The organism is Rhodococcus sp. 14-2483-1-2 (genome assembly GCF_002259405.1).
Taxonomy (GTDB): Bacteria; Actinomycetota; Actinomycetes; order Mycobacteriales; family Mycobacteriaceae; genus Rhodococcoides.
Genome location: NZ_NPFW01000020.1, coordinates 1 through 114,022, shown reverse-complemented (window position 1 = coordinate 114,022; position 114,022 = coordinate 1). Strand labels below are relative to the sequence as shown.

General features: G+C 64.2%; 113 protein-coding genes, 1 rRNA gene and 1 pseudogene (1 of these 115 cut by a window edge). 58 read left to right on the top strand and 57 right to left on the bottom strand.

The features are described from left to right. Positions 1-51, top strand: partial view of a hypothetical protein gene (locus tag CH295_RS17975; RefSeq protein ID WP_094741595.1) — the end only. 621 nt of this gene lie to the left of the window's left edge; 51 of the gene's 672 nt are visible here — the last part of the coding sequence; its start codon lies beyond the left edge, outside the window; its stop codon occupies positions 49-51. A 14-nt stretch (positions 52-65) separates the two neighbouring features. Then, complete coding sequence (locus CH295_RS17970) at positions 66-716, top strand: hypothetical protein (protein WP_141217048.1); 651 nt, start codon at positions 66-68, stop codon at positions 714-716. Positions 717-780: 64 nt separating this feature from the next. On the opposite strand, the gene CH295_RS17965 is transcribed toward CH295_RS17970, so the two are convergent. Together CH295_RS17965 and CH295_RS17960 are read right to left on the bottom strand one after the other, a co-directional pair. Then, positions 781-1,176 carry a RidA family protein gene (locus CH295_RS17965; protein WP_094741594.1) on the bottom strand — a complete coding sequence of 132 codons (396 nt, stop codon included), beginning with the start codon at positions 1,174-1,176 and terminating at the stop codon, positions 781-783. Between the two features lie 129 nt (positions 1,177-1,305). Next, entirely contained in the window at positions 1,306-3,231 is a 1,926-nt protein-coding gene (locus tag CH295_RS17960) for a flavin-containing monooxygenase (protein WP_170945956.1), read from the bottom strand. Positions 3,232-3,414: 183 nt separating this feature from the next. Here CH295_RS17960 and CH295_RS17955 point away from each other — a divergent pair, with 183 nt between their 5' ends. The 4 genes from CH295_RS17955 to CH295_RS17940 are packed head-to-tail and all read left to right on the top strand — an operon-like array spanning position 3,415 to position 7,423. Further along, a complete protein-coding gene (locus CH295_RS17955) occupies positions 3,415-4,077 on the top strand; it encodes a nitroreductase family protein (protein ID WP_032383742.1) in 663 nt (220 codons plus the stop codon). 25 nt (positions 4,078-4,102) lie between these two features. Continuing rightward, on the top strand, positions 4,103-5,665 hold the full coding sequence (locus tag CH295_RS17950; RefSeq protein WP_094741490.1) for a class I adenylate-forming enzyme family protein: 1,563 nt from the start codon (positions 4,103-4,105) through the stop codon (positions 5,663-5,665). After that, the gene (locus tag CH295_RS17945) at positions 5,662-6,303 is read left to right on the top strand and encodes a TetR/AcrR family transcriptional regulator (protein ID WP_094741489.1); all 642 of its coding nucleotides are present in this window, start codon (positions 5,662-5,664) and stop codon (positions 6,301-6,303) included. Before CH295_RS17950 ends, CH295_RS17945 begins: the two co-directional genes overlap by 4 nt. Next, positions 6,293-7,423, top strand: coding sequence for a serine hydrolase domain-containing protein (locus CH295_RS17940; protein ID WP_094741488.1), 1,131 nt, complete (start codon positions 6,293-6,295; stop codon positions 7,421-7,423). The genes CH295_RS17945 and CH295_RS17940 overlap by 11 nt, the downstream gene beginning before the upstream one ends. A 1,138-nt stretch (positions 7,424-8,561) precedes the next feature. Here CH295_RS17940 and CH295_RS17930 read toward each other — a convergent pair. Genes CH295_RS17930 through CH295_RS17915 form a run of 4 tightly spaced genes read right to left on the bottom strand, consistent with a single transcriptional unit; the run spans position 8,562 to position 12,353 of the window. Next, entirely contained in the window at positions 8,562-9,671 is a 1,110-nt protein-coding gene (locus CH295_RS17930) for an LLM class flavin-dependent oxidoreductase (protein ID WP_094741486.1), read from the bottom strand. Positions 9,672-9,700: 29 nt separating this feature from the next. Further along, positions 9,701-10,747 (bottom strand): ABC transporter substrate-binding protein, encoded by a 1,047-nt coding sequence (locus tag CH295_RS17925; protein WP_094741485.1) that lies wholly within the window; start codon positions 10,745-10,747, stop codon positions 9,701-9,703. Between the two features lie 28 nt (positions 10,748-10,775). Next, positions 10,776-11,495: an ABC transporter ATP-binding protein gene (locus tag CH295_RS17920; protein WP_094741484.1), complete on the bottom strand. Its 720-nt coding sequence runs from the start codon at positions 11,493-11,495 to the stop codon at positions 10,776-10,778. A gap of 3 nt (positions 11,496-11,498) precedes the next feature. Beyond that, the gene (locus tag CH295_RS17915; protein WP_094741592.1) at positions 11,499-12,353 is read right to left on the bottom strand and encodes an ABC transporter permease; all 855 of its coding nucleotides are present in this window, start codon (positions 12,351-12,353) and stop codon (positions 11,499-11,501) included. A gap of 121 nt (positions 12,354-12,474) precedes the next feature. On the opposite strand from CH295_RS17915, the gene CH295_RS17910 reads away from it, so the two are divergent. From CH295_RS17910 to CH295_RS17900, 3 genes are all read left to right on the top strand, one after another. Further along, a complete protein-coding gene (locus tag CH295_RS17910) occupies positions 12,475-13,005 on the top strand; it encodes a GNAT family N-acetyltransferase (RefSeq protein ID WP_094741591.1) in 531 nt (176 codons plus the stop codon). 33 nt (positions 13,006-13,038) lie between these two features. Continuing rightward, complete coding sequence (locus tag CH295_RS17905; RefSeq protein ID WP_094741483.1) at positions 13,039-14,265, top strand: MFS transporter; 1,227 nt, start codon at positions 13,039-13,041, stop codon at positions 14,263-14,265. A 139-nt stretch (positions 14,266-14,404) separates the two neighbouring features. After that, complete coding sequence (locus CH295_RS17900; RefSeq protein WP_094741482.1) at positions 14,405-15,472, top strand: ParB/Srx family N-terminal domain-containing protein; 1,068 nt, start codon at positions 14,405-14,407, stop codon at positions 15,470-15,472. 35 nt (positions 15,473-15,507) lie between these two features. Here CH295_RS17900 and CH295_RS17895 read toward each other — a convergent pair whose 3' ends face one another. Together CH295_RS17895 and CH295_RS17890 are read right to left on the bottom strand one after the other, a co-directional pair. Beyond that, a complete protein-coding gene (locus CH295_RS17895; protein ID WP_094741481.1) occupies positions 15,508-16,164 on the bottom strand; it encodes a nitroreductase family protein in 657 nt (218 codons plus the stop codon). Positions 16,165-16,188: 24 nt separating this feature from the next. Continuing rightward, positions 16,189-16,605 (bottom strand): EVE domain-containing protein, encoded by a 417-nt coding sequence (locus CH295_RS17890; RefSeq protein WP_252342087.1) that lies wholly within the window; start codon positions 16,603-16,605, stop codon positions 16,189-16,191. Positions 16,606-16,698: 93 nt separating this feature from the next. Here CH295_RS17890 and CH295_RS17885 point away from each other — a divergent pair, with 93 nt between their 5' ends. The 16 genes from CH295_RS17885 (at position 16,699) to CH295_RS17810 (ending at position 29,700) form a co-directional block, all read left to right on the top strand. Continuing rightward, complete coding sequence (locus CH295_RS17885) at positions 16,699-17,232, top strand: MarR family winged helix-turn-helix transcriptional regulator (RefSeq protein WP_094741480.1); 534 nt, start codon at positions 16,699-16,701, stop codon at positions 17,230-17,232. A 197-nt stretch (positions 17,233-17,429) separates the two neighbouring features. Beyond that, a complete protein-coding gene (locus tag CH295_RS17880) occupies positions 17,430-18,944 on the top strand; it encodes an aldehyde dehydrogenase (protein ID WP_094741479.1) in 1,515 nt (504 codons plus the stop codon). Between the two features lie 16 nt (positions 18,945-18,960). After that, on the top strand, positions 18,961-19,323 hold the full coding sequence (locus CH295_RS17875) for a RidA family protein (protein WP_094741478.1): 363 nt from the start codon (positions 18,961-18,963) through the stop codon (positions 19,321-19,323). Positions 19,324-19,355: 32 nt separating this feature from the next. Continuing rightward, positions 19,356-19,874, top strand: coding sequence for a cupin domain-containing protein (locus CH295_RS17870; protein ID WP_094741477.1), 519 nt, complete (start codon positions 19,356-19,358; stop codon positions 19,872-19,874). Between the two features lie 30 nt (positions 19,875-19,904). Then, a complete protein-coding gene (locus tag CH295_RS17865; protein ID WP_094741476.1) occupies positions 19,905-20,855 on the top strand; it encodes a PDR/VanB family oxidoreductase in 951 nt (316 codons plus the stop codon). A gap of 8 nt (positions 20,856-20,863) precedes the next feature. Continuing rightward, a complete protein-coding gene (locus tag CH295_RS17860) occupies positions 20,864-21,868 on the top strand; it encodes a VOC family protein (RefSeq protein ID WP_094741475.1) in 1,005 nt (334 codons plus the stop codon). Next, positions 21,865-22,674: an alpha/beta fold hydrolase gene (locus tag CH295_RS17855; protein WP_094741474.1), complete on the top strand. Its 810-nt coding sequence runs from the start codon at positions 21,865-21,867 to the stop codon at positions 22,672-22,674. Before CH295_RS17860 ends, CH295_RS17855 begins: the two co-directional genes overlap by 4 nt. Next, positions 22,671-23,405: an SDR family oxidoreductase gene (locus CH295_RS17850; protein WP_094741473.1), complete on the top strand. Its 735-nt coding sequence runs from the start codon at positions 22,671-22,673 to the stop codon at positions 23,403-23,405. Before CH295_RS17855 ends, CH295_RS17850 begins: the two co-directional genes overlap by 4 nt. Positions 23,406-23,416: 11 nt before the next feature. Then, entirely contained in the window at positions 23,417-24,199 is a 783-nt protein-coding gene (locus CH295_RS17845; protein ID WP_094741472.1) for an SDR family oxidoreductase, read from the top strand. A 27-nt stretch (positions 24,200-24,226) separates the two neighbouring features. Continuing rightward, positions 24,227-25,894: a thiamine pyrophosphate-binding protein gene (locus tag CH295_RS17840; RefSeq protein WP_094741471.1), complete on the top strand. Its 1,668-nt coding sequence runs from the start codon at positions 24,227-24,229 to the stop codon at positions 25,892-25,894. Then, on the top strand, positions 25,891-26,352 hold the full coding sequence (locus CH295_RS17835) for an alpha/beta fold hydrolase (RefSeq protein ID WP_094741470.1): 462 nt from the start codon (positions 25,891-25,893) through the stop codon (positions 26,350-26,352). Before CH295_RS17840 ends, CH295_RS17835 begins: the two co-directional genes overlap by 4 nt. Continuing rightward, on the top strand, positions 26,349-26,582 hold the full coding sequence (locus CH295_RS17830; RefSeq protein ID WP_094741469.1) for a recombinase-like helix-turn-helix domain-containing protein: 234 nt from the start codon (positions 26,349-26,351) through the stop codon (positions 26,580-26,582). The genes CH295_RS17835 and CH295_RS17830 overlap by 4 nt, the downstream gene beginning before the upstream one ends. 1 nt (position 26,583) lies before the next feature. Continuing rightward, positions 26,584-27,666 (top strand): Rieske 2Fe-2S domain-containing protein, encoded by a 1,083-nt coding sequence (locus CH295_RS17825; RefSeq protein WP_094741468.1) that lies wholly within the window; start codon positions 26,584-26,586, stop codon positions 27,664-27,666. After that, positions 27,663-27,995 carry a hypothetical protein gene (locus tag CH295_RS17820; protein ID WP_094741467.1) on the top strand — a complete coding sequence of 111 codons (333 nt, stop codon included), beginning with the start codon at positions 27,663-27,665 and terminating at the stop codon, positions 27,993-27,995. Before CH295_RS17825 ends, CH295_RS17820 begins: the two co-directional genes overlap by 4 nt. Continuing rightward, a complete protein-coding gene (locus CH295_RS17815) occupies positions 27,992-28,405 on the top strand; it encodes a RidA family protein (RefSeq protein ID WP_094741466.1) in 414 nt (137 codons plus the stop codon). Before CH295_RS17820 ends, CH295_RS17815 begins: the two co-directional genes overlap by 4 nt. A 41-nt stretch (positions 28,406-28,446) precedes the next feature. Beyond that, entirely contained in the window at positions 28,447-29,700 is a 1,254-nt protein-coding gene (locus CH295_RS17810; protein WP_094741465.1) for an MFS transporter, read from the top strand. Positions 29,701-29,821: 121 nt separating this feature from the next. Here the strand turns inward: CH295_RS17810 and CH295_RS17805 are convergent, their stop codons facing one another. After that, complete coding sequence (locus CH295_RS17805; RefSeq protein WP_094741464.1) at positions 29,822-30,454, bottom strand: isochorismatase family protein; 633 nt, start codon at positions 30,452-30,454, stop codon at positions 29,822-29,824. Between the two features lie 123 nt (positions 30,455-30,577). On the opposite strand from CH295_RS17805, the gene CH295_RS17800 reads away from it, so the two are divergent. Next, the gene (locus CH295_RS17800; protein WP_094741463.1) at positions 30,578-31,558 is read left to right on the top strand and encodes a GlxA family transcriptional regulator; all 981 of its coding nucleotides are present in this window, start codon (positions 30,578-30,580) and stop codon (positions 31,556-31,558) included. Further along, positions 31,555-32,391, top strand: coding sequence for an adenylate/guanylate cyclase domain-containing protein (locus CH295_RS17795; protein WP_170945955.1), 837 nt, complete (start codon positions 31,555-31,557; stop codon positions 32,389-32,391). Before CH295_RS17800 ends, CH295_RS17795 begins: the two co-directional genes overlap by 4 nt. Here CH295_RS17795 and CH295_RS17790 read toward each other — a convergent pair. From CH295_RS17790 to CH295_RS17775, 4 genes are read right to left on the bottom strand one after another with little or no spacing between them, the layout of a single operon-like run. Next, a complete protein-coding gene (locus CH295_RS17790) occupies positions 32,378-33,934 on the bottom strand; it encodes a CocE/NonD family hydrolase (protein ID WP_212556187.1) in 1,557 nt (518 codons plus the stop codon). The two genes, CH295_RS17795 and CH295_RS17790, sit on opposite strands and share 14 nt — an antisense overlap. 38 nt (positions 33,935-33,972) lie before the next feature. After that, entirely contained in the window at positions 33,973-34,287 is a 315-nt protein-coding gene (locus CH295_RS17785) for an AtuA-related protein (protein WP_094741462.1), read from the bottom strand. Further along, on the bottom strand, positions 34,284-35,636 hold the full coding sequence (locus CH295_RS17780; RefSeq protein ID WP_252342086.1) for an acyclic terpene utilization AtuA family protein: 1,353 nt from the start codon (positions 35,634-35,636) through the stop codon (positions 34,284-34,286). Before CH295_RS17780 ends, CH295_RS17785 begins: the two co-directional genes overlap by 4 nt. Next, positions 35,633-37,045: a CitMHS family transporter gene (locus CH295_RS17775; protein ID WP_094741461.1), complete on the bottom strand. Its 1,413-nt coding sequence runs from the start codon at positions 37,043-37,045 to the stop codon at positions 35,633-35,635. Before CH295_RS17775 ends, CH295_RS17780 begins: the two co-directional genes overlap by 4 nt. An 82-nt stretch (positions 37,046-37,127) precedes the next feature. Between CH295_RS17775 and CH295_RS17770 the strand changes: the two genes are divergently transcribed. Next, on the top strand, positions 37,128-38,015 hold the full coding sequence (locus CH295_RS17770) for a LysR family transcriptional regulator (RefSeq protein ID WP_094741586.1): 888 nt from the start codon (positions 37,128-37,130) through the stop codon (positions 38,013-38,015). Between the two features lie 172 nt (positions 38,016-38,187). On the opposite strand, the gene CH295_RS17765 is transcribed toward CH295_RS17770, so the two are convergent. Continuing rightward, positions 38,188-40,425 carry an NADP-dependent isocitrate dehydrogenase gene (locus CH295_RS17765; protein ID WP_094741460.1) on the bottom strand — a complete coding sequence of 746 codons (2,238 nt, stop codon included), beginning with the start codon at positions 40,423-40,425 and terminating at the stop codon, positions 38,188-38,190. 628 nt (positions 40,426-41,053) lie between these two features. On the opposite strand from CH295_RS17765, the gene CH295_RS17760 reads away from it, so the two are divergent. The 7 genes from CH295_RS17760 to CH295_RS17730 all read left to right on the top strand — a co-directional run bounded on the left by CH295_RS17760 (position 41,054) and on the right by CH295_RS17730 (position 47,453). After that, positions 41,054-42,478: an NtaA/DmoA family FMN-dependent monooxygenase gene (locus tag CH295_RS17760; RefSeq protein ID WP_052047713.1), complete on the top strand. Its 1,425-nt coding sequence runs from the start codon at positions 41,054-41,056 to the stop codon at positions 42,476-42,478. Between the two features lie 120 nt (positions 42,479-42,598). Then, positions 42,599-43,126 carry a flavin reductase family protein gene (locus tag CH295_RS17755; protein ID WP_212556186.1) on the top strand — a complete coding sequence of 176 codons (528 nt, stop codon included), beginning with the start codon at positions 42,599-42,601 and terminating at the stop codon, positions 43,124-43,126. Between the two features lie 22 nt (positions 43,127-43,148). After that, positions 43,149-43,631: a hypothetical protein gene (locus CH295_RS17750; RefSeq protein WP_094741458.1), complete on the top strand. Its 483-nt coding sequence runs from the start codon at positions 43,149-43,151 to the stop codon at positions 43,629-43,631. 112 nt (positions 43,632-43,743) lie between these two features. After that, positions 43,744-44,730, top strand: a complete 987-nt coding sequence (locus tag CH295_RS17745) for a helix-turn-helix domain-containing protein (RefSeq protein ID WP_252342085.1) — start codon at positions 43,744-43,746, stop codon at positions 44,728-44,730. Between the two features lie 67 nt (positions 44,731-44,797). Continuing rightward, complete coding sequence (locus CH295_RS17740) at positions 44,798-46,174, top strand: NAD-dependent succinate-semialdehyde dehydrogenase (protein WP_094741457.1); 1,377 nt, start codon at positions 44,798-44,800, stop codon at positions 46,172-46,174. A 71-nt stretch (positions 46,175-46,245) separates the two neighbouring features. Beyond that, a complete protein-coding gene (locus tag CH295_RS17735) occupies positions 46,246-46,542 on the top strand; it encodes an antibiotic biosynthesis monooxygenase family protein (RefSeq protein ID WP_094741456.1) in 297 nt (98 codons plus the stop codon). Positions 46,543-46,589: 47 nt separating this feature from the next. Then, entirely contained in the window at positions 46,590-47,453 is an 864-nt protein-coding gene (locus tag CH295_RS17730; RefSeq protein WP_094741455.1) for an alpha/beta fold hydrolase, read from the top strand. Between the two features lie 2 nt (positions 47,454-47,455). Here CH295_RS17730 and CH295_RS17725 read toward each other — a convergent pair whose 3' ends face one another. Next, entirely contained in the window at positions 47,456-48,808 is a 1,353-nt protein-coding gene (locus CH295_RS17725) for a cytochrome P450 (RefSeq protein ID WP_094741454.1), read from the bottom strand. An 85-nt stretch (positions 48,809-48,893) separates the two neighbouring features. Between CH295_RS17725 and CH295_RS17720 the strand changes: the two genes are divergently transcribed. After that, positions 48,894-49,511 carry a TetR/AcrR family transcriptional regulator gene (locus CH295_RS17720; RefSeq protein WP_170945954.1) on the top strand — a complete coding sequence of 206 codons (618 nt, stop codon included), beginning with the start codon at positions 48,894-48,896 and terminating at the stop codon, positions 49,509-49,511. A 20-nt stretch (positions 49,512-49,531) separates the two neighbouring features. Here CH295_RS17720 and CH295_RS17715 read toward each other — a convergent pair whose 3' ends face one another. Both CH295_RS17715 and CH295_RS17710 read right to left on the bottom strand, forming a co-directional pair. Beyond that, complete coding sequence (locus tag CH295_RS17715; protein ID WP_094741452.1) at positions 49,532-50,890, bottom strand: acetamidase/formamidase family protein; 1,359 nt, start codon at positions 50,888-50,890, stop codon at positions 49,532-49,534. 81 nt (positions 50,891-50,971) lie between these two features. Beyond that, positions 50,972-51,151, bottom strand: a complete 180-nt coding sequence (locus tag CH295_RS17710) for a hypothetical protein (RefSeq protein WP_094741451.1) — start codon at positions 51,149-51,151, stop codon at positions 50,972-50,974. 58 nt (positions 51,152-51,209) lie between these two features. Between CH295_RS17710 and CH295_RS28280 the strand changes: the two genes are divergently transcribed. Together CH295_RS28280 and CH295_RS17700 are read left to right on the top strand one after the other, a co-directional pair. Then, the gene (locus CH295_RS28280) at positions 51,210-52,166 is read left to right on the top strand and encodes a hypothetical protein (protein ID WP_252342084.1); all 957 of its coding nucleotides are present in this window, start codon (positions 51,210-51,212) and stop codon (positions 52,164-52,166) included. Next, the gene (locus CH295_RS17700) at positions 52,163-52,825 is read left to right on the top strand and encodes a hypothetical protein (protein WP_094741450.1); all 663 of its coding nucleotides are present in this window, start codon (positions 52,163-52,165) and stop codon (positions 52,823-52,825) included. The genes CH295_RS28280 and CH295_RS17700 overlap by 4 nt, the downstream gene beginning before the upstream one ends. Here CH295_RS17700 and CH295_RS17695 read toward each other — a convergent pair. Both CH295_RS17695 and CH295_RS17690 read right to left on the bottom strand, forming a co-directional pair. Beyond that, on the bottom strand, positions 52,758-54,026 hold the full coding sequence (locus CH295_RS17695; protein ID WP_094741584.1) for a glycoside hydrolase family 183 protein: 1,269 nt from the start codon (positions 54,024-54,026) through the stop codon (positions 52,758-52,760). The genes CH295_RS17700 and CH295_RS17695 overlap by 68 nt on opposite strands. A gap of 142 nt (positions 54,027-54,168) precedes the next feature. Further along, positions 54,169-54,582: a DUF6992 family protein gene (locus CH295_RS17690; protein ID WP_094741583.1), complete on the bottom strand. Its 414-nt coding sequence runs from the start codon at positions 54,580-54,582 to the stop codon at positions 54,169-54,171. 108 nt (positions 54,583-54,690) lie between these two features. On the opposite strand from CH295_RS17690, the gene CH295_RS17685 reads away from it, so the two are divergent. Next, positions 54,691-55,023 carry a hypothetical protein gene (locus tag CH295_RS17685; RefSeq protein WP_094741449.1) on the top strand — a complete coding sequence of 111 codons (333 nt, stop codon included), beginning with the start codon at positions 54,691-54,693 and terminating at the stop codon, positions 55,021-55,023. Then, entirely contained in the window at positions 55,023-55,463 is a 441-nt protein-coding gene (locus CH295_RS17680) for an MTB12 C-terminal domain-containing protein (protein WP_094741448.1), read from the top strand. Before CH295_RS17685 ends, CH295_RS17680 begins: the two co-directional genes overlap by 1 nt. Here CH295_RS17680 and CH295_RS17675 read toward each other — a convergent pair whose 3' ends face one another. After that, positions 55,464-56,030 carry a peptide deformylase gene (locus tag CH295_RS17675; RefSeq protein ID WP_037190763.1) on the bottom strand — a complete coding sequence of 189 codons (567 nt, stop codon included), beginning with the start codon at positions 56,028-56,030 and terminating at the stop codon, positions 55,464-55,466. On the opposite strand from CH295_RS17675, the pseudogene CH295_RS28275 reads away from it, so the two are divergent. The 3 genes and pseudogenes from CH295_RS28275 to CH295_RS28265 form a co-directional block, all read left to right on the top strand. Then, positions 56,008-56,181 (top strand): annotated as a pseudogene (locus CH295_RS28275) (DUF2256 domain-containing protein); the annotation flags it as partial. The gene CH295_RS17675 and the pseudogene CH295_RS28275 sit on opposite strands and share 23 nt — an antisense overlap. A gap of 15 nt (positions 56,182-56,196) precedes the next feature. Continuing rightward, positions 56,197-56,448 (top strand): DUF3253 domain-containing protein, encoded by a 252-nt coding sequence (locus tag CH295_RS28270; RefSeq protein ID WP_230596286.1) that lies wholly within the window; start codon positions 56,197-56,199, stop codon positions 56,446-56,448. A 46-nt stretch (positions 56,449-56,494) separates the two neighbouring features. After that, complete coding sequence (locus tag CH295_RS28265; protein ID WP_252342083.1) at positions 56,495-58,282, top strand: HNH endonuclease signature motif containing protein; 1,788 nt, start codon at positions 56,495-56,497, stop codon at positions 58,280-58,282. A gap of 7 nt (positions 58,283-58,289) precedes the next feature. On the opposite strand, the gene CH295_RS17655 is transcribed toward CH295_RS28265, so the two are convergent. Beyond that, complete coding sequence (locus CH295_RS17655) at positions 58,290-59,786, bottom strand: acyl-CoA synthetase (RefSeq protein ID WP_094741446.1); 1,497 nt, start codon at positions 59,784-59,786, stop codon at positions 58,290-58,292. Positions 59,787-59,875: 89 nt separating this feature from the next. Here CH295_RS17655 and CH295_RS17650 point away from each other — a divergent pair, with 89 nt between their 5' ends. Next, the gene (locus CH295_RS17650) at positions 59,876-60,415 is read left to right on the top strand and encodes a DUF2231 domain-containing protein (RefSeq protein WP_094741445.1); all 540 of its coding nucleotides are present in this window, start codon (positions 59,876-59,878) and stop codon (positions 60,413-60,415) included. A gap of 1 nt (position 60,416) precedes the next feature. On the opposite strand, the gene CH295_RS28260 is transcribed toward CH295_RS17650, so the two are convergent. After that, positions 60,417-60,887, bottom strand: coding sequence for a PASTA domain-containing protein (locus tag CH295_RS28260; protein ID WP_252342082.1), 471 nt, complete (start codon positions 60,885-60,887; stop codon positions 60,417-60,419). Positions 60,888-61,061: 174 nt separating this feature from the next. Between CH295_RS28260 and CH295_RS17640 the strand changes: the two genes are divergently transcribed. Both CH295_RS17640 and CH295_RS17635 read left to right on the top strand, forming a co-directional pair. Beyond that, positions 61,062-63,359 (top strand): ATP-binding cassette domain-containing protein, encoded by a 2,298-nt coding sequence (locus tag CH295_RS17640; protein WP_094741444.1) that lies wholly within the window; start codon positions 61,062-61,064, stop codon positions 63,357-63,359. Between the two features lie 75 nt (positions 63,360-63,434). Next, positions 63,435-64,358, top strand: a complete 924-nt coding sequence (locus tag CH295_RS17635) for an ABC transporter substrate-binding protein (protein WP_094741582.1) — start codon at positions 63,435-63,437, stop codon at positions 64,356-64,358. Between the two features lie 40 nt (positions 64,359-64,398). Here the strand turns inward: CH295_RS17635 and CH295_RS17630 are convergent, their stop codons facing one another. From CH295_RS17630 to CH295_RS17590, 9 genes are read right to left on the bottom strand one after another with little or no spacing between them, the layout of a single operon-like run. After that, positions 64,399-65,589 (bottom strand): CaiB/BaiF CoA transferase family protein, encoded by a 1,191-nt coding sequence (locus tag CH295_RS17630; protein ID WP_094741443.1) that lies wholly within the window; start codon positions 65,587-65,589, stop codon positions 64,399-64,401. Then, the gene (locus CH295_RS17625; protein WP_094741442.1) at positions 65,586-67,052 is read right to left on the bottom strand and encodes a dihydroorotase; all 1,467 of its coding nucleotides are present in this window, start codon (positions 67,050-67,052) and stop codon (positions 65,586-65,588) included. Before CH295_RS17625 ends, CH295_RS17630 begins: the two co-directional genes overlap by 4 nt. 20 nt (positions 67,053-67,072) lie before the next feature. Further along, positions 67,073-68,446, bottom strand: a complete 1,374-nt coding sequence (locus CH295_RS17620) for an FAD-dependent oxidoreductase (protein ID WP_094741441.1) — start codon at positions 68,444-68,446, stop codon at positions 67,073-67,075. Next, positions 68,443-69,075 (bottom strand): hypothetical protein, encoded by a 633-nt coding sequence (locus CH295_RS17615; protein WP_094634766.1) that lies wholly within the window; start codon positions 69,073-69,075, stop codon positions 68,443-68,445. The genes CH295_RS17620 and CH295_RS17615 overlap by 4 nt, the downstream gene beginning before the upstream one ends. A gap of 13 nt (positions 69,076-69,088) precedes the next feature. Further along, positions 69,089-69,793, bottom strand: a complete 705-nt coding sequence (locus CH295_RS17610) for an ABC transporter ATP-binding protein (protein WP_037190745.1) — start codon at positions 69,791-69,793, stop codon at positions 69,089-69,091. After that, positions 69,790-70,512, bottom strand: coding sequence for an ABC transporter ATP-binding protein (locus tag CH295_RS17605; RefSeq protein ID WP_170945953.1), 723 nt, complete (start codon positions 70,510-70,512; stop codon positions 69,790-69,792). The genes CH295_RS17610 and CH295_RS17605 overlap by 4 nt, the downstream gene beginning before the upstream one ends. After that, the gene (locus tag CH295_RS17600; RefSeq protein ID WP_094741439.1) at positions 70,509-71,552 is read right to left on the bottom strand and encodes a branched-chain amino acid ABC transporter permease; all 1,044 of its coding nucleotides are present in this window, start codon (positions 71,550-71,552) and stop codon (positions 70,509-70,511) included. The genes CH295_RS17605 and CH295_RS17600 overlap by 4 nt, the downstream gene beginning before the upstream one ends. Further along, on the bottom strand, positions 71,549-72,538 hold the full coding sequence (locus CH295_RS17595; RefSeq protein WP_094634764.1) for a branched-chain amino acid ABC transporter permease: 990 nt from the start codon (positions 72,536-72,538) through the stop codon (positions 71,549-71,551). Before CH295_RS17595 ends, CH295_RS17600 begins: the two co-directional genes overlap by 4 nt. Next, complete coding sequence (locus tag CH295_RS17590) at positions 72,535-73,755, bottom strand: ABC transporter substrate-binding protein (protein ID WP_037190739.1); 1,221 nt, start codon at positions 73,753-73,755, stop codon at positions 72,535-72,537. The genes CH295_RS17595 and CH295_RS17590 overlap by 4 nt, the downstream gene beginning before the upstream one ends. Positions 73,756-73,965: 210 nt before the next feature. On the opposite strand from CH295_RS17590, the gene CH295_RS17585 reads away from it, so the two are divergent. Next, positions 73,966-74,754: an IclR family transcriptional regulator gene (locus CH295_RS17585; protein WP_094741438.1), complete on the top strand. Its 789-nt coding sequence runs from the start codon at positions 73,966-73,968 to the stop codon at positions 74,752-74,754. After that, the gene (locus tag CH295_RS17580) at positions 74,751-75,578 is read left to right on the top strand and encodes an HpcH/HpaI aldolase/citrate lyase family protein (protein WP_094741437.1); all 828 of its coding nucleotides are present in this window, start codon (positions 74,751-74,753) and stop codon (positions 75,576-75,578) included. Before CH295_RS17585 ends, CH295_RS17580 begins: the two co-directional genes overlap by 4 nt. Before the next feature lie 58 nt (positions 75,579-75,636). Here CH295_RS17580 and CH295_RS17575 read toward each other — a convergent pair whose 3' ends face one another. After that, positions 75,637-77,064 (bottom strand): MmgE/PrpD family protein, encoded by a 1,428-nt coding sequence (locus CH295_RS17575; RefSeq protein ID WP_094634762.1) that lies wholly within the window; start codon positions 77,062-77,064, stop codon positions 75,637-75,639. Next, positions 77,061-77,873: a cyclase family protein gene (locus CH295_RS17570; protein WP_037190730.1), complete on the bottom strand. Its 813-nt coding sequence runs from the start codon at positions 77,871-77,873 to the stop codon at positions 77,061-77,063. The genes CH295_RS17575 and CH295_RS17570 overlap by 4 nt, the downstream gene beginning before the upstream one ends. Before the next feature lie 178 nt (positions 77,874-78,051). Here CH295_RS17570 and CH295_RS17565 point away from each other — a divergent pair, with 178 nt between their 5' ends. Then, on the top strand, positions 78,052-79,419 hold the full coding sequence (locus tag CH295_RS17565; RefSeq protein ID WP_094741436.1) for an MmgE/PrpD family protein: 1,368 nt from the start codon (positions 78,052-78,054) through the stop codon (positions 79,417-79,419). On the opposite strand, the gene CH295_RS17560 is transcribed toward CH295_RS17565, so the two are convergent. Genes CH295_RS17560 through CH295_RS17545 form a run of 4 tightly spaced genes read right to left on the bottom strand, consistent with a single transcriptional unit; the run spans position 79,416 to position 82,160 of the window. Next, positions 79,416-79,925 carry an LpqN/LpqT family lipoprotein gene (locus CH295_RS17560; RefSeq protein WP_094741435.1) on the bottom strand — a complete coding sequence of 170 codons (510 nt, stop codon included), beginning with the start codon at positions 79,923-79,925 and terminating at the stop codon, positions 79,416-79,418. The two genes, CH295_RS17565 and CH295_RS17560, sit on opposite strands and share 4 nt — an antisense overlap. A gap of 17 nt (positions 79,926-79,942) precedes the next feature. Further along, positions 79,943-80,860 carry a hypothetical protein gene (locus tag CH295_RS17555; protein ID WP_141217047.1) on the bottom strand — a complete coding sequence of 306 codons (918 nt, stop codon included), beginning with the start codon at positions 80,858-80,860 and terminating at the stop codon, positions 79,943-79,945. Beyond that, on the bottom strand, positions 80,857-81,864 hold the full coding sequence (locus CH295_RS17550) for a hypothetical protein (RefSeq protein WP_141217046.1): 1,008 nt from the start codon (positions 81,862-81,864) through the stop codon (positions 80,857-80,859). The genes CH295_RS17555 and CH295_RS17550 overlap by 4 nt, the downstream gene beginning before the upstream one ends. Further along, a complete protein-coding gene (locus CH295_RS17545) occupies positions 81,861-82,160 on the bottom strand; it encodes a type VII secretion target (RefSeq protein ID WP_094634757.1) in 300 nt (99 codons plus the stop codon). The genes CH295_RS17550 and CH295_RS17545 overlap by 4 nt, the downstream gene beginning before the upstream one ends. A 157-nt stretch (positions 82,161-82,317) precedes the next feature. On the opposite strand from CH295_RS17545, the gene CH295_RS17540 reads away from it, so the two are divergent. Then, positions 82,318-83,436, top strand: a complete 1,119-nt coding sequence (locus tag CH295_RS17540; RefSeq protein WP_094741581.1) for a YbfB/YjiJ family MFS transporter — start codon at positions 82,318-82,320, stop codon at positions 83,434-83,436. Positions 83,437-83,443: 7 nt separating this feature from the next. Here CH295_RS17540 and CH295_RS17535 read toward each other — a convergent pair whose 3' ends face one another. Further along, positions 83,444-84,118 (bottom strand): GntR family transcriptional regulator, encoded by a 675-nt coding sequence (locus tag CH295_RS17535; protein WP_094634755.1) that lies wholly within the window; start codon positions 84,116-84,118, stop codon positions 83,444-83,446. A gap of 199 nt (positions 84,119-84,317) precedes the next feature. Here CH295_RS17535 and CH295_RS17530 point away from each other — a divergent pair, with 199 nt between their 5' ends. Together CH295_RS17530 and CH295_RS17525 are read left to right on the top strand one after the other, a co-directional pair. Next, the gene (locus CH295_RS17530; RefSeq protein ID WP_094741432.1) at positions 84,318-85,736 is read left to right on the top strand and encodes an MFS transporter; all 1,419 of its coding nucleotides are present in this window, start codon (positions 84,318-84,320) and stop codon (positions 85,734-85,736) included. 3 nt (positions 85,737-85,739) lie between these two features. Beyond that, entirely contained in the window at positions 85,740-86,405 is a 666-nt protein-coding gene (locus tag CH295_RS17525; protein WP_094741431.1) for an aspartate/glutamate racemase family protein, read from the top strand. Between the two features lie 4 nt (positions 86,406-86,409). Here the strand turns inward: CH295_RS17525 and CH295_RS17520 are convergent, their stop codons facing one another. The 10 genes from CH295_RS17520 to CH295_RS17475 form a co-directional block, all read right to left on the bottom strand. Then, a complete protein-coding gene (locus tag CH295_RS17520) occupies positions 86,410-87,036 on the bottom strand; it encodes an SRPBCC family protein (RefSeq protein ID WP_037190719.1) in 627 nt (208 codons plus the stop codon). Then, positions 87,033-87,536, bottom strand: a complete 504-nt coding sequence (locus tag CH295_RS17515) for a (2Fe-2S)-binding protein (RefSeq protein WP_094629335.1) — start codon at positions 87,534-87,536, stop codon at positions 87,033-87,035. Before CH295_RS17515 ends, CH295_RS17520 begins: the two co-directional genes overlap by 4 nt. Further along, positions 87,533-89,899: a xanthine dehydrogenase family protein molybdopterin-binding subunit gene (locus CH295_RS17510; protein ID WP_094741430.1), complete on the bottom strand. Its 2,367-nt coding sequence runs from the start codon at positions 89,897-89,899 to the stop codon at positions 87,533-87,535. The genes CH295_RS17515 and CH295_RS17510 overlap by 4 nt, the downstream gene beginning before the upstream one ends. Further along, positions 89,896-90,747, bottom strand: coding sequence for an FAD binding domain-containing protein (locus tag CH295_RS17505; protein WP_094741429.1), 852 nt, complete (start codon positions 90,745-90,747; stop codon positions 89,896-89,898). Before CH295_RS17505 ends, CH295_RS17510 begins: the two co-directional genes overlap by 4 nt. Further along, positions 90,747-92,138, bottom strand: coding sequence for an MFS transporter (locus tag CH295_RS17500; protein ID WP_094629350.1), 1,392 nt, complete (start codon positions 92,136-92,138; stop codon positions 90,747-90,749). The genes CH295_RS17505 and CH295_RS17500 overlap by 1 nt, the downstream gene beginning before the upstream one ends. A 35-nt stretch (positions 92,139-92,173) precedes the next feature. After that, positions 92,174-93,433 carry an FAD-dependent monooxygenase gene (locus tag CH295_RS17495; RefSeq protein ID WP_094634749.1) on the bottom strand — a complete coding sequence of 420 codons (1,260 nt, stop codon included), beginning with the start codon at positions 93,431-93,433 and terminating at the stop codon, positions 92,174-92,176. Between the two features lies 1 nt (position 93,434). Beyond that, positions 93,435-94,466 carry a 2,5-dihydroxypyridine 5,6-dioxygenase NicX family protein gene (locus CH295_RS17490; RefSeq protein WP_037190708.1) on the bottom strand — a complete coding sequence of 344 codons (1,032 nt, stop codon included), beginning with the start codon at positions 94,464-94,466 and terminating at the stop codon, positions 93,435-93,437. After that, positions 94,444-95,337, bottom strand: a complete 894-nt coding sequence (locus tag CH295_RS17485) for a carbon-nitrogen hydrolase family protein (protein ID WP_052047664.1) — start codon at positions 95,335-95,337, stop codon at positions 94,444-94,446. Before CH295_RS17485 ends, CH295_RS17490 begins: the two co-directional genes overlap by 23 nt. Next, positions 95,334-95,966 (bottom strand): flavin reductase family protein, encoded by a 633-nt coding sequence (locus CH295_RS17480; protein WP_094629339.1) that lies wholly within the window; start codon positions 95,964-95,966, stop codon positions 95,334-95,336. The genes CH295_RS17485 and CH295_RS17480 overlap by 4 nt, the downstream gene beginning before the upstream one ends. Before the next feature lie 159 nt (positions 95,967-96,125). Then, the gene (locus tag CH295_RS17475; RefSeq protein ID WP_094741428.1) at positions 96,126-97,160 is read right to left on the bottom strand and encodes a formamidase; all 1,035 of its coding nucleotides are present in this window, start codon (positions 97,158-97,160) and stop codon (positions 96,126-96,128) included. Between the two features lie 112 nt (positions 97,161-97,272). Here CH295_RS17475 and CH295_RS17470 point away from each other — a divergent pair, with 112 nt between their 5' ends. The 3 genes from CH295_RS17470 (at position 97,273) to CH295_RS17460 (ending at position 101,095) form a co-directional block, all read left to right on the top strand. Then, positions 97,273-98,325: a LacI family DNA-binding transcriptional regulator gene (locus CH295_RS17470; protein WP_037190705.1), complete on the top strand. Its 1,053-nt coding sequence runs from the start codon at positions 97,273-97,275 to the stop codon at positions 98,323-98,325. Positions 98,326-98,521: 196 nt separating this feature from the next. Further along, a complete protein-coding gene (locus CH295_RS17465) occupies positions 98,522-100,273 on the top strand; it encodes a pyruvate dehydrogenase (protein ID WP_094741427.1) in 1,752 nt (583 codons plus the stop codon). Between the two features lie 117 nt (positions 100,274-100,390). After that, entirely contained in the window at positions 100,391-101,095 is a 705-nt protein-coding gene (locus CH295_RS17460; protein ID WP_094741426.1) for a TerD family protein, read from the top strand. Here the strand turns inward: CH295_RS17460 and CH295_RS17455 are convergent, their stop codons facing one another. Continuing rightward, positions 101,096-102,163, bottom strand: coding sequence for a DNA polymerase IV (locus CH295_RS17455; RefSeq protein WP_094741425.1), 1,068 nt, complete (start codon positions 102,161-102,163; stop codon positions 101,096-101,098). 34 nt (positions 102,164-102,197) lie between these two features. Here CH295_RS17455 and CH295_RS17450 point away from each other — a divergent pair, with 34 nt between their 5' ends. Next, positions 102,198-102,626: a DoxX family protein gene (locus CH295_RS17450; protein WP_212556185.1), complete on the top strand. Its 429-nt coding sequence runs from the start codon at positions 102,198-102,200 to the stop codon at positions 102,624-102,626. On the opposite strand, the gene CH295_RS17445 is transcribed toward CH295_RS17450, so the two are convergent. After that, positions 102,620-103,612, bottom strand: coding sequence for an isopenicillin N synthase family dioxygenase (locus CH295_RS17445; RefSeq protein WP_094741423.1), 993 nt, complete (start codon positions 103,610-103,612; stop codon positions 102,620-102,622). The two genes, CH295_RS17450 and CH295_RS17445, sit on opposite strands and share 7 nt — an antisense overlap. Positions 103,613-103,699: 87 nt before the next feature. Here CH295_RS17445 and CH295_RS17440 point away from each other — a divergent pair, with 87 nt between their 5' ends. Then, complete coding sequence (locus CH295_RS17440) at positions 103,700-104,368, top strand: SIMPL domain-containing protein (protein ID WP_037190699.1); 669 nt, start codon at positions 103,700-103,702, stop codon at positions 104,366-104,368. A 23-nt stretch (positions 104,369-104,391) separates the two neighbouring features. Beyond that, complete coding sequence (locus tag CH295_RS17435; RefSeq protein ID WP_252342081.1) at positions 104,392-105,156, top strand: YqjF family protein; 765 nt, start codon at positions 104,392-104,394, stop codon at positions 105,154-105,156. Here the strand turns inward: CH295_RS17435 and CH295_RS17430 are convergent. The 7 genes from CH295_RS17430 to rrf all read right to left on the bottom strand — a co-directional run. Beyond that, complete coding sequence (locus tag CH295_RS17430) at positions 105,142-105,636, bottom strand: hypothetical protein (protein ID WP_094741422.1); 495 nt, start codon at positions 105,634-105,636, stop codon at positions 105,142-105,144. The genes CH295_RS17435 and CH295_RS17430 overlap by 15 nt on opposite strands. Continuing rightward, positions 105,633-106,487 (bottom strand): ParA family protein, encoded by an 855-nt coding sequence (locus CH295_RS17425; RefSeq protein ID WP_094741421.1) that lies wholly within the window; start codon positions 106,485-106,487, stop codon positions 105,633-105,635. The genes CH295_RS17430 and CH295_RS17425 overlap by 4 nt, the downstream gene beginning before the upstream one ends. Before the next feature lie 30 nt (positions 106,488-106,517). Continuing rightward, positions 106,518-109,319: a Z1 domain-containing protein gene (locus tag CH295_RS17420; protein WP_252342101.1), complete on the bottom strand. Its 2,802-nt coding sequence runs from the start codon at positions 109,317-109,319 to the stop codon at positions 106,518-106,520. Positions 109,320-109,453: 134 nt separating this feature from the next. Then, positions 109,454-110,941, bottom strand: coding sequence for an ATP-binding protein (locus CH295_RS17415; protein ID WP_094741419.1), 1,488 nt, complete (start codon positions 110,939-110,941; stop codon positions 109,454-109,456). Next, positions 110,934-112,991, bottom strand: coding sequence for a hypothetical protein (locus tag CH295_RS17410; RefSeq protein ID WP_094741418.1), 2,058 nt, complete (start codon positions 112,989-112,991; stop codon positions 110,934-110,936). Before CH295_RS17410 ends, CH295_RS17415 begins: the two co-directional genes overlap by 8 nt. A gap of 129 nt (positions 112,992-113,120) precedes the next feature. Then, the gene (locus CH295_RS17405; RefSeq protein WP_212556184.1) at positions 113,121-113,744 is read right to left on the bottom strand and encodes a DUF6188 family protein; all 624 of its coding nucleotides are present in this window, start codon (positions 113,742-113,744) and stop codon (positions 113,121-113,123) included. 181 nt (positions 113,745-113,925) lie between these two features. Continuing rightward, a 5S ribosomal RNA gene (rrf, locus tag CH295_RS17400) occupies positions 113,926-114,022 on the bottom strand; the annotation flags it as partial.

The following is a 114,022-nucleotide window of genomic DNA, read 5'->3' as shown; positions in this document are numbered from 1 at the left end:
GACGGCGACAGAGGCTTCATGATCTCGCGCGACGTCAATATCGCTTTCTGATGAAGGAGTTTCGAGTGATCCGCAGATTCGCGCTGGCCGCCGTACTCGCAGCCATCACGGTGACGGGATGTGGAAACCAGGACGCCCCCGCCGCTGATCCGGCCCCCTCCACCAGCATCGCCGCGCAGATTCCCGCGCCCCCGCAGGTGACCATCGCGGCACCGACGGACTCCGACAGTGACGATGCCGGTAGTGCGACACAAGCGCCTCAGGCAACCGAATCGAAGGCGACGGCTGCCGATCCGGCGAACAACACCGCACCCATCACGCCAGTGGACCCGGCCACCTACTCGGTGCCCGACAACCAGGTTGCGTGGAAGTCCCCGTCCGGCAACGTGTATTGCAAGATCGGGTCGGGCCCATTCTCCTCCGGCTGTCAGGCCGCCGATGCTCCGGTGCCTGCAGGTGCCGAAGCCGATTGCGCACCGAGCACCACGTTCACCGTCGACATGCTGTCGAAGGGCTTCTATCTCGACCCGGGGCACGTCACGCCCACGTGTTTCAACCAGGGGGTGTTCGGTGCCGAGGGGCAGAAAGTGTTGGAGTACAACACATCCATCACCTTCAATGGGTTCACGTGTTTCTCCCGCGTCGAAGCGATGATCTGCGACGCGGGCGGTGGGCACGGATTCGTGCTGTCGATGCAGCAGGCGACATCCAACTGATCAGCGAGCCTCTTCCAGTCGAGCCTCCATGACCGTCGCGGCCCGCCGCGTCCCAGTAGTCGATCTACCCGACCGCGGTGCCCTCGAGTTCGACCATCAAACTGGGAATCGCGAGCCGGGTCACCCCGAGCAGGGTGCTGGTCGGCTTGACGCCCGCCGCACCCAATCGCGCTGCCAAGTCGCCGTAGTGCGGCAGCAACGCGTCGACATCGGTGGTGTAGACGTTGAGCCGAACGAGATTTGCCAGGGACATATTCGCCTCGGCGAGAACGGCTTCCATATTGTCGAGGCACAGCGACAACTGCGCGCCCATGTCATCGGGGTGCTGAGGTGAGCCGTCATCGCCCGTCGCTGTCTGGCCGGAGAGGTAGAGCGTCCGAGCCTGCCCCGAGACGACCTCCCCCTGGTTGAATCCCATGTCCACCGACCATCGCACCGGATTGACTGCCGTTCGTTCCATCGACGCGCGCTCCATTCGATCGTTCGGGTGTGTGTGCACCGTCGAGCCTTGCATGGAATTCGGACATCGTCGGCGTTATGGGCCCACACAGTCTCGGGTACTAACGGCGTTCAGGCGACATCCACCCGATCAGCGAGCCTCGTCCAGCCGAGGCTCCGTGACGAAGTCGTTCAGATCAGCCCGCCTCGTCATCTCCCAGTAGTCGACGATGCGCCACGGCAATGTCGAGACGACGCGTCCGGCATCGTTGCGGTACCAGTTGTCCATGCCTCCGTGAGACCAGATCATCTTGGCGTGCGCCTCGTCGTGCTTGCGGACATACTCCGTCTCGACGTCCGCCTTGCACTCGATGGCTCCGATTCGCTTGTCCACCATGTCGATCAACACATCGACGATGTAGCGCACCTGGCATTCGGCAATGGTGATGTAACTGCCCCCGTGGCCCAATACCGTTCCTGGGCCGCAGGTGATGAAGAAGTTCGGGAAGTCCGGGACGGTGATGCCGAGATACGCGTGCGCATCCTCCGGGCCCCAGATATCGCGGATGGACTCACCCGATCGTCCGCGCACATCAATCGGCGTCAACAGCTTGTGCGTCTCGAAGCCCGTCGCGAGGATCACCACATCGACCTCGGTCTCCGACCCGTCGCTCGCGACAACCGAATTCGATGTGATGGACGAGACGGCGTCGGCGATGAGGGTGACGTTGTCGCGCTTGAGCGCGGCGTACCAGCCGTTGTCGAGCAGCATCCGCTTACCGAAGGGCGGGTAGTCGGGAAGTGACTTCTCGATCAGGTCGGGTCGCCCCTCGAGCTCGGCTTCGATGTAGCGAGTGAAGACCCGTCGATGGGCGTCGTTCATCGGGTTGATCGAGCGCTGTGGATGCTCCCACTCGGGATCGACCTGCAGCGAGCTGTGCACACGATCGTTGAAGTTCCAGGCCAATCTCGTTCGGTACCAGAGTCGATACAGCGGAACGACATCCATCAGATAGTTGGCGTCGTCGCCCATCTCGGTGAAGTACACGTCACTCGACGAGACCCATTGCGGCGAGCGCTGAAAGACCGTCGCATGCCCCACCGTCGACGCGATGGCCGGCAGCACCTGCATGGCACTGGCCCCGGTTCCGACTATAGCGACGCGCTTACCGGTCAGATCCAGATCCGACGGCCAGTTTGCTGTGTGGAAGATCGGGCCGTCGAACGACTCGAGCCCGGGAATGTGAGGCACCTTCGGCCGATTGAGCTGACCGGTCGCGGTGATCACCACATCGGCGGTCAGCGTCTCGCCGTCGACCGTCGTGACGGTCCAGCCCTGCCGCTGGGCGTCGTACTCAGCCGTCGCCACCTCGGTGTCGAAGCGAATACGTTGCCGCAGATCGTGTTCGGAGGCAATATCGCTGAGGTACTGCCACACCTCGTCGCGCTTGCCGAAGTGGGTGCTCCACGCCCGCGGCGCGAAGGAGTACGAGTACAGGTGACTGGGGGTGTCGACGCCGGCGCCGGGGTAGGTGTTCTCGAACCAGCCGCCGCCTACGTCGGAGTTCTTCTCCAGCACAATGTGGTTGATGCCCGCCTCATGCAGCTTGATGGAAGCGAGCATGCCGGAGACGCCGGCACCGATCACGATGACCGACAGATCGTTCGGAGCCGCCACCGGGGTATCCGACGTGGTGAAACCCATGTCCTCGGCGACCATGACGCCGAACTCGGGAGGAACCTGCTCACCGACGGCCACGCTGATCATCTCGACGAGGTGCTCCGACTCGGGCGAGGGCACCGCCATGGGCGCGCCGTCGTGGAACGCGCAGATCGCATCGAGCGCCGCGGACCGGATGCGGTCGGCAACTTCGTCGTCGAATCCGCCCGTGTCGTTGTTGTCCATCCCCCGACTACGCGTCGGGCGATACGGATCGGCGAGCCACATGGGATCGCCGGTCAACTGATAGAGCACCGCCACCAGCGTGGGCAGGTTGGCTGCGATGAGAGCCCGCGAGAGTCGGTCCCGATCGACTCCACCCACGGTCTCCGCTGCCGTTGCTGCGTCTGTGGACACCGGTACCTCCTGTTGCGAGCTGCTCCATCCGACTCCGACAGCTCAACTAACCACGGTTAGGCAATTTCGCGCAAGAGATTCGCGATCTCGAGATTCACAGCTTTTTGACCCTTGACAATGTGGCCCACGCCACATGATGCTTCATGGCACTACCTAACAGTGGACAGGCGAAGGGAAACACCCATGGAACTCACCGAGGCGATGCGCACCACCGGCACCTGCAGGCGGTACCTCAGCGATCCCGTTCCCGACGAGGTGTTCAAGGCCGCGTTCGACGTCGCCCGCTTCGGCCCGCAGGGCGGCAACCGTCAGCCCGTGCGGTGGATCGTCGTGCGCGACGCCGCCCGCAAGCAGGCCCTCGCCGATCTCTACCTCCCGATGTGGGACGCCTACTTCGCCGGCATCACCGGTGGAACCGTCGCCGTCGGTGCATTACCCAAGACCGTGCAGGACGCCGACTACTTCGCTCGCCACCTCGCCGAGGTGCCCGCCATCGTGGTGGTCTGTGCCGCGTTGGACGGACTGCACCCCACCGACCACGAACTCGGCCGACTCTCCGTCGTCGGCGGCGCGTCCATCTACCCCACGGTGCAGAACCTGTGCCTGAGCCTGCGCGATCAGGGCGTCGCGACCGCGGTGACGACGTTGCTGTGCCACGAGGAACCCGCCATTCGCGAACTGCTCGGCATCCCCGACGACTACATCACCGCCGCGCACATTGCCGTCGGGTATCCCGAGAAGTCGTTCCCGCGCAAGCTCACTCGCGATCCGGTGGAGCAGATCGTTGCGGCAGAGACGTTCTCGCAGCCGATGTTCGACTCCGCTGCACTCTCCCCTGCCCTTTAACAGCTCGCACCTCGAGGAGTCCGCCGTGCCCGGTACTGCCATCCACCACCGCTCCCCCATCGGCCGCGCCACCATCGGCGATCAACTGCGTCGCCATGCGCGGACCCAGCCGAACAAGGTTGCGTTCATCAGCTACGCGGCGGACGGCACCCGCGAGGTCACCACCTACGGCGAACTGGATTCTCGCGCAAACCAGTTCGCCAACCTGCTGGTCGATCTCGGGGTGACCTCGGGTGACCGCGTCGCATCGATGGCTCGTAACAGCGTCGATGTGGTCGTGGCGTACTACGGAACCCTCAAAGCCGGTGCGGCCTTCACCGGCATCAACGTGATGTATCGCGCCGCCGAGGTGAAGCACCAACTCGAACACGCGGAACCGACTGTGGTGGTGGCCGATCCGGCCCACGCCGAGATCATCTCCTCGGTCAAGCCCGAGACCACCACCCTGGTGACGTTCGGGTCCGAATACGCCGCACTGACAGCGAACACCCCGTCCACCGAGCCGGACGTCGAGATGGACGAGAACGACGTCGCGATGGTTATCTACACCTCCGGAACCGAAGCGGCCCCGAAAGGCGTGATGATCCCGCATCGCAACTTCCTCATCTCCACGGCACCCGCGTGGAGTTGGGGCCTGCGCACCGGGCCGGAGGACACCTGGCTGTTCGTCATGCCCTTCCACACCATCGCCGGACTCGGCTCGATGACGACGCTGACTCTGATGGGTGCCACCCTGGTCCTGCCCGCGACGGTCGACCCGGCTCAATCGCTGCGCATCATTGCCGCCGAGAAGATCTCCGTCATCGCACAGACTCCCACGTTCTACCTGGCCTTGGCCCGTGACGAGCAGTTCGGCCCCGGGGCCGTCAGCCAGGTCAGGCGCTGCCTCACCTACGGTGGCCAGGTGTCACCGCACACGATCAGCGCCTGGGCCGCCGCCGCACCCGAGGCCATCTGGGGCACCTACTGGGGACAGTCGGAACTCTCGCAGCTCGGCTCGGTCGGCTGGTTCACGACACTCGACGACATTCCCGACGGCGACGCGTCGTGGATCGGCAAGCCCGTCACCCACCTCGAGATCAAGGTCGTCGACCCTGCGGGCAACGAAAGCGAGATCGGTGAATTGCTCTGCCGCACTCCATCGGTGATGCTCGGTTACTTCAAGGACCCCGAGCGCACCGCCGAAGTGTTCCGAGACGGCTGGGTACACACCGGTGACATGGTGCGCATCGACGCCGACGGCAACCTGTTCTTCTACGATCGGATGAAGGACATGATCAAGTCGGGAGGGATGAACGTGTCGTCGCAGGAAGTGGAACGCACCATCCACACGCACCCGGACGTGCTGCGTGCCGCCGTCGTCGGAGTACCCGACCCGTACTGGTCCGAGGCCGTAACTGCTTTCGTCATCGCACGCGACGGAGTGACCGCCGACCCGGCCGCCATCATCGAGTACTGCCGCACCGAGTTGGCGTCGTACAAGGCCCCGAAGTCGGTACACATCGTGGCCGAGCTGCCCGTCGACCCGCAGGGCAAAATCCTCAAGCGTGAACTGCGAATGCTGGCGGCGGTCGAGGAGACCGTATGACGCAGCCTGACCCAACTCAGCCGGCCGAGGTCACTGCACTACCCCGTCAGGTCCGCACCCGCCAACGGCGCGATGACATCGTCGCAAACGCCGCGAATATCTTTGCGCGTGAGGGCTACTCGAACGTGGGCATGCGCGACATCGCCGACGCCGTCGGCATCAAGGGTGCCAGCCTTTACCACCACTTCCCGTCCAAGGAAGACATCCTCTTCGCGATCTGTCTGACGGTCACGCAGGAGCCGGCCGAGGAGAACCTGCCGCTGCTCGACGCGGCCGGAACCCCTACCGAGCGCCTGTCGTCTCTGGTGCGTGCGCACCTGGTGCATCTGAACCGTCGACGGGTGGAGTACATCGTGGGGCTGCACGAGCTGGCCTCGCTGACCCCCGAGCACCGCACTGTCATCGAGGACTACCGCCGCCAGTATCAACGACGCGTCCGCGACGTGATCACCGCCGGAATGCGCAGCGGCGAATTCACCGTCCCGGATGCACGGCTGGCGTCGTTCGCTCTGACCGACATGCTCAACGGCATCAGCAACTGGTTCCACGACGGCGGCGAACTGAGCATCGAGGACGTCGCCGACGGTTACGTGGAACTGGCGGTCCACCGCGTTCTCGGTGCATCACATGGGGATTGACGGTCACTGCGACCCCCGCTTCGTGGGCGTGCGCGACGCGTTGGCCGCCAACCTCGACAGCGGCGAGGAGCTGGGTGCATCCATTGTGGTCGACATCGACGGCCACACCGCCGTCGACCTGTGGGGTGGCTACCGCGATACCGAGCGCCGTCTGTCGTGGGAGTCGGACACGATCACCAACGTCTGGTCGACGACGAAAATGGTGACGTGCCTGGCGGCGCTGATGCTCATCGACCGCGGACAGCTCGATCCGGATGCGCCGGTCGCGACCCACTGGCCCGAGTTCGCGGCCGCAGGCAAGCAGGACATCGCGGTTCGGCACCTGTTGTCGCACACCTCCGGCGTCTCGGGCTGGGACCGACCGTTCAACGAAGAGGACCTCTACGACTGGGAACTCTCGACCTCGCGTCTGGCCGCGCAGGCACCGTGGTGGGATTCGCGCACTACGTCGGGGTATCACGCGGCAAGCCAAGGCCACCTGATAGGCGAAGTTGTCCGCCGCGTCACCGGACAGTCGTTGCGGCAGTTCGTCGCCGACGAGATTGCCGGTCCTCTCGGAGCGGACTTCCAGATCGGTGCCGCGCACAGCGACTGGGATCGGATCGCCGACGTCGTTCCACCGCCCCCGCCGACCGATGATGCCGTGCCCGATCCGACGATGGTGCGTCGCAGGACGTTTCTCGGACCGTTGGTGCAGGCCGCGTCCGCGAATACTCCAGCGTGGCGCGCCGCGGACATGGGTGCCTTGAACGGGCACGGAAATGCACGATCGGTCGCGAGAATCCTGTCGGTCATCTCCCGCGGCGGAACCGTGGACGGCGTACGGCTGCTGAGCCCGGAGACCATCGATACGATTTTTGAGGAGCAATCCAACGGAGTCGATCTGGCGCTGGGCATTCCGTTGCGCTTCGGCCTGGGCTTCGCTCTGCCACAGCACGAATCGATGCCCTATATCCCCGACGGGAAGATTTGCTTCTGGGGAGGCTGGGGCGGATCGCTGACCGTTCTGCATCCGGAGTCGCAGCTGACCATCTCGTACGTGATGAACCGAATGGGGCCGGGAATCATCGGCTCCGACCGAGCAGAGCAGTACGTGCGAGCCGCGTACGACGCCATCTGACAACAGTCAGCAGGCTGGCCTCGTGGATATCCCGACCGCGTGCTTTCCGCCATCTAGCTGACATCAGTTCTGGAACGCGAACTCTCGCAGGTTCCTTGGCACCGACACCAGGGTGACAGCCCGGACTAGGCCTCGTCTTCGCACAAAGGTCCAACGACATCTGTGCTTCGACGCATGTATCCACCATTGTTTGTCGGTGGCCCATGCCAGTATCTCCCCGTCAAATCATTTCGAGTCGGGAGAATCGATGAACCACGAAGAACAATGCACATGTGAACCACCGCGATGCTCTGACGACCCATTCTGCAGTGGGTGCGGGGGACGACCAATCCGCGCCGGAGTATCCGCGGAGGACACCCGTTCAGTTGTCACTGTCCACAGCCACGGGGTAGGCGCAGGCGGAAACATCTCGATCGGCGGCGACATGGTAGTGGGAGCGGCTGCAAACGGTGCACTCGACAATGTGGTCAAGACGCCAATGCACCGTGAAAGATCTACGAAAGCTCTTCTCCCGGACAACTGGGTGACCGCAATCGCTGGGCTGTGCACCATTGCGTTGTACGTGAGCAACTTTCGACTCAAACTGTTCGGGGAGGGGAACGGCCACGTTGCCGTCATCCTGCTCACGCTGCTTGCGGGCGGCGTGCTGATGTCCTCGTTGTACATCAGGCTGTGGACCAGGGCGGGACATCCTCTGTTGAGTCCCTTCACCTCCGCGTTCACTTATGAAGTCCTGCAGGACGGGAAGATCTACAAAACTCTGATCTCCGCTGAGTGTCCGTGGTGCGCGACGGTCGGGAGAACTAGTCCGATGCGACTTCGGAAGCTCGGAAAGCCACCTGTCGCTTTCTGGGTCTGCACGGGATATGCCAATCATGTACTCGAATATGACCCGGGTCTGGTCCATATTCCGGACAGTGCGAGCGAGCGTTCACCGCTCCGATAAGGGCAGATAAGCGGTGGTCGTGACGGGCCCCTGACCGTTCGGGCACGGATAGACGGTTAGTGCCGTTCGAGTCTCAACACGTCCGTCTGGTGCAACGACTCCGCCTGGTCCCCGGAGCGCGGCCATGATCCGCAACGAGGGAGACGAATGCGGTTTTGTGTTCTCGGCGCAGCGGCGAACTGGAACTGACAACTACACCCGACGCGCGGGAACGGTGATTCCTCTCGCGTCGAGGATAGGTCGCACTCCTTCGGCGAAGTGGTACGCCTCCTCGAGATGCGGGTAGCCCGAGAGGATGAACTCGTCGAATCCGGCGTCGTGGTATTCGCCGATCAGGTTCGCGACCTCCTCGTGCGACCCGACCAGAGCCGTTCCCGCACCTCCGCGTACCAAGCCGACCCCGGCCCACAGGTTCGGATAGATCTCGAGCGAATCCTTGCTGCCACCGTGCAACGCTGCCATCCGACGCTGGCCCTCGGACTGCGAGGACGAGTGCAGCGCGTGTGCCGCAGAAACCTGATCCTCGGGGAGTTCGTCGAGGAGTTTCTGTGCCACGGCCCAGGCCTCGTCGGACGTGTCGCGGCTGATGGTGTGCAGGCGAATGCCATAGGTGAGCTTGCGGCCCTCGGCGTCCGCAAGCGCCTGCACTTTCTCGATCTTGGCGCGAGCGTCGGCCGGCGGCTCGCCCCACGTCAGGTACGTCTGCACCCGCTTGGCCGCGACGGCAAGTGCCGGCTCGGAGGAGCCGCCGAACCAGAACTCCGGCAACGGATCCGGCGCTTCGGACACCCGCGCATCGGCAACCTTGAAGAACTCACCCTCGTGGTCCACCGAGGTCTCGGTCCAGATGCGTTGGACGAGTTCGAGGAACTCGTCGGTGCGGGCGTATCGCCGGTCGTGGTCGATCCAGTCCCCGAAACGGCGCTGCTCGACGTCGTCTCCCCCGGTGACGATGTTGAACAACACCCGCCCTTCCGAGAACCGCTGCAACGTCGCGGCCTGCTGCGCCGCCAACGTGGGCGGCGTGAGACCGGGGCGGAAGGCGACGAGGAACTTCAGCCGTCGGGTGCTCTGTAGCAACGCCGCCGTGGTCAGCCATGCGTCCTCGCACCACGTTCCCGTCGGGGTCAGCACGCCCTCGAAGTCGAGCCGGTCCGCGGCCTGGGCCACCTCGCTGAGGTAGCGCAGCGATGGGCGACGAAACCCGGTGGGTTCGCGGAGATTGCCGGATGCGTGGGACGCGCCGACGATGGAGCGGCCGTCGCCTGCGGTGGGAAGGAACCAAAAAATACGTGCGGTCACGAGTGAAACTCCTACGACGTGGTCGGTGATCAGTTGGTCGAGGCGGTCGCGTCGGCGATGGCGTCGTTGTAGCGCGTGTCGACGAAGTCTGCGAACGTGTTGCCGCCGGGGATACTTCCGCTCTCGACGAATACATCGAAGAGTGCCTGCTCGGACTCGATCACTTTGTCATCCAATGCAATCGCGGGACGCTGGCTTCGCCCCTGCGCCAATTCACCCGCAGCGGGGTCGATTCCGACGGCCGTGGAGTACGCCGCCGCCCACTCGGCCGGATTGGCCTCCGCCCATGCGGACGCCTTGGCCAGACGAACCACGAAGTCCTGCAGGGCAGTGTTCGTCGCAGGATCGTCCAGCGCCTGCTGCGAGGCGATACCGAAGCCGTAACCGTTGGCCACACCCTCGGCGGTGGTCAGCGTCTTCGAGCCGTTCTGCACCTGCGCGATCGCGGTGAACGGATCCCAGATCGCCCAGGCATCGACCTCACCCGAGGTGAATGCCGTCAGCGCATCCGCAGGCTGGAGGAACACCAACTGAACGTCGTCGGTGGTCAAGCCCGCCTTCTGCAACTGCAGCAGCACGTGACCGTGCGCCGAACTTCCCTTGCCCACTGCGATCTTCTTGCCCCGCAGATCTCCGAACGACCCGAGTGTCGAATCGGCCGGCACGAGAATCTGATCGCCACTCGCATCGTTGGTGTAGGCGGAGACGACTTTGATCCGGGCATTGGCTGCGACGCCGAATACCGGCGGCGTGTTGCCGGTGACCGCGAAGTCGATCTGGCCGGCCGTTGCGGCCTCCACCTGAGGCGGACCGGACGTGAAGGTGGAGAACGCCACATCGTAGGGAGCCGAGTCGAGCTCACCCGACGCACGAAGCAGGGCCTCGGTGCCACCCTTCTGGTCGCCGACGTCGAGGGTGACCGTGGCGAGCTGGTCGTTCGAGACGAGTTCGGGGGCTTCGGTGGCAGTGGTGTCGCTGCCGCGAGAGACGCAACCGGTGAGCCCGACGACGGTCAGCGACAGGGCAGCGAGTATCCCGACGGCGCGCAGCGACCGGGAACGAGCGTGTGACGACATGCGTGAAAAATCCTTCGTATCAGTGAAATCAGTGGACGCCGAGGGCACCGAGCAAGTGACTGCGAATGCGAGAGAATCCGGCTGTTCCCCGGTCGCGGGGGCGAGGCAGATCGACGTGGACGGTCTCGGCCACGGCACCCCCGTCGAGCACCACCACCCTGTCCCCCAACGCAATCGCTTCGTCGACGTCGTGGGTGACCAGCAGAATGCCGAAGCCGTGCCGTCCCCACAGATCGAGCAGGAGAGACTGCATGGTCAGCCGAGTCAGTGCGTCGAGCGCTCCGAACGGTTCGTCGAGGAGCAGCAGTTCGGGCTCCCCCACCAACGCCCGCGCCAGCGCAGCGCGCTGAGCTTGCCCACCGGACAACGTGAGTGGCCATGCGTCCCGTTTGTCGGCCAGTCCCACCTCATCGAGAGTCGCGTCTGCAGCAGTCAACGCGTCGTTGCCCGTGACTCCCGCGGTGTTCAGACCGTAGGCCACGTTCTGACGAACCGACCGCCACGGAAACAGACGTGGTTCCTGGAACGCCACCGCAGGGTGCCCGGCGACGTGCCGCTCACCCGTATGGTCCGTCGAGAGCCCAGCCAGAACGCGCAGGATCGTCGACTTGCCGGAGCCGGATCGTCCGACCAGCGAGACGATCTCGCCGCGCTCGATGGACAGGTCGACGCCCTTCAACACGTGGCTGGCACCGTAGAACTTGTCGATTCCGCGCAGGGAGGCGACGGACGTGGTTGTCGTGGTCATGAATCAGGCATCCAATCGGTAACGAAGAGCGCGCTTTTCGAGTATTCGCACGATTCCGTCGGTGGCGATTCCCATCAGCGCGTAGACGACGAGACCGAAGATGATGGTGTCCACCCGCAGGAAATCTCGCGCATTGTTGATGATGTAGCCCAGCCCCGATTCGGCGTTGATCTGCTCGGCCACGATCAGCGACAACCACGCAATGGCCAACGATTGCCTCAATCCAACCAGCAGCTGCGGGGCGATGCTGGGCAGGATGATCGTGCTGAACCGTTGACGCCACGAGAAACCGAGTACGACGGCCGTGTCGAGGAAGTCGCGATCGATCTGGCGTATCGCCGAGAACGTGTTGAGGTACAGCGGAAACGCGACTCCCAGAGCGACGAGCAGGATCTTGGGAGTCTCGCCGATCCCGAACCACAGAATGAACAGCGGGATGAGACCGAGGTGCGGGAGTGCGCGCAGCATCTGTAGCGGTGGGTCGACGGTTGCCTCGGCGAGCTTCGACAGTCCGACGAGCGCTCCGAGAGCCACCCCGATCAGCCCGCCGAGCAGGAGTCCCTGAACAACGCGCGTTCCGGAAATGGCCAGAGCGTCGGCCAATTCACCGTTGCGCAGCAATTCCAGACCGGCGTCGAAGATCAATGACGGTGCGGGCAGTACTCGTTCGGAGAGAACTCCGGCAGCACTGGCGATCTGCCACAGGACGAGGAGGACGATCGGCGACAGGGCGCGCAGGACGGTCCATCGGTACCGCTGCCACGCAGAGTCTTTCGGCGAGACGGGTGTGGAGCCGATGTCGGAGGCATCGCCGTCGCGCGTGTCCACGGGTCCCGCGGGAGCGGCGTACGACGTCATGACCATGGGTACAGGCCTTCCGGTTGAGTGTGAGCAGGTTCGACTACTCACACTCGGTCACACCGGGGCCTACGACCAGGGTTCGAATCAGCGTGAATACAAGTCGGGCAGAATCGGACATATGACTGTCGAGCCCATCCACACCGAGCGCCTGAGCCTTCGCCTGTACGAACCTGCCGACGCAGACAGGATTCTCTCGTACTACAGCGATCCCGAGGTGTGCCGCTACCTTCTGCACGAAGCGTGGACACACGCCGATGCGGTTGCTGCCGTGGGCAAACGGATGAAGCGCATCGGGCTGCACACCCAGGCACTCGCGATGGTCGTCGAACACGAGGGAACGGTGGTGGGCAACGTCGAGTCATGGTTGATCGATGGATCCCCGGCGCTCGTCGAACTCGGGTGGACGTTCTCCCCCACCGTGGGCGGCCGCGGCTACGCGACCGAGGCGGTCAACGCGCTGATCGAGCACGTGTTCTCGCTACCCCAGATTCACCGCGTCAGCGCACAACTGGACGGACGCAACGACGCCTCTGCCCGCCTGGCCGCGCGGGTCGGGATGCGTCAGGAAGCGCACTTCCGCCAGAACTGGTGGTGCAAGGGTGAATGGACCGACACCATTGTGTACGCGATGTTGCGCGAGGATCGCTGAGTCGGCTGGGTGGAGGCTTCGTGAGCAGAACCCATGACTGACGTCTCGCCGCCGTACCGTCGTTCGTCGTTTCGCCGGTTTCTGACGGCCGCAGTGATCAGTTCGGCCGGCTCGTCGGTGACAGCGGTAGCGATGCCCATCTTGGTAGTGCAGTTGTTGAACGCGACACCCTTCGAAGTCGGTGTCGTGAACGCTGCACAGTTCATTCCTTATGCGGTACTCGGCCTGGTCGCGGGCGTGTACGTCGATCGGTGGCGTCGCAAGCCGATTCTGGTGTGGTCCAGCGTCGGCCGTGCAGTGACGCTCGGCGCGGTTCCGCTCCTGTGGCTCGCCGGCCTTCTCCACATTTGGGTTCTGATCATCGTGTTGCTCTTGTTCGGATCCTTCTCGGTGTTCGGATTCGCTGCGACGCAGTCGTTGCTGCCCCGGTTGGTGCCACGCAGTCAACTGGTGCAGGCGAATGCTCGACTCGACCAAGCCGACGCGGCCGCAACGACATTGGGGCCGACGATCGGAGGCGGACTCGTAGGAGTGCTCGGCGCGCCCCTGGTGATCGCCGTTGACGCCATCAGCTATCTCGTCGATGCGGCACTCAATTCGAGCCTCGATGTGGACGAGCCTCGACCTACTGCTCACGCCCGCAACCTGATCGGCGAAGTACGTGACGGTCTGAAGTTCACGTATCGTCACCGCACGCTCAACCCGCTCGCTGTCTCGACACACGTGTGGTTCCTCGCCAACGGTGCCGCATTGACCGTGCTGTCGCTCTTCGCGCTCCGCTCGCTCGGGTTCAGCGCCTACACCTACGGATTGCTGCTGACGACATTCGGTGCCGCCAGCCTGCTCGGAGCGTCCATTGCCCACACGCTCGGCAAGCGAATCGGCTCGGGTCGAGCAGTCATCCTCGCCCGCACGCTCTATCCCCTCGCCTGGATTCTCGTGGCCTTCGCAACCGACACAGCGGTCGGCCATGTCTTGCTCTTCGCAGCCTTGGGCCTACAAGGTCTAGCGGCGGGCGCGGAGAACGCGAACGAGATGGGGTACTGGCAAGCGCTCACCCCGGATGAGCTACTCGGGCGTGTGAACGCTGCCAGGCGCTCCGTCAACCGCACCATGGCCGCCCTCGGTGCCGTGATCGCGGGCCTGTTGGTCAGCGTGATCGGTGAACGACCGACCCTGATCGGCGTCATCGTCGTATTCGCCATCGCCGCAGCCATAGTGGCGTTCTCGCCACTGCGGCACCCTGAAGCCGAGTTCTGACACCACCATCCCAGGGCTGCGTACTCGACGTGGTGCGTTCATCTCCGGACCATCTCTGGTTCGGTTCCGCGACATCGGCCGGTGACCGGAGTGCGACAGTCTCCGGGGAACTTGACTCGAACTCATAGGAGTTGCACGAATGGCCTCGCTTCGTAGAGCTGCCCTACTGGGCACACTCGCACTGGTCTCTGTCGTCTCCGCGTCGATGGGCGGCGTTGCCACTGCCGCGCCGGCACGGACAGCGTCGCCGTTGTGTCAGGTCGCGGACCTGCTCCCCTCCGGATCGTCTTCAGGCCTCGGTTACCAATGTGCCGAAGCCGGTGAGCTTCTGGATCTCCCAATCGGTGAGGTGCGCGCGACACAACCGTCACTCGGGTACGACGAGGTGTACTACAAGCTCGGTCGGTACACCCTCGGCAAAGACGAGATCAACAAGAAGTTCGACGACTGGTGCGAGGCCAACGGCCAGGAAGAGGCCGCCTCCGCGTCACCCGATGCACGACTGGACAATCCGTCGTCGTTCACCTGCACCGTCCCCGTCGGCCAGGAAACGCCCGACACCATCGCCCCGATGAAGACTGTCGTCATCGGGCCGGGCGGTGTGCCGTACCTGACCGACGGGCACCACACGCTCACCTCGTTCTACGAAGCGGCCGACGGCGGACCGAATCTGCACCTCCGCCTGCGGGTAGTTGCGAACCTCAGTGACCTGAGCACTGCCGATTTCTGGGCGCGAATGAAAGCCGAGAAGTGGGTGTGGAACTACGGCGTCGACGGCAACGAGGTCCCGGTGGAACAACTGCCGTCGGGAGTCGGCCTCGCCAAGTTCCAGAACGACAAGTACCGCAGCCTGACGTACTTCGCCCGCGACATCGGCTTCACCCCCGGAACCATCCCGTTCCAGGAATTCTATTGGGGTGCATGGGTTCGCGACTCCGGCACAGTCGACATCAGCGGCTGGGACAGCAACAACCTCGCGAACTACCTGAGCACCGTCGAGTCGGTGTCGCGCGCCCAGGTCGCCGCACCGAAAAACGCGGTGATCGACAGTGGCCGCACCGCAGCGGAACTCGGTGCACTGGACGCGTGGAACGACGGCAAGGCAGCCACCAAGGGTGAATTCGGAAAGCTGTCGGCCCCGTACTCGGACGACAAGCCGGGCAAGCTGGCCTACGCCTTGCAGTACAAAATGGGGCTGCCCAGGTAGCTTCTACTCAGACTCGGCGGTGATCGGTCTGCTGATTACCAGCGATCGACGTGCAATACCGTCTCGATCGGATCCCTCGGAGCTACCTTGAACGTCTCACCCGTGTAATACGCCGTTGGAATCAGCGCACCCTGATGGAATCCCTCGGGGATGCCCAGCAGTTCGGAGATCTCGGCTTCCTTCGCGAGATGAATTGTGGTCCATGCTGTTCCGAGTCCACGAGCGCGTGCGGCCAGGGCGTAGTTCCACACTGCAGGTAGCAGCGAACCCCACAGTCCCGCTTGATTTCCTGCCGGAAGCGTCTTGCCTGCCTGGATGCACGGAATCAGCAGCACCGGAACCTCGCCCATGTGCTCGCCGAGCCAGCCGGCACTGTCGCCGACGCGCTTCTGCACCGAGGCACGTTCCGGGTCGTCGGCGAACAGCGCCGAAGCGGAATGCTTCGACGCCTGATACGCGGTGAACAGTTCGCCGTAGATCGCACCGATGCGGGCACGAAGATCAGGATCGGTGACGACGATCCACTGCCACCCCTGCTTGTTCGAACCGGACGGTGCCTGCAGAGCGATCTCCAGGCATTCCTTGATCAGTTCCATCGGAACCGGCCGCGTCAGGTCCAGACGCTTGCGGACGGTACGCGTCGTGGTCAGCAGCTCGTCGGGAGTCAGATCGACAATCGGAAAGGAAGTCACCTCTCGATCATGCACCACTGGCCGTCAGGCCGGGAGCAGGGTTCTGACGATCTCCCACGCGGACGCGTCGACCCAGGAGGGGTTCGATTGCTGCGGCGATCGGAACACCTCGAGCATCGACAGTTCCTCGGTGGACCGAATGTCCGACGCGAGGAGCGGCGCATCGAACAGCGCGATGTTTGTCGAGACCTTCCACTGCGGGCCGGGGACCGGGGTACCGGTCAGCCGACCCGCACCCCAGATCCCGCGTCGGGGATGGCTGCTGACCCAGAACAGCACCGGTTGCCCAGGTGCCATCAGACGCGTTCGATAGTTGTCGGCGACGCACCAGTTCTCGTGCGCACGTCCAGCGTCGACCATCGGTGCCAGATCGGTCTTGTGCGGATTGCACTTGATCACCCAGGCACCGAGCGTCTGGTCGGTAATCGCGCGTGCCGTCACCGCAGCCAGCGTACCGAGATTCGGACCGCCGTTCCGAGGCATTCTTCGTGTGGGACACACGACGGCCTCCAGGTGCCCGGTAGCTTGGGTCGCATGGATGGAGTCGATGTCATCGTGTCGCACTGGGCTGTCGCGCGCCCCGAGCTCGACGTATCCGGACTGAAGGTCTTCGGCCGGCTGCACCGAAGCTTTCTGGTCTACAAGACGACTATTGCCGCGACATTCGAGAAGTACGGCATCACCGATTCCGGCTTCGACGTGTTGGCATGCCTCCGGCGGTCACTGCCGGATCACCGCCTGACCGCAGGCGAACTCGCCGAACAGACGCTCGTCACCACGGGCGGGCTCTCACTACGGGTGAAACGATTGGAAGACGCCGGTCTCGTCACCCGCACCCGGGACGCCGTCGACGCACGAGTCGTCTACGTCGAGATCACCCCCGCCGGTAGTGCTCTCGTCGATGCCGTTGCGGATGAGCACTTCCACAAGCTGAACACCATGCTCGGCGATTTGAACGAAGACGATGTTGCGACGCTCGCAGCCTTGCTAGGCCGGCTGGAGCATTCGGCCCGGGCTGTCGAACTCGCGAATTCGCCCTCCGATACGCGCGTGGAAGCCACCCCGTAGAAAAAATTTCTCGGCAGTTAGTGATGCGGGGCACACCACTTGTGACCTGCATCTCTTCCATTTCCGGCGCGTAAATCCTGCGTAAAGCCAGCTCGGAACGGCGATCCCTGCGTTGACGTCTTAGCGCTAAGGGATTACAACTGTCTTAGCGCAAAGATAAATGCTTCGCTACAGCCTCAGCCGAACGGACTTCTTCGATGACACTCGCTGCACAACACGTCTCAGCAACCCTCGCTGCCGACCTCACCGACGAGATCTATGTCGGAGGCAGCTGGGTCCGGGGCGCGGGAGATCCGATCGAGTCGATCGATCCTTCGAGCGGAGAAGTGTTCGCCACCCTCCACGCCGCGACGACCGAAGACGTCGACACCGCAGTCCGGAGTGGTTCCGCCGCGGCGCGGGTCAGCGGCTGGTCCACGATGCTGCTGCACGAGCGTGCCGCGGTTCTGCATCGAATCGGCAACGCGGTGGAGGACAACGCCGGCCGCATCGCGGCATTGCAGACCCTCGATACCGGTAAGACGCTGACCGAGACCCGAGCGCTGGCCATGAGCGCCGCCAACACATTTCGCTACATGGCCGCTGCGGTGGAGACCATGGACGGTGCCCTGACGACACCCCGCGGCCCATGGATGACGATGTCCACTCACGAGCCGATGGGCGTGATCGGTGCCATCACACCGTGGAACTCCCCCATCGCGTCCGACGCCCAGAAGATCGCTCCTGCACTGGCCGCGGGCAACGCCGTCGTCGCGAAGCCGCCTGTGTGGGCACCGTGGGTGACGCTGTTGCTGGCCCGGCTGTGCGACGAAGCCGGACTCCCCGCCGGCCTACTGTCGGTCCTCCCCGGCCCCGGCCGCACCGTCGGCGAAACTCTGGTCCGCCACCCCGGCGTCGCAAAAGTGACCTTCACCGGCGGAACCAGCACCGGTCGCCACCTGGCGCATCTCGCGGCCGACAAGTTGATGCCCATCACCTTGGAACTCGGTGGCAAGTCGCCCACCATCGTCTACGACGACGCCGACATAGAACGCGCACTGCAGGGCGTCCTGTACGGCATCTTCTCTTCGAGCGGACAGAGCTGCATCGCCGGTTCACGTATCTTTGTGCATCGCAACATCTTCGAGAGCTTCACCGCCCAACTCGTCGAGCGCGCGAAGCGACTGCGTCTCGGACCCGGAACGGACCCGAGTACCGACGTCGCACCGATGATCGCTCTCCGACATCGAGATTCTGTCGCCGACATGGTCGACGCAGCCGTCGAAAACGGTGCGACGGTGTTGTGCGGCGGCGCGATTCCGACCGAGGGCGCACTGGCAGGGGGTGCCTACTACCCGCCGACCGTGCTGACCGACGTGCGGAACTCCGACGCGATCTGCCAGGAGGAGATCTTCGGGCCGGTCGCGGTGGTGCTCCCCTTCGACGACGACCTCGACCTCGTCGAACAAGCGAACGACAGTGTCTACGGTCTCGCCTGCGGCATATGGACCGAAGACCACCGACGCGCACTGCGCACAGCGAAGTCCATCGACGCCGGCACCGTGTGGATCAACACGTATAAGCAATTCTCGATCTCCACGCCGTTCACCGGGCTGCGCGACAGCGGGCTCGGCACCGAGAAGGGCCGCGACGCGGTACGGCAGTACTCGAACCAGAAGAGCATCTACCTCGATCTTTCCGATACCCCCTTGACATGGGGCCGGAACCGATAAGCACGAAAGGATCAGCATGACAAGCACATTCACCAGTACATCGGCCCATCCTTACAGTCCCGCCTACAAGGTGGCCGGCTTCGGATTCGTCTCCGGCGCACTGTCCGTCGACACCGAGGGCACCGCGGTCCACGGCATCGAACCGGCCCTCGACGCAGCCGTCGCCAGGATGACCGAACGCCTCGCGACGATCGACATGACGCTCGCCGACGTCGTCAAGACCACCTACTTCGTCACCGACGTGACGACCCGCGACGCGGCGAACAGTCACTACAAGACCGTGTTCGCCGAGCCGCGGCCCGCGCGATCGTTCGTCGAGGTCGCCGCTCTCCCCTACGGCGCAACCGTGGAAATCGAAGCCATCGCATACCGACCCTGAAACCCTCCACCATCACTCGAAAGGACCCCATCATGACCGCTCCGGAGAAGACCACATCCGACCTCGAGAACCTGATCGATTCCTGCATCGCCAGCAAGGAAACCCGGTTCGAGGACTGGGACACCCTCGGGTTCCAAGCCGCCAAAGGCGGAGATCGCTTCAAGCGCGCGCAGATTCGCTACATCGGTTCGGGCGCAACGGGTAACCACGAGGGCGACTCCCGTTCGCTTCCGTCCGAGCACTTCACGTTCTCCAACATGCGCCTTCCCGCAGGCGCAGTCGGACCCGAGCACACCCACCACGACGTCGAAGAGGTCTTCTACGTCCTCGAAGGTGAACTCGAGGTCGCTGTCCACGACGTCGAGGACGGCACCAAGAAGGCAGTCCGCCGCCTCGGCTACCGCGATCTGATCCGCGTTCCCGCGGGCGTACCGCGCAGCCTCGCCAACGTCGGCGACACCGACGCGCTGTTCTGCGTCGTCATTGGCGCACCCAAGCCGCAGCTGCCCACCTACCCGCCGAGCTCCGAAATGTTCGGCGTCACTCGCTGACCGAACAAACCTGTACGGAAGGAACTTTCGATGTCCGAGCACACAGCGAGAACTCTGCGCGTGCAGTGCAAGAGCTACGAAGCCGACGGCGTCACCAGTGTCACGCTGGTCGATCCCGACGGCGGCGCGCTGCCGACGTGGGAACCGGGAGCTCACGTGGCTCTACACCTGCCCGGTGGTCTGACGCGCGAGTACTCGCTGTGCTCGGACCCGAGCGACACCAGCCGTTGGACCGTCGCGGTTCTGCGCGTCGAGAAGTCGCGGGGCGGGAGCCTGCACGTCCACGACAAGCTGTCGGTGGGTGCGCTGATCGAGGTCGACGGCCCCCGTAGCGCATTCGCACTCGACGAGAGCGCGCAGCGGCACGTACTCGTCGCAGGCGGCGTGGGTGTCACACCGATCGTTGCGATGATGCGCCGGCTCGAGCAGACCGGCTGCGAGTGGACGATGCTCTACGCAGGACGCTCTCGCAGGACCATGGCATTTGCCGACGAGATCGCCGGATTCCCCGCCGCCACCATCCACGCCGACGACGAACAGGGCGGTCTCCCCGACTTGCCTGCGCTTCTGGGCGAACTCTCGGCCGGAGCAGTTGTCTACTGCTGCGGCCCGGCTCCCCTTCTCGACGCCGTCGCCGCAGCCATGCCCCCTGAGGCAACACTGCGGACGGAACGCTTCGCGGCCCCGGAGATCGTCGCCCGAGAGGGCGGTGACACCGCATTCGACGTGGTGCTGAACCGCACCGGCGAGCGCGTGCCGGTCTCCCCGGATCAGTCGGTGCTCGACGCCCTGCTCGACGCCGGGCTGGACCTACCGAGCTCGTGCACCGAAGGGATTTGCGGTACTTGCGAAGTCGGCGTGGTCAAGGGCGATGTCGACCACCGCGACTTCCTGCTCGGAGAGGCCGAGCACGCGGCGAACAAGACCATGTTCCCGTGCGTATCACGTTGCCGCTCCGCCGAACTCGTACTAGACCTCTGAGGAGCCTCATGAACGTGCCCACTCACCGCCAGCCCGTCCTGACCGATACACCCGTCTGCAACCTCCGCAGTCTGCGATCGGTTGCCCTGACCGTGCCGAACCCCGTTGCATCACGCGACTTCTATCACGAGGTGTGGGGGCTGAGCACCGTCGAAGAAGACGGCGACCGCTTCTGGCTGCGCGCCACCGGAACCGACCATCACGTACTCGACCTGCAGCGCGGCGAATCGAACGCATTGGGGCGCATCAGCTTTGCCGTCGGTTCGCCCAAGGAGGTGGACGACGCAGCTCGTGCCCTGCACCGGATCGGCGTTCCCGTCCTGCGTGAACCCGGCATGCTCGACCACGCCGGCGGTGGCTACGGGCTCCGACTGGTCGACCCCGAGGGTCGCATCGTCGAACTGTCCGCCGACACACATGCGGTGCCCGCGCAGGATCCGAACGGCCGCCGGGCAATCCCTCGCAAGATTGCCCACGTCGTCCTCAACACGGTCGATATCGAACGGACTGCAGCGTTCTACACCCAGGTCCTCGGCATGCGGATCTCCGACTGGTCCGAGCGGCAGATGACGTTTCTTCGGTGCAACACCGACCACCATGTCATTGCGCTCAACCAAGCGCCCTGGACAGCGCTGAACCATATCGCCTACGAGATGCCGTCCATCGACCATTTCATGCGCGGAATCGGAAGCCTGCGCTCTCACGGCATCTCACCGCAGTGGGGTCCCGGCCGCCACGGCCCCGGCGACAACACCTTCTCCTATTTCACCGACCCCGCCGGCCTGGTCTGCGAATACACCTCGGAGGTCGAACAGATCGACGAAGATGCATGGCTCTGCCGGACCTGGCGTCGCACGCCCGAACTGTCGGATCAATGGGGCACGGCCGGACCGCCGACCGCCACCGTTCGAGCCGCGATGGCGGGCATCCCGGACCTCGGTGCACGAACACTGTTCGAGCCGAACCACTCCGACTACTTCATCCCGATACCCGAGCTGGTGGATATCTCATGACCATCGGCTCGATGACCGGTTCTACGTTCGTGAGCGGTCTACACGTGGTCGAACACCAGCCACCCGAACGAGTCTTCGAGCCGGTTGTGCTACTTCTGCACGGTATCGGCGGGTCGGCTCGATCATGTGTGCCGTTGGCGTCCGAATTGGCCGACCGCGGCGTTCAGGCATGGTGCCTCGACGCCGCCGGCTACGGTGAGTCCGCTGATCCTGGAGCAGACCACGATGCCGTCGCCGACGTCCTCCGCGTCGCCGACGCCATTTCACCAGAGCACCCTCTCGTGTTGCTGGGCACCTCGTGGGGCGGGGTGGTCGCCCTGGCAACAGCGCTCGCCCGACCCGAGCGGATCGCCGGACTCGTCCTCGCCGACAGCACTCGCGGCAGTGGCACAACCCCCGAAAAAGCCGAAGCCATGAGAGCCCGCTCTCGCGACCTGGCAGACCGAGGAAGCGCAGTGATCGCTGCCGAACGCGCCCCTCGACTTCTTGCCCCCAGCGCCGACCCCGAGATCGTCGAGACGGTCCGAGCCTCGATGTCCGCGTTGCGCCACAGCGGGTTCGCCGCGGCGGCGGAGTTCATGGCATCCACCGACCACGGCCCGCGGCTCGCAGAAATCATCTGTCCGACAATGGTTCTCGTCGGTGAGCATGACGTGGTGACCGGTGTGAACGAATCCCACCTACTCGCCGAGTCGATACCCGGAGCGCAGTTCCACTCGATCTCCGATGCAGGACACGTGGCAATTCAAGAACAGCCTGCCGCGGCCGCCGCACTCGTCACCAACTTCCTGGAGCACCTGACATGACCGGAACCATTGTCGTCACCGGCGGCGGCCGCGGACTCGGCCGATCCATCGCCGAACGACTCTGCAGCGACGGCAACCGAGTGGTCATCGCCGAACGGAATCCCGACACTGCCCACGAGTGCGCAGAAGCCCTGCGTCACAACGGGTACGACGCCGAGGCCGTGGTGACCGACATCGGTGACAGTGATTCCGTCCGCTCCCTCGCAGAGCGCGTGAGTGCGGAGCACGTGACCGGTCTGGTCAACAATGCCGCGATCGCAGACGGTGTCGGTGGCAAGACATTCTTCGATCTCGACGAGTCCGAGTTCGAGCGTGTCACCTCCGTCAACATTCGCGGTACATGGGCGGTGTCGAAGTACCTGTGGCCCGCCATCGCGAAGTCGACGGGCGCGATCGTCAACATCGCATCCGATGTCGCGATGTACGGGTCGCCGCGCTTGGTGCACTACGTCTCGTCCAAGGCTGCAGTGATCGGCATGACCAGATCGATGGCACGAGATGCCGGCGACTTCGGCGTCCGGGTGAATGCTGTTGCGCCCGGGCTCATCCGGGTGGAGGCGACCGAGAACGTTCCCGACATCCGCTACCGCACATACACCGAGGGCCGAGCCTTGAACCGCGAACAGACTCCCGAGGACGTCTCGGGCGTCGTCCGTTTCCTGCTGTCCGACGACGCAGCGTTCGTCACCGGGCAAACCATCGTCGTCGACGGCGGCTTCATCTTCCGCTGAGGAGCACACCCATGGATCTGCAGTTGAAAGACCGACGAATCCTGATCACCGGTGCCAGCTCGGGCATCGGTCTCGCGACGGCAACGATGCTCGCGGGTGAGGGTGCACGGCTTGCCCTGTGCGCCCGCGACGAGGATCGGCTACGCGAGGCGACTTCGGAGCTGGCGGCCAGTACCGACGTGTTCACCTTCTCGTGCGACGTGACGGACAGACAGTCGGTCGAGAACTTCGTCTCTCACGCAGTCGACAGCCTCGGCGGCCTCGACGGCCTGGTCTGTAACGCAGGCCGCTCGCTGATGAGCACGATCGACCAGACAACCGACGACCAGATCCGAGAAGAGTTCGATCTCAAGATCTTCGGAGCGCTCAATGTAGTCCGGGCGGCGAAGAAGGCACTGGCGTCGTCGGATTCGGGGGCGATCGTCGTCGTCAACGCGATCCTCTCCCGACAGCCGGAATCGCGGCTGGCGATCACCGCCGCCGCGCGGGCCGGTCTGCTCAACCTTTCCCGTTCACTCGCGCAGGATCTGGCTGCGGACAACATCCGCGTCAATTCCGTCCTGCTCGGTCTGGTCGACACCGGACAGTGGCAGCGCCGCTACACCGACAGCGACACCGCGCTCGATTTCGACGAGTGGAGCGCCGAGATCGCTGCGGATCGAGGCATCGGACTCGGACGCTTCGGCACCGCGGACGAGCTCGCTTTCCCCATCACCACGCTCCTCTCGCCGCTCAGCAGCTACATCACCGGCGCATCCCTCGACGTCGGCGGCGGCGTCCACCGCTACGTCTAGCGACCCGAACATTCTCAGGAGAGAGACATGACAGAAGAAGCAGTCGTCCGACGCACGGGCGGTGACGTACTCGTCGACGTGATGCGGCGCCACGGCGTCACCACCGCGTTCGGCGTCATCAGCATCCACAATCTTCCCCTCGTCGAAGCCGTCGATCGTGACCTCGAGTTCGTCGAGATGCGGCACGAAGCAGCTGCGGTCAACGCCGCCGACGCGTATGCCCGAGTCACCGGCGGCATCGGCGTCGCGCTGACGAGCACCGGAACGGGGGCCGGCAACGCAGCGGGATCGATGATCGAGGCGCTGACGGCCGGGAGCCGGGTTCTGCACATCACCGGGCAGATCGAGACCGAATTCCTGGCACCGAATCGGCCGACACCGAGCCGCGGAGTCATCCACGAATTCCCGAAGCAGCCGCAACTGCTCGACGCAGTGTCGGTGCACAGTGTCACCATAAACGACGTCAAAGACGTTGCGGTAGAGCTCGAGACCGCGATCCGCCGCATTCGATCGGCACCCACGGGCCCAGCCAGCATCGAGTGGCCCAGCGATCTGCAGTACCTGGCGACCCCCGAGAAGCAACGTCCTTTCGAGATGACCGACGTTCCCGCGCCGGTTGCCGACGCCGACACGATCGCACGCGCAGTCGAGCTGATCGATGCGGCGAACGCTCCCCTGTTCTGGCTCGGAGGCGGAGCAGCAGGCGCAGGCCCCGAACTCACCGAGCTCGCGCATCGAGTCGGAGCCGGCATCGTCACCAGCAACTCCGGCCGCGGCATCGTGCCCGAGACCGACCCCCTCGTCATCGGCAACTTCGCGACGACGCCGCAGGGGCGCGCTCTGCTCGCCGATTCCGACCTTCTCATTGCGGTCGGCACCCACTTTCGGTCCAACGAGACCGCGTCGTACAGCTTGTCCCTGCCTGACAACATCATTCAGATCGACGTCGAGCCGTCCACAATCGGCCGGGTCTACCCTGCCACCGTCGGGATCGTCGGAGATGCCAGGACCGTTCTGGCCTCTCTCGCTGATCGCGTTGCCTCACAGCCAGGTTGGGCAGCGCGGGTCACCGATGTCCGCGAGTCCGTACGCAGTGATCTGACCGAGTACATCGGCGGCTATGCCGACATCTGTGCGGCCATACGCTCGATCCTGCCCGACAGCTCGCCGATCGCCCGAGATGTCACAATCCCGTCCAGCCAGTGGGGCAACCGCCTGCTGCCGATACTCGAGCGCGAGACCAATATCTTCCCGTTGGGCGGTGGCATCGGCCAGGGCCTGGCGATGGGCATAGGAGCCGCTCACGGTCGACGTGATGCACCCACGTTGGTCATGGTCGGCGACGGAGGAATCGCGGTGCACCTGGGTGAGCTGGCCTCGCTCGCGGGCTCGAACGCGCACGTCATCGTGGTCGTATTCAACGACGGTGGCTACGGCGTTCTTCGGAACATGCAGGAAGCGAACGGGTTTCGTCGATCCGGTGTCGACCTGCACACTCCGCGCTTCGACCTGCTCGCGGCGTCTCTGGACATTCCGCATCGGCTGATCCAACGCGTCGAGACCTTCGCCGACGCGTTGACCGAAGCGGTGGGTCGCACCGGGCCGAGCATCATCGAGATCGACGTCGCCTCGGTAGAACCCACACCGGGGCCGTTCGTCCCGCCCGTTCACGTGCCGAACGAGGTCGAGCGATGAGCACCGTTGCAGCCGTGAGGTGGTGGGACGACGATGCCCAGATGGCCGTCGCGGCAGCCGTTCCGACGCATGTCTTCGCAGCGGGCACCGACGCCCACGCCGCCATCGAGCTTGCCGTGACCCACCCGGAGACCGTTCTGAGCCTGATTCTCGCCGACCCGACATTCGACGTCGAGCAGCATGCGTACCTACTTGCGTCGGTGACGGTTCCGACGCTCGTCATCGCGTCGGCACCGGAGCCCACCACCGATCTGACCATCCCGCAACGACTCGCCGGGGACATCGAGAACGCGGTTTTTGTCGTCATCGACGATGCAGTCACCCCCGTCCACACCGGTAACCGAGAGTCGTTCCACGAGTGGACGTCCTCCTTCGTCACCATCGCCGAAGGTCTGGCGCTCCGTTCCGGAACAGCACTCACCCCGCCCACTCCCCTCGTCGAAGGAGCGTTCCGATGATCACTCGCACAGCCCGCGAGCCGTATCTGGAAACACACCAGACCCACCCGCAGCCGATCACGCCGTACGAGCGCAAGCTCGCCGGCTCGCTGAGCGAGATCTACTCCGGCGGAGTCGACACCCTGGACGGCGTCGTCGCCGGCCTGAACGAACTCGGCCTGCACGGGCCGGACGGCGGTCCGTGGACCGCCGACAACTTCCGCGCCGAGATGCGCAGATTGGGGAAATGAGATGACCACCACCGAAGCTCGTCCGACCGGTCGCCGCTCCGGCCCGACCTACGCCGTCGGAACCCGTCGGCACCTGGACGCCGAGGACATCGCCGCCACCGGTATCCGCGACCGCTGGTACCCGATCCTGCCGTCGCACATGGTCGAAGCGGGTGCGATGGTGCCCGTCCGCCGCCTCGACGTCGACTGGGTGCTGTTCCGGGACGCACAGGGAACCGTCCGCATGCTCGAAGACCGCTGCCCACACCGCAGTGCTCCGCTGTCGGTCGGTCAACACCTCGGCGACCGCATCGCATGCATGTATCACGGCGTGCAGGTGGACGGAACCGGAACCGTCGTGTCTGTTCCCGGCATGCCCGGTTGCGCATTGGAGGGCCGTCGAGCCACCGTCAGTCTCGACGTCGTGGAAGCCGCGGACACCATCTTCGCGTTCGTACCGCTGACCAACGACTCGGTCCCGACGCCGTTCGTACTTCCCGATCGGTTGGCCGACCCCGAGGTGTCGTGGTTTCCCAACTACGCCGAATGGGCTGGGCCGTGGCGGTTCTACATGGACAACGTCTTGGATCCGATGCACGGCGCATTCCTGCACCGAGACTCGCATTCGATGTTCGGTGGCGACGTTTCTGCGCGCTTCCGAATTCGCGAGACCGATCGCGGGTTCTTCTTCGAGAAGACCGACCAACGCGGTGTGAACTTCGACTGGGTCGAATTCGTTCGTGGATCGATGGATTTCGTCGATCTGGAGATCCCTTACGGTCCCGGCGCTGGGCCCGGAGGCGTCTTCGGCATCGTCGGCATGAGTACACCGATCGACCGCGAGAACTCGGCGATCTTCCACTGGCGCACCCGGCGGGTCAGTGACTGGGAGCGCGAATCCTGGCGGTTCCTGTACCGCACCGTTCTCGAGGAGAAGCACTGGCAGGTGCTCGAGCAGGACCGCGCGGTACTGGAAGTGCTTGCGTCGGACGCTGATAGAGAAGAGCACCTGTACCAGCACGATCTGGGCGTCGCGCGCATCAGGCGACTGTATCGCGCCGACGCGCTCGCCCAGGCAGAGAAGCTGTCGAGCGTCAACGCATGAATGAAAACACTTTGATGCTGACGGTCCTGCTGCGGCACGACCAGACTCAGAATCTGGAGCAGCTTCAGGGACGACTGGACGACAACGACTGGTGGCACGGGTTTCCGCCCGAGGGCTGCGAGGTCGTGTCGTGGGTAGTCGCGATGGGCATCGGGCAGATCGTCACCCTACGGTTGCCCGCCCATCGACTGTCCACCGTCAACGTCGAAATCGAGCGCCGGGCATGGGGCACATTCGCCACGGAGTTCTATCCGACCTACGACTTCGTGCCCGTCCGCGAACGCCTCACCCGTGAATCCGACGACCGCAGCAGGGCTCTCTCGTCATGACACGGGAAACCCACCCGGACGTTGCCGAACCACCTCGACCCGGGATGTTCAGCAACGCCCGCGTCGTGGGTGACCAGTTCTTTCTGTCCGGCATGCACGCGGGCACACCATCTGGTCCGGTCGGCGGGTCGGACCCCTATCTTCAGGCCGTCGAGGCGTTCCGGCGCATCGGAGCCCTCGTCGTGGCCTGCGGCGCACGCGTCGACGACATTGTGACGCTGCGGATCTACCTCACCGATATGGCCGACAAGGCCGCCGTCAGCCGGGCACGCGGCGGCGTGTTCCGCGGTGACCTTCCCTGTTCGACCCTCGTCGAGGTGTCGGCGCTTGTCGAGCCCGAACTCAGTGTCGAGATCGAGGCTCACGGTTTCATTCCCGTCGTCCGCACCGCGGACGCACGAATCAGCTGATTCGGCGCATCCAGCGTCGACCTACACATCGAGGACGCATAATGAGCGGACCGACCATGACCAGAAATCCCGCCCCTCCCATCACCCGACCCAACTGGTCGGCGTTGACGCTGGCCTTCATCGCCGTCGTGCTCGACGGCTACGACACGATCGCACTAGGCTTGTCCGTACCTGCTCTCTCTGCAGATTGGGGCGTGGCACCGTCGCATTTCACACCCGCGCTGGCATTGACCAGTCTCGGTGTGGCTTTCGGCTACATCGCGGTGGGACGACTCACCGCACGGTTCGGTTGCCGCAACGTCATCCTGGTGGCGGTCGCGGTGTTCACCGTGGGTTCCCTGCTCACCGCATGGGCTGGGTCGATAGTCGAACTCACCGCTCTGCGGTTCATCACCGGCCTCGGACTCGGAGCGGTCATGCCCGCTGCAGTAGCCCAGACGACAGCACTGAACCCGGCACGTCTTCGTCAGTCGATCGCAGTGTTCGTGACCATGGGTATCTCGCTCGGCGCTTTGATTGCCGGTGTCGCCGGCAGCCAGCTGGTACGTAACTTCGGCTGGCCCTCGGTCTTCATCGCCGGTGCCATTGCATCGGCAATCCTGTTCCCGTTCCTGTGGTTCAAACTTCCCGACGAGCGCACGGTCATCGGAGACGTCCCTGTCGCCGATGCCAAGCACAGCGCATCCGTCGCTCGTCTCTTCGACCCGGACGTCCGCACGCGGACGCTGCTGCTGTGGGTCTTCTCGTTCCTCGTGTTCTCGGTCTTCTACATCTTCTCTTCGTGGCTGCCGACTTTGCTCACCAGCTACGGCTTCAGTACCGGACTGGCACCGTTGGGCTCGGCGGCACTCGGCGTCGGCAGCATCATCGGCGCAGGGATATTGATCGTCTGTGCCACGAAGTTCAGGATGACCTCAGTCCTCGCCGGTACCACCGCTGCGGCGATTGTCTTCCTTGTCATCTCGGCGTTCCTCGGACCGGACAAGGCCCTCCTGCTTATCGTGTTCGGTGGCGTCGGCCTCGGTCTTCAGGCGGGAATGATCGGCCAGGCAGCGGTCGCTGTCTCGATCTACCCCCAACGCACCGCCGCGACGGGCGTCGGATGGACCTCGTCGATGGGACGGCTGGGATCGGTCGTCGGACCCATAGTCGGCGGGGCGCTCATCGGTCTCGGCACTTCGACCAGCACTATCGTGTTGCTCGCCTGCATTCCCGTATTCGGAGCGCTTCTCGTCGTCGTGGCCCTCGGCAGAGTTCGTGTGGCGCAGCGAGCAGACACGCGCGTCGAGGCATAAGCCCGGGTTCGAAACCGTGAAAGACGCACAACCATTGAGCCCGGGGACCGAGAGGCCCCGGGCTCAATGGTGCGAATCGGTCTGCATCTTGTTGTCCGACTGAGCGTCGAACCGAACAGTGTCAGGCCACCGCGTCGTTGCCCTGCGCTGCCGAGACCACCAGATTGTTTGCAGTGAGCCCATTTCCGTTCTTGACTGCGTCGACCCACTGGTCAGTGGACGCCACTGCTGCGAAGTTCGATTGCAGGAGCACCATCAACGCCTTGTGCAGTTGCTCCGCCGAGACGGTGCCCGCCTCGTTCGAGAGATTGATCGCGCCGGTGGCGTCGGACAGGATCTCGACGTTAAGGTCCAGTACCTCGGCGTCGGCGCTGGAGGCGAGGTCGCAGTTGTTGGTCATGTAGCCGACGATCGTGACGGTATCGATGTCGTTGCTCTGCAACCACTTCGCGACGCCGGTCCCGGCGAACACGCTGCTGTACTTCTTCTCGACTCGCTCGAAGGACGGCTGCACGAGCGCCTGGATGTCGGGGTGCAGTTCGTAGGTCGGGGTGCCCTTCACGAACGCGGGTGCGCCGTCGGGCATCTCGTGCTGCACGATCGCGACGGGAAGATCCTGTGCCGCAGCGGCTTCGATCGCCCGTACGATGTTGGCCAACGACTCCCTTCTGGGCGGGTACTGAATCTGCAACACACCCTCGAAGTACTCCTGCTGGACGTCGATGACGATCAATGCTCTGCGCGGTGCGGTCATGATGTTCTCCTTCGACTGGCGTTCTCGGTCGCTTCTTATCCTCCGGTGCGCACCTTGCGTTCACGAGTGGCACGGATGCATACTTTCGATTGATTTGCGCCAACATTCGAGATCGGAGACGCCATGCGGATCGCGCTCTACGCGTTCGACGGCATCACCATGTTCCATCTCGCCGCGCCGTTGATGGTGTTCGGTGAGGTGACTCGACTCGGACTCGCTCCGGATTGGGAGACGCGAGTGTGGTCCGACGAAGCCGGTTCGATCCGCACTGAGGAGGGCTTCCCGGTTGGCGACATCGCTGGCCCCGATACCGTCGACTGGGCTGACATCGTCATCGTGACGTCGTGGCCGGAGTCGTTGCCTTACATACGCACTGACCTCTCGAACGCACTCCGTGGGGCACATATGCGAGGCGCAGAAATCGCGGGTCTCTGCCTCGGCTCGTTCGCCGTCGCAGACACCGGGTTGCTGGCTGGCCGGCCCGCCGTCACGCACTGGACCAAGATGCCCGAACTGCGCGAACGCAACTCGCAGAACGTCCTCGAAGAGTCGGTGCTCTACATCGACCACGGCGACGTGATGACCTCCGCAGGCACTGCTTCGTCGATCGATTCCTGCCTGCATATCGTGCGCAAGCACCTCGGTTCGGCCGCCGCGACGCGGGTAGCGCGCAGTCTGGTGGTCGCACCCCATCGAGACGGCGGTCAGGCGCAGTACATCGAACGTCCGGTCATCGAGGCGTCGGGAGACACTGCGATCGCCGACGTCCTGAGCTGGGCACTCGAACGACTCGACGAGCCGTTACCCATCGAGCGACTTGCCGAACACGCGCGCATGAGCCGACGCAGCTTCATCCGTCAGTTTCAGCTCGAGACGGGGTCCACGCCGGCTCGCTGGGTGCTGGACAAGCGCCTCGAGGAAGCTCGGAGCCTGCTCGAAACGACCGACCGCAGTATCGAGAACATCGCTGCCCTGTGCGGATTCGGCAGCGCCGTCACCCTGCGTCAGAACTTCCGCTCTGCATTCGCGGTGACACCGACGGCCTATCGACGGCAATTCGCCGTCGGATGTGCGCCCACGGATGCGGTCGACAGGCAAGGATGAGCGACGTGATCCTGTGGATAGTTGCCGGAGTCGAGCTCGCCGCCATCATCGCTCTCGGTGTGGTCTTGATCGTGTCGCGTCGAAAGTTGAAGCACACACGTCGGGCACTCGACCGTGCACTCGAATCGCAACAACGTCGCAAGCGACGCGGTCTGGTGCCCTTTGCGATCAGAACTGCCTTCCACACCACGGACCTACTCATCACCAAGGGCTTCGGCGCAACGGTCCGGAACTCCGTCGAAGACCTCGCAGGCTGGGCGAAGGTGGAACGCCCCGATCTGGCACGCATGACCGCCGACGGCGACATCGTGGTGATGTTCTCCGACATCGAGGGGTCGACCGCACGCAACGAGGAACTGGGCGACCGCGGTTGGGTGAAACTGCTCGAGAAGCACAACAAATTGATTCGCAAACATGTCGACGACCACGGCGGTCACGTGGTGAAGAGCCAGGGCGACGGTTACATGATCGCCTTCTCCGACCCGGCCCAGGCGGTGCGCTGCGGAGTGAAAGTCCAGGAAGCGCTGCTGCAGAACCCCGATCGCTGGGACCGCATCCGCGTCCGCATGGGCGTGCACGTCGGCAGCTCGGTGCGACGCGGCGACGACCTGTTCGGCCTCAACGTCGCCATGGCGGCACGCGTCGCGGGACAGGCCGACGGCGGTGAGATTTTGGTCAGCGAACCGGTGCGCAACGCCATCGGTGCGGCTCACGATCTGACTCTCGGTACTCCGCGAGACGTCGAACTCAAAGGAATGAGCGGAAGTTTCCAGTTGTATCCGGTGGCGCTGCCGGTGCAACCGGATACAACTCCGTCCATCAGCGCACGGTAGCGCTGGGGAGCACCGGCACGGTCAAGGACGAACCGCCCCCTCCGGTTCGGACGATGACGTCACCCGCTGGGGCGTCGTCGGTGATGTCGGGGTAGTCGTCGCTGCGAACCTGCACTTGCAGCCGATGCCCGGCCGGCAATCGGAAGTGCGTCGGCCACGCCCGTACGTCCAATTCGTACTCCTGCCCAGGTATTACGGGCTCGGGCGCTACGGATCCGTTGCGATGGCTTGCCTTCAGCCAGCCCTGAGTGATGCGCTCCACGGTGCCGTCCGGTGCCACGTCGTCGACGATGACCGCGAGGTTGCCGTCGGACGCGGTGAAGGCCGCCGAGACCTTCGCCGTCGGGGACCCTGCGATCACCACATCAGCGGGCAGCGGAGTGGTCGAAAAGACCACCGCGGCTTCGGCAGCGTCGGTGTGATCCGTCGGCACTGTGTAGACGCGACTGCCCTGCTCGGTCGACACCGGGCTCAGGCCACCGTCGGTCCCCATCGTCAGCGTCAGCTCGGTCGATTCAGCGGGTGGCCACTGCCCGAATTCTTGCCAGCCACGTTCGACGGGCCCCGAGGAGATCTCGTACGAGTTGACCCGCTGGGCGGGCAGCGGTGCGGAGTCGTCCCCGCGCAGCCACTTGTCCCACCATGCGAGGTATGCCCCCGTGCCGATATCGGCCTTCTGGCCTGCCGGCATCCCATGTTCCCACGGACCGGCTACGACCCACGTCAAGTCCGGGTGTGCACTGTAGTTCTGCATCATCGGGTCTCGGTAGCGGTCGTACCATCCCCCGACTTGCAACATGGGGACATCGATGTTCTGCCATTTCGCCTTGACGCTGCGGTCGATCCAGTACTCGTCGTACAGCGGATGCTCGTCGTACGGACCCTCGGTGGCCGGGGCTGTGCTCGCTTGCCACGTGCGGATGGTGTCGGATCGGATTCCGCCGCGGTAGATGGTGTTCTCGTACCAGTCACTGAATGCATCGACCGGGATGACTGCGGCCAGGTGTGGCGGATTGTTGGCTGCGGCGAGCATCGATGTGTGACCGCCGTAGCTGACACCGGATTGTCCGACCTTGTCCGTCGACCACGGCTGTGCTGCAGCCCATTCGACGAGATCGTAGTTGTCCTGCTGTTCCTGCGGGCCGAACGGATCCAGTACGCCTGGAGAATCGCCGGATCCCCGGACGTTGCACAACAGGATGTTGTACCCACGTTCGACCAGATACGCCGAGTCCACTGCCAACTGGTCGAGCACGTCGTAGGCGTTGAGGTCGTAGACGATGGTCGGGAACTTCTCTGCGACCGGCACGTTGCCGTCATCACCGGGTCGATTCACGTCACACGCCAGCGCGGCACCGTCGCGCATCGGAACCTCCATGCGCTCGGAGGTGACCGAGTATTCGGCCGCACGCCCGTAGATGAAGAACGGGTCTGTCGGTACTTCGCGAGGTGCCGCTGCAGCAGCACCGGCTGCCTGTTCCACCAGCACTACGGCAAGAGTCAGGGCCAGGGGTACGCGGATGTTGCGGATAACAATCTCCATCCATCGGGCGGCTGGGCCGCAAGAGTCGGAAAATGGGGTCAAAGACATTCGGGTACAGCCATATTCAGCAGGTGGTAGCTCAGACACTTGCCATGTCCGTCCAGAACAGGGCTTCCTGTCACTCCCCCACCGAGCACGCCGGGTAGCTCGAACACCAACCCGGAGACCAGGGGCATTTCGGTGCGGCGCACGTCTCCGGTGATCAACGGTGCGAAGTGCGTGGCAACGGCATCGACAGTCAGTTCGCGGGACAGTAGCTCGTAGTGTTCGTCGGTCCGCGGGAAGACAGCCAGAATGAGGGTGTCGCCCTTGTCCCCGGTTCGCACGTCGGCGAAATCGTCGACAGTCCTCATACCGTCACCTCCGTGATGTGTACAGCGGTCGTGACCTGTGCACGTGGAATCAGACACGATCTGATCGCGAGCACCTCGCTGCTGCTGCTCCGTGCGCCGCCTCCCCCGGCAGGGCCGTTGGTGTACAGACTTTCGACTTCCCATCCCACCAACGCAGCGGTCTCCGTGTTGGGCACCTTTGCCGTGACGCGCAGTCGCACTTCGGGGACATCGGTTGGGGCAGCAAGTCCGCGGAATGCTGCACCCGCCCCGATGTACTCGATGCCGACATTCTCCGCCGGAACGCCGTGCACCTCCCACAGTCGTTGCTGCACAATCTCTCCAGCAAGCTGCGCGCGTTGCAGTGCGCGTGGCCCGGCGTAGCTGATCTGCCCTTCACCGAGCCAACCGCCGCGAAATCCGAGGGTCACCTTCAGCTCCTCGGGCCGTGTACTGCCCGTCGCCCCGCACACCGCCACCCGGTCGGGCCCGACTGTCTGGAACGCAACTCCGGTGAAATCGGCGGTCACGTCCGGCGTCAGATAGCTGGCGGGATCACCGACCTCGTAGAGCAACTGTTCGGCGCACGTTCGCCGCGTCAGCTCCCCGCCGGTGCCATCGACTTTGCCGAATTCGGCTGTGCCATCGGCACGCACGTCCCCGAACGGGAAGCCCAGATGTGCCAAACCCTGCACAGGCTTGGTGACCGGGTCGGCGAAGTAGCCTCCGGTCAGTTGGCCCGCGCATTCGAGTAGATGTCCGACGGCCGTCCCTGCACCGAGCGTCTCCCAATCCTGCCCGGCCCAACCGAACTCGTGCATCAGCGGCGCGAGATACAGCGCCGGATCGGCAAGACGGCCGGTGACGATCACGTCGGCACCGACGTCGAGTGCGGGCAGTACCGCATCGGCCCCGATATAGGCGTTGGCCGACACCAGTTCCTCGGAATGCTCCGACAGAGGGCGGCCGGTCTCCCACACCACCGGATCGATGCGACGCACCGCGTCGAGCACGTCGTCGCCGGTGACAGCAGCGATGCGCACCGAACGCGAGCACACCTGCTCCGCCACCTGCGCGACGACAGCTGCTGCCGCAACAGGATTCGCGGCTCCGGAGTTGGTGACGACGGTGATGCCCTGCTCAGTGGTCGAGCCGAGTACGGCGCGCATGCGCGCTGCGAGGAGCGGGTCGTAGCCCGCCGTGGGATCGAGCAATTTTCGTGCCTGCCCTGTCGCAACGGTCCGCTCTCCGAGGCACTCGAAGATCAGATAGTCGAGCTCGCCTCGCTCGGCCAAGATCTGGGCGGGGTCGATGCGATCGCCGGCAAACCCTGCGCCCGCGCCCAATCGGACGGTTCCGGGGGCGCTCACGATACCCACACCGGGATGACGCCCGTCGCGAAGGCGACCCCGAGCATGCCGAGGCTGACCAGCCATGCCCACCCCAAGGTATGCCGGATGTGCCTGCCGATATCGACTTTGGCCAGACCGACGAGGAGGTAGAACGCGCCCGTCATCGGACTGATCGGGAAGCCGACGGTCTCCTCACCGATGATCGACGCCTGAGCGAGATGGATTGCGCTGATGCCGAATTGGTCGCCGACCTCGATGAGTACCGGCAGCACACCGAAGTAGTAGGCGTCGGGGCCGAAGATCAGACTCATCGGGACGGCGAACACCCCGACGATGAGCGGAAGTGCTGGTGCCATCCAGTCCGGAATCACGTTGGCGGCGCTGACGGCCATCGATTCGATCATGCCGCTGCCATCGAGCACACCGAGCAGAACACCGGCGGCGAGCAGCGTGCCCACCATCAGCATCGCGCCGACAGCATGCGCTTCGATACGGGCGGACTGCGCCTTCATGCCCGGGTAATTGATCAGGAGCGCAACGATGGTCGCGATGATGAAGCAGGTCTCTGGAGGCGCGACGGCCGCGATCAGTGCGGCGAGTGTCGCGACAACGAGAACGACGTTGACCCAGAACAGCTTCGGACGTAGCAAGCTGGGCTCGTCAGGCTTGTCAGGCTCTTCTGGGGTCTCGTCACCGACCGAGCCGGGTGAGGCCGGCTCGTCTGATCCGCCGGTAGCGGGTACGGGGATTCGCTGTCCGACGCGGGCCGTCGACTCCTCCACCTCGGCCGAGACATCACCTGCTGCGACCTTCGCCAACCGTGTCCGCTCTCGGCGTCCGAGGTAGTACGCGATGGCCAACGCGAACACCACGCCGGCAATCTGCGCGGGAATCAGCGGCACCCACAGCACGTTGGCGTCGACGCCCAATGTTGCTGCCGCTCGCGCCGTCGGGCCGCCCCAGGGAACGAGGTTCATCACGCCCGCACCCAGTCCGACACACGTGGCCAGCACCAGCCGGCTCATCCCGAGGCGCTCGTAGATCGGCAGCATCGCGGGAACGGCGATGAGGAACGTGACCGCGCCTGCCCCGTCGAGATGGGCGACCAGCGCAAGAGCCGTCGTAGCCACGGCGACAGTCGGCGGTGCGCTGCCTGCCCACTTCACGATGCGCGCGATGAGGGGATCGAACAGACCTGCGTCGCGCATGATCCCGAAGAAGACGATCGCGAACAGGAACATCGCCGCAACGCCGACGACCCCGCCGAGTCCCTCTTTGACGAACCCTGCCACCTCGGACGGCGAGTTGCCGGCCAGGAACGCCGCAGCAAGCGGGACACCTGCAAGCGCGACGATGGCCGCGACGCGTTGGGTGAACAACAGCAGCAGGATGATGGCAATCGTCCCGAAGCCGAGCAGTGACAGCATGTGATCTCCTTCATCGAATACGACGAGTGTTGTGCAGATCACTTACGCAGTCCAACATCAGTTGGGTATACATTCATTCGCTGTGAGCATCAATATCGGTATCGCGCACCTACGGGCCATCGTGGCGCTGGCCGATCTCGCGAGCTTCACCTCGGCGGCGGCGTCCCTCGGGGTATCCCAGCCGAACCTCAGTCGCACCGTCGCCGAGGCAGAGCGCCGCCTGGGCGTGCGGCTGTTCGTCCGCACCACCCGGAGCGTCGACCTCACCGGCGATGGACACGAGGTGACGGCCTATGCCCGTCGGGTCTTGCTCGAGTTCGATGACGGCCTGGAGCAGATCGGACGCTTCGTCTCGGGCGACCGAGGGACCGTCACCATCGCGTGCTTGCCGTCGATCGCGGCGACGTTCCTCCCGCCGTACATCGTGGACTTCCGCAACAGCCATCCCGACGTCTCGGTGCACATCAAGGACGGCCTGCGCGACGACGTGGTGGCCTCGGTCCGCGACGGCTCCGTGGATTTCGCAGTGGTGGCGGCATCGGGTCGAGCGAACGACTTGATGCGCACGACGGTCAGCGCCGATGCGTTCGTCTGCGCGCTACCGTCGAATCACGCTCTGGCGCAGCGTAAGAGCCTGAGGTGGACCGACCTCGCCGGCGAGCCGTTCATCGCTTTCGGCCCCGAATCCAGCATCGCGTCGCATGTGCGACTGGCGCTGGAGAACGCGGGAGTCGACGTCGGACCGTCTGTTCAGGCACACAACGTCGCCGCCGTGGCGGGCCTGACCGCGGCGGGACTCGGCATCACCGTCATCCCAGAATTGGTGGTGCCGATGATGTCGTTCGCGAGCCTTGTCTACCTGCCGATCGAACCGAACATTCATCGCACCATCTCGGTCGTGCAATTGCCGGGGCGACGCCAGAGCGCTAGTTGTTCGGCCTTCCTCGACATCTTGGTGCCGCGCCCGTAAGGAATGAATGGTCCATTCAGTACGTCTGAGCGCGTGAAAGTCACATTGATCCCAAACCGGGGTGGGCGGTGGACCGAATGTTGGTGCACCCCAATATGAATGAATGGTCCATTCACAACGTCTGAGCGCGTGAATGGACCATTCATTCGATGAGGGGGTGAGCCAGAAAGTACTACTGCTTCGCCGACTCCAGAGCCTCGTTGAAGGTCTTGGACGGACGCATCACTGCAGCGGTGGCTTCGGGGTCGGGGTAGTAGTAGCCGCCGATGTCGACTGCGGTGCCCTGGACCTCGTTGAGCTCGGAGACGATTTTCTCCTCGTTCTCCGCCAACGTCTTGGCCAGCGCGCCGAAGTGCTCGGCCAGTTCGGCGTCCTCGGTCTGCTCGGCGAGTTCCTGCGCCCAGTAGAGGGCGAGGTAGAACTGGCTGCCACGGTTGTCGAGTTCACCGGTCGAGCGCGACGGGCCCTTGCTGTTCTCGAGCAGCTTGCCGGTGGCCGAGTCGAGTGCCTTGGCGAGGATGGTCGCCTTGACGTCGCCGGTCTTGGTGCCGAGGTCTTCGAGGCTCACGGCCAGAGCCAGGAACTCGCCGAGCGAATCCCAGCGCAGGTGGTTCTCCTCGATGAGCTGCTTGACGTGCTTGGGAGCCGAACCGCCCGCACCCGTCTCGTACAGTCCGCCGCCTGCCATCAGGGGAACGATGGAGAGCATCTTGGCGCTGGTGCCGAGTTCGAGGATCGGGAACAGGTCGGTGAGGTAGTCACGCAGGATGTTGCCGGTTGCGGAGATGGTGTCGAGTCCGCGAACGAGACGCTCCATCGTGTACCGGATCGCGCGAACCTGCGACATGATCTGGATGTCGAGGCCCTCGGTGTCGTGATCCTTCAGGTACTTGCGCACCTTGCCGATGAGCTCGTTCTCGTGCGGGCGGTACGGGTCGAGCCAGAAGACGACCGGCATTCCGGATTCACGTGCGCGCGTCACGGCGAGCTTGACCCAGTCCTGGATCGGGGCGTCCTTGACGATGCACAGACGCCAGATGTCGCCCTCTTCGACGGTCTGGGTCAGCAGCACCTCGCCGGTGGCCTTGTCGGTGATGTTCGCGACGCCCGCCTTCGGTACCTCGAAGGTCTTGTCGTGCGAGCCGTACTCCTCGGCCTTCTGCGCCATCAGGCCGACGTTGGGAACGGTGCCCATCGTCGTCGGATCGAACTGGCCGTTGGTCTTGCAGAAGTTCACCATCTCCTGGTAGATCCGGGAGAACGTCGACTCGGGGTTGACTGCCTTGGTGTCCTTCGGACGTCCGTCCGCTCCCCACATCTTGCCGCCGGCGCGAATCATCGCGGGCATGGAAGCGTCGACGATCACGTCGCTGGGCGAGTGGAAGTTCGAGATGCCGCGGGCGGAGTCGACCATCGCGAGCTCCGGACGGGTCTCGTGACACTTGTGCAGATCTTCGATGATCTCGTCGCGCTTCGACGCCGGCAGGGTCTCGATCTTGGTGTAGAGGTCCGAGAGGCCGTTGTTGACGTTGACGCCCAGCTCCTCGAAGAGCTCGTTGTGCTTGGCGAACGCGTCCTTGTAGAACACGCGCACAGCGTGGCCGAACACGATGGGGTGCGAAACGCGCATCATCGTCGCCTTGACGTGCAGGGAGAACATGACGCCGGTGTCGTAGGCGTCCTGCATCTCGTGCTCGTAGAAATCGAGGAGCGCCTTCTTGCTCATGAACATGGAATCGATGACGTCACCGTCGGTGAGCGAGACCGACTCCTTGAGCACGATCGGCTCGCCGTCGGCGGGCAGCAGCTCCATCTTGATCTCACGATCACCGTCGACGACCGTCGACTTCTCACCGTGGTAGAAATCGCCCTCGCGCATGTGCGCAACGTGGGTGCGCGACGCCATCGACCACTCGGTCATGCTGTGCGGGTGCTTACGGGCGAATTCCTTCACGGCCTTCGGAGCACGACGGTCCGAGTTACCTTCGCGCAGAACCGGATTGACCGCGCTGCCGAGGCACTTGGTGTACCTTTCGCGGATCTCGCGCTCTTCGTCGGTCTTCGGATTGCCGGGGAAGTCGGGAATCGCGTAGCCCTTGTCCTGCAGTTCCTTGACGGCAGCGAGCAACTGCGGCACCGAGGCGCTGATGTTCGGCAGCTTGATGATGTTGGTCTCGGGCAGCTGCGTCAGCTTGCCCAGCTCGGCGAGGTTGTCGGTCACTCGCTGGTCTTCGTTGAGGTAATCGGGGAACTCGGCGAGGATGCGGTTGGCAACGGAGATGTCACTCGACTCGACGTTGATCTCGGCCGCGCTGGCGAAAGAACGTATGACCGGCAGAAACGCGTGAGTCGCCAGCATGGGCGCCTCGTCGGTCAGGGTGTAAATGATGGTCGGCTTCTTCGCTGTCATGTTTCGCCTTTGCCTCAGTTTCAACGTCGTCTTTTGGATGCGTCCAACCCCGACTTTAATCTTCGAATCTGCTGCTGTGCGGGGCAGTGGGGTATCACTCCATCCACGCGCCGAAGTTACCGACCAGTAGCACTTTTGCAGGTCGGCAGACCCGCTCCCCCGCGCTCGGATCGACCGACCTGGCGCACCCGTACAAAAAGATGGCCGATTTTTACAATCGGGACACCGCACTGCGCAGGCAACATGGAACGCACACCCCGACGACCGACCCGTGAACCGAGCGCACGCGAATCCAAGAGGAACAATTCCTCCGACAACAGGCCGAGAAAAACAGACCCTCGCACCGATCGAAACTCATTTCATCGCGCACCCCGTAGGTGGAATTTCAGACATTCACATTCCCGATAGAGCGCCGCACATCTGCCGAAAGACAAGAGCAGAGTGCGGCTTTTCCATGCCCTTTTCACGACAGCGACCACCGACTCCGATGCGCCAATCATGTTGCATCACAGCTGATTCGGGTGCACAACCTTCCTCACTTCCCACGGGCAGTACCGGTGAGGTGATGGAAACGCAACCGATTCCGCGTTTAATGGATGCGACACAAGCGCTGTTTACATTTCTCTCCATGACACGCAATCGAATGATCTTCAACGCATTCCAGATGAATACCGTCTCGCACACCTATCACGGTCTGTGGCGCAATCCGAAAACCACCCAGGTGCACTTCGACACCCTCGATACGTGGGTCGACCTCGCCAAGACGCTCGAACGCGGCAAGTACGACGCCCTGTTCCTGGCGGACGTCGTCGGGATCGATCCCGCGTACGAGGGCAAGTGGAACGCGTACATCGAGGAGGGGCTGCACATGCCCTGCCACGACCCGGCTGCTCTCTGCGCTGCTCTCATCGGGGCGACCGACAACCTCGGACTGACGTTCACCAGCTCGATCCTCACCGAGCACCCCTTCAGCTTCGCTCGCAAGATGTCGACGATGGACCACCTGAGCAAGGGGCGAATCGGGTGGAACATCGTCACCAGCGCCACTCACTCGGCCGCGCAGAACTTCGGTTTCGACAAGATCGTCGAGCACGACGAGCGATACCGCTGGGCCGACGAGTACATGAAGGTCGTCTACAAACTGTGGGAAGGATCGTGGGACGACGGCGCGGTGCTCGCAGATCGTGAAGCCGGTGTCTACGCCGATGCCGACAAGATTCACCGGATCTACCACCAGGGCGAACGCTACAAGGTCCTCGGCCCACACATGGCGTCCCCGTCCCCGCAGCGCACACCGGTCATGTATCAAGCCGGATCGTCGAAAGTGGGACGCGAGTTCGCATCTCGTCATGCCGAGGCCACGTTCGTCGTGTATCCGACGATCGAGGGAGCGCGCAAGGGAATCGCCGAGCAGCGCAAGGAAACAGTGGCTGCCGGCCGCAACGCCGGTGACCTCAAGTTCATCCAGGGCTTCTCGTTCGTCGTCGGGTCCACCGAGGAAGAGGCCTGGCGCAAGTCCGCCGAGATCGACGAGGACATCAGCTATCGAGGCCTGGCCGCACACATCGGCCGCGACATGGGCATCGACGTGTCCGGCCTGGATCCGGACATGCCGATCGAGCAGACCTCGATGTCGGGAGTGCAGGGCTACGCCCGCATGTTCGAGGACTCCAACAACGGACAGAAGGCCAAGGTCTCCGATCTCGTCGGGGCCCTGTCCTACGCCAGCCGCATGGTGGGCACCCCCGAACAGATCGCGGATCAGCTCGAGCAGTGGCAGGACGCGGGCGTGGACGGCGTGAACCAGATCATCCAGTACTTCCCGCAGTCGGCGGAGGATTTCGTCGACCACGTGATCCCGGTGCTGCAGGAGCGTGGACTCGCGCAGAAGGAATACGGATCCGGCACGCTCCGCGAACGCATGTTCCCGGAGATCGGCCCTCAGCTCCCCGATCGGCATGCAGCCGCCAAGTACCGCGGTGCCTTCGTGCGCGACGCCGAAGTCAGTGGCACGGGCGGAACACACGTCGACTGGGTCACCGCAGGCGTCTGACACGCCACCGCACACTCTGCACGCATCGCTCTCCCCGGACGGGGGGATGGCCGCACTGGGCGGCCATCCCCCCGGCTCGACCACCCCAGCACTGAAGAACGGCGGTCACACATGACCCGGATGGCAACACCACCCTCACTCTCACTCGTCGACGTCTCCGACGACACGAGCCTGCTTCGCAAGACATTCGCACTGTTCCCGTCGGGCATCGTCATGTTGTCGGCCGTCATCGACGACGTGCCGGTCGGTCTCGTGGCGTCTTCCTTTCAGGTCGGGATCTCCGCCGACCCGCCCCTCGTGCTGTTCGCCGTGCAACACACGTCGACCACTTGGCCCACGCTGCGCAGCGCGCCGCGAATCGGGGTATCGGTGCTCAGTGGACTACACCGATCCTCGATCGGTCAGCTGTCCTCGAAGTCCGGAGACCGATTCGACGGGATCGACTCGTTCACCTCCGAGACCGAAGCGCATTTCATCGGCGGTGCCGCAGCGCACCTCGAGTGCAGCATTCACAGCGAGATTCGAGCCGGCGACCACGACGTCGTGGTGATGCAGGTGCACCGCATGGGCAGCGATCCGAGCACCGAGCCCCTCGTATGGCACGGATCCACCCTGCGGTCCCTGACCCCACCCGAACCCACTCACTGACCTCGACGCGAACGGACCCCTCATGCTCACCGCCAATATGGTTGTCGCACTGTCTTCCCCACCGCCCGACGAGTCGGATCCACGGTGGCTGACCGACCCACCGGCCGCCGAGACCGTACACATCCGGGCGGACGATCTCGCCACGGCTCAGCTCGCACGAGCCCGCCTGCGTGCAACGCACAACGACCGTGAGCACCGGACAGATGCGCCGTCGGTCGTTCTCGACGTCGCGGTTCACGTAGCGCACGACGCGAGGACAGCGCGCACGGAACTGGCCGACGCACGAGTCCACGCCCCCAGGACCGTCTGTTACATCGGCACACCGTCGGGTCTGGCCGGACTCATCGCCGACATCGCGGCAGCACACGTCGCAGACGGGGTGACGATCGTTCCCCTGCTCGACACTCATCGCGTCGAACTCGAGCGCTGCCTCCTCGACGAGGTCCTGCCGATGCTGCACACCAGGGCAGCCCACTCCGAATCGACGTACCGCAGAACGGCCTGACGCGCGACGACCGCCACGGTCGAGGTTGTTACGCCGGGGAAATACAGCTGTCGATCAGGCGATCTATCGTCGGTTCCAGTGGAAACGCCGACACCACGGGAGGAGGGCCATCGTGCCGTACTGGTCCACGTCCGGGCTGAGTCCCCAGGAGCAGGTGAGCTACTGGGGTGACGTGGTGTGCGAGGCCTTCACTCCGTTGGCTCCCCATCGAGGCCGCTCGCAACGAGACCGCAGCTCCGTTCCCGACGGCGTCCCGGGTTGGGTCGACTCTCAGGAACTGGCGGTGGTCAACTGCGCCGAGATCTCCTCGGTCACCCAGGTCCTCAAACACGGTCGGCGCGAAGTCACGCGCGCGCCGCTCGACGCAGTGTTCGTCAATCTCCAGTTGGAAGGAACCTGCCTCGCGGAGCAGGACGAACGCCGCTCGCTGATCACGCCTGGTTCGATCACCGTGTTCGACACCACCCGCCCGTACCAGATGGAGTACCGCGAGACCGACAGCAGAGAGATGTGGAAAGTGCTCTCGTTCCGAATCCCGCGGGAGCTGTGGAATCCCGACGCGGTGACGGGCACCAGCATCGACACCACGACGGGTGCGGGTGCACTGGTGGGATCGATGATGTCGGTCCTGTGGAAGGAGAGCTCGACACTCGACCCCGGCGCGCTCGCGACACTCGATCGATCGTTCGTCGACGTGCTGACCGCGGTGGCCGGATCGACGACGACCACCCGCGATTCGGAGACTCGCGACAACGCCACCCGAATGATGCTGCGCCACTACATCCGCACCGCCCTACCGTCCGGCCGCGTCAGCGCCGACGCCGCAGCGCGCGAGGCGATGATCTCGACCCGCACGATGCACCGCCTACTGAACGCGGCCGGCACCACCTTCTCCGAATGCGTGCGCCACGAACGCATGAACGGCGCGATACGAGACATCCTCACTGCCGATCCCGCGGTCACTCTGGGCGAGATCGCTGCCCGGTGGGGCTTCTACGACAGCTCGCATCTGACGCGTACATTCCGCCGTCAATTCGATTGCACGCCCATGGAGTACCGGGCGCGTCACCGCGACGGCGGGCCTCGGACCCCTTCCTGACCACCGTCGGAGCATCCGTTTTGCCCGAATAGGAACAACGGACCCCTCCCCGACCGTTGAACAGATCATGACGACCTACAAAACTGTCAATCCTGCCGACGGCACAACTGTCAAGGAATTCGAGACTCTCGACGCGGCCGGCGTCGAGCGCGCACTGACCGACGCACACGCCGGTTTCCAGACGTGGCGCAAGACCTCACCGAAGCACCGCGCCGAAATTCTGCACAAGGTCGCCGACCTCTACACCGAGCGTTCCGACGAACTGGCCCGAACCATCTCGATCGAAATGGGCAAGCCCCTCACCGAATCCCAAGGCGAGGTGGAGCTGTCGTCGAACATCTACCGCTACTACGCAGACAACGGACCGGCGCTGCTCGAGGACGAGACACTCGACGTCCCCGGCGCGGAAGACACTGTGCTGCAGCGCAAACCGGTGGGAGCCCTCGTCGGCGTCATGCCGTGGAACTTCCCGTACTACCAGGTTGCCCGGTTCGCCGGCCCGAACCTGATGGTGGGCAACACGATTCTGCTCAAGCACGCACCGAATTGCCCTCAGTCGGCTTTGCTGATGGAGGAGATCTTCCAGCAGGCCGGACTCCCGCAGGACGCGTACATCAACATCTTCGCGACCAACGATCAGATCGCCGACATGATCGCCGACCCACGCGTGCAGGGTGTCTCGCTCACCGGCAGTGAGCGGGCCGGCACCTCCGTCGCCGAAACCGCGGGACGCAACCTCAAGAAGGTCGTGCTCGAGCTCGGCGGCTCGGACGTGTTCATCATGCTCGACTCCGACGACATGGACGCCACGGTCGAATCCGCAACCCGGGCGCGGCTGTCCAACGCGGGCCAGGCCTGCAACGCCGCCAAGCGCATCCTCGTCGCCGAGGAGTTCTACGACGACTTCGTCACCAAGCTCACCGAATCGTTCGAGGCAGTGCAGACCGGTGATCCATTGGACGCGAACACCACCCTCGGCCCGCTGTCGTCGCAGACCGCCGCCGACACGTTGATCGAGCAGATCGACGACGCCGTCGCCAAGGGCGCAACACTGCTCACCGGTGGCAAGAAGATCGACGGGCCGGGCGCATTTGTGCAGCCGACGCTGCTCACCGACGTCACCCCGGACATGCGTGCGTACAGCGAAGAGCTGTTCGGACCGGCAGCGGTGATCTACAAGGTCGAGAGCCCGCAGCAGGCAATCGAACTGGCGAACTCCTCGGCATACGGACTGAGCGGCTCGGTGTGGAGCGCCGACCTGGACAAGGCTCGCGACGTGGCCGAGCAGCTCGAGGTCGGCATGGCTTTCGTCAACGAGCACGGCACCACCCTGCCCGGCCTGCCGTTCGGCGGCGTCAAGCGCTCCGGCGTCGGTCGCGAACTGGGACCGTGGGGCATGGACGAGTTCGTGAACAAGAAGCTCGTGCGCATCTCCGCGAAGTAGACCGTCTCTTCCAGCAGCTCCCCGGGCACGGTGCCCGGGGAGCTGTTGTCGGTCATGGGCATACTGTCCCGATGATCGTCGAACATGCCCTGCTGCACGTCATCCCCCACCGAACCGACGAGTTCGAGGCCGCCTTCGCCGCCGCGACATCGATCATCTCCTCGATGCCGGGGTTCGTGAATCTGACGCTGTCGCGGGGCATCGAGCAGCCGCATGTCTATCTGCTGCTGGTGGAATGGGAACGACTCGAAGACCACACCGAGGGCTTCAGGAAGTCCGACGAGTACCAGGAGTGGAAGACGCTGCTACATCACTTCTACGAGCCGTTCCCCGTCGTCTCGCATTTCGACCCGATGGAGGACGCCTAGGAGATAAGTTCGAGTCTCGTTCCCGTCGCCGTTTCGAGGAGATTTTCGTGGCCAACGCTTCGTCGTTCGTATCCAAGCAGGACGACATCGAGATCAGCACCTACACCTGGACCACCTCGGCCGATCCGGCTCGCGGCGTCGTGCAGATCGCACACGGTCTCGCCGAGCACGGCAGCCGCTACGCCCGGTTCGCCGCCGCCTTGAACGACGCCGGATTTCATGTCGTCGCATCCGATCATCGCGGCCACGGAGAGTCGATCGTCGACACCCCTGGCGATTTCGGTGCCGCCGCGTTCGCGGGTTTGTGGGCCGACATCGAGCAGTTGGGCGAATCGCTGCTGAACGAGTATCCGGACCTGCCACTGTTCCTGTTCGCCCATTCGATGGGTTCGTTTGCCGCGCAGCATGTTCTGATCGAACGATCGGACCTGTACGAGGGTGTGGTGTTGTCGGGATCGACGACGCTGGACATCCTCGCGGCCGGGATGGCCGACGCCCCCGCCGGTGACCTGAGTGTGTTCAACGCCGCCTTCGAGCACCGCACCGGATACGAATGGCTCACCCGCGACGAGGCCGAAGTGGACGCCTATGTCGCCGATCCTCTGTGCGGCTTCGATCTTCCGGAGTCGACAGTCCCCGCGTTGTTCGGTGAGGCCGACAAGCTGGCCGACCCGCACAACCTCGAGCAGATCCGTTCCGACCTACCGCTGCTCATCACCTCGGGAACCGACGACCCTCTGGCCGGCGGCGGACAGCTGATCGAGACCCTCGCTGCCCGGTACCGCGAGGCCGGGATGAGCGACGTCACCGTCACCCTCTACCCCGGGGCCCGCCACGAGATCCTCAACGAGACCAACAGGGACGAAGTCACCGCGAACATCATCGGCTGGCTCACCGACCGCGCCGGCTAGACCTACCGCTTCCGTAGCTGCACGGGCTGCCCGTCCTCCGGGAAGGGCAGCGACGTGAAGTTCAGCGGCGCAACGTAATCGGGGTCGACCGACCAGTCGAACCGCAGCAGCAGATGATGCATGATGGTCTTGATCTCCGCGCCTGCGAAGAACATGCCGATGCACTTGTGCACGCCACCGCCGAACGGCTCCCACGCGTAGCGGTGCACTTTGTCCTCGCGACGGTCGTCGGCGAAGCGGCCGGGGTCGAACTTCTCGGGGTCGGGCCAGTACTGGTCCATGTGGTGCGTGAAGTGCGGAGCGACCGACGCATACGTCCCCGCGGGGACGAACTTTCCCTGCACCTCGGTGTCCTTGACGGCTCGGCGCGCGACCACCGGAGTGGGCGAGACCAGCCGTAGGCATTCCTTCATCACCAGGTCGACACTGTGCAGTTCGTCGAGTTGCGCGAGTGTCGGCGCAGCAGTGCCCAGCGCCTCGGATTCCGCACGGCACTTGTCCTGCCACTGCGGATGTTGCCCGAGATACTGCATCATCGTCGACAGCGTGATCGTCGACGTGTCGTGGGCGGCCATCAGCAGGAAGATCATGTGGTCTATCACTTCGTCGTCGGAGAAGCGCTCGCCGTCGTTCCCCTCGATGTGGCAGAGGACCGAGAACAAGTCGTCGGTCTCGGTGGCGCGCCGCGCCGGTAGGTAGCGCCGGAAGAACTGCTCGAGCATGGCGCGGCCGTCGAGACCCCGCTTCCACCGGGTTCCCGGAACTCGATACCGCACGATCGAGGTCGCCGCCTGGACGCACGCCACGAAACTCGAGTTGAGCTCGGCAATCTCGGCTTCGGTGCTGCCCTCGGCCCCGCCCATGAAGATGCTGGTCGCCACCTCGAGCGTCAACGCCTTGAGCGCCGGGTAGACCTGGACGTCGCGCCCGCCCTGCCACGCGTCCAAACCGGTTGTGGTGACCGGATTCAACGCCTCGACGGACTTGGTGAGTCGGTCCCTCGTGAAGGCCTGCTGCATGATTCGCCGGTGCTTCAGATGCTCGTCGGAGTCGAGCAGCATCAACCCGCCGTGAAAGAACGGGCCGATCAGCAGCGACCAGCCGTCACCGTTCGCAAACGCCTTGTCCGCGTTCTGCAACACCTCTTGGCATGCGTCCGGACCGAGAACGGTGATCCACTTCTGGCCGGCCATCGTCAGCCACGACACCTCGCCGTATTTCTCCCACCGACTCCCGAGCAGTTTCAGAGGGTCTCGGATGTACTCCAGGGTGTGGCCCACGACGGGCATACCGCCGTCGCCGAACACCGGTTGAAGTGCCGAACCTGCAGGTGGAGCAGCCAGAGCGCGTGCCATTGTCGACCTCCATCAATCTGACAGAGCGTCCTGTCAGATGGGATGTAGTCTGCGTCACACTTACTCCCTCTGTCAAGATCTACCCATGGCTTCCACGACGCGCCGCTACAACGGCATGAGCGCCGACGATCGCACCGCCGACCGTCGCGCACGGTTGCTCCAAGCCGGACTCGAAGTGTTCTCGACGGCCGGCGCCTTGAACACGACCATGACCGCGATCTGCGCCGAGGCGAAGCTGACCGAGCGCTACTTCTACCAGAACTTCACCAGCAAAGAGGACTTGCTCGAGAAGGTGGTGGAGTCGGTATCCGACGAGATTCGGGCCGCTGCCCTGGAGGCACTGCACTCCCCCGCCCCCACCGTCGAGGAACAGGTGCGCAACGCCATCGCCGCGTTCGTCGGCGTACTCACCGACGACCGACGCAAGGGCCGCGTCGCGATGATCGAGTCGCTCGCCGTCGACTCACTGCGAGACTACCGACGAAAGTCCATGCGCGCGTTCGCCCATCTGGTAGCCGAGCAATCGCGCGAGCTGTTCGGCGAACAAGCTTGGCCGCAACCACAATCCGAAATCAACGGACTGCTGTTCATCGGCGGACTCGCCGAACTGGTCATCGCATGGTTGAACGGCGAGATCGACATCTCCCCCACGGAAATAGTCGACGCCGCCACCCGCCACTTCGTCGCGACCGCACACCGCTGAAGTGCGCCGAAGGCGCACTCTTACCGGTCGAAGTGCGCCTTGGAGATCTGACCGTGCACGCCGACCGTCTTGTCGACCACCTGCGAGACGGTGAAGTTCGCGGCCGCGGAGAGGTACGCATACGCCGTCGCCCGGTCCATGCCCAGATCGGTCTCGAGGAAGTCGAGCGCGTTGACCACGGCGCGACGCATGGCAGCGTTCAGGTCCGAGCTCTGGCCGCCGACGGCACCGTCCGGATCGGACAGGCCGATCGGAATCCACGAGTCTTCGTTCTCGGCAAAGGGATACGAGTACGCGACGGAGGGGGCATCACCGCTGCCCGCCTTGCAGACGGTGAGGCGGAAGGTGCCACGCAGAGAACCTTCCATCGCGGTGAGCGCCACCTCCCCGTCGCCCATCGCCATGTGCGGATCGCCGACGTAGAACAACGCACCCTCCGCGAACACCGGGAGGTAGAACGTCGATCCGACACCGAGCAGACCGACATCGATGTTGCCGCCGCCGAGCGTCGGCGGAATCGAATTCGCGTTGGGCGAGGTCAGACCCGGGTCGCTGGCGAACGCCACGCCCATCATGCCCATGAACGGACGCAGCGGAAAGCGCACGGCCGCATCGCCGTAACGCATCACTCCCTGCCCGTCCTCGACGGCAGTGAAGGTGGAGACGTTGCCGTACTGCGTCGGGTCACCCGACGGCCTGCCGTCGCTGCCGATCGGCGGCATCACCTCGTCCAGGCTGATACCAGCAGGTGCCTCACCGGACGCGGTCACCGCCAGGGAACCCTTGCCGTGCCGACTCGACACCACGCCGTAGGGGACGCGGGGAATCGCCTCGAGCGTCTCGATCTTGAGCACGTCGCCGCGCTGCGCCCCTTCGACGAACACCGGGCCCGTCACCACGTGGGGTCCGTCGACGTCGAAGTTGCGGACCGTCCGGTCGTACCCGCCGGCGATGTCGATGGCGTCCTGCAGCACATCGGATTCCGATACGCCCTTGCCGCCGAAGAACTCGACGGGATCGCGGCCCTGATCCTCGAGAATGCCCTCGTGGCTGAGCGCATCGATGGTCACCGTCTCACCGGACTTCATCTGCAGCACCGATTCGGACTCGACCGTCGGGACGTACCCCCACAGGACCTTGTCGACTTCGGAGCTCAGGTAGTGATCGCCGGAGATGTCGCCTGCGCCGGGCTGAAGAATGCCGACCGGTGCCGGCGCCGACGAACTCGCGGCGGCGGTGCTGGACGAGGACGTCGAACACGCTGCCGTTCCGGCGATCCCGACGCCCGCGCCCAGCGCGGCGACCGCCTGGATGAATCCGCGACGTCCGATCCCCTTGCTGATCGTCTCCGCTGCCTGCTCCGCCATCGACCGCGCCATGATGCCTCCTGAATTGTCCGAATCTCGAACGTAGACCGGAGGTGTTTCTCGGCAGTTACGAACGCGCGTCGCCCCAATTGCTCAGCTGGGGTCGCTGCCGCCGATCGCCGACAACCAGAGGGCGGTGACCGCAGCAAGGAGTGTGACGGCGACGAACTCGGCGAATCCGCCTCCGTCGACAACCAGCCACAGCAGACCGATGAACGGGCCTGCGACCGCGGCGGGGGAGCACCCGGAGAAAGAGTCGACCGCGATATACATTGCTCAACGGCGCAAGCGAGAATAGGTGCTTCCCACTGACGTCGGTAGATTCACAACCATGCCGACAGCTTCCACACCCGACGGATTCGCCTTCGAACGATTCGACGTCACCGACGCCGGATCCATCGCCACGGTCTTTGCGGCCAAGGAACACCGAGCCGGGCTCTACGTTCTGCACTTCACCGACGGCTCGGCCTACGTGGGCTACGCAGATTCGGTCGCCGCGCGTTTCACGGCGGACCTCGACGCGTGGACCGACATCGAGGCACTCGACTTCGCGGCCGGAACCGCAGACCAGCTCGAGCAGTTGCAGGAACTCGTGTCGCGCCTGACCCACCTCCGCGAGCGCCCCTCGGTGCCCGGTGCGATCGGCGAGGCCCCGAGCGCGAAATCCGCACTGCCGAAGGAAAGAGCCAAGCGGGCGACACTGCTCGACACGGCAGTCGGCAAGGCGCGCAAGCAGTTCTGGGAACTCTCCGACCACATCGCGTACCCCGCCATCCGCAGCATCGTGGCCGACTACATCAACTCCTCCATACCCGACCCGGCGAACACCGCGAAGTACCTGTGGCAGATCGCTGCCCTCTCCGACAATCCCGCAGACACCGGGCCTCGACGCTTGGTGACGCTGACGTGCGGCGGCTTCGAGACGCTCCGTGTCGACGAGATCGTGCACGACGACGACACGATCGAACTCGACCTCCGGATCAACACCAACGTTCCGCGCGACCGGACCGACGAGCAACTCGAGGTCTCCAACGAGACGGTCAGCGCCGGGCGCGGACCCTACCGGGACGAACGTGTGTGGTCGTGGTCGATCGACCTCGGCGCGCTGCTGGAAGAGGACGTGGACGTCGACCTCGGCATCGACGACGACACGTTCGACGACCTCGCCTACGGCCTCAACGCCAGGTTGATGCGATCCGGAAACTCAACGGGCGCAGCGGCACACAACCACGACCTCGCGGCCGACCTGCTCGCCGAGGCATACCGGCAGCTCTTCGAGACCGAGTGACCGATCGGCTGTGGTACGTCTCGTACGGGTCCAACCTGTTGCGCGAGAGGTTCCATACCTACCTGACCGGGTCGGACGAGCGTTCCGAATTCGGTGCGCACCCGCCGGCACCCACCGCGTCGCCACCCGCCGAACAACGATGGCTGCGGATCGATCATGCACTGTATTTCGCGGGAGTCTCCCGGCGCTGGACCGGAGCATCCGCATTCGTCTCGACGACGGTCGATCCTGCGAATCATTCTGTAGGGCGCGGATATCTGATCGAGCGAGCTCAGTTCGCTCATCTGGCCGCGGTCGAGAACGTCGTCGCAGCCGTCGATATCGGGGCGACAGAGACACTCGCCATCGGACAGTGGTCGCAGCTGGCAGTGGATCGCGAGGGCGAGAGCTTCCGCGGGAAATACGATGCACTGCTACGGCTTCCGGATATCGACGGAAGACCCGCCTTCACACTGACCAGTTCGACCGTGCGCGAGCCCGGCGAACCGTCGAGTAGGTATCTTTCGACCATTCGCCGCGGACTGCTCGGCGCAGACCTCGATCTGGACGTCGACGCCTACCTCGACGCGGCCATCGAACGATCGGTGCAGATCACTTCAGCGCATCGAGGTTCGTCTTCAACAGCAGTACGTTATAGTCCGACCACCGAGAAGCAGTGAAGTACAGGTCTTTTCCTTTCGACATCGGGTGGATGAACGGCGCGTAGATGCCACCGGCCGTCTGATTGGCGTCGAGGATGGTCCTCGGAGCACTCCACGGCCCCTCCGGATTGTCTGCAGTGCGAGCGACCAGAGTGCGGGAGTTCTCGTCTCCGTACATCATCACGTAGCGGCCGAGGTAGTCGTTCCACGCAACCGACATCTCACTGACCGGGCCCTTGACGATGGCAACTGTGTCACCGACGTTCTTCGACCACTGCTTCGTCGGATCCGGATCCTGCGTCGAGTACTCGTATGCGTCGAGATTCTCGATGTCGTTCGGTGCCACTCGCGAAACGAAGGCGTCGCCGAATCGTCCGTTGGGAGTACCGAACTGGTACAGGTACTTGCCATCGCGACCCAGCACATAGGCACTCTGCTGGAACTTGCCTTGGCTTTCGTGGACGTTGGTGAAGCCCGGGATGGTCACACCCTTGTTGACGCGAATCGTCTTGGGATCCGTCGACCAATTCTGGCCGTTGTCAGTAGATTTCGCGGTCGCGGAGTAGTTCGTGATCCAGCGCCCGGGTGTGCCCCAGCTCTGGACCGACATGTAGTTGATGTACTGGGTGTTGCCGATCGCGATGGCCGCCGTGGGGATCGTCGTGTCCTCCACGCTCGGTAGCTTTGCGCTCGAGATGATCTCGGCTGCATAGTTAGGACTGCCGGCACGCACGACGGCACCGGAGGTGTTGTCCGCAGGATCGGCCGGCCCGATCTTGATGCCCTGCGCCAAGTTCGTCGACGCCTTGTCCGACCGGAAAAGCGCGTTGCTGCGCCACTGCGCATTGCCGGAGGAGCAATCGCCGAACGTGTCACCGAACGCCATCAGGATCTGGCCGGCACCGTTGTCCCAACTGATCCCGAGGTCGGTGCCGGACATCGCGAGGTCGTTGTAGGTGTTGTTCACGCTCTGCGGACCGGTGACCCAGGCGATGCTCTGCGTACTGCCGGTGATCCGAGGAAGCGGCCCCTGAGGGCCCTGCGGGTTCTTGCCCGACATGCCCGCGCTGCCCGACGACCCGAACAGCGGAGACGAGCCCGGCCCGCCGAGCCCACCGCACGGCTCGGCCGACACGGTGGGCGCGGTCAGAGCGCTGAGTCCGCTCACTGCCAGTGCCAGGACAGCCCCGACAGCGATCTGCCGACTACGTACACGCATGGACGAACCCACCGTTTCCCGTGTGACCCACGATACTGATGTGACTGATGGGACGAGTGTTACGCAAATCTACTGATCGCGCAACAAATCGGACGTGTCGGTACTTGACAAAACGCCTACGGCGAGAATGACACTCGTGTGATTAGTCGGCGATCATGCTCGCGTGAGTCGTATCCAGCGCTAGCAGCGCAGCGCCCTGCACAACGACGGCAGTGCCGTGGCCCAGCGCCTGGTCAGCAGTGATCCGGCCGCCGAACCGAGGTTTCCTGACGGCGATGTGCGCACCGGTCGCGATGTAGAGGACGTCGAGACCGGCATTGATCCACAGCAGCCGGCTCAGACTCGCAGCTGTCGGGGGCTTCGAGCTCAGCGCGCCCGCACCTGCGATCGCGAGATCGATCGCACCCCACCCTGCCGTCTGCAACCCGAACGCCCGCCGGGCAGGCGACGACCCGCGCAACGCCAACACCGTTCCGGCGAGCACACTTCCACCGCCCCACACCGCGAGGCGACGGCCGAGCCGCTGGGCAACGATGGGCGCTTCGAGTGCTGTCATGGACTCCAGTGTGCCGCGTTCGAGGGAGGAGCCGGTTCGTAACGCGCGGTCGGTTGCAGCCGATTCCATGAGCACTGAGCATTCGCGCTCGAAACGAACGGAGCCACCATGCTGAAGAAGGTCCTCGCCGGAGTCGCGCTGGCGATCGGCGGCGCAGTGCTCGTCGCGCCGACAGCGTCCGCAGCACCCGACGACAACCCGTTCGGACCCAAGGACTCGACCGCGAACTTCGTGAGCGCCTTCGACCCTGCGGCATACGGCGCAGCGGGCACGAAGTCGTTGATCGTCAGCCCGTTCGGCACGAGCCGACAGATCGACTGCTCGTCGTTCCACGGCCAGAGCTGGTGCACCCAGAACGGGCAAGCCCTGACTCAGATCCGAATCCCGGCCGGATCGTCGGAATGGGACTACCGGACGCTCTACGTCTACAACCCGTTCTGATGATCGCCGGCCGCGTCCTGTGCGGATTGGCTCTCATCGCCCTTACCGGTTGCGCCGCAACGGAACCCGAGCCGACCGTCGAGGCGGCGGTGAACGTTGCGCCGTTGTCGTTTCCACCCCCGCCTCCCTCCGTCGCGCCCACCGACATCCCGACCCCGGACGAAGCGACCGCCATCTTCCGTACCGTTTTCGACTGGACCGCCGAACGGGGCGACCGTGCCGATGCGCTCGAGGGATCAGCGGAGGAAAACGCCGCGGTCTTCGACAGCGGTGGGATCGTGCCGGAGATCGTTTTCGACCACGTTTCTACCGTTGCGCCCGACAGAGTCGAGGCGACAGGAACATCACAGGGGCAACCGACGACGATCGACTTCGTTGTGTCGGATGGCCGCTGGAAGCTCGAACGATCGACGGCATGCGCTGTCACCGGGGCCTGCTGATCACCAACCGAACGGGTCCGAGTCGGATCCGGGCAGCCAACTGCTGCCGGGCCCGGTCCATCCTCGGGCCTTGATCATCTTCTTCGCGGCGCGCTGATTGCGGCCGATCAGGCGATCGAGGTACAGGTGACCGGCCAGATGGTCGGATTCGTGCTGCAGACACCGAGCCAGGTAACCGTGGCCCTCGACCGACACAGGAGTGTTCTCCACATCGACACCGGTCACGCGGGCCCACTCCGCGCGGCCGGTCGGGTACCGCTCCCCAGGAACCGACAGACACCCCTCACCGTCGTCGGGGTCAGGCATCGTCTCCGGGATCGCCGACGTCTCGAGCACTGGATTGACCACGTGCCCGCGATGGCGGACTCCGCCGTCCTTCAGGTCGTAGACGAACACCGCACGCGGGTCGCCGACCTGATTGGCGGCGAGACCGGCACCATGCGCCGCAGTGTTGGTCTCGAACAGGTCCTCCACGAACGCGGCCAACTCCGCGTCGAACACGGTGACGGGTTCGGCGACCGTCGTCAGCCTCGGGTCACCGGCAATGAGAATGGGTCGAATCGCCATTCGACGAGGTTACTGTCGAAGTATGGCTCACTCCCGTCGCTCCCCCACGGCTCACCCCGAGGACAAGGTCTGCGCATCGTGCGGGCGGCGAATCGAATGGCGCAAGAAGTGGGAGAAGAACTGGGATGACATCAAGTACTGCAGCGACGCATGCCGGCGGCACAAGGTGAGCACCACCGACAAGGAACTCGAAGACAAGATCCGTTCTCTGCTCGACGCCCGATCCCGCGACTCCACGATCTGCCCTTCCGACGTCGCACGCGCCCTGTCCGACGACGGTTGGCGGGAGTTGATGGAACCGGTTCGCCGCGCGGCTCGACGCATGGTCGACGCGGGAGAAGTCGAGATCACCCAGAAAGGATCCGTCGTCGATCCGTCGACCGCGAAGGGCCCGATCCGCATTCGTTGGAAGCGTTGACCGGCGTCGCGGAAACGTGTCGGTGGGTGGGTATAGCTTTCGTGGGGTGAAGACATGGGGGGATGTGTTCGGGCTCGGTGACCAGGAATTGGTCTCCGAGCTGGCCGACGTTGCCTCCCTCGAAAACGCGCTCGCTGCAACGAGATTGACACTACTCGCCGAGATGGACCGACGCGGTTTGGCGATGAAGCTCGGGCACTCGTCGGTGACCCGCTGGTACGCACGATCGGTGCGGATCACCGACGGGTCCGCTGCCCGTCAGATGGAGCTGGGGCAATGGCTCACCGAGTGGCCGAGCGTGTCGAACGCCCTCGCAGGTGGTGACATCCACGCCGCGCACGCCTCGGCGATCGCCGACGGCTACGCCACCGTGGTGGTCGCCGACCCCACTCTCGACGAGCAGCGCCGTGACGCGGTTGTCGCCGAACTGCTCGAGACCGCGATGCGCAGCACCGCCGGGCAGGTCAGCTCCCGTGCGCAAGCACTCGCACATTCTGCGGCGGACGACGCCAGAGCCCGACACGAGAAGGACCGACGCGAGCAACAACAACGAGAGCAGGAGAAGCGGGAGCAGGAGCGTCAAGATCAGGCGGGTCGGAGCGATCATTCAGCGACTTCCACCGGCAGGCTTCCCGAGCCCGAACCTGCTGGGCCCGAACCTGTTCCGCCGGGGCCGCCGCCGGTACCGGTGTCGGAGAACCCGGAGCTGAACCGTTTCGATGTCCACCCGCTTGCCAATGGTCGTTGTCAACTCGGCGGCAACGTCGACCGGTTGCTGGCCGAAAAGCTGCTCACGGCGTTGTCGCCGTTGACTGCCCCGCGCCCGGGTCCCGGTGGTGAGCGCGACCCGCGTGGTCCGTCGAAGCGGCGGGCCGACGCGCTCGATCAGATCCTCGACCGGCACCTGCACGGCGGTAGCCGCGGATCGGCGGGCGGGTCGCGGGCGTCGGTGCACCTGGTCGTCCCGCTGCGGGAGTTGCTCGCCGACCGCGGACACACGCAATCGAACAGCGCAACAACGAGTTCGAGGGCATCCGGTACCGGCGGCAACTCACGGGCCGGTGATACCGATACGGGTCCCGTTGCCGACGGTCACGACGGCACGAGCAATGCCGGTTCCGATGCCAGTTCACGGACCGGTGATGCTGCCGTCGGTCCCGATCGTGGCAACGGTCGTCGCGTCAGCGGGAACCGCGCTGATGCCGGCGACGACTCAAGGACCGGCGATACCGACACGCCTCCCCTTGCTGGCGCTGACGTCGGGCACCACGTCCGTGAGACTGCCGGTGCTGGTTCCAATTCCAGTTCACGGTCCGGTGATTCCCGCAGCGATCGTGTCGGTCCCAGCACTGGAGCCGGTGAACATCGCGGGCAGAGGTCTGCGCCCGAGCCCGGTGATGCCGAGTGGCCATTCCACTTCGACTGGACCGGGCCGATCAGTCGCTCCCTCGCCGAACTTCTCACCTGCGACGCCGACCTGACCCCCGTCATCGTCGACCACCACGGCGTCCCGCTCGCGCTCGGCCGCACCACCCGACTCGCCAGCGACGACCAACGCATCGCTCTGACCATCCGCGACACCTGCTGCGTGATGTGCGGCCGCCCCGCACAGTGGTGCCAAGCCCACCACGTGAAATTCTGGGAACACGGCGGCCGCACCGACCTGAACAACCTCGCTCTGGTCTGCGGAGAATGCCACCGCCTCGTCCACCACGGAGACTGGCAACTGTTCATGGGCGACGACGGACACCCCTACGCCATCCCACCCGAATCCGTCGACCCCTCGAGACGACCCATCCCCAGCTACCACCGACGAAAACGTCGCGCAGCCTGACAACAGGTCAGCTGCGCAGCTCACGCTTGAGCAATTTTCCGCTCTGATTGCGCGGCAATTCGTCGACGAAGGTGACGGTCTTGGGCACCTTGAACGGCGCTATCCGACCCTTCACATGGTCGATCAACACCTGCGACGACAACTCACTGCCGTCCTTGAGCACGACAACGGCCGTCACCGCCTCGATCCACCTGTCGTCGGGCGTCCCGATCACCGCGACTTCGGCGACCGCCGGATGGGTATAGATCGCATCCTCCACCTCGCGTGACGCGACGAGAATGCCGCCGGTGTTGATGACGTCCTTGATCCGGTCGACCACGGTGATGAAACCCTCGGCGTCGCGTGTCACCAAGTCGCCGGAATGAAACCACCCATCCGAGAACGCATCTGCCGTCGCCTCCGGTTTGTCCCAGTAGCCGTCGCACAGCTGAGGAGAACGGTAGAGAATCTCCCCGGGGTCGCCGTCCGGCACATCGTTGCCGTCGGCATCGACGACGCGGGTCTCGACGAAGAACACCGCACGTCCGCACGACGCCGGCCGCGCCTCGTGCTCCTCGGGCTGCAATACCGTTGCCAGCGGACCGATCTCGGACTGCCCGAAGCAGTTGTAGAACTCGATGTCCGGGTACCGCTCACGTAGCCGAGTGAGCACGGTGACGGGCATGATCGACGAACCGTATTGTGCCTTCTTCAGCGACGAGAGGTCGCGCGTGGCCAGGTCGGGGTGATTGGCGAGCGGAACCCACACCGTCGGTGCCAGGAACAGAGACTTGATCTTCTCCTCTTCGATGCGGCGCAGGATCTCCGGGACGTCGGGCCTGCGCATCAAACGGACCGTGGCACCCACCGACAGATACGGCAGCATGAACACGTGCATCCCCGCCGAGTGGTACATCGGCATCACGAGCAGCGGATCGTCGTCCTGGGTGAACCCGAGCGCGATGACGCACGAGACGTACTCCGCGACGAGTGCGCCGTGAGACATCATCGCGCCCTTGGGTTTCGACGTCGTTCCGGAGGTGTAGAGCAGCTGAGCGAGGTCGGTCGAATCGGCGGCGGGTTCGAGTTCGGAGCCGTCGCCGTCCGTGCCCAGTACATCGGGAAGTGAGATCACGTGCTCGATCGTCAGGTCTCCGCGAACGGAGTCGAGGGTGGCCGTCAACGCCGGGTCCACGAGAACCACACGGGAGCCCGACTGGTCGAGCAAGTACCGCAATTCGTCGCCCACCAGCGCGTAGTTGATCGGAACGTGCACCAATCCGGCTCGCGCACAAGCGAGGAACGCGACGACGTACGCGTCCGAGTTGACGCCGTACGCCGCCACACGGTCACCCTTGTTCAATCCCAACGCGATCAGTCGTCGGGCGGCGCGGGTGACCGCGGTATCGAGTTCTCCGTATGTGTGGCTGCGTCCCTCGAAGGTCACGGCGAGACGGTCAGGAAATTTCGCGGCCGACCGTCGCAGGACGCCGTCGACGGTGTTCACTCGTGTTCCGCTGCTCATCACCCGACGTTATAGGACGTCCAAGCATCTCGTCCCGTGTTTGGCTGCCCTTACGGTTCGCGCAGCGTCAGCGGGGCATGCGGCAAGGCATGAAGACGAAACAAGCACTCGACAGCCTCGAATCGGCGTCCTTTCTCGACGGTGCCGGCAACGCGATCAACGGCGTTCTCGCGCCCGCCCTCGACGACAGCGCCGTCGGTGGCGCACTGAGGGGACGGTGGATCGGTCACCCCATCCACCCGGCTCTCGTCAACGTCACCATCGGCAGCTGGACGAGCGCAGTCGCCCTCGACCTGATGAATCACCAATCGAGGGCGAGCAAGCTGGTCATCTCCCTCGGGCTGGCATCCGCACCGGCAGCCATCGCCACCGGCTGGGCGGACTGGTCGACGATGAACACCCGCCAACGACGCGTCGGAATGATCCACGCGGCCTCCAACGCGACCGGCGTCTTCCTCTTCCTCGGCTCGTACATACGTCGCCGGAACCAGACCGATGGCATCGCCAAGGCGCTGGCTGCGGCCGGTCTGGCGACAGCCAGCGTCGGCGGCCTCATCGGAGGCCACCTCGCCTACAGCTCGACCGAGCAGGAACCGGCTCCAGCAGGCAAGCACAGCATTCGCCGGTAGTTCAGCAGTTGCTGGGCTCACCGATCTTCACCGCGGACAGCAGAGCATCTCCCTCACCGATCAGCGTCCCTGCGGGCGGATCCTGCGCCACGACAATCCAGTTCGAGTCGTTGACCTGCATCCGACCTTCGCCGGAGGCATCGGCGCTGCGGGAGTAGAAGACACCGGCTGCCTGGATCGCATTCTGCGCGGACTGCAAATTCATGCATACGACCGGAGGCATGGCAACGAGGACCGGCGCGGCCGGCTCCGATGCGGACGGCTCGGGCGCAGTGGTGTCCGGAAGGACGATCCTGTCGACCGACGTCGGCGCGATCGTCGCTGGGGTTGCCGTTGCCTCGACGGTCACCGTCCGGACTTCGGTGCGCACTTCGGGCTCGGTGGAGTCCTGCGATCCGCAGCCCGCGAGGACGATCGCCGGGAGGGCGAGCACGATGGCCGATCGCACGCGGAAACGACTACTACTGGTCATGAATACCTTTCGACACGACCGATGGCCTGATGCAACCGGCGCCCATGTGAGATCGCCAGACCGGTAAGTCTGTTACTGCAGACGCACGAACGGTATTTCCGTACGGCGTACGGTACACTGCGTCGGCCCCGGGCGAACCAGCGTCGGGGGCGGCGAAAGGCGACCTCAGCGCACATGACCCAGGCCCAGCCGACCACCCCAGCCCAGCCATCCAGCACCGAACTGTCCACGATCATGGTTCGCGGAGCACGCGAGAACAATCTTCGCGACGTGAACCTCGACCTGCCCAAGCGCTCGCTCGTCGTGTTCGCGGGCGTGTCCGGGTCGGGTAAATCATCACTCGTGTTCGACACCATCGCTGCCGAAGCTCAACGGCAGATCAACTCCACGTTCACCGCGTTCGCGCAGACCTTCCTTCCGTCCTACGGCCGTCCCGACGCGGATCTGATCGCCAACCTGTCGGCCGTCGTGATCGTCGACCAGAAGCGTCTGTTCGGTGGCCCGCGGTCGACGGTCGGCACCATCACCGACATCGGTGACTGGCTGCGCATGCTGTGGTCCCGCGGCGTCACCCCGACGATCGGGTTCGCGAACGCGTTCTCGTTCAACGACCCGGCCGGCATGTGCCTCGAGTGCGAGGGGCTCGGTGAGGCGAAGGTCGTCGACCTCGGCGAACTCGTGGACGAGTCGAAGTCCCTGCGCGAGGGGCCGTTCCGGCATCCGGACTTCGAGGTCGGCAAATGGCCGTATCGGGTGTTCGCCGACTCGGGCCTGTTCGATCTCGACGTCCCGATCGAGCAGTACTCCGCCCGCGAGCGCCACATCTTCTTCGACGCCAAGCCCGGCGAGGTCGAAGTGCTGAACCCCGACGCCGTCATGAAGAGCTACGAGGGGATCGTGTCCCGGTTCCGGCGCAGCTACCTGGCGAAGGACGCCGATGCCCTCAAGGGCAAGGCCAAGCTCGCGTTCGAGCGCATCGTCACGCGCGGCGTCTGCGAGTCCTGCGGCGGCTCCCGCTACAACGAGGCCATCCGCGGCGCGACCCTCCAGGGCCTGTCTCTGCCCGACGCGTTCGCGATGCAGGTGTCCGAACTCGCCGACCGCATCGACGGCTGGCAGATCAACGGACTGGGCACCGTCACCGCCGAAATCGTCACGCAGCTACGAAGACTCGTCGATCTCGGTCTCGGCTACCTCAGCCTGGACCGGGCGACGTCGTCGCTGTCGGGCGGTGAATCCCAGCGCATCAAGATGGTCCGCCACCTCGGAGCCACCCTGAACGACATGCTCTACGTCTTCGACGAACCGACCACAGGCCTCCACCCCCGCGACGTTCACCGCCTCGACGACATGTTGCTCGCGCTGCGCGACAAGGGCAACACCGTCCTCGTCGTCGAGCACGACCCCGAGGTCATGGCCATCGCCGACCGCATCGTCGAGATCGGCCCCGGCGCGGGAAAGGCAGGCGGCACAGTCGTGTTCGAGGGCACTTACGACGAACTCCGCCGCGCCGACACCAGGACAGGTGCCGCGCTGCGCCGCGAGGGCGTCGAATTACGCACTCCCCGTGCCCCTTCGGGCTGGCTGAGCATCACCGGTGCGAGCACGCACAACCTGCGCGACGTCAGCGTCGACGTGCCGCTCGGAGTGCTGACCGCCGTCACCGGCGTCGCGGGTTCCGGCAAGTCGAGCCTCATCCACGGCCACCTCCGTGAGGCCGCGCCGGACGCCGTCATCATCGACCAGGCACCCATCCGCGGATCGCGCCGCTCCTCCCCCGCGACCTACACCGGTCTGCTCGACCCGATCCGCGCCTACTTCGCCAAGAAGACCGGCCAGCCGCCGTCGCTGTTCTCGCCCAACTCCGACGGCGCGTGCCCCGACTGCCAAGGCAGTGGCGTCATCTTCACCGACCTCGGGTTCACCGACCCGGTGACGAGCACCTGCGAGACGTGCCAGGGCAGGAGATTCCGTTCGGGCGCGATCCGGCATACCGTCGACGGCATCAGCATCGCCGACATCTTCGAGATGTCCGTCGAGGACGCTCAGGACTTCTTCGAGGTCAAGAAGATCCGCGACATCCTCCGCCGGTGCCGGGACGTCGGGCTCGGCTACCTCTCGCTCGGCCAGAACCTGTCCTCGCTCTCCGGCGGCGAGCGGCAACGGCTCAAGCTCGCTACCGAACTGGTCGGGTCGTCGCCGGTGCTGGTCCTCGACGAGCCGACGACCGGTCTGCACCCGTCGGACGTGTCGAACCTGATCGCGTTGTTGTCCGGGATGGTCGACGAGGGCAGGTCGGTGATCGTCATCGAACACAACCTCGACGTCATCGCCGCAGCCGATTGGGTCATCGACCTCGGCCCCGACGGCGGGCACAACGGCGGTCTGATCACCTTCACCGGAACCGTCGACGAACTGGTGGTCTCGGACACCCACACCGGCACGTACCTGGCACGGAGCCTGGGGCGCTGACCGCGACCCGATAGTGTTGGCGCTCCACGAGGCATCGGAAACTCAGGAGTGGCAGTGCAGCGTCGATCGGCACGAATGATCTCAGCCGGGTTCGCGGTCGTCGCGCTGGTCGCGACCGGCTGCGGCAGCACGACCACGGACTCCCCGCCGACCGCCTCCGCTAAGGCGTCGAGCGGGGAGTTTCCGAGGACGATCGCGTCGGGCTCGGACGGCGGGACCGTCACCATCGACGCGATGCCTCGTTCGATCGTCTCGCTCAGCCCGACGGCGACGGAGACCCTGTATGCCGTCGGGGCGGGTGAGCAGGTGGCGGCCGTCGACGATCAGTCGGACTATCCCGCCGACGCTCCGAAGACCGGGCTGTCGGCGTTCACCCCGAGCCTCGAGGCGATCGTCGCGTACGACCCCGATCTGGTGATCACCTCCACCGACCTCGGCCTCGTGACGTCCACTCTGGCCGAGGCGGGTATTCCGACGTTGCTGGTCCCGGCCGCGACGAGCCTCGACGACGCGTACTCCCAGATCGAACGCGTCGCGGGTGCGACCGGGCACGACGCCGACGGCGACGCCGTGGTCGCGCAGATGCGGTCCAGGATCGACGCCGCGGTGGCGAGCGTTCCGGATCGTGATGAACCGCTGACGTACTTCCACGAACTCGACGACACGTTGTACACGGTGTCGAGCGCGAGCTTCGTCGGCCAGATCTACGGTCTGTTCGGCCTGACGAGCATCGCCGACGGCTCCGGCGCAGGCGACTACCCACAGCTGTCCGCCGAATCGGTGATCACCGCGGATCCCGACATCGTGTTCCTCGCCGACGCCCAATGCTGCGGCGTCACAGCCGAATCGGTCGCGGCTCGGCCGGGGTGGGGTTCGATGACCGCCGTCCGAGACGGCAGGATCTTCCCGATGGACGAGGACCTGTCGAGTCGGTGGGGGCCACGCATCGCGGACCAGGTGGAAGCCGTCGCCGCCGTGGTGCAGCAGATTCCGATGTGAACTCGGCGGGTGACCGGACATCGCGATCACCCGCCGCGCTCTACACGATGCTGTCGCGGTGCATCGCCTCGATCTCGTCGGCGCTACAGCCGATTTCGGTAAGCACCTGGTCGGTATCGGCACCGTGCTTGCGGCCGGTGTACCTGATCCGGCCGGGGCTGCCACCCATCCGCCACATGACGTTCTGCATGCGCACGGGGCCGAGGTCGTCGTCCTCGACGGTCGTCACCATTTCGATGGCGTTGACCTGGGGATCGGACAACAGGTCGCTCGGCTTGTAGACGGGAGCGACTGCCGCTCCGGCCTTCTCGAACTCGTCGATCACCACGTCCTTGGTCCGCTCGGCAATCCAGCCGCCGACGTACTCGTCCAGAAGGTCAGCATGGGCGGCGCGCTGACGCCCGGTGGCGAACCACGGTTCGTCCAGCACCTCCGGGTGACCCACCAGCACCAGCACGCGTTCGGCTATCGAATTGGCGCTCGTGGAGATCGCCAACCAATGTCCGTCCGCGGTCTTGTACAGGTTGCGGGGCGCGTTGTTGCTCGACCGGTTCCCGGTTCGCTCCTGATCGATCCCCAGCTGATCGGCGTAGATGACGCCCGGCCCGACCGCAGCCATGATGGGGCTCAACAGATCCAGATCGATCTGCTGCCCCTTGCCGCCGTTGTTGGTGCGGTGCAGCAGAGCCATCGAGACGGCAGACGAACCCGCAATCCCGGCGAGGGAATCGGCCAACCCGAACGCCGGAAGCGTCGGCGGCCCATCGGCTTCGCCGGTCAGATGCGCGAACCCACTCATCGATTCGACGAGCGTGCCGAAGGCAGGCCTCGTGGCGTACGGTCCGGTCTGACCGAAGCCGGTGACACGCAACAGGATCAACCCAGGGTTGAGCTCGGAGAGAACGTCGTATCCCAGTCCCCAGCGTTCGAGGGTTCCCGGCCGAAAATTCTCGACCACCACGTCGGCTTCTGCGGCGAGGCGACGAAAGATCGCTCCGCCCTGCGCGTTTCCGAGGTTCAGGGTCATCGTTCGCTTGTTGCGACTGATCATCGTCCACCACAGCGGATGACCGTCCTTGTCCAAGCCGTGTCCGCGCATACCGTCGGGCTTGGTGGGGTGCTCGATCTTGATGACCTCCGCCCCGAAATCGCCGAGAATCTGCGCGACGAGGGGGCCGGCGAGGATCGTCGAGATGTCGAGTACCTTGATGCCCTCCAGTGGGCCCGTCACAGGTACGGACGGTGCAGGTAGCGGCCTGCGGGAGCACCGGCGACGGCACCGTCGGTGAGTACCCGCTGACCGCGGACGAACGTGTCGGTCACCTTGGCACCGAGCTCGAATCCCTCGAACGGTGTGTACTCCTGCGCCGACTCGGAATCCTCCGGACGGACGGTCCAGGTATGGTCCGGGTCGATCAGAGCGATGTCTGCGTCCATCCCGACGGCGATGTCTCCCTTGCCCGGTAGGCCGTAGCGCCGGGCAGGGTTGAGCGAGGTCAGCTCGGCGATGCGACGCCAGCTCAGGCCGCGCTTGCGTCCTTCGCTGACCAGTCCGGGCAGCAGGTACTCGGCACCGCCGAAGCCTGATTTCGCGGCGAAGATGTCGCCGCGGTCCTCGGCGAACTTCTTCTCGTCCTTGCAGCACGCGTGATCGCTGACGACCCAGTCGATGTCACCTGCGAGCAGGTGCTCCCACAGCGCTTCGACGTCGTCGCGCGGACGCAGCGGCGGGTTGACCTTGCCGCCGAGGCCGTAGGCGGTGTCGATATCGGCCAACAGGTGCCCGATGGTGACCTCACGGCGGAAGTTGACGTGCGGGAACGCCTTTGCCATCCGCATCGCCGCAGTCAACGCCTTGCGCGAGGACAGGTGCAGCAGGTTGATGTTGGGCAGCTGCGTCTCGTCCGCGAGGAACGACGCGATGGTGACGGCGAGGCCCTCCGAGTGCGGTGGCCGTGACGCGCTGTACGCAGCCAGGCCCTCGAGGGTGCCTTCCTCCTCGACGATCTTGGTGTACGCGCTCATGATCTCGGCGGTCTCGCAGTGCAGCGACAGCGAGATGTGATCGGCCTTGTCGCCCATCTGCTCCCGTGCCGCCTGGATGCCGCGCATCACGAACTCGAAGTGCGCCAGGTCGTAGCGCTCCCCCTCGGGCGTCATCAGGAATTCGCTCTGATCGGTCGACCGCCCATGGAGCCCGTGGCTGCCGTAGAACATGAAGATCTTGAACGAGGTGACGCCGTGCTCTGCGATGAGCGCAGGAATTTCGTCGATGTGCTCTTTCGACATCGGCGCTAGGTGGTACGCGTAATCGACATAGGGACGTCCCTCGGTGGCGTCGAGGACCTTCGGGAACACGTCGGCGTAGGAGCCACCGGTGTTCATGTAGTACTGGCCCGTCCGCATGTAGGACAGTGAGGTGGTCACGCCGCCCTGAACACACGCCCGCGACTCGGTCTCGGCGTCGTCACCGAGCGAGTTGTAGATGCCCCAGTGCTGATGTGCGTCGACGACACCGGGGAACGCAACCTTGCCTGCCGCGTCGATGACGGTCTCCGCGGATCCTGCGTCGATGTTCGCCTCGATGCGGGTGAACTTGCCGTCTTCGATCAGCAGATCCAGAAACTCACCGTCGTCGGGAGCGTCGGATCCTGGCCGAACTACACGCGCATTGGTGATCAACAACGTTGACATGATGGTCCTTTCGAGTTTTTTCACAAGAGTTCAGTGGTTCGGAGCGAGCTTGCCGCGAGGTACGCCAGTCCGAGTGCCGGCAGCAATCCGTTACCGGCGAGGTACCCGGCAGCACCGTGGCCGGAGATGCCCATTGCGGCACCACCCGAGGCGAACAGGCCGGTGATGGCCGAACCGTCGGTTCGCAGTACACGTGCGTTCTCGTCGACGACGAGGCCGCCCTGCGTATGGAACAACGCGGGCACGATCTTGATGGCGGCATACGGCCCGGTGAGAGTGTGCTCGAAAGAGCTGCGGCCGAACGGGTCCGGTGCCTCGCCCGAGGCATACCTTTCCACAGCGTCGAGCTCCTCCGCCACTGCCGCAGGTGGAAGCCCTGTTGCGGCCGCAAGGTTATCGGCATCGTCGGCCCACACTGCGGCACCCGAGTCGACGGTCTGCTGGAAGTCCTTGAACGACAAGCACTTGTCGTAGATCGCCCGGTCGATAACGATCCACCCCTCGGATCCGGGCCTGGACGCGAGCGTGGCCGCGTACTCGGAGTAGCCGGTCGTCTCGTCACCGAACCGACGGCCGTTGACGTCGAGCACTACACCGCCGTGCATCACCGTCGCCCAGCCGACGAGCGTCGTGGCCTGCTTCGACAGCGCGGCGTGCCCCTGGTAGGCATCGAGATACGCCGACTCGGCTCCGAGTCGACGTCCGATGGCGAGCGCGTCACCGGTGGAGTGCTCGCTGCCGTGATAACGCGCCGCCGATATCTCGGGGACGTGCTCGGCCACCATCGAAGCATTGGCACCGTAACCGTTGGTGGCCAACAGAACTGCACGAGTGGGAACGACGTCGATACTGCCGTCGGGCATCGTGATCGTCACCGCGTCGACGGCCCCGTCGGAATCGACGGACACGTCGGTCAGGCGAGCGGGAGTCAACATATCGATGCGTGGCTCGTCCGCCACCGCTCGCGCAAGGTGCTCGAGCATCGCACTGCCGTGACGGCCTTCGACAGTGTGGCAACGCAATTGCGAGTGCCCCGGGTACGAGAAATCGGTCACGAGGGTGAGCGGCAGCTTCACATGATCTGCGAGCCATTCCACCAGCGGGGCACTGACATCGGCCAGGGTGGACGCCAGCCGCAGATCGGCAGTGCCCTTGGTCTTGCGCAACACGTCGTCCAAGAACTGCTGCGGCGAGTCCTCGATTCCGGCCTCACGCTGCCATCGCGAACCCGCGCCTGGGATCATGGCGGTCGACATCGCGGTGTTGTTGCCCCGCTTGAAGTGCGCACTGGCCTCGACCACCAGCACGTCGAGCCCGAGCTCGGCGGCTCGGAGAGCAGCAACGAGCCCGCCGCCCGCGCCTGCCACCACCAGGTCGGGTCCGTCCTCGCTCACGCGGTGACCTGCAGTTCGGATCGCAGACCGAGCAGCCGCAGTGCGGTGGCGGTCGGGTCGACCACCTGCGGCGACGCGGGTGGATCGACGAGATCGACGGCGGAGCACGCATTGATGGCGATGGTGCACCGGAGCTTGCTCGCGTGTTCCGAGACCGCTCTCCCCCAGGCTCCGGTGTCGGCAATATCGTGCACACCGAGTCCGAGTACCTCGGTGGCTTCGGCGACGATCCCGTAGAACCCGAGACGGCGGTCCATTTCCGCGGCAATGGCGTCGTTGCGCGCCAGTGCGCCGAGCCGGTGTCCCTGGGACGCGTAGAACGATGCCGTCAACCGGGTCAGTCCGTAGAGCGGCCGCGCGAACGAATCTGCCTCTTCGGCGCAGGGATCGAGCACGCAGTCGGGCAGGAACCCGTCGGCTTCCGTCTCGTGCACGGATCGGAAAGCAGCCGACAGCACCTCCTCGGACCGTCTGATGTCGCGTTCGGTGTCCAGTGCGCTGGGCGCGTCGGCCCCGATGTTGCGGAGCTCGACGGTGATCCCCGAGGGGGAAAGTTGGTCGTACCGATCCTGCCGCCGCTGCAGTTCTGCCGCGTCGACGTCGATCGGGGTGAAAGCCAAGAGGTGCATGTGGGGTGAACTCCTAAATACCGAGGTAGGCAGCTTTGACCCGTTCGTCGTGTGCCAGTTCGGATCCGGTGCCGGTCAACACGATCGACCCGCTCTCGATGACGTACGCGCGATCGGAGATGGCCAGTGCCTGCGCTGCGTTCTGCTCGACGATCAGCACGGTGACACCCGAATCACGGATGCGGACGATCGCGTCGAGCACCTGAGCTGCGAGCTTGGGGGCGAGCCCGACCGACGGTTCGTCGAGTGTCAGTACTCGCGGCTTCGACATCATCGCGCGACCGATGGCGAGCATCTGCTGCTGACCACCGGACATGGTGTCGGCCCGTTGTTCTCGTCGTTCGGCCAGAATCGGGAACAGCGCGTAGACCTGGTCCAGGGATTCCTTCACACCGCTGCGCTTCTGGGTGTAGGCACCCATCTCGAGGTTGTCGGCGACGGTGAGGCTGCCGAACAGTGCTCGGTCCTGTGCCACGTGCACGAGCCCCGCTCGCACGATCCGATCCGCCCGCATGCCGTGAATGGCGTTGCCGTCCAACATGATCCTACCGCCGGAGGTGGACACCAGACCGGACAGTGCGCGCAGCGTTGTCGTCTTACCTGCCCCGTTGGCACCGATCAGGGAAACGATCTCGTGTCGGTCGACCGCGAGGGTCAACCCGTGCAGAATTTCCAGACGACGGTACCCGGCATGCAGGTTGTCGATTTCGAGCATCATGCTGTTTTCTCCTCACCGAGGTATGCCTCGACGACGCGGTCGTCGGCAACCACCGTGCGTGGGTCACCCGAGGTGAGCACGGCACCTTCGTGCATGACCACCAGACGCTCGGACAGTGCCATCACCGCAGCCATGATGTGCTCGACGAACAGCACCGTCTGGCCCTCCTGGTGCACTGTGCGCAGCAGTTCGATCATCGGCGCACGCTCGGCTGGGACCAGCCCGGCGAGAACCTCGTCGAGGAGCACCACACGTGGCTCCATGGCCAGTGCGCGCGCCAGCTCGAGTCGCTTCAATCCCGCCGTCGACATGGCCGAGACCTTGCCGCCGACCTGATCGGACAATTGCACACGATCGAGGACATCGAGGGCGTGACGCCGAGCATCCTTGCGCGACTTGCGCTTCGACAATGCGGCGATGGTGACGTTCTCCAGTACCGACATCGACTCGAACGGGCGCATCAGCTGGAAGGTGCGAACCAGCCCGGCGCGCGCGATCTTGCTCGCCGGCCAACCGGTGATGTCGGTACCGTCGAAGATCACTCGGCCGGTGGTCGGCGGCTGCTCACCCGACAGCAGGGAGAACAAGGTCGTCTTACCTGCCCCGTTGGGGCCGATGATGCCGAGGAATTCGTGCTCGGGCACATCGAGGCTGACGTCGCGCACCGCGTGGATACCCGAGAAGGATTTGCTCAGGTTCTCGATGCTCAACAGGCTCATCGGTTCCACCTCTCACGGATCGTGCCGAAGATTCCCTTGGGCAGGAAGATCACGATCGCGATCAGAATCACCGAGTACGCGGCAACGTCCAATCCGATTGTTCCCTGCAGGAATTCGAGGAAGGCGGGTGGGTTTCTCAGCAGCTCGTTGATCAACTCGGACAGCGGCCCGATCACGGCAGCGCCGATGACCGGTCCCCAGATCGTGCCGATGCCGCCGATGACGGCCGGGACGATCGCTTCGACGGAGACCGCCGAACCGAAGGCCTGTTCCGGGCCGACGAAGAAGTAGTACTGCGTGTAATAGACGCCTGCGACGGCGGTCAGAGCACAACTCGCCGCCACGGCGATCAGCCGATACTTCATCGTGTCGATACCGAGTGAGGCTGCCGCGGTTTCGTCGTCGCGGGTGGCCTGGACGAACTGCCCGGCCCGCGAGCGGGTGTAGAAGATGGTTCCGAGAACGGCAAGGGCCAGGATGACGAGGGGAATCCAGACGTAGTTGGGGCTGCCCTTCTCGAACTGCAGCATCCACCACGAATCACGAGGCAGGATGGGCACATTGAATCCCTCGGTCTTGTTGAAGACTTCGAGGTTCTGCACCAGCAGCAGGAACATCTGCGCGAAGGCGAACGTGGCCAACGCGAAGTAGGACCCGGCGAGCCGGTAACGCAGACACAGGTACGCGATGAGGGTTCCCACCACCGCCGAGATGATCGCCGCGACGACCATCGAGATCCACGGCGAAACGCCGTGCTCGACCAACAGATATGCACCGGTGTACGCACCGATTCCGAAGAAGGCGGCGTGGCCGAAGCTGAACATGCCACCGAACCCGCTCATGATGTTCCATGCCACGGCCATCACGGCGAAGATCAGCGTGCGAACGGCAACCGTCTGCGCCTGCTCACCGAGCAGCAGCGGCAATGCCGCCACTACGACGAAACCGATGGCGAGCGTGATCAATTGGCGACGAAGCCAGGTGTCCTTCAACCGTGGATCGTCCGACACCGGGGTGGGTGCGGTCGTTATCGTTGTCATCGGCGAGCTCCGTACAATCCTTCGGGCTTGAGAAACAGGACGAGAACGAACACCGCGAACACCAGGATCAACGAGCCGGTTCCCGGTAGATACAGCGCGCCGACGGTCTGCACGAGGCCGATGACGAGGCCACCGACCATGGCTCCCACGACGCTTCCGAGTCCGCCGAGAACCACGATGACGAACGCCAGGATGGTGAACTGTTCTCCGACCGACGGCGTCAGACTGGTGAACGGCGTCATCAAGCCGCCGGCGACGGCGACGCAGGCTGCACCGATACCGAAGGTGAGCGCGTAGACCCGACCGATGTCGACGCCGACCAGCTTGGCGCCCTCGGAGTTGGATGCGACTGCGCGAATGGACAATCCGAGCGGCGTCCGCTTCAGTACCGCGGTGAGCGCGACGGCGACCAGAGCAGCCCCGATGAATGCGATGACTCGCGGCCACGACGCGACGGCACCCAGCACGTCGAGGGAACCCTCGATCGGTGCCTGCACCGACTGTGGTCGTCCGCCGAAGATCATCAGCAGCACGTTGATGATCAGCAGCGACAGGCCGAGGGTGACCAGGAGTGGGCCGTCGTGACTACCGCTGATGGTCAATTTCGTCAGCAACGTTGCCTGCACGACCATCCCGAACAGGAACATCACCGGAACGGCGAGCAACGTTGCGACATAGACCGGCAGACCCGCGTTGGACAGGGCGTACACGATGTACATCGCCATCGTCAGCATCGCACCCTGGGCGAAGTTCACGATCCCGAGAACGCCGAAGATGAGCGTCAGTCCGACGGAGATCAGTGCGTACACGCCGCCGAGCAGAAGTCCGGAGACGACCGACTGCGTGACCAAGCCCTGATCTTTACCACCGACGAGGTAGATCACCGCCATGATGACGACGATCGCTGCCGCGACCGGGATACCAGGGCCGATCCCGGCCAGACCTTTCTTACCCGTCCTCTCCGCAGTCGAGGTAGCGGCCGTCACTGGCCGGCTCCCACGGGGAACTCGAGTGCGTCCGTTGCGAACTCCTCGGGGAAGACCTGAGCGACTGCACCGTCGCGGACCTGCATGACGATGACGGTCGCGTTCTTGTTCTGCCCGGTCTCGTCGAACTCGATCGGTCCGCTGAACGCGAGGAGCGGGTCGTCGATCGAGACGCCGGAAATGGCCTCGCGCAGATCTTCCGGGTCGCTGGAGGCGCCGTCGTTCAGACCCGCCGCGATGACCTCGACCGCCTGGTAGGACAGCATCGCTGCGGTCTCCATCGGGCGTCCGTACTGGGCCTCGAACCGCGTACGAATGTCGGTGACGCGGTCACTGGTGGCGTCGTAGTGGTAGTTGGCGCTCAACACGCCGTTGCCGGCCGCGCCTGCATCGCTGGGGAACGAACTGTCGTCGAACGCGCCGTTGGCAATTCCGTAGACACCCTTGACGTTCAGGTTCAGCTGCTGCACCGCACGCGCGATCAACAAACCGTCCGGGTAGTAGCCGGTGGCGACGATGACGTCGGGATTCGATACCGCTGCCTCACGGACCTGAGTGGTGGCGTCGGAGAAATTGGTTGCGGGATAGGTGATTTCCTGCACCGACGAGATCCCCTGATTGGCTGCCTCGGCCTCGAATGCGTTGAAGACGCTGTCGCCGAAGGATCCCTCGATATGCAGGTACGACACTCGGTCGATGGCCTGGCCGGTCTGCTCCTCGATCGCGGCCAGTGCCTTGGCACCGTCGGTACCCATGCTGGAGGCGTTCGGCTGCATCCGGAAGGAGTATTGGTAACCCTGATCGAGGATCTTGTCGTCGACGGCCACGTCGATCACGAGCGGCACCCGAGATCGTTCGGCGACCGAGGCGACGTTCTGAGTGACGTCACTCTGGTACGTGCCGATGAGCGACACCGCGCCGTCGTCGATCAGTCGCTGTGCCTCGCTCTGGCCGACCTCTGCTTTGCCCTGGCTGTCACCCGACACCAACTCCAGCTGCCGACCGTCCAAGGACGAAATACCGCCTGCTGCATTGATATCGGCCACCGCAAGAGCAGCACCGTCGTTCATCAATCCGCCCACACCTGCCAGAGCTCCGGTGGTGGGATGAACCGATCCGATCTTGATGGGGCCGGAGTCGTCCGAGCCGGTGGAGGAACCACACGCTGCTGCACCCACGACTGCAACGGCTGTCAGCACACCTACGAGCTTCTTCATTGTCGAATCTGCCTTCCGCGCCCATCGGCGCCGAGTCGAACCACTGGGCGGAACCTACCGTTCCGCTGAGCGCACCATCAGATTGATGATTGATCTCGCTGAAATCGAGTATGGCACGCATCACGGCCTCAGAACAGGCTCTTCCGTCAATTTCTTGTTACGGGTATGGTTCGCTCAGCGGAACGCCTGCACATCCGAAAGGTGGCACTTATGGTCAGCAAGCCTGCACTGGAGACCTCGACCGGAACCGAGTCGGCCGATCGTGTCGCCGATGTACTGATCGCCTTTGCGCAATCCGACCGGGCGCTCGGCGTGTCCGAGATCGCCCGCACTCTGGACCTGAGCAAGGCTGTTGTGCACCGCATTCTGCAATCGCTCGCGTCGCGGTCGATCGTGCAGCCGGTCGCGGGCGAGTCGACCTATTCACTCGGCCCGGCGGCGATCGGACTCGGCACGAAGGCGTGGAGCCAGCTCGACGTTCGCTCCATCGCCGCTCCGGTATTGCGCGCGCTGCGTGCGAACACACGCGAAACCGCAACGCTGTCGGTACTTGTCGGGCACCGCCGCGTCTATCTCGATCAGTACGAGAGCCCCCAGGAGGTGAAGATGGTCGTCGAGATCGGGCCTCAGTACGCGCTGCACTCGGGCGCCTCGAGCCGAGCCATCCTGGCGTTTCTACCCGACCGATTCGCAGAGGAGGCCTTCCAGGAACTCCGCAGCAGTTCCCCCGACGCCGACGAGACCCGCTTCCGCGCTCGCCTCGCCGAGATCCGCACCAACGGGTACGCAACCTCGACGAACGAACGAAACACCGGTGCAGCCTCGATCGCCGCTCCGTTCTTCGACGCCGCAGGGCACGTACTCGGATCGGTCAGCTCGTCCGGTCCCGCCTTCCGCTACTCCTCGTCCGCGGACGACGAACACATCGTGCACGCCGGCCAGGTCGTCGCGGCAGCCCAGTCGATCACCAGCATCCTGGAAGCGCGCGCAGCCCGATGATCCCTACCTCCGCCCGATCGTTCCTCTACGTCCCCGCGAACAAACCCGAACTGTTCGACAAGGCAGTAAACGGAGACACCGACGCGGTGATCATCGACCTCGAGGACGCTGTTCCGTTGCCGGACAAGGATCGAGCGCGCAACGAGGTCGCGCAGTGGTTGGAGTCGACGCCGTCGACCGGCACCCAGATCTGGATCCGAGTCACCCCCGAGTTCATGACGCAGGATCTCGAGGCCGTCGCCGGAACCGGCGTCACCGGCATCATGGTGGCGAAGTGTGCGACCGAGTCACTGACACGTGCGGACCAATTCCTCGAGATGCGCAACCTCCCCGACGTCGAGCTGATCGGCCTCATCGAGACCGCTCACTCCTTGCGCGCTCTGCCGGAGATGGCTCGGTGCAACAGAGTTCGAACGTTCGGGATCGGTGAGGTCGACCTGCTCGCAGACCTGCGGATCACCCGTTCGGAGTCCACCGAAGCGATGATCGACGCCATCCGCCTGAGCGTTGTGATCGATTGCGCTGCCGCAGGTCTGGCCGCGCCGATCGCTCCGACATCGACCGACTTCCGCGACCTGGACGGATTTGTCGCCACCACAGCACGTTTCGTGCAGATGGGGTTCCGCGGCCGGACGGCACTGCACCCGAGCCAGGTCCCGATCATCAATGCCGCACTCACGCCGTCGGCGGACGATGTCGCTGCGGCCCGTCGACTGGTGGAACTCTACGACGTGGCCCAGGGCGGTCCGACCGTGGACGACAGCGGCCGATTCGTCGACGAAGCAGTGGTACGGGGCGCGCGGGAGATCCTCGCCCGGGCCTGAACTGGTCGAAACCGCAGTTCGGGCACCGCCACAGGGGTGACGGTGCCCGAGGACTGTCCTATTGCTGCGTGGACGATTTCAGATCGGTCAACGGCGCGAGCAGTGTTCCGATGTCGGTCAGGTCCCCGAGCCGATCGCATCGACCGGCCAGTTCCTTCAATTCGACGTCGGAGAGGAACGGCCCGGCGTTGCTGGTGAACTTGGTCGAGACCTCACCGAACGACAGCGGCCGTTGGGGTCCTCCGCGGGTGGTCAGCACCTCTTCGACGACGACTGTTCCGTCGGTCAGGGTTGCGGTCAGTACCGCTGGAAACTGATGCGGGAAAATGGCATCGCATCGGGAATCCGGAACGACGTCGACTTTGGCCATCAGCGCTCGCCGATCGGCTGACTTCGCCAATTCGTCCGTGTAATCCTCGAGCGCAGCACCGAGTCCGCCCCCGCCCAGCAGGCCGACCACCACCGCGTAGGGCCCGCTGAACTGAGCCATGTATCCGGTCTCGGGCGTGCGCTTGACGTCGATGGGTTCGCCGATCGTCCGCAGGTTCGCCGCGGGCACTCCGAGCTCCAGCTTCTCGATCTGCTCCGGCCCGATTCCCCTCGCCCGCAGGGCTGCTCCCGCGTCGATCGCAGCATGGGTGAAGTGGTTGGCCGGGTAGGGCTTGAAGAAGATTCCGGGAACGGCCCACTCGGAGCCGAGTCCGTCCAGAATTTCGTCGGCTCGACCCGGCTCGTGCAACCAGGCCTGGAAGAAGCCGAATCGGCCTTCCAGGACGGTCGGCGGTCCCGTGATCCCGTGTCGCGCAAGCCCGGCCGCAGACAGAGCGGAGTGTGCAGCCCATCCGCAGTGCATACGCTTGACCGTTCCGCCGGTGCGGTTGGCCTCGATGATGCCCGACGCCATCGACGCGGCAATACCCATCGTGTCCACGATCCGATCCTCGGATGCACCACCGATGACCGCTGCAGCCACGGCGCTGCCCATGGCACCGCAGATGGAAGTGGCGTGTTGACCGTGCTCGAAGAACACCGAATTCTTGGTCTCCGGATCGAAGCCCGCCATTCCGATCCGCACACAGACTTCGAGCCCGATCGCGATGCCCCGTACGAGTTCTCGGCCGTCGGCCCCGTGCTCTTGAGCGGCCGCGAGTGCCGCAGGCACCACACTGGCACTCGGGTGCAGGATCGACGGCAGATGGGTGTCGTCGAAATCGAGCGAGTGTGCGAGCACGCCGTTGACGAAGGCGGCCATGGCAGGAGGCAGTGCAACGTCGAGCCCGACGGCGGACGCCGTTGCCGACCCACCTTGTTCTCGTGCCCACGCGGTCGCGGCCCGACTGGTATCGAGGTCGGTGGCGGCCACCGCGATGCCGAGCGTGTCCAGTACTCGCATCCCCACCGAGGCGACAACGGCCTCGGGTAGATCCTGGTAGCGGGTGGTCGCGGCGAAGTGAGCCATGTGCTGTGCGAGAGTGCGTTCGGTCATGCGGACCTCACCGCCAACGGCCGGACCGGCGAACCCGTTGCGCCGAAGATGTTCAGCGGAACGAGGAGGAACGTGAACTCGAAGAGTTCCTGCTGCGAGAGCTCTTCGAGGTCGAGTGCCTCGATGATGTAGATTCCGCTCTCCACCAGGAGAACCCGGTGCGCGGGTAGCAGACCATGGCCGCTGCCGGGAGCGAGCCGCTCGAACGCGATGGTGTCGGCACCCGCAGCGTGTACGCCCTTGTCCGCCAGCCACTGCGCACCTGCTTCTCCGACTCCGGGAACGCCGGACGGTCCGCCGACGTAGGGCAGCCCTTCGGCGAACAACTGCCCCCAGCCGCTACGTATCAAGACGACATCGCCAGGTCCGATCTCGACACCCTCGGCTGCACAGGCCGATTCGAGATCGTCGACGGTGATCTCGTATCCACCCTCGCAGCGGCCGACACCGAGGCGCCTCGGGATGTCCAGCAGCACACCGCGGCGGATCATGGGCTCGATGGTGTGCACGCCGTGTTCGACGTATTTCCCACCGAGGCAGGACTGACCTGCATCGGCGCCGCCGTGCAGTTTGCCGTCCTGGCTGACGTGAGCAAGGGCGTCGATATGCGTGCCCACATGCGTTCCGGTGGTGATCATGTCGTTCGCGGCGCTGCCGCCATCCGCTCGGGTCATGTCACCGTGCCTGCGCGGCAACGTGTGCCAGAACTGCGGATGATTGGGTGACTGTGGCATGCCGACTCTCAGCTGCCTCCCGAGATCGACTACGTGCACGCCCCCTTGGACGGCACGAAGAAGTTGATCGGACATTGCTTCATCTCCTCGTTCGACGCTGAGCAGGCACCTCACACCAGCGTAGTTTCGTTTCGCTAGCCGGAACGCTTGTGACTCTCCGAGAGTTGCGCCGACGCTAGGACGAGCGTAGCAGTCTGCTGGTTACCCGTCTCGATCATTGACTCTTTCGTTCTCCACCTTCTACAGTCCGCGAATGGACGGTTCACACGCGTTTCGCTCAACGGAACATATTGCCGCAGTCGATCGTCTGGCTGCCGTGATGGTCGAGCTCAGGGGCGCACCCTTGACCCCACCGCTGAACGACCGGGTTCGGTTGGTCCTGTTCGATCTACTGGGTGTCACACTCGCCGGTGCCCGCTCCGCCGAGATGGTCGAATTGCGAAGGAACTGGGCTGCAGAGACCGGATCGACGCACCCGATCGGTGGGAGCGCAGGTACCACTGTCGAAACCGCGTCCGAGCTCGACGCGATCGCATCGTGTTGCCTCGAACTGGACGAGGGGAACAAGTACGCCGCCGGTCATCCTGCTGCGCACGTGCTCCCCGCGGCTGTCGCCGCGACCAGGCTTTCACCGACGCCGATTTCGGGTTCGACCTTCCTGACGGCCATCGTGGCGGGATACGAGGTTGCTGCCCGATTCGGCTGGGCACTGAACCGCAACAGCTCCTGGCACACCCATGGACACTGGGGTGCTACCGGTGCGGCCACGGCAGCGGCATTCATACACGGTGCCGGTGCGAACGAGGTTGCCGCAGCGATCGACTCCTCGTCTGCGCTGGTTCATGTAGCGCCATGGGCGGTGGTTCTCGACGGAAACTTCTCCCGCAACCTGTGGATCGGCGGTGCCGCGCGGGCGGGCCTGAACGCGGCCAGGCTGGCCCGATCGGGGGCGGTGCACAACTCGGGTGCCATCGAGCACACCTTGGGCGCGATTGTCGGGACCTTGAACACCGCCAGACTGACGGAGGACCTCGGCGATCGATGGCTCACGCTCGAGGGCTACACGAAGCAGCACGCCAGCTGCTCGTACACGCACGCCGCCGTCGACGCCGTGCAGAGTCTGCGCTCGAATGCCGAATGGTCCGCGGAGGACATCGAACATGTGCGAGTGCGAACGCATTCGTTGGCAGAACCACTGTTTCGCCGACACCCCTCCAGCAGGCTGGGCGCCATGTTCTCGCTGCCGTTCGTCGTTGCAGCCGCCGTCGTGTCCGACGCGATAGACGTCGAATCTCTCGATCCTCGAGGTGCGACTTTCGCGGCGGCCGAGTTGTTCAGCGCTCGGGTCGACGTGGCGTCATCGAGCGATCTCGATGCTCTGCTGCCCGCGCGTCGAGCCGCCGAGGTGACGATCGAATTCAAGGACGGACGTACGGTCTCCGCGACCACCCCGAATCCAGTGGGCGACATCGACCATTTCCCGATGGACTGCGCCGCACTGCGGGCCAAGATCTCTCGCTTGGTCGGCGAATCCGATACCACCGTTCTCGAAGACATCGTCGATGCCCTCGGCGCGACGGAGGACGTGGCGGCACTGTTGCGCGAGCTGCCCAAACACTAGCTTCGCCCGAAGCGCACCTCGTCGACGAATGCGTCTACAGCGCAGGACAATGTCTGCCGTAGTGAATCCGGCACGGTGACCGTCACCTGCACCAGATACTGATCGACGATGTGGTGGACGACGACGTACCGGGTCCGGGCGAAGAGCAACCGGCCGTCGCAGTCGTAGCGACCTGCGATCGAGACGGCCGGTAGATCGCAGAACGAGTCTCGGTCGTGACCGATCTCGACCCAGCCGGGCAGCGCCCGCGAGTCACCGAAGCCGCAGTCCAGCAACGATTCCGGATGGACCGATCGACTGAGTTTGCCGACCAGAACGACCGCGTTCGGTACGAATCCCTCGACCGCGTTCACCGGTGAGGACAGCACCGCGGTGGCGTGTGGGAAGTGGTGCTCGGAAACAGCCTCCCAGTCCGGTAGCACCGGGAGCTCGAGCCCGAACCTGTCGCATTCGTCGCGGTGCACCGGCGCCAGTTCGACACCTTGCTGCTGGAGATAGGTTTCCATCGTCCTTTCTCGAACCGTCACTGGACAGTGCTCCTTCCACCGACAGTCGATGCGGCACGGTCGGCGCGGATGCGCTCGCGCAGGCTGGGCGGACGCAGTAACTCCCGCGCATCCTCGCGTCCCAGTTGCTCACGCGCCCAGGGATTGCCGCGACACCACAGAAGCAGCGCGAGCAGTGCATTCGGTTCGACCTTCTTCTCACACGCCATGATGACCAGCTCCGGCTCGTCGGTCTCGCTCGATCGGCGCTGGACTCTGATCACCGGCAGGTCACCTCGGTGCGGTACTGCTGGATTCGGATGCTCCTCCAGGCGCAGATCCGCAATGTCGCTCCAGGGCAGGACCGTCACGTCGTTCGACACCTTCCACCCACGACGTCGATAGATCTGTCGGACAATACCTTCGGGGTGCAGAGAGACCCTGGTGCGGTTGACGACAACGAACCCCAGAACGAACCACGCCAGGCATGCCGGCGCGCCTATCGCCGTCAGCAACTCGGCCATCTCTTGGCGAAGGTCCGGTCCGTCATCCCTGAATACGAAGTAGGACAGGCCCACAACCGACGCGAAGGCGAGCAGACCTGCCCGCGCCACGAAGTCCCCGCGCCCGGGCACCGACAAACCTGCGCCGACGCCTGCAACGTCGACCCGCCGCACGAAACGTGACAGTCGTGCAGATCCGATGCCGGACATCGGCACAGCCATCCCCAAAGGAAGGAGCACGAAGAACGCGAGCCACAACAGTGTCAGGAGGCCTCCTGCGCCCGTCCTGGCAATCACAGGGACGGCGACAACCAGCAGTCCCACCACTACCGTACAGATGCCGAAAACCGCTGCGAGCCAGCCGAGGTGGACACTGCGCCACCTCCGCACCCACACAGGTCCCGGATTTGCTGTCGCAGGCGTGTTCGCGCCTGTGTCCTCACGATCGGTCATCGCAGCGTCCATTCGATGACCTTCGATACGCCGTGGCTGACGGAGCCCCCGACCAGGGCACCCAACGCGACGCCTGCGGCAGCACCGGCCACCGTGCCCGGCCCGGGGAACACCGAACCCGCGGCACCACCGAGTCCCGCCAGGGCGCCGGTCACGTAGGTCGCAGCTGCGAGGCCGGCGGCGGTACTCGCCGTGTTGACCGCGATCGCCTCGGTGGGGCTCACCCCCTCGTCGATATCGTGCGTAATCGAGGGAATAGTTCCCGCCACCGCCCCGAACGCCCCCAACCCCCGACCGATGTTCTTGGCAACATCGTCTACGGAACCGACACCTGGAAGTTCCAGCGCCCTCCTCGTCACGTCGGTCATGCCACCGATCACCGTCGCTGCTACGGTCGTCGGCCAATCCGGCATCCACGAGAACGATCCGTCCGGGTTCTCGACGAACTTCCCGGTCGGGCTACCGAGCGCAAGCTCGGTCAACAACTTCGTGGGCTCGGCCAACTGCCGAGCAGCGTCGAGTGCGGCCCGCTCTGCCTGCCTCAGAGCATCCTGAATATCCTCGGTCAACTGCGCTGCAGCAGAACGCAGTTCGTCGGCCTTTCGTAGCTTTTCTTCACCCAAGACGTCCGGTATCAACGCGATCATCCCGTCGGGGTCGACCACACCGTCGGCCCGAACGGCGAACCCGCTCGTCGTCGCCGCCGACACCTGCGCCTGCAGGTGCGCCTTCGCGGCGTCGACCATTCCTGCTGCGGTCTCGAATGCCTTACCGAGTGAATCGATCTCACCGCACACGGAGCTCATCCGGGAGCATTCGGCCACCACGCGTTCGGCTGCGGCTTCGGCTGCCTCACCGGTCCACGTCTCGGCCAATGTGTCCTGCTCCTCCAGCACTCCGGTGCGCTGGCCGTTGACGCGCTCGACGATCTCCGACAGTTCGATCATCGTCTTGCGCATCGACTCCGGCTCCCAGCCCGCGACGTGCGGCACGGTAGGGGTCACTTCGGCTGGTCCATCGCGGCGAGGCGGCGGGCGAGTTCGTCGTCGGCGATCTCGTAGTTCTGCGCTACGCCGCGGGCGATGTCTGCGACGCATTCGGCCCGGCCGGCCAGGGCTGCAACTGCTCCGGCCGCTGCGGCTGCTGCCGCCGCACATGCTGCGCGGAAGTCACTACCCTGCACCGCATTCTCCGATTCCCGGAACGGAGCGAGAGCATCCACCTCACGGATCACCCCGCCGGTTGCCGACAACACATTCGAGAACTGCCGCAGGATCGCTGGATCCACATTCACTGTCATGACGCTCCCCCGAGTCGCATCGTAAAGACGCCCGGTGAATCGGCGTCATGGGGTTTGACGCCTGTGGGCTCGGATCGGTTCCGTCCGGTCCGATTCCGGAGTCGCAAATGCGGCGGGTACCGTTGGCCCGGCTAACGATCTAGGGGGGGTGCTCGCCATGAACGGCCGTCGACTGTCGTTCGCTGCCGCGGCCGGACTCGCGGCCGCGATGGGCGTCGGGCGATTCGTGTTCACGCCACTACTGCCGATCATGGTCGATGCGGCGGAGGTGACGCCGAGCAGCGGTGCCGTCATCGCGACCGCGAACTACGCCGGCTATCTCGTCGGCGCAATCGTGTTGTCCGTGCGCCCGTCGATCAACACGACGACATCGTTCCGACTGTGGACAGTGGTCCTCGTCGCCAGCGAATTGGCCATGGCCGCTGTCCATTCCACCGCTGCGTTCTCCGCACTGAGGTTCCTGGCAGGCCTGGCGAGCGCAGCGGTCTTCATCGCGTGCGCGAGCACCGTGACGAAACATCGCGCCGACGGTGCCTCCCCCGGTATCGCGTTCGGCGGCGTCGGCGCAGGCATCGCGGCGTCGGGACTTCTGACCCTGCTCGTCGGACCGCACCTGTCCTGGGAGGCGCTGTGGGTGTGCTCGGCGCTCCTGACAGCGGTCCTCATCGCCCCGGCGTGGACGCTACGGGTGCATCCCGAGCCCGCAACGCGGGCTGCGCCCGGCGATATCGACCGCAGGACCCTGACCGTATGGCGGACATTGCTGTTCGCGTACTTCCTCGAGGGCCTCGGCTACATCATCGTCGGCACGTTTCTCGTGGCTGCGGTCGGTGGCCACGGCAGCACGTCGGTGGGTCCGGCGGTGTGGATCGTCGTCGGACTCGCTGCCGTACCGGCGACGGTGCTGTGGCAGGCAGTCGCCCGCCGAACCAGCATGCGCAATGCCCTGGTGGCAGCGTTCGCATTGCAGTCGATCGCAGCAGTACTCCCCGCTCTGACCGGGAACACCGTCGCCGCCGTGTTCTCGGCCCTATTGTTCGGCGGAACGTTCATGGGCATCACGATGCTGACGATGAGCACCGCCCAGACACTGCCCATCGGGCGTACCGCGGCAACACTGACTGCGTTCTACGGCGTCGGGCAGGCACTCGGCCCACTGATCGTCGCGCCTGCCATCGGCGACTCCTATTCGATCGCCTTCGCTGTTGCGACGGGGGTGCTCGTGCTCGGGACTGCCGGCGCCGTACAGGTATCCAGACTGACCGCGTCGCGCTGAGGACGACTCAGTGCTGTGGGTCGTAACCCGGGACTTGCGCCAGAGTCTCGAACGTTCGTGCTCGGCCCCATTCCACGTGTGCGAACGCAACGGCGGCAGCCAATTCCGTGTCCCCCTTGGCGATGGCGTCGACGAGGGAAACATGCTCCCCGTGTCGCAGTGACGGATCCCGTTCGAGATTGGCCATGTTGAGTCGATTGCTGCGCTCGCGCAACGGTTCCATGATGACCGGGAACAGCCGGTTGGCAGACAATGCCTCGATCCCCGAGTGCACCCCTGAGCTCGCGTGATGGAATTCGAGTAGATCACCCCGGTCGAGCGCTGCACCTGCACGGGACACGGCGTCGACCAGCGATGACGCGTCCGCGCCCGCCGCCACAGCGGACGCTGCCCGTCGAGCCACGAGCGGCTCGAGCGCGGACCTGATGTCGTACAACTCGTCGACCGAACTTCTGGTCACTCCCGTCACCACGGCAGGGCGTCTCGGCGACAGCGTCACCAACCCGGCCGCTTCGAGCAATGGAAGCGCCTCACGAATCGGCACCCTCGACACCTGCAACTCGGTTCCCAGATTGCGCTCGCTCAGCGTTTCACCAGGTCGGAGGCGACCGTCCAGAATGCGTGTTCTGATCGCGTCGAACACCGAACGCGACAGCGACTCGCGACCCTCCGTGGATGCCATGATGCTTGTATACCAGCGACCTGAAGGTATACCGCGCATCCACGGGAAGCATTGACAGGCCCCACCCAACGATTACCTCAACAGGAAGGCACTGGTGAGAGGACCTGGAAACACAAGTGTTACCGCCGAGAAACCTGTCGCGGCGCAATGCTCCGTAGATTCTCCGCTGTTGGTATACCACTTAGCGAGAGGCACTGGGATGAGCGTCCCGACCACGAACGAGAAGCCGTCACCGATCGACCCACCGCCCGAGGCAGGCAGCCTCAGCGAACAGATCGAGGCGTCGTACTCGAAGATCGGCCTCACCACAGCGCACTTCGGCATCGTCGCCATGGTCCTGTTCGGTGTCTTCTTCGATGCCATCGAACAGAATGCCGTCGGCATCACCGGACCGCTCCTGCGTGAATCCTGGGGCCTCGGCGGAACCGAGATCGGACTGCTGAACACCGCGACGTTCACCGCCGTCGCCCTCGGGCGCATCCTGGCCGGAGCGGTGATGGACCGTTTCGGTCGTCGAACCCTCCTCGGCGCAAACCTTCTCGTCTTCGCGTTCGGATCGCTACTGTGCGCATTCGCACCCAACTACGAGGTGCTGGTGGGCGCTCGATTCCTTGTCGGGCTCGGACTCGGCGGTGAGATCGCCGTAGCGGTGATCATGCTCTCCGAGTTCTTCTCTGCCAAGCATCGAGGTACCGCGGTCGGCATGATCAACGTCGCGGCCGCAGGTCTGGGCAACATGCTCGCCCCACTGTTCGGGGTCATCGTCTTCGCCATCTTCACCGGTGACGACCGCTGGCGTTGGCTGTTCGGTCTGCTCGTACTGCCCGCACTCGCGGTCGTGTTCTATCGCCGCTCGCTTCCGGAAACACCTCGCTTCCTCGCGGCGACAGGCCGTGTGGCCGAGGCCAATACCGTCATCAACCGCCTGGCGCAGGGCAAGCTTCGCGGCACCCTCGACTCCGAGGTTCAGTACTTGAACGTCGACACCTCGGTCGATGATCACGCCGCACCGCGCGCGCGGTGGACGGAGATGTTCGGACGGCGTTACCGCAGAAGCACTCTCGCCCTCGGCATTGCCGTCTGCATGTCCTACGCAGCACAGATCTCGATGCTCACACTCATTCCCGTCATCCTGACCGAGCGGGGAATGTCGATCTCGAGTGCGCTCTGGTACACCCTCGTGATGCAGTCCGGATCGCTGATCGGCGCGCTGACCGCTGCGCTCATCGCCCGCAAACTCCCCCGCAAGGTGACCCTGACCGGTGGCGCTGTACTCGGTATTGTCGCCGGGCTCGGATTCGGTTTCTTCGCAACGTCCATCGGACTCGTACTGTTCTTCGGTGCCCTGTTCAATTTCTCGGTCATCATCCTCAACACGACGATCTGGCTGTTCGCACCCGAGCAGTACCCCACGCGAATCCGTGGCCTCGCGACGTCGGTGATCCTGGCGCTGGGCTCCCTCTCCGGCGGACTGTTCCCGCTCATCGCCGGAGCCGTACTGGACTCGTCCGGCGTGGGTGCCATGTTCGCGATGCTGGCCGGCCTGTTCATCGTGTGCGGCATTGCCGTGCAGTTCCCGAAAGAGACCTTCGGACAACCCATGCCGGAAGATGGCTGAGCAGTGAAGATTCTCGTGATCAACCCCAACTCGAACGCTGCAACGACGCAGCTGCTCGTCGACGTCGCGCGGCGTTGGCTCCACGACACAGAGTTCACCGTCATCGGGGTCACCGCGGGTACCGGACCGGCGATGATCACCGGCACCGAACAGTTGCGTGCTGCCGGACCGGATGTCGTAACCGCGGCCCTCGACGCGATCGAGCACCATGGCCCGGCCGCGGTGATCGTCGGCGCGTTCGGTGATCCCGGTGCGGCCGAACTCCGAACCCTCGTCGACATTCCGGTCGTCGGGATCGGCGAGGCAGGAATCCTGTACGCCGCACGAGGCGGTCGCCGCTTCGCGATCGCCACCACCACAGCCGATCTCGCCGCCCAACTCGATGCGCTGACTCGTGCCACCGTGCCCGACGGCGATTTCGCGGGTGTGTTCCTCACTGCGTCAGCACCGCTGGTCCTGGCCGAGGACCTCGCATCGAGCGTTGCCGAATTGGGAACGGCGGTCGATGCAGCAGTGGCCGCCGGAGCGAGCGCCGTTGTCATCGGCGGCGGACCGTTGAGCGATTCGGCCCGGCGGCTGGCGCTGCGCACCGACGTGGATGTCATCGAGCCGGTTCCGAGTGCCGTTGCGATGGTCGTCGACAGAATCTCGAGCTCGGTGCGCAGCTAGCTCTCTACCGTCGCCCGAAGGCCCTGGACACCAGCCAGCCCTCGACCATTCCGGCGAGGAAGATGCCCGCGATCGGTGCGTACTTACGCACCGGTTCGGGCATCAGGCTCATCGCATTCAATTCGCCGCCGACCGGGCTCGCAGCAGCAGTCCTCACCGCTGCAGGCGTGGTCGATTCGGCCGTGGCCGAACCACTGAGCAGCGCACCGAGATTGACGGCGAACTGTTGCAGCACCTTGTTCGAGACCGCGACGATCGCGCCCTTGCCGAACGAGACGATCTTTCCGCTGATCACCAGATCGGTGTTCAGGGTCAACCGCGTACGGTCACCGATCGCCTCGACCGCCAGTTTCACCTGGGCCTCGGCGTCGCCGTTTCCGTGCGAGTCGGCTCCTTTGGCTTCGAGTGAGAGCGTCCGGGTTTCGGCATCGACCTCGAGGAACCGAATCGTGCCGGCGTACGACGCGCTGATCGGGCCGACCTTGACCTTGACTCCACCGAGGTAGGTCTCGCCGTCCTTACCGGTGATGGCAGCACCCGGTACGCAGGTCGCGACTTTCTCGACATCGTTGATCAGCCGGAACACGTCCTCGGCCGAGGCGTCGATATCGAGTGTGTTGGTCAGTATCACTTGCGAACTCCGTTCACACAGCCGGCGCAGCGTCGCTGCTCGGCGCACGAGTCGATGGCCTCGACGATGGTTTGATACCCGGTACAGCGGCAGTAGTTCGACGCCACCACCTCGCGGATCTGTTCCTTGGTGGCATCGGGGTTGTCGGCGAGGTAGCCCTCGGCCAACATCAGGAATCCCGGTGTGCAGAAGCCGCACTGCAGACCGTGGTGGTCTGCGAAGGCCTGTTGCAGATCGTTCAATTCACCGTCGATGCCGAGTGATTCGACGGTCCTGATATCGGAGTTCTCCACCTGTGCGGCGAATGTCAGACAGGCACGGGCCGGCTTGCCGTCGATCAGCACGGTGCAGGCTCCGCACACGCCGTGCTCGCAGCCGACATGCGTTCCGGTGAGCTGCAGATCGTGCCGCAGTACATCGACCAGAGTCCGGCGTGGTTCGGTGATCACCTCATGGATGGTTCCGTTGACATTCAGTTCGATCAGTTGCTTGCTGCTCATGGCCTTCCCTTCGCCAGTGCCGTCTGTACCGCCACGGGGGTGATCGGTGTGTCGTTCAGTTCGACTCCGGTGGAGCGCAATCCGTCGTTGACGGCGTTGAGCACGGCGGCCGGTGCGCCGATCGTGCCGCCCTCACCGGCTCCCTTGGCCCCGGATTCGGTGAACAGGCACGGCGTTTCGAGGTGATGGATCTCGATGTCCGGGATTTCGCAGGCAGTGGGCACCTTGTAGTCGATGAAGCTGGCGCACAGTGGATTTCCGTGATCGTCGTACGACACCTGCTCGAACAACGCACCGGCGATGCCCTGGGCGATTCCGCCCCGGCACTGTCCTTCGACGATCTTGGGATTGATGGCGACTCCGCAGTCCTCGACGCACACGTACTTCAGAATTTCCACCTGCCCGGTGCCCTCGTGCAACTCCACGACAACGCCGTGCGTGGCGTTGGAGAACGTACCGTCGTTGAACACGTCGAAGCTCGCCGTCGCCGACAAACCCGGCTCGACCCCCTTCGGAAGCAGCTGCGCCTTCAGATACGCGACGTCGGCGATGTCCCGGTAGGTGACGTACTTCGAATGGTCGTCGCGCTGACGGACGCGCCCCGAAGCAAGCTCGACGTTGTCGTCGCGAGTCTCCAGCAGGTGCGCCGCGATCTCACACAGTTTGTCTCCCAGCTTGTTCGACGCCAACGCCACTGCACTGCCGCCGATGGTGATCGAGCGGGAGGCGAACGACCCGAAGCCGTAGGTGATGCGGTCGGTGTCGCCCTGCACGATCTTGACCTGTTCGACGCCGATGCCGAGTCGGTCGGCGACGATCTGCGCCATCGTGGTCTCGTGACTCTGCCCGTGGCTCATCGTTCCGGTGGTCACGACAACGGTTCCGGAGGTGTCCATCCTGACCTCCGAGATGTCGAACCCGGGCACCACGTTCATCTTTCGAGCCGCGAATGCGCTGCTGCCGTACCCGGTTCGCTCGCTGAAGCACGAGTATCCGATGCCGATGTGTCGGCCGTCTGCGGTTGCCCGCTCCTGGAAGTCGTACCAACCGCCGTCGCGAAGGGTCTGCTCGCACAGGTTCAGCGCCTCGAGGTACGAGCCCGGATCGTAGGTGATGTTGTTGACGCCGGTGTACGGGAAGGCGGTGATCACGTTGCGCCGCCTGATCTCCACTGCATCGAGCTGCAATTCACGAGCCGCTCGCTCGAACAGCCGCTCCATCACCATGACGTACTGCGGCCGGGACACCCCTCGGTACGGCGCGGTCGGTGCCTTGTTGCTGAACACGGAGCGACCCCGCACCCGATATGCCGGAACCTGATACACCCCAGGCATTTCGGCCGAGGCCATGAGCGGTTCGATGCCTGCGGTGAAGGGGTAGCACGAGTACGCACCCATGTCGCACACGACATCTGCGTCGAGGCCGAGAATGTGCCCCTCGGAATCGAACGCGGCTCGCACGTCGTACTGCTGTTCGCGGGCCAGGAACGACGCCGTCAGTGCGTCCTTGCGATCCTCGATCCACTTGACCGGGCGACGGAGCTTCAATGCGGCCGCGGCCACAGCGATCTCCTCGCGGCCGACGACGCACTTCTGCCCGAAGCCGCCGCCCATGTCGGGCACGACAACCCGAACCTGGCGTTCGTCGAGACCGAGGCACTGTGCGGTGACGGTGCGAACCTGGTGCGGGACCTGCGTGCAGATGTAGATGATCAACTGTTCGTCGCGCTCGTCCCAGTGGGCAATGCATCCGCGGGTCTCGAGCGGCAGTGCGTTCTGACGCCCCGTTCTGGACTGCACGGACACCACGGTGTGCGCGTCGTGAAAGATCTCGTCGATGCCCTCGGTGGCGAACATCTGCACGTCCACGACGGTGTTGTTCGGCACCGAATCGTGCACCAGCGGAATGCCCTCGGACATGGCCTGGTCTGCGCAGGTGACGGCGGTGACGGTCCGGTACGACACTCGTGCCGCTTCGAGCCCGTCCTCGACACTGTAGGCGTCGGCGGCGACGACGATGGCCAGCGGCTCACCGACGTAGCGCACGACGTCGTGCGCCAGCACGGGCATATCGGTGGGCACGAATTCGCTCAGCGGACGGGACAATTCGGCGCGGATCGGCCGCAGGTCCAAGTCCGCCGCGGTGAAGACGCCGCGCACTCCCTCGACTCCGGCGACGTCACCGACGTCGAGAGCGGTGATCGATCCGGCCGCGACGGTGCTTCGGACGAACTGCGCGTGCAGCATTCCCGGCATCGCGATGTCGTCGACGAATCTGCCTCGGCCGGTGAGCAATCGAGGGTCCTCGCGGCGTGCGACCGAGGTGCCGACGAATTTGGGTGTGAGAACCTGATCGACGCTCATGTGGGCACCCCCTGCGATACCAGTGCGTCGCTGCAGGCTTCGGCCACCAAGGTGCGCACCAGGGTGCGTCGATACTCGGCGGTGACCATGCCCTCGTCCTCCAGTTCCAGTGCTTCGGCTGCGGCGTCCGCGCAGTCGGCGAACGTTCCTCCTGCCGCGAGCGCGGCCTCGCCGGCGGACGATCGCACGGGAGTCGCGCCCACTCCCGCGAGAGCGACGCGTCCACCCACCACGGCCACACCGTCCAGATCGAGGGATACGGCCGCGCCCACGATCGCAAAATCACCCTGTCGCTCGGCATACTCGGTCACCGCAGCATGTGGTGCCGGGTTCGGGAACACGATCTCGACGATCATCTCGTCGAATGCGAGATCGGTGGAGTAGTACCCGAAGAAGAACGAGTCTGCCTCGACGGTTCGCCGCCCCCGTACGCTCTCGACGACGATGCGGGCGTCGAGCAGGATGGCCAACAAGCACCATTCCGCGGTGGCGTCCGCATGGGCGATGCTGCCGCCGACGGTGCCGCGGGTACGGATCGGGTAGTGCCCGACCCACCGCATGGCCTCGCGAAGGACGGCGAAGTCCGTTCCCACGTCGCCGGATTCGACGTCGTGGTGGGTGGTGAGCGCCCCGATGTGCAGGCCGTCGGATTCTCGGCGGATGTACTGCAGAATGTTCAACCCACCCACGTCGACCAGGTGCCCGGGCCGGGCGAGGCGGAAGTTCATCATGGCGACCAGGGACTGGCCTCCGGCGATGATCTTCGCGTCCTCGCCCAGCTCGGACAGCAGCCGCACTGCACCCGAGACATCGCGCGCCCGGTGGTAGTCGAACTGTGCGGGCTTCATCAGACCCGTGCCTCGCCTGCGACTACCTCGGTGGGTTCGTCGACGAGGGTGTCGAGTTCGCGCCCCTTGGTCTCGGGTGCGAAGTACGCCATCCAGATCACCGCGAACAACACGAACGCGGTGACGATGCCGAAGGTCAACGGCAGACCCAGGATCGGCCACATCACCGAGCCGAAGAGCAGTGGCGCGAAGCCGGTGGCCACCCGACTGACCGAGGAGGCGTACCCGAATCCCGAGGCGCGGATGTTGGTGGGATACAACTCCGAGACGTAGCAGTACAGCACCGGGATGGTCAGCTGGATGACGAAGCCGAAGATGCCGAGCCAGATCAGTGCAGCCGATTGGATGTCGAGCATGACGGCGAACATGACCAGCGCGCTACCCGCGATCGGGCCGGACAGCCCGATGACCCACTTGCGTCCGAAGATCTCCACGATGAACGCCGAGGTGAGCACACCGACGATGCCGACTCCGGTCATGAGCGTCGTACCGGCGAAGGCTGCGAACTCTCCGTAGCCCTCGGCGCGGAGGATGGACGGCATCCAGCTCAGCGCTGCGTAGTAGAGCAGCATGATGGACACGAACAGCATCCAGGCTGCGGCGGTGATGCGCGGGCTGTAACGCCAGACCGATTTGAGCTGTGTCAGAGCAGCTTTCATGCCGCCCGGACCCTTCGGTGCGGTATCGGCGACGATGACGTACTCGACGGCCTCGGATCCGGTGCGCGTCACCATGTCGTCGATGACGGCGCGAGCCTCGGCTTCTCGGCCGACCTTGGCGAGGTAGATGGGCGACTCCGGGATACCGCGTCGGACCCAGAACAGCAGCAGCGCAGGCAGAACCATGAACAGCAGCATGTAGCGCCAGCGAACATCACCGTCGATCGGGACCAGAAGTGTTGCGACGACGCCGCAGATGGTGGCACCGATCGGCCACCAGACGTCCATCGCGGACAGAATCTTGCCGCGAATGCGGCGTGGCGAGAATTCGCTGACCAACGCGTAGTCCACCGGGATGCAGCCGCCGAGGCCGAACCCTGCGAGGAACCGCAGAACGATGAAGATCTCGAAGCTCGGCGCGAAAGCACCCAGGACCGAGAACAGCGCAAAGATCAACAACGTCAACGAGAATGCGCGTTTTCGCCCGACTCGGTCGGCGATCGTTCCCCACACGACGGCTCCGACGGCCATGCCGATCAGGTTGCCGGTGGCGACGAGCCCGCGCTCGGCCTGGGACAGATCCCAGTAACTTCCGAGCAGCGGCGTCAAGAAGCCGTTCAGCGCCACGTCCCAGGCGTCGAACATGTAACCCAGCCCGCCGATGATGAAGATCTTGCCCTGCACACCCCATTTCCAGGGGAGTTCCTGTACTACCTGATCACCAGTCTTCATCGCAGCCTCCGGCGCGGTGTTGTGGTCCGAGGTCGTCATCGGACGAACGAGTAATGGAATTTCTCGTCGTCGCTGTCGTCGAGCGGTGTACCGCTCCACAGCCAGTCGTACGAGATGTCGGACTCCCCATCGAACGACGCCAGTGTCGCGTCCCGCTTCTGCTGCTCGGGTCCATCGGGTATGTGGTAGAAGGTCTTGTTCTGCAGGCTCGCGTCCTGCACCATCCGCGCGTGTCGGGCCCGGCGAAAGACGTAGCGCGCCAACGCGTCGTCGATTCCGCTCGCGGTCACCTTCGCGAGTTCCTCGGCCAGCACGGCGGCGTCCTCCATGGCCTGCGAGGCACCTTGCGCCTGGTACGGCAGCATGGCGTGGCAGGCATCACCCAGCAGCGCGACGCGGCCGTCGGTCCAACGCGGGTCGGGCCTGCGGTAGTAGAGCGCCTGGCACAGCACGTTCTCGTCGGCCTTGGACAGCATCGCGTGGGCACGGTCGTCCCAGTCCGGGAACGTCGCCATCAGTTCCTCGGGTCCGACGAGCCGTGGTCCACCGTCGCGGACCTCGTCGGTACACGGTGCCAGCGCAACGACATTGAGGTATTCGCCGTCACGAATCATGTAGTGCACCAGGTGTCGGTCGGGTCCGTACCAGATTGTGCTCTGGTATCGGTCGACGAGCCAGCGGGTGGCCGGATCCTTGACGATGCGATCACCCGGAATGAGTGCGCGGTATGCCATTTCGCCGGAGAACACCAGCGTGTCGGGCAGACCGATGAGATCGCGCACCGTCGATCGGATTCCGTCGGCTCCGATGAGCAGATCCGATTCGTACCGACGTCCCGCTCCGGTGACCGCGACGGGCCGCATCGGGTCGGTGCGATCGACCTCGACGACCTTCGCGTCGGTCTCGAACACCACGACCGGGCCGGGGCCGTCGGGGTCGAGGCACTGCGCGTGGATGGCGGAGTGCAGGTCTGCGCGGTGGTAGTGCCAGTACGGCGCGTTGAACGTTTTCTTGCAGTACTCGCCGAGTGCGGTGAGCGCGATGACCTTGCCGTTCTCCCACCGCCTGCGCACCTGATCCATCGGCTCGGTCTTGATCGCTTCGAGCTTCTCGCGCATACCGAGGGCGATGAGGATGCGGCTGGCGTTCGGAGCGGTCTGGATGCCTGCGCCGACCTCGCCCAGCTCGGCGGCAGCTTCGAGTACCGTTACCTGGATTCCCCTGTGCCGCAGCGAGAGCGCCGCGGTCAGCCCGCCCAGGCCGCCGCCTGCGACGACCACTTCGATCGGTGCCATGTCAGTTCTCCACCAATCGACCTTCGGTGACGACGTCGATGCCGTCGATGGATACGGTGCAGGCGCGCATCCCGATGTCGAGGTGTGCGTAGGAGTCTCGGCCGAGTACGGGGTGCGGGCCGGTGGACCACAGGAAGCTGCCTGCGAACGCTCGGGCGTCCATGCCCATGATGTCGTCCTTGCCGTACATCGCGGCCGCGAACCAGTCGCCGGTCTTCATCAACCCCCAGCCCATGTGGGACAGGTAGCGCGCCCACTTGTCGTTGGAGTCGTCGAAGAACATGTTGAGCAGTGCCGCTTCTGCGCCGCCGGTGACCTCGTCGATATGGCCGTTGGTGACGGCGAGTGTCGTCCTGTCGCGGACGTATTCCTTGAACGGCAGCAGGATGTCTCCCTCGGACAACACGATCTGTCCGTTGGAGATCTCCGGCCAACACAGCACCATGGTGGACGGCCAGTGGTCCCAGCGTCCCTTGTCGTCGGCGAAGCCCACCTGGAACTCGGGCTGCGAATTGCTCAGTTGCACGGTGAGATCGGTGCCGGCCTCGTTGGTGATGCGCATGGTCGAACCGTTGCGGATCAGATCGACGCCGGCCTGCACCCGTTCCTTGTCTCCGTCCTGCGGCATGTTCCTGATGAGCACGTCCGGGGCGTCGCACACGAAGATGATGCGCGTTCCTGCGGCCAGGATCTCCTGCTGGATGGGCGCGTGGATGAAGCCCTCGCTGGTCAGATCGACCACCAGGTCGGCTCCCTTGAGCATGTCCTGTGCGACCGAACTGTTCATGACCGACACCAGACCGGGGCCCGCACCGGTGTGGGTGCTCGGCATCGGTGCCGGACTGCCGCCGGGAACGGTGGCCGAGAGTACCTGTGCGCCCAAACTCTGAGCCGCCCCGAACGCAGCCGAGACGTAATCACCGCGGCTCGACGGTTCCGCGAGAATGACCACCTGCTCTCCGGGCCGAACTTTGCACAGCTCGAGCTGACGGGTGAAGGCGCGCAACAGATCAGCTGATCGCAGATCGAACATCTCGGTTCCTCTCGTGATCGTTCTCGGTCGTTCGTGTCTCGGTGATACCGCCCAGTCGGGCAAGGTCTTTCAGATAGGGGACTTCGTCGCGTGCGTCGAGCAACTCGCGGCGAGTCACTGTTGCCGACACCGATCCGACGCTCTCGTCCATCTCGACGATGGTGCGCCCCTGTGGTCCGACGATGACGCTGTGGCCCGCGAACCGTGGGCCGTCGCCGGTTTGTCCGGTGAGTCCGGCGGCCGCGACGACGACGCCGTTCTCGAGTGCGCGGGAGCGGGTGAGCAGCTTCCATACGTGCAAACGGACGTGCCCGAAGGCCGACGGTACGGCGATCACATCGGCTCCTCGCTGGACGAGGTCGCGGACCGTCTCGGGAAACCCTGCCTCGTAGCAGATCACGACGCCGATGGTGCCGAACGGAGTGCTGACCAGCAGTCCGCTCTCAGCGCCAGGAGTGAACACCGATTTCTCTCGGTCCCACAGAAAGCGCTTGTGTCCCAGAGCGATCAGGCCGCCCGGCCCCACGACGAGCGAGCTGTCGAAGACGATTCCGTCGGCATCACGAAACGCGATGGCCGTCACCAGAACCGTGTCGGTCTCGGCGGCCAGCGCTCCGAGTGCGGTCGACGTTCGACCGGGTACGGACTCTGCCATGGTTTCGATGCCGTCGAGATCGTAACCACTGGCGAACAATTCGGGCAGAACGATCACCTTCGACCCGCTCGCGGCGAGAGCCTGCACCTCTGCGCGCACCGCGTCGATGTTCTGCTGCCAGGCTCCGATTCGCGAACCGGTCTGCACCACAGCGATATCGAACGTATCGACAACCGACTCGGTGTCGACGCCGCGCAGCCGAGCCGAGGCGGTCACTGCGCCACCCGGTTCATGTCGGTGGTGTAGAACGGGCCCGCCAGCCTGCCGAGAAAACGGTGTTCGAGAGTATCGACGTGCAGGTCGGCAGTGAGCAGGCCAGGCCTACTGGTCACCGCCGTCACGGTCCCCAACACCAGAGTGTCCGTGCCGAGTGCAATTTCCTGCATCGTGCGGCATTCGAGAGAGACCAGGGATTCGAGCACCGACGGGGCCTCGACCGACACCGACGGTACCGCGGTCATGTGCGAGAGCTCGAATTCGTCGACCTCCGCATCGACGGTGGCGAAACTCGCGGTCACCGCATCCACGGTGTCTGCGGACGGAATGTTGACGACGAATTCGCCCGTGTCGCGAATGTTGACCAGTGTGTCCTTGAACTCACCGGGGAACCCGATGCGTTCACCGATGGAGATCATCAGCGTTGCCGGATTGCGCGAGGCGACGTTGAAGAAGCTGAACGGTGCCAGGTTGCGGACGCCGTCGCCGGAAACGGTCGAGATCCATGCGATCGGACGAGGCTGTACCGCGCAGGACAGCAGTTTGTACACATCCCCCGACGACATCGATTCGATGTCGTGGCGGGTGCGATCCGTGAGCTCCAGAGAGTCGCCTACCTGGGAAGTCATCGAAACGAGCCTTCTTTCGCTTGCTGTGCAACCGGTCGTGCAACCGATTGCGTTGCTCTGACGATAGAGGGGTTTCTCAGTCGATGTCGAGCTTTGGGCGACAAATCCGGAACCAATTAATGGCACCGTTACACGGGCACGGGTCGCGTAACCTCCGCCTTACTCCCCGCGCAGACCGGCCCGCGCGGAATCGGTTGCGCTGCCGAGCCGACGCGGGGGTCCGTACCCCTCCGAGGTCCCGTCGACGATGCGAACCTCGTCCTCCCACGGCACTCGGTAGGTTCCGTCGGCGAGGTCGCGAACGTAGGTGTACGGGCAATCGCGCGCCCCTCCATCGAGCGCGGTGTACCCACGATGACCCAGTTGATAGATGTTGTTCTCCACTCCCCACTCGCGACGTGCCGCATCCGCCCTGGCCGGCTCGATCGACACGGTCACCACCCGATCGGGTGTCGAATCGCCGCGCTCGACGATCGTTCCTTCGTAGTCGCACACCATCGCCTCGCCCATCGACGGGATGCCGTTGCCGTCCTCCCCCGCCAGACACACCGACGCCGTGTACGCCAAATTGTGAAAGGCATTGGCCTCGTTGGTGATACGCCAGGACTGCCGCAGCGGAAACTTGTACCCGGCCGTGCGCAGCAGCACGTTGGCACCGCGGTAGCTCGCCTCCCGCGCCATCTCGGGAAACATTCCGTCGTGGCAGATCAACAGCGACAGCACCGACCCCTTGGGACCTGGACAGACCGGTAGGCCGATGTCGCCGGGCTCCCACGGCTCCTTGGGCGTCCAGGGATGCAGTTTGCGGACGTACAGCGCGATGTCACCTCGGTCGTCGACGATGATTCCGGAGTTGAACGGCGCTCCGCCGGGGTTACGTTCCATGATGCTGAAACACCCCCACACTGCCGACTCACGGCACGCGTCGCGCAACCGCTCCACCTGTGGACCGTCCATGTCACACATCACCTCGTCGGACGCCCACGACGACTTGCGCAGACCGTGCAGCGAGTACTCGGGGAACACCACGAGGTCGAGCGCCGAGAAGCCGGCCTTCGCCTCGTGTAACTGCCTGCACACACGATCGGTCGTCGCGTTCACATCGTCCATGCTCGTGATCAGCGGAATCTGCTGCTGAACCAGGCCGAGCGTGAGCGACGTCGGCGACGGATTGAGACCACCCAGACCTGTCATCGAATGTCCGTTCCTCGAGGGCAACTTGTTGCGCAAACGATTGCGCACGGTGCTAGCTTAGGGGTCATCAGGGGTCGGGGCAGCGCCGACGGAGGATCGAGGGGAACCGCCAGTGGACAGCACTACGTCGGGAAGCGTCACGCTCAAAACGGTCGCAGCTGCTGCGGGAGTTCATGTCTCGACCGTTTCCCGAGCTCTGCGACGCGTTGCGCTCGACCCGGCCGGTGCCAGCGCAGGAGACCTGCGATTGTTCGAGCTGGCCCGCGAGATGGACTATGTCCCCAACCCCAACGCGGCGAGCTTGACCACCAAGAAGTCCACCGCGTTCGGTGTACTCGTCCCGCGATTGACCGACGTGGTGCTCTCGGCGATGTACGACGCCATCGAGGAAACAGCGAACCGTGCCGGGTACGAGACCTTCGTCGCCAACACCCACGACGATCCGATTCAGCAGCGTCGACGCATCGATCTGTTGCTCGGCCGCAACGTCGACGGCCTCATCTTCGGCGATGCTCGCCTCGACAGCGAGAACCTCGAGGACCTGCACCGCCGAGGAATCAAGTTCGTGCTCATCAGCCGTAGATACCCGGGGATGACCTCGGTGACGTGCGACGACCATCGGGGCGGTTACCTCGCCGGTGAGCACTTGGCCAGACTCGGCCACACCCGAGTGGGGATCGTGTCCGGTCCGGCGTGGGCCAGCACCGGGATCGACCGATTGGAGGGCTGCCGAGCTGCCCTCCGCGATGCAGGCATCGACGTTCCGGACGAGTACGTACGGGAAGAGGGCTTCGATCCCGAGGCCGGACGACGCGGGGCCACAGCACTTCTGGCATTGCCGACACCGCCGACGGCGATCTTCGCGACCAACGATTTCAGTGCCATCGGAGTTCTCGGCGTCCTGCGCGAAGCGGAATTGCAGCCGGGACGCGACGTTGCGGTCGTCGGCTACAACGACATCTCGATCTGCAGCGAGCTGACGGTGCCCTTGACGACAGTGCACAGCCCGCACCGCGAAATCGGCACACGCGCAGCCGAAATGCTGTTGGCCGTCACCCACGGACTGCCGGTGTCCTCGGTGGCACTCACGCCGACGCTGGTCGTCCGCGACTCCACGGTTCCGGGACGAACTGCACCCAGCCACTTCTCGCCGGTCGGCGGGTAGCCTCAGTCATCTCTGGGTGCTGCCTGGAACATCCCGACGTGACGGAGATCGTAGAGGGCCTTCACCAGCAGGTTCACCTTGACGACCCTCCGTTGCGTGCACTTCTATGTTTGGCAGACCCTCGGTGCAGGGAAGGCGTCGAGAAGGCGCAGCCGAGGCATATCGGTGCGTCACCGAATTTTGAGGAGACAGTGAAATGCCCACCACAGTGGCCGATCAGCTCGTTCGAGGACTCGTCGACGCCGGCGTACAACGCATCTACGGCATCGTCGGCGACAGTCTCAATCCTGTGGTCGACGCAGTGCGTCGCACCGGTGGATCGGCCAAGGGCGGTATCGACTGGATTCACGTACGACACGAGGAGGCCGCGGCGTTCGCGGCGTCTGCCGACGCGCAGACCACCGGCACACTCGCCGTCTGTGCGGGTTCGTGCGGACCCGGAAATCTGCATCTGATCAACGGCCTGTACGACGCACACCGTTCCGGCGCACCGGTTCTGGCGATCGCGTCGCACATTCCCAGCAGCGAGATCGGCTCGGGGTACTTCCAGGAGACGCACCCAGACCGCCTCTTCGGTGAATGCTCGCTCTACAACGAATTCGTCTCCACCGCCGCGCAGGCTCCCCGGGTGTTCCGAGCGGCGATCAACGCCGCGGTCACCGGTGGTGGGGTGTCGGTGCTGACGCTCCCCGGAGACATCGCCGAGCTGTCGGCCGCCGGCACGATGGATCCGATCGCCATTCCGTCCACACCGATCGTCACACCGCCTGCATCGGACATCCAGAAACTGGCCGACGCCATCAACAATGCCGAGAAGGTTGCCATCTTCGCCGGCTACGGAGTCAAGGGTGCCCACGACGAGGTGGTCGCGTTCGCCGACACCATCGGTGCCCCCGTCGGACATTCGTTGCGCGGCAAGGAATTCATCCAGTACGACAACCCGTACGACGTCGGCATGACAGGGTTGCTGGGCTACGGCGCGGCCCATGCAGGAATTCACGACGCGGATCTGCTCATCCTGCTCGGCACCGACTTTCCGTACCAGCAGTTCCTGCCCGAAGACGTCACGACCGCGCAGATCGACATCGATCCCACGAAGCTGGGGCGTCGAACCTCGGTGCAGTACCCGATCCACGGTGATGTTCGGGCAACCCTGAATGCGTTGCAGCCATTGATCACTCGCAAGACCGACCGCCGCTACGTGGAGAAGTGGGTGGACAAGCACAACGACCTGATGGGGAAGACCGTCGGCGCGTACACCCGCAACGCCGAGAAGCTCGTTCCGATCCACCCCGAGTACGCTGCCTCGGTTCTCGACGACCTCGCCGCCGACGACGCCGTGTTCACCACCGACACCGGCATGTGCAACGTGTGGACCGCGCGGTACATCAACCCCACCGGCAGAAGGGCATTCGTCGCGTCGATGCTGCACGGTTCGATGGCCAATGCCCTGCCACACGCCATCGGAGCGCAGTTCGCCAATCCGGGCCGCCAGGTCGTCTCGATCTCCGGCGACGGCGGATTCTCGATGCTGCTCTCCGAACTCTTGACCGTCGCAATGTACAAGCTGCCCGTGAAGATCGTGTTGTTCGACAATTCCACGCTCGGCATGGTCAAGGCCGAGATGCTCGTCGACGGTCTGCCCGACTTCGGCGTCGACGTGCCCCAGGTCGATTACACCGGCATCGCCGCCGCCGCGGGTATCCACGCACAACGCGTCGAGCAGCCCGAGGACATCCGCGGCGCACTCGAGACCGCGTTCGCCGTCGACGGACCGGCGCTGGTGCAACTGATCACCGATCCGCTGGCACTGTCCGTCCCGCCGACCATCACCGGCGAGCAGATCAAGGGATTCGCGCTCGCGATGAGCAAGGTCGTGCTCAACGGCGGCGTCGGCGAGGCAATGCGAATGGCCAAGTCGAATCTGCGTAACGTGCCACGACCGTAGACGAATTCTCGTACGCAGCGATGCGATCATCGAGATGATCGGACAGGCGGTTATTGTCGACACACCGCCCAAACCGGACACTCGATCCGGTAACCGACCGTTCCGGAAGGCACAACCATGGCCATCGACTACACCCGCAAGCCCTCGTCCGGGCAATCCTCGGCGTCGCAGGCCGGTGCTCCGGTCAGTCTGAGCAAAGTGACGCTGTCCAAGGCGTCGCCGACGATCAGCCTCACCAAGTCCGGCGAGAAGCAGGGTTCGATGCGGGTCAACCTGAACTGGTCGACCGGCGCACCTGCGGCACAGCCGAAGAAGAAGGGCTTCCTGGCCAAGTTGGCCGCGGCGTCGTACGGCTCCGGCGGTGTCGATCTCGACCTCGGCTGCCTCTACGAACTGCGTGACGGTTCCAAGGGCGTCGTCCAGGCACTCGGGAACAGCTTCGGTTCACTGCAGGATGCCCCGTTCATCGCGCTCGACGGCGACGATCGCTCCGGTTCGGTCAGCGGCGGCGAGAACATGCACATCAACCTCGCCCATCCCGAGAAGTTCGCTCGAATCCTGATCTTCGCGATGATCTACGACGGCGCACCGAACTGGGCAGCAGTCGACGGGGTGGTGACGCTGTACCCCACCAGCGGACCACAGGTCGAGGTACGCCTCGACTCGGCCGAGAACTCCGCGCGAATCTGCTCGATCGCATTGTTGGAGAACACATCTGCGGGGATCACCGTCACCCGCGAGGTCGAGTACATCCAGGGCAGCCAGGCCGACCTCGACAAGAAGTACGGTTGGGGACTGCGCTGGGCGGCGGGTCGCAAGTAATCAGAAAGGTTGCGGCGGAGTCATTTCGAGCCGGACGCCGATCAATCGAACCTCGCGACTGTGGTCGAGGCGGTCGACGAGGGCCACCGCAGCCGAGGTCAGAATCTTCGGATCGAAGGTCGGCGCACCGACGATCGGTGCGCTGACGGTATGCGTCTCGAACGGCGCGTAGCGGATCTTCAATGCCGCCCGAACAGCCGGCCGGTTCTCGGCTTCGATGTCGGCCAACACCTTCGACGTCAAACCGGCGACCTCGTCTCGGATGACCGCCCAATCGGCGACATTGGTCTGGAACGTGACCTCACGGCTGTGCGACCGTGCAACCCACGGCTCGGACGTCACCGGCGCGAGGTCGATGCCTCGCCCTTTCGTGCCGAGCCACGGACCGATCTTCGGTCCGAACGCGGCGGCGAGGTCCGCGTCCTGCGCATCGGCCAGTTCTCGGACTGTCGAGATGCCGAGGGCGGCCAACCTCTTCGAGATCTTCTTGCCGATCCCCCACAGCGCATCGGTGCCGCGATCGCCCATCACCTCGAACCAATTGTCCTGCGTCAGGCGATAGATGCCCTGCGGCTTGTCGAAGTCGGTGGCGATCTTGGCTCGTAACTTGTTGTCTCCGATGCCCACCGAGCAATGCAGCCCCGTCGCGTCGAACACGGCGTCGTGCACTGTCTTCGCCACACCCTCGGGATCGTCGGTCTCCACACCGAGAAACGCCTCGTCCCAGCCGATGACCTCGACCACGTACCCCATCGTCCGCAAAGTGTCCATCACCATCGCCGACGCCTCGTCGTACGCCTGCTTGTCCACGGGCAGGAAGACCGCGTCGGGAATCTTCTTTGCAGCGACGCGCAGTGGCATTCCGGACCCGACGCCCTTCGCACGCGCCTCGTACGAGGCCGTCGAGACCACCCCGCGTTCGGTGGGATCTCCCCGCCCTCCGACCACCACTGCCTTGCCCACCAGATCGGGGTTGCGCAGCACTTCGACGGCGGCGATGAACTGATCGAGGTCGACATGCAGTACCCATCGGCGACGAGCGAAGTCGGTCGAAGCGCTCCCGGTCATGGTGTTCAGTGTGCCCGTGGTGTCTCATGACGCCATGACGAAATCGATTTCTCGCACCATCGGGCGGGTCGTGTTGGGGGCGTTCCTCGTCTTCGCCGGGCTCAGCCACCTCTTCTGGGCGCGCGAGACGTTCACAGCGCAGGTTCCCGAGTGGGTGCCGCTGAGCACCGACTTCGTCGTGCTGGCATCGGGCGTCGTGGAGATCGCGCTCGGCCTGGCGCTGCTGTTCTGGACTGCTCGCGCGCCGCTCGTGGGTTGGGTGGTCGCCGCATTCTTCGTCGCGGTCTTTCCCGGCAACATCTCGCAGTTCGTCACCCACACCGACGCGTTCGGCCTCGACTCCGATTCGGCACGAGGAATCCGATTGCTGTTCCAGCCGCTGCTGATCGTCTGGGCACTGTGGTGCACCGGGGCGTGGGCCCAGTACCGCGCGTCACGTCAGGGCAGCAGTCGGCGTCAGTAAGCAGACTGCCGACCGGCCGGAGCGATGCCGTGGTGCAACTGCGCCACGTCGGGGTGCGCTCGCGTACGTGACTTCCACGCGTTCTCACCGTAGGTGCTGTAGATGGGGTTGTCGGGATCGTTCTCGACACCTCGTGAGTGCTGCGCCAATTCGGCGGGCAGTTCGATCACCGGGACGACGGCATCGAGGGCCGGGCTCAGAAAGTGGGGCACCGATATCCGGTCCGTGTCAGGCCCTGGCGCGACGACCCGATGCCGCGTCGCCCGTAGATAACCGCCGGTCGCCACTTCCAACAGCTCGCCGATGTTGACGATGAACGCCCCGGCCAACGGCGGAACGTCGATCCAGGTATCGGGCGTCGTCTCCACCTGCAGCCCGGTCGAGTCCGGCTCGACGAGCAGCAGCGTCAACACCCCGGAGTCCTTGTGCGCACCGACGCCCTGCGAATGGTCGGGAGTACCCGGATAGCGGACGACCTTCATGAGCGTTGCGGGCGCGGTGGCAAAAGCATCGTCGAACACGTTCTCGGGGGCTCCGAGGGATTGCGCCCAATGTCGCAGGAGGCGAAGTCCGAGACCCGATACCGTGCGTTCCCACTGCTCGAACGTCTCTCTGAAGCCTGTGGGCTGTGACGGCCACAGATTGGGACCCTGCAGGTTCCAGTACCCCTCGGCCCCGTCGATGGCCGGGCGCTCGGGTCCGATGTCGATCTGCTCCCGCCAGTCCACGCGGCCGTTGGTCAGCTCCCCACCCACCCGTGAGTAACCGCGGAAGTGCGGGCTCTTCAGCTGACTGATCTCGTCCTTCACATGGTCCGGCACGGCGAAGAACCGACGCGCAAGACGCAGCACCTCGTGCATTCGTTCGGTCTCGATCCCGTGTCCGACGAGATAGAAGAAGCCGGAACGATGAGCAGCTTCGCGCAGTGACCGCTGGAACGCGCGGGGGTCGTTTTCGGCGGAAGCCAGATCGAGAACAGGAAGCATGTTCGCAATTGTCCTCCCCACCTGACGCGTCGGCCAGCACTGTTGAGATTCGGTGAATATCGGTGCGCGGATGCGAGACTGGACGCCATGAGCCATGAAGCACTCGACATCACAGTCGTCGGTCACGGCGCAGCCACCTATCCGCCCGAGCAGTGCACGCTGTCGCTGACCGTCCGTACCGACGGACGAACGGCGGAGTCGGCGTCCGAACCGGCTCAGCAACTCGTCCGGGAGCTCACGAGATTGGTCGAGCCGCTCTACAACAGCGACGGCGGCCCCATCGATCGGTGGTCGGTCGACCAAGTGCGCCACTCGCGCCACCGCCCGTTCAACCACGACGGAGAACAACTGCCGTACGTGTATCAAGCGGAGGCGTCCGTGGAGGTGCAGTTCAGCCAACTCGATCTGGTGGATGCGTTCGTCTACGCAGCATCCGCACTCGAGGGAGTGTCGATCGACCACTTCGGCTGGGACCTCACCGAATCCAGCAGAACTGCTCACACCCTCGCCGTCCGAGAACTCGCTGTTCGCGACGCCGTCTCCAAGGCCGAGTCCTACGCGTCGAGCCTGGGGAGATCGGGCGTGCAGGCCGTCGCGGTGGCCGACCCCGGTCTGCTGCCAGGGATCGCGGAGAGTGGTGGTGCCGAATCCTCGGCGCGCATGTTCGCCGCCACATCCGCGCCGGCCGGGTTTGCCCTCAAACCGGAGAACATCACGATCTCCGCGAGCGTGCACGCCCGATTCACTGCCTCCTGACGCGTCGCGCCTACGCTCGAACGATGAATCGAGACGATGCCCGACGCCTCTGGCCGCGGCCACCACTGCTGCCTCGTCCGATCCTGATGGATCAGCGATGGGAACGGCTCGTCTTTCTGCACTGGCGGGTTCCGAGTTCGGCTGTCGCCCCGCTGTTGCCCCGAGGGTGCGCGCCCGACGAATTCGACGGCTCGTCGTGGGTGGGGCTGATCGGCTTCCACATGGTCGGAGCCGGCCTCGGTTACCGTCACCCAGTTCCGTACTTCGGCACGTTCGGTGAGATCAACGTGCGCCTGTACTCGATCGACGCGGAGGGTCGACGCGGCGTCGTGTTCCGATCACTGGAAGCAACCAGACTCGCAGTCGTGTTGGGCACCAACGCCGCTCGCGTTCCGTACCGCTGGTCATCGATCGACATCGACGACGACAGTCGAACGATCGGCTACCGCAGCCGACGACTCGCACCGCCGCGCCGAGGCGCAACGACGGACTTCGGCGTCGTCAGAGGGTCACGCGACATGTCCGAGGATCCACTCGCTGTGTTCCTCACCGCGCGTTGGGGATTGCACACCTCACTCGCCGGACGCCTGTTGTACGTTCCGAACGTGCACCGACACTGGCCACTGGTCGATGCGGAGCTGACCCACTGCGCCGACGAGCTCGTGGCAGCGGCGGGCCTACCCGGTGTGAGTACCCGGCCACCGGACTCGGTGCTGTACTCCCCCGGTGTCGAGACTCAATTCGGAAAGCCCTACGTGGTTCTCTCGGGTGGCTCACCGAAACACTGACCCCTTGTTTGCAAGCAACTTCACGCGCTCGACTACCCAGTCCGCGACAATTTGCGGCTTGCGTTTGAGGCGTGTTTCCTTATGAATGTCGATCTCTTGCTCAGCAATGATGTCCCTCAGCTGCTCCAGATTCAGCTCAGCAAGCTTCGCAGCAAGGGCTTCTTCACCACTGTCTCTGTAGATGTCGAACGGATCGAACTGGCCCGCCTGGCGGATCACTTTCTTCGGTGCCGCCTTCTTACGCACGGGCGGCTTCGCCACCACCTCGGCGATGGGTTCACCGCCGCTTACTGCAGAAACAGCAAATGCGCCGGCCAGCGCTTTTGCGAAACGCTTCGATTGCGCGGCCTCCTCAGCAACCACCTGAAACAGTTTCGTCAGCAGTGCTGCGGCAGTCGCGTCTGTTGCATTGAGCTTGAGCAGAGCGCCGCCGAGTTCCTGGATCTGCATGCGCTGCTTGCCATCATCTGGTGTGGTCATAGCTTCGCTTCAGCCTCCGTCATGATGTGTTTGGTGATTTCACGTAGCTGATCGAACTGACCAGCGTTGCCGTACTTGACTTTCAGGGTGCTGTACCTAGAGAAAAGAGCAGATGCCGCTATCGCGTTGGACTCGGCAAGATATACCGGCAGAACGTTCTGAATCTCTCTGTCGCGCCGGAGGTTTCGGACGGTTGCGTTATGTATCGCAGAATTCGACTTGTACTTGGTGATGACGAGTCCCAGTTCGACGATGTCACGGCCCAACTCCCTACCAAACTTCGCAACATGAGTCTGAATCTGCGGAATACCATAGGTCGACAAGACATCCGGGATGGTTGGAATGATGTACCCGTCCGACATCGCCAATCCGTTCAGAGTGATCGGGCCGATGTTCGGAGGACAGTCGATCAAAATGTAGTCGTAGTACGCCGCAACGGGCGCGATGGCATCCCCGAGAATGTTCACCGCTGCGGTGCTTGATCCCTCTGCCACCCGCAGCGCGCTCAACTCCTCTTGGAGAGAGATCAAATCCAGCGACGACGGCAACAGGTCGACGCCCGTCACCTTCTTCACGCTCGAGACTCCACGCTGAATGCTGGCCTGCACGTCGAAGTTCGACGTTCCCTCGATCGCATCCCTGAACGCTGTAGCAAGCGTGAGCCCCTTGTTGTTCAGCTCCCACCACTCGTTCTCGCCGATCATCATCGTCGTCAAATTTATCTGGGAATCGAGGTCGACGACAAGAACCCTCTGACCGAACTCCAGCGACATGAACTCCGCCAGTGCCGCTGTGATGGTCGTCTTGCCTACCCCACCCTTGAGACTGATCGTGGTGATTATCTTTGGCATCGTGCACAGTTCCTCTTCATGACACTTCCCTCATGTTGCATCGACGATTGCGTCCGGACCAGGCTGTCGCACGCGGAATCCGATCCTCGGCGTGGGTTCTGCCAAGTACGGCAAAGCGTAGGAGAAGAGAGTGGCGAAATCACCTGGATCGACCGGACCGGTTTTCGCACGCTTCATGTTCTTGGAGCCGACAGCAGGATCGTTCGCGAAGACCAAGATCAGTCCCCCTCGGGTGCCCTGCCGTAGCTGTCGAGCATGCGGCCCGCCGTCTTTTCCCGGAGCCCCGGCGATGTGCTCGATAGCTTCTCGCTCGCGGACGGCTGTACCGCTGAAACCGGAACGGTACTCACCGTCGAGTCGTTTTCGGTTGACGATGGGAAGTGGTTCATCCCAGCCCTTGACCGCGACTGGCTGACGGGTTTTCGGCTTCGGCAGCAGAATCGCGAAGTCCTTCAGCATGTCTCGTTCGATCGCAGATCGCATCGCCGCCAGATGTGGCTCGAACGTCCATTTCTCGTCCCATACGAATTGACTGACGATCTCCAGGACTTCCTCGGCCAGAACAATTCCGTACTGGGCCTGGAACTTCCGCCGGATTCCGTGACTACCGGTCATCTCGAACGTGGCCGAGTCTTGCATGCTCCTCAGCAAAGGTCCGACTGCTGCAAAGTGGTTCTTGTTGTTGGTTCCGTCGCCGCGCGGCTTTTGCATTGTGAAGCTGAACGCCTGTCCGCCGACGCCGCGGTAGACCTGCTCGGCGTTGTACATCTTGTTCGCGGCCGCAGGCTTGAGCCACGGCTGGGACTGAAACACCATCGGAGGCACGTCCATGGGAGTGACCATCGGCTCCCCGCCTGCATTGAGGTCGGCGAACCGGGCCAGCTCCGACCTGAACTCCGCCTCGTCCGCCACGATCGTCGCGAATGCCTCGTACATGTCGAAGGATCTACCGGCAGGCCCTGGAACGTCGCGCCCGATGAACAAGCGCACCAGGTCACGGTATCCGGGCCGGAAGCCGAACCAGCGGCCCATCTGCATCAGAGTGTCGGCTTGAGGCGTCCGACGTGTGTAGTAGGTAGTGGTCAATCCCTCCACGGTGAAACCGCGACTGAGCTTCGTGCCGCCGACCAGAATCTTCCACACCCCGCGTGCCTCGAAGTTCAGCGCTTCCTGCAGGTAGTCGTCCTGCTTCTCACCGTTAACAATGATGACGGGGCTTGAGCCCTCGGAAATCTTGTTGTAAGCGATACCGACGAAGTCTTCGAGCTCCTCGAACGTTGTTGGGTTGGCGGCACCTACCTCGGTGCGTGCGGCGGAGACAACCGAAAAGTCTTCGACCCACAACTGCTCGAGCCGAACGAGGCTCGACGGCTGGGAGTAGCCGGCCGACTTCCACAGCGCCTTGAACTCGTCCGCAACTGCGGTGTGCTCGGTAGTCTTCACCGATTCATGGACGAGCATCGTATGGTGCCGGAAGGCATTGGATCCCTTGCTTTCCCGGAACAGCTTGATGGCACCGGACAGCACGAAGGAGTCCAACGCTTTGAGCTGCTCGCTTTCACGGCCTTCACCATCCCAGCCCGCCCAGAGGTCACGCACGAACGCCGCCTTGTTCGAGTTGGCGGGCGTCCGCTCGGAATCGTCGAACTCGTCACCGTCGTCGGAGTCATGGAAATCAGCACCACCCATGTACGGCTTCGGACGGTCGAGACTGACGATGAAATCTTTGGGAAAGATCGTCTCACTGTCCTCGACGTCGACGAAGACATTTGCGAAGGGCGTTGCCGTGTAACCGATGTATTGGGCGCGCTTCAGTACGCTCAGCAGGTCGGTAATGCGTGCATTGATGGCCGTACGCTCGATCGTATCGGCAGCCCACCTCGCCGGATTCAACGTGTTCACTGAGGCCTGATCAGCCTCGTCGTCGATTATCAGCGTGGGAATTTGTTCCAACGCAGTACGACTACGCCCCAGATCTTCGACCAGCCGTGTCAGCACGGTCGAGTTCTTCTTGACTACAGCGAGACGGATATTGCTGGCAAACAGGTTCTTCGGATCGTTCAGCGGCCGACTGTGGTCAACGAACTCCCACTCCAACGCGCTAATACCCTTGTTCAGTGTCTTGTAGTCATCGGTTGCGCCAGTGAGTCGTCGTATCGCGGGCGATGTCGACGAGAAGTTCGGATCTTCCTCCAGGCGAACAAATTTTCCGGCATTCCAGTCCGGATCCTGGGCATAGTCACCATCTGCACCGATATTCTGCTGACCGACGAGTTCCATATCGAGGCGGCGCTGAGTCTGACTGCGTAGCAGTTCGATCGTTCCCGTCAGGACGACGACCAGTCGGTATCCGGCGTCGATCGCCTTCGCGACGACACCGGTGAAGTTTGCCGTCTTGCCGCTCTGCACGTAGCCGACGACCAGGCCCTTCGATTGATACGGTTCCTCGCGAACGGGGTCTGCAAGCCGAGCAACGATACTCGATGTCAACGAATCGAGGTCATCGACAGTGTCTGTATCGAGCTTCGAGGACAGCACCCCCCGATAGGCACGCCAATAGAAGTTGTGTTCGAGCTGGCGCTGATGGGTATACCAAGGGGCCCAAGGCTGCTGCGCAGCAATGATGACCGCCCCGCCGCGCCTCGGGAAGGTGCTGTCGAGAATCGGGAAGCCCTCGTCCGGTATTCCAAGCAACTCGTATATCCGCACCCGCCGCTCCGGTGATCCGGGAACGGTATCGAGACACCAAGGGTCAGCTGTCTCCAGATCCCACTTCAACAGGCTCGCACGAACAACAGCGCGCAACTGAGGAACGTCGTCGGAGACCAACACTGTCACGATGTCGTCTATCCCGAAGTCCTCGGGCACCGAGTCGCCGAGACGACCCTTGATCGGAGCCACCAACGGCTCGGGCGGATACGACCCGAACTCACGTCCGATTGCCGCGATCAACTGATCCGAGTCTGTCATCGAAGAGCCCCCATCCGCTCGCGGTGGGCAGACATTGCGGCCACCAGCACGTCCTGCCAGGCCTGCATCTGCTCCTGCTGCTTGGAACTGTGATGATGTACGTCGAACATGCTGTGCACCAACAGATACAGCAATGTTCTCAGTATCGGCACGTCTGTGTTGTCGGTACCCTTACGGCCCAGTATCTCGCGTCGAAAGCGGCCATTGATCCACAAAGTGCGGGTCACGAGATCCACCTCGAAGAACGCATCTCTGGCGAGCACCCGCCAACCGATGCTGACCGGATCCGCACCGTCAACGAATGTGAACGCATCGCTGAAGGCATCCGAAAGTTCTTGAGGGAGGCCCTCGAAGGGCTCGACGACCGAAATAGGTCGCGGCGTGTGGCTGCGTGCCGCCTGAAGTACGGAGGTGGCGTCGGACAGAAGGTTTCTACCGTCGTATTCACGCAGAATGGCCTGCTGCAGTAGAGCGACTGCGGTCGCGTCGAGCACCACGCCGGACTTCTCCGGGTTGATCGTGACATGCGATCGAAGGTCGTCATCGAGATCGATCGCAATCCGCGCCAGTCCGAAATCAGGCCGACCGTGCCAGAGCCCGTTCCAACCGCCGATCTGCAGTAACCTGTCATTTCGATAGAAGTACATGCCCTGCCAGTCGCGACCTGGCGCGCCGAAGAGCTTGAACTCGGTCGACTGACTCCGTGCCGGCCAGATATGTGCCAGGACAGTAGATTTTGTGCCGGTGTCCAGCGGCATCGGATACCGGGCTCCTCCTGACCCCAGATATCCGAACGGATCGATGGGGTTGACGTTATTCAGCGCACCCGCCCGCTTGAAGCCGACGTCGAACACATCGACACCGATCGTCAGATTCTTACCAAGTAATCTGTGGAAGACGATGCCGAGATGACTCCGAATGTCACCGATGGTCGCTTCGAGCCAACTGACCTGTTCATCGGCGTCTGCGGACATCAGGAACGATCTGATGCCGCGCCACTCCACCACGGTCCCCGTGACGAACGGGAATCGAGGCTTGATCGATGCGACAGTCGAGGCGGCGAGCGTCAAATCGATGGAGTGCACATGCTGCGTGTCTGCGCCGTGAATTGAGCGAGCCTGTGCGTCATGGCCGTCAGATTTCGACCACACAAACAAAGACTCCGCCTGACTCATCGAGGCGGCCTTCAAACCGACACCGAAGTGGCCGAGATCGGACGTGCTGTAATTTCGCCGGGTGCCATACGACATCGCGGCATCGATGGTCGCGTGGTTCATGCCCCTACCGTTGTCGATCACCATCAGACCAACGATCGCGGTGCCATCCTGGACGAAGCGAACAAGGACATTGTGTGCCCCCGCGTCGATACTGTTGTCGATCAGGTCTGCAAGCGCAGTCGCCAGGGTGTGATGCAGTCCTATCGACCTGGACAAGGACTGGTCTTGTGCCTTGTTCGTCGCGGCCGACGTCGGAATTTCAGTCATCCGAGGTAACCCTGTGCACCCAAGCTTCTTTCAACAGATCCACGACTTGTTCTTCGCTCCCGGTCTCGTATTCGCGTAGCAACCGGCGCGGACGACTCTCCCCGTACAGACCGATTGCATCAGCAAGTACACGAGTGACATGGCGGTCAGCGACATTCATCGGCTGAGGGTGCCCGATAGCCGCAAGGGCTCGACGGAGCGGATCGGCATCGGGCGGAACAGTTTCGGGACGCACCACTGTGAACGACCTGTCCGGCGAAAACTCCAGCAGCACTTCGTCTCCTGTCTGCGCATCCAAGTCCCGCAGAAAGCGTCGAATCGTTCCTGAAGTCGGCTGAGCTCCGGTCCACCTCACCATCTGAGCGCCAAGCCTGCTGCGTAGTTCGACGGTTCCGCCGCGCTCGCAACCGACCGCTACCGCAACTCCCGCGGGCAGGGCAAACCCCGAACCCCTCAATTGATCCGCAGTAACCACGATTCGGTACCTCCACGCAAGGCCGATTCGATACAACCGACGCGTCTGCTCCGGGGTCTTCCCGTTGCGCTCACGCCGACGTCGACGCACCACGCCGTCGTCCGCGGCCTCAAAGTCCTCGGACGGATCGACCTCAGCAGGCAAGACGGCGTCCGCCCAGGCAATCAGTCTCCACAGACCATCGGACCCCAACACCGCGCGGTCGTCGCCGACGAGTGCGCGGTGCACTGTCTGGGCAGGCTTGCCGCTGTCTACGAGTTCGGCGATATCCGATGCCGCCCGAGCTTGTCCGACGGCTTCAAGAACTCCTACGGCTGCGCCGACAACTGTTCGGGTTCGAGTCAGTGCGGATCCGTGCACTACAGGGATGGCGCACCATCCGAGCCAGGCCTCGAGTTCACTACGCGGCATCGTCACGAGCAATTCGAGGTCATCGAGGGGAACGACGCCATTCGGAGACTCCAGGTCTTCGAGAATGGATCGTGTTCTCATCTTCGCTCCATCGACGTCTGGAGCGGCCGCCCACCCATCCGTCACCTCGAAGTAGTCGTCCAGCCGATCCAGAACCAGCCACAGTGGCACGCTCAGGCTCGGCACAGGTTCGTCGATCTCGGGGTGCACCGCGACCAAGCGTGACATCGAGGCGACCGGCTGGATTTCCACCCGCAGACTTGCCAGCAAGTTTCCGACTGCTGTCCCGTACCCACAGGCCGCGTTGATCTTTGCCTTAGTACGTGACTCGATCGCACCTGCAGCGGGCTTGGACAGATGCAACTTGGCGCTGAGTTCACCCAGAGAGATCGGTTCCGCGGCGAGCAGCCTTTGATGCAGCGCGATACTTTCACGACCGTCGAGCTGCGAGATCAGATTTTCGATCTCGTCGACTGCGTCGCCCACACCGAGGTCCGGAAAGTCCCTCGATGTCACCGATTCGAGCCGCGCCGCAACTTCCTGGACGGCCTCGGGTGAATCGTCGTCGATCTCCACCGACATGAGAGGACGGTCTACTTCACCCCTAACCCGACGCCAAACAGCTAGTTGCGTCAAGTCGTCGAGTAGCTGTGCAACAACGGGTGCCGTCTCGCCATCGATCTGCTCATCGAGGCGAGCGAGCGGGTCGCGAAGGACCGCGCAGTAGAGCAGGCCATGGACGACGTCACGCACCGTCTGCTCGCTTGTGCCTGGTACAGCAAAGAGATCCGTCACTGTGTGCGAGAGGAGCCCAGAGACGGTCGAGGCGGACGTCAAGCGCTTTACGGCGGTGGCCGCTCTCGCCTCCAAGCCCATCAGCGCGATCGGCAATGATTGCGGCAGTGCCGGAACGGCATCCGCCAGGGGCGTGTCCTTGTGGCCAGCGACAAACAGCTCCGCCAGGCCTGCCAGCACATTGTCCAGCGTCACCTCATCCTCATCGACTGTCTCGGACGGGCCGTCTTCCAGCCACCAATCCGTGCCGGGCGCGAGCCTCTCGAGCAGAGCAGCACGATGAGAGACGTAGCCGTCCAACCACGGCATCAGCTCTACCCAGTGCACGTCTGTCAGCACAGCCGAATCGAGAGCATTCACACCCGACATCCATCAACCACTCTCATCGACCTGCGTTCGCAATACCTACAAAGTAGGCCACGCGGTCCGCTTGCACAGCGAGGGGTGCCCCCATGCGTCGACTGTTCATTCAGTCGGATGAAGGGCTCTCGGCAAGCCCTACACGGTCTGCGGCCGATAGAAGATCACATGTCCCGAGGACAGCTCGACCACCCAATCCCCGTTGGCTTCGTCGTCACTGCCTTCGGAGATGGAGCTCGACGTGACGCTCTCCCGCAATACGAGATAGCCGCAGTCGAGCGGAGGATCGAACAGCAGCTTGGTGCCGTCCGAGAATTCGACAGCCGGCTCGTCACCCGTCGACAAACGAACGACGGTGGAGCCGATGGACGGGAGACCCTCGACAGTCGGCGCTTCGGTGCTGGGGTGCTCCGGGGCCGGCCACAATTCGACGGCTCCGTCCGGTCCGCACAGGACGGTGGATCCGTCTGCGGCGCAATACTCCCAGGATTCGACTTCGTCGCGGGGGCGAGCAACCAATTCGTGTCCGCCGGCGAATGCCATTCGCAGCACACCCGAGCGGTCGTAGTCGACGTCCTCGCACACGAGACCGTGCAGAGCCGCGAAGGCTCGTAAACCCTCGAACTGATTGTCTTCGTCGACCGTGAGGTCATCGATCACCACTTCACTGAAGGAAATGGTGGCTCCATCGTCGAATTCGATGGTCAGATCGAAATCGAGCAGAATTCTGCTGACGCGGTGCTGATCGACGGCGAGTTTCATCGACTTCGACTGTGCCACAGAACCGAGTCCTAGTACACAACTGCGCACTGCACACCCGATCGTGATCGCGGTCGGTGCAGATCGAGTGGCGAACGGTGTGTACGAGTTCGGTTGTGGGGGTGATGCATTCGAAATGCAGAATGCCCCCGACCTGGTGGTCGGGGGCATTCTGGCAAATTGTGTTCGGCGGTGTCCTACTCTCCCACACCCTGTCGAGTGCAGTACCATCGGCGCTGGAGGGCTTAGCTTCCGGGTTCGGAATGGGACCGGGCGTTTCC

Bases quoted from the DNA above. Each gene is read 5' to 3' on its own strand.
- CH295_RS17440 (WP_037190699.1), top strand. From the start codon at position 103,700: ATGAGCCATGAAGCACTCGACATCACAGTCGTCGGTCACGGCGCAGCC.
- CH295_RS17870 (WP_094741477.1), top strand. From the start codon at position 19,356: ATGACCGCTCCGGAGAAGACCACATCCGACCTCGAGAACCTGATCGAT.
- CH295_RS28280 (WP_252342084.1), top strand. From the start codon at position 51,210: ATGCCGACAGCTTCCACACCCGACGGATTCGCCTTCGAACGATTCGAC.
- CH295_RS17430 (WP_094741422.1), bottom strand. From the start codon at position 105,636: ATGACCACACCAGATGATGGCAAGCAGCGCATGCAGATCCAGGAACTC.
- CH295_RS17410 (WP_094741418.1), bottom strand. From the start codon at position 112,991: ATGTCGGGTGTGAATGCTCTCGATTCGGCTGTGCTGACAGACGTGCAC.
- CH295_RS17940 (WP_094741488.1), top strand. From the start codon at position 6,293: ATGGGGATTGACGGTCACTGCGACCCCCGCTTCGTGGGCGTGCGCGAC.
- CH295_RS17500 (WP_094629350.1), bottom strand. From the start codon at position 92,138: ATGAAGACTGGTGATCAGGTAGTACAGGAACTCCCCTGGAAATGGGGT.
- CH295_RS17505 (WP_094741429.1), bottom strand. From the start codon at position 90,747: ATGAAGCCCGCACAGTTCGACTACCACCGGGCGCGCGATGTCTCGGGT.
- CH295_RS17635 (WP_094741582.1), top strand. From the start codon at position 63,435: ATGATCTCAGCCGGGTTCGCGGTCGTCGCGCTGGTCGCGACCGGCTGC.
- CH295_RS17575 (WP_094634762.1), bottom strand. From the start codon at position 77,064: ATGACCGAACGCACTCTCGCACAGCACATGGCTCACTTCGCCGCGACC.
- CH295_RS17795 (WP_170945955.1), top strand. From the start codon at position 31,555: ATGAGCGACGTGATCCTGTGGATAGTTGCCGGAGTCGAGCTCGCCGCC.
- CH295_RS17740 (WP_094741457.1), top strand. From the start codon at position 44,798: ATGACGACCTACAAAACTGTCAATCCTGCCGACGGCACAACTGTCAAG.
- CH295_RS17825 (WP_094741468.1), top strand. From the start codon at position 26,584: ATGACCACCACCGAAGCTCGTCCGACCGGTCGCCGCTCCGGCCCGACC.
- CH295_RS17610 (WP_037190745.1), bottom strand. From the start codon at position 69,793: ATGATGCTCGAAATCGACAACCTGCATGCCGGGTACCGTCGTCTGGAA.
- CH295_RS17925 (WP_094741485.1), bottom strand. From the start codon at position 10,747: ATGTCGTCACACGCTCGTTCCCGGTCGCTGCGCGCCGTCGGGATACTC.
- CH295_RS17900 (WP_094741482.1), top strand. From the start codon at position 14,405: ATGGCCTCGCTTCGTAGAGCTGCCCTACTGGGCACACTCGCACTGGTC.
- CH295_RS17650 (WP_094741445.1), top strand. From the start codon at position 59,876: ATGAAGACGAAACAAGCACTCGACAGCCTCGAATCGGCGTCCTTTCTC.
- CH295_RS17545 (WP_094634757.1), bottom strand. From the start codon at position 82,160: ATGACAGTGAATGTGGATCCAGCGATCCTGCGGCAGTTCTCGAATGTG.
- CH295_RS17560 (WP_094741435.1), bottom strand. From the start codon at position 79,925: ATGGAAACCTATCTCCAGCAGCAAGGTGTCGAACTGGCGCCGGTGCAC.
- CH295_RS28260 (WP_252342082.1), bottom strand. From the start codon at position 60,887: ATGACCAGTAGTAGTCGTTTCCGCGTGCGATCGGCCATCGTGCTCGCC.
- CH295_RS17910 (WP_094741591.1), top strand. From the start codon at position 12,475: ATGACTGTCGAGCCCATCCACACCGAGCGCCTGAGCCTTCGCCTGTAC.
- CH295_RS17845 (WP_094741472.1), top strand. From the start codon at position 23,417: ATGGATCTGCAGTTGAAAGACCGACGAATCCTGATCACCGGTGCCAGC.
- CH295_RS17490 (WP_037190708.1), bottom strand. From the start codon at position 94,466: ATGTTCGATCTGCGATCAGCTGATCTGTTGCGCGCCTTCACCCGTCAG.
- CH295_RS17945 (WP_094741489.1), top strand. From the start codon at position 5,662: ATGACGCAGCCTGACCCAACTCAGCCGGCCGAGGTCACTGCACTACCC.
- CH295_RS17530 (WP_094741432.1), top strand. From the start codon at position 84,318: ATGAGCGTCCCGACCACGAACGAGAAGCCGTCACCGATCGACCCACCG.
- CH295_RS17750 (WP_094741458.1), top strand. From the start codon at position 43,149: ATGCTCACCGCCAATATGGTTGTCGCACTGTCTTCCCCACCGCCCGAC.
- CH295_RS17860 (WP_094741475.1), top strand. From the start codon at position 20,864: ATGAACGTGCCCACTCACCGCCAGCCCGTCCTGACCGATACACCCGTC.
- CH295_RS17445 (WP_094741423.1), bottom strand. From the start codon at position 103,612: ATGCTTCCTGTTCTCGATCTGGCTTCCGCCGAAAACGACCCCCGCGCG.
- CH295_RS17655 (WP_094741446.1), bottom strand. From the start codon at position 59,786: ATGAGCAGCGGAACACGAGTGAACACCGTCGACGGCGTCCTGCGACGG.
- CH295_RS17800 (WP_094741463.1), top strand. From the start codon at position 30,578: ATGCGGATCGCGCTCTACGCGTTCGACGGCATCACCATGTTCCATCTC.
- CH295_RS17495 (WP_094634749.1), bottom strand. From the start codon at position 93,433: ATGGCACCGATCGAAGTGGTCGTCGCAGGCGGCGGCCTGGGCGGGCTG.
- CH295_RS17805 (WP_094741464.1), bottom strand. From the start codon at position 30,454: ATGACCGCACCGCGCAGAGCATTGATCGTCATCGACGTCCAGCAGGAG.
- CH295_RS17565 (WP_094741436.1), top strand. From the start codon at position 78,052: ATGGACGGTTCACACGCGTTTCGCTCAACGGAACATATTGCCGCAGTC.
- CH295_RS17680 (WP_094741448.1), top strand. From the start codon at position 55,023: ATGATCGCCGGCCGCGTCCTGTGCGGATTGGCTCTCATCGCCCTTACC.
- CH295_RS17600 (WP_094741439.1), bottom strand. From the start codon at position 71,552: ATGACAACGATAACGACCGCACCCACCCCGGTGTCGGACGATCCACGG.
- CH295_RS17450 (WP_212556185.1), top strand. From the start codon at position 102,198: ATGACGAAATCGATTTCTCGCACCATCGGGCGGGTCGTGTTGGGGGCG.
- CH295_RS17405 (WP_212556184.1), bottom strand. From the start codon at position 113,744: ATGAAACTCGCCGTCGATCAGCACCGCGTCAGCAGAATTCTGCTCGAT.
- CH295_RS17515 (WP_094629335.1), bottom strand. From the start codon at position 87,536: ATGAGCAGCAAGCAACTGATCGAACTGAATGTCAACGGAACCATCCAT.
- CH295_RS17885 (WP_094741480.1), top strand. From the start codon at position 16,699: ATGGATGGAGTCGATGTCATCGTGTCGCACTGGGCTGTCGCGCGCCCC.
- CH295_RS17765 (WP_094741460.1), bottom strand. From the start codon at position 40,425: ATGACAGCGAAGAAGCCGACCATCATTTACACCCTGACCGACGAGGCG.
- CH295_RS17720 (WP_170945954.1), top strand. From the start codon at position 48,894: ATGGCTTCCACGACGCGCCGCTACAACGGCATGAGCGCCGACGATCGC.
- CH295_RS17590 (WP_037190739.1), bottom strand. From the start codon at position 73,755: ATGAAGAAGCTCGTAGGTGTGCTGACAGCCGTTGCAGTCGTGGGTGCA.
- CH295_RS17555 (WP_141217047.1), bottom strand. From the start codon at position 80,860: ATGACCGATCGTGAGGACACAGGCGCGAACACGCCTGCGACAGCAAAT.
- CH295_RS17835 (WP_094741470.1), top strand. From the start codon at position 25,891: ATGAGCACCGTTGCAGCCGTGAGGTGGTGGGACGACGATGCCCAGATG.
- CH295_RS17510 (WP_094741430.1), bottom strand. From the start codon at position 89,899: ATGAGCGTCGATCAGGTTCTCACACCCAAATTCGTCGGCACCTCGGTC.
- CH295_RS17955 (WP_032383742.1), top strand. From the start codon at position 3,415: ATGGAACTCACCGAGGCGATGCGCACCACCGGCACCTGCAGGCGGTAC.
- CH295_RS17535 (WP_094634755.1), bottom strand. From the start codon at position 84,118: ATGGCATCCACGGAGGGTCGCGAGTCGCTGTCGCGTTCGGTGTTCGAC.
- CH295_RS17965 (WP_094741594.1), bottom strand. From the start codon at position 1,176: ATGGAACGAACGGCAGTCAATCCGGTGCGATGGTCGGTGGACATGGGA.
- CH295_RS17540 (WP_094741581.1), top strand. From the start codon at position 82,318: ATGAACGGCCGTCGACTGTCGTTCGCTGCCGCGGCCGGACTCGCGGCC.
- CH295_RS17855 (WP_094741474.1), top strand. From the start codon at position 21,865: ATGACCATCGGCTCGATGACCGGTTCTACGTTCGTGAGCGGTCTACAC.
- CH295_RS17460 (WP_094741426.1), top strand. From the start codon at position 100,391: ATGGCCATCGACTACACCCGCAAGCCCTCGTCCGGGCAATCCTCGGCG.
- CH295_RS17915 (WP_094741592.1), bottom strand. From the start codon at position 12,353: ATGACGTCGTACGCCGCTCCCGCGGGACCCGTGGACACGCGCGACGGC.
- CH295_RS17585 (WP_094741438.1), top strand. From the start codon at position 73,966: ATGGTCAGCAAGCCTGCACTGGAGACCTCGACCGGAACCGAGTCGGCC.
- CH295_RS17820 (WP_094741467.1), top strand. From the start codon at position 27,663: ATGAATGAAAACACTTTGATGCTGACGGTCCTGCTGCGGCACGACCAG.
- CH295_RS17615 (WP_094634766.1), bottom strand. From the start codon at position 69,075: ATGCACCTCTTGGCTTTCACCCCGATCGACGTCGACGCGGCAGAACTG.
- CH295_RS17760 (WP_052047713.1), top strand. From the start codon at position 41,054: ATGACACGCAATCGAATGATCTTCAACGCATTCCAGATGAATACCGTC.
- CH295_RS17480 (WP_094629339.1), bottom strand. From the start codon at position 95,966: ATGACTTCCCAGGTAGGCGACTCTCTGGAGCTCACGGATCGCACCCGC.
- CH295_RS17710 (WP_094741451.1), bottom strand. From the start codon at position 51,151: ATGTATATCGCGGTCGACTCTTTCTCCGGGTGCTCCCCCGCCGCGGTC.
- CH295_RS17865 (WP_094741476.1), top strand. From the start codon at position 19,905: ATGTCCGAGCACACAGCGAGAACTCTGCGCGTGCAGTGCAAGAGCTAC.
- CH295_RS17735 (WP_094741456.1), top strand. From the start codon at position 46,246: ATGATCGTCGAACATGCCCTGCTGCACGTCATCCCCCACCGAACCGAC.
- CH295_RS17815 (WP_094741466.1), top strand. From the start codon at position 27,992: ATGACACGGGAAACCCACCCGGACGTTGCCGAACCACCTCGACCCGGG.
- CH295_RS17425 (WP_094741421.1), bottom strand. From the start codon at position 106,487: ATGCCAAAGATAATCACCACGATCAGTCTCAAGGGTGGGGTAGGCAAG.
- CH295_RS17830 (WP_094741469.1), top strand. From the start codon at position 26,349: ATGATCACTCGCACAGCCCGCGAGCCGTATCTGGAAACACACCAGACC.
- CH295_RS17785 (WP_094741462.1), bottom strand. From the start codon at position 34,287: ATGAGGACTGTCGACGATTTCGCCGACGTGCGAACCGGGGACAAGGGC.
- CH295_RS17625 (WP_094741442.1), bottom strand. From the start codon at position 67,052: ATGTCAACGTTGTTGATCACCAATGCGCGTGTAGTTCGGCCAGGATCC.
- CH295_RS17685 (WP_094741449.1), top strand. From the start codon at position 54,691: ATGCTGAAGAAGGTCCTCGCCGGAGTCGCGCTGGCGATCGGCGGCGCA.
- CH295_RS17905 (WP_094741483.1), top strand. From the start codon at position 13,039: ATGACTGACGTCTCGCCGCCGTACCGTCGTTCGTCGTTTCGCCGGTTT.
- CH295_RS17755 (WP_212556186.1), top strand. From the start codon at position 42,599: ATGGCAACACCACCCTCACTCTCACTCGTCGACGTCTCCGACGACACG.
- CH295_RS17475 (WP_094741428.1), bottom strand. From the start codon at position 97,160: ATGACAGGTCTGGGTGGTCTCAATCCGTCGCCGACGTCGCTCACGCTC.
- CH295_RS17850 (WP_094741473.1), top strand. From the start codon at position 22,671: ATGACCGGAACCATTGTCGTCACCGGCGGCGGCCGCGGACTCGGCCGA.
- CH295_RS17435 (WP_252342081.1), top strand. From the start codon at position 104,392: ATGAATCGAGACGATGCCCGACGCCTCTGGCCGCGGCCACCACTGCTG.
- CH295_RS17570 (WP_037190730.1), bottom strand. From the start codon at position 77,873: ATGTCCGATCAACTTCTTCGTGCCGTCCAAGGGGGCGTGCACGTAGTC.
- CH295_RS17465 (WP_094741427.1), top strand. From the start codon at position 98,522: ATGCCCACCACAGTGGCCGATCAGCTCGTTCGAGGACTCGTCGACGCC.
- CH295_RS17415 (WP_094741419.1), bottom strand. From the start codon at position 110,941: ATGACTGAAATTCCGACGTCGGCCGCGACGAACAAGGCACAAGACCAG.
- CH295_RS17725 (WP_094741454.1), bottom strand. From the start codon at position 48,808: ATGGCACGCGCTCTGGCTGCTCCACCTGCAGGTTCGGCACTTCAACCG.
- CH295_RS17640 (WP_094741444.1), top strand. From the start codon at position 61,062: ATGACCCAGGCCCAGCCGACCACCCCAGCCCAGCCATCCAGCACCGAA.
- CH295_RS17840 (WP_094741471.1), top strand. From the start codon at position 24,227: ATGACAGAAGAAGCAGTCGTCCGACGCACGGGCGGTGACGTACTCGTC.
- CH295_RS17455 (WP_094741425.1), bottom strand. From the start codon at position 102,163: ATGACCGGGAGCGCTTCGACCGACTTCGCTCGTCGCCGATGGGTACTG.
- CH295_RS17880 (WP_094741479.1), top strand. From the start codon at position 17,430: ATGACACTCGCTGCACAACACGTCTCAGCAACCCTCGCTGCCGACCTC.
- CH295_RS17810 (WP_094741465.1), top strand. From the start codon at position 28,447: ATGAGCGGACCGACCATGACCAGAAATCCCGCCCCTCCCATCACCCGA.
- CH295_RS17920 (WP_094741484.1), bottom strand. From the start codon at position 11,495: ATGACCACGACAACCACGTCCGTCGCCTCCCTGCGCGGAATCGACAAG.
- CH295_RS17715 (WP_094741452.1), bottom strand. From the start codon at position 50,890: ATGGCGCGGTCGATGGCGGAGCAGGCAGCGGAGACGATCAGCAAGGGG.
- CH295_RS17605 (WP_170945953.1), bottom strand. From the start codon at position 70,512: ATGAGCCTGTTGAGCATCGAGAACCTGAGCAAATCCTTCTCGGGTATC.
- CH295_RS17790 (WP_212556187.1), bottom strand. From the start codon at position 33,934: ATGGAGATTGTTATCCGCAACATCCGCGTACCCCTGGCCCTGACTCTT.
- CH295_RS17775 (WP_094741461.1), bottom strand. From the start codon at position 37,045: ATGCTGTCACTGCTCGGCTTCGGGACGATTGCCATCATCCTGCTGCTG.
- CH295_RS17690 (WP_094741583.1), bottom strand. From the start codon at position 54,582: ATGACAGCACTCGAAGCGCCCATCGTTGCCCAGCGGCTCGGCCGTCGC.
- CH295_RS17695 (WP_094741584.1), bottom strand. From the start codon at position 54,026: ATGCGTGTACGTAGTCGGCAGATCGCTGTCGGGGCTGTCCTGGCACTG.
- CH295_RS17675 (WP_037190763.1), bottom strand. From the start codon at position 56,030: ATGGCGATTCGACCCATTCTCATTGCCGGTGACCCGAGGCTGACGACG.
- CH295_RS17580 (WP_094741437.1), top strand. From the start codon at position 74,751: ATGATCCCTACCTCCGCCCGATCGTTCCTCTACGTCCCCGCGAACAAA.
- CH295_RS17875 (WP_094741478.1), top strand. From the start codon at position 18,961: ATGACAAGCACATTCACCAGTACATCGGCCCATCCTTACAGTCCCGCC.